Annotated in this window: 74 protein-coding genes and 1 pseudogene (1 of these 75 running past the window's edge); 38 read left to right on the forward strand and 37 right to left on the reverse strand. The window is 71.8% G+C overall.

The window, feature by feature from the left end:
• On the forward strand, positions 1-1,337 hold the 3' portion of the coding sequence (locus tag AB0I81_RS52665; RefSeq protein ID WP_360675520.1) for a VCBS repeat-containing protein. The gene continues 40 nt to the left of window position 1, outside the view; only the last 1,337 of its 1,377 coding nucleotides appear in the window; the start codon falls outside the window, past its left edge; it ends in the stop codon at positions 1,335-1,337.
• A 55-nt stretch (positions 1,338-1,392) separates the two neighbouring features.
• Here AB0I81_RS52665 and AB0I81_RS52670 read toward each other — a convergent pair whose 3' ends face one another.
• The 3 genes from AB0I81_RS52670 to AB0I81_RS52680 form a co-directional block, all read right to left on the reverse strand.
• On the reverse strand, positions 1,393-2,826 hold the full coding sequence (locus tag AB0I81_RS52670; RefSeq protein WP_360675523.1) for a Gfo/Idh/MocA family oxidoreductase: 1,434 nt from the start codon (positions 2,824-2,826) through the stop codon (positions 1,393-1,395).
• A gap of 150 nt (positions 2,827-2,976) precedes the next feature.
• Positions 2,977-5,577: a ThuA domain-containing protein gene (locus tag AB0I81_RS52675; RefSeq protein ID WP_360675526.1), complete on the reverse strand. Its 2,601-nt coding sequence runs from the start codon at positions 5,575-5,577 to the stop codon at positions 2,977-2,979.
• Between the two features lie 9 nt (positions 5,578-5,586).
• A complete protein-coding gene (locus AB0I81_RS52680) occupies positions 5,587-8,355 on the reverse strand; it encodes a carbohydrate-binding protein (RefSeq protein ID WP_360675529.1) in 2,769 nt (922 codons plus the stop codon).
• Between the two features lie 254 nt (positions 8,356-8,609).
• On the opposite strand from AB0I81_RS52680, the gene AB0I81_RS52685 reads away from it, so the two are divergent.
• The gene (locus tag AB0I81_RS52685; RefSeq protein ID WP_360675532.1) at positions 8,610-10,289 is read left to right on the forward strand and encodes a substrate-binding domain-containing protein; all 1,680 of its coding nucleotides are present in this window, start codon (positions 8,610-8,612) and stop codon (positions 10,287-10,289) included.
• 102 nt (positions 10,290-10,391) lie between these two features.
• On the opposite strand, the gene AB0I81_RS52690 is transcribed toward AB0I81_RS52685, so the two are convergent.
• A complete protein-coding gene (locus AB0I81_RS52690) occupies positions 10,392-11,192 on the reverse strand; it encodes a TetR/AcrR family transcriptional regulator (protein ID WP_360675535.1) in 801 nt (266 codons plus the stop codon).
• A gap of 109 nt (positions 11,193-11,301) precedes the next feature.
• Here AB0I81_RS52690 and AB0I81_RS52695 point away from each other — a divergent pair, with 109 nt between their 5' ends.
• Positions 11,302-12,525: an FAD-dependent monooxygenase gene (locus tag AB0I81_RS52695; protein ID WP_360675537.1), complete on the forward strand. Its 1,224-nt coding sequence runs from the start codon at positions 11,302-11,304 to the stop codon at positions 12,523-12,525.
• A 29-nt stretch (positions 12,526-12,554) separates the two neighbouring features.
• On the opposite strand, the gene AB0I81_RS52700 is transcribed toward AB0I81_RS52695, so the two are convergent.
• On the reverse strand, positions 12,555-13,079 hold the full coding sequence (locus AB0I81_RS52700) for a hypothetical protein (RefSeq protein ID WP_360675540.1): 525 nt from the start codon (positions 13,077-13,079) through the stop codon (positions 12,555-12,557).
• Between the two features lie 97 nt (positions 13,080-13,176).
• Between AB0I81_RS52700 and AB0I81_RS52705 the strand changes: the two genes are divergently transcribed.
• Positions 13,177-13,551 carry a MerR family transcriptional regulator gene (locus tag AB0I81_RS52705; protein ID WP_360675543.1) on the forward strand — a complete coding sequence of 125 codons (375 nt, stop codon included), beginning with the start codon at positions 13,177-13,179 and terminating at the stop codon, positions 13,549-13,551.
• 2 nt (positions 13,552-13,553) lie between these two features.
• Here AB0I81_RS52705 and AB0I81_RS52710 read toward each other — a convergent pair whose 3' ends face one another.
• The 3 genes from AB0I81_RS52710 to AB0I81_RS52720 all read right to left on the reverse strand — a co-directional run bounded on the left by AB0I81_RS52710 (position 13,554) and on the right by AB0I81_RS52720 (position 18,534).
• A complete protein-coding gene (locus AB0I81_RS52710; protein ID WP_360675545.1) occupies positions 13,554-15,035 on the reverse strand; it encodes an MDR family MFS transporter in 1,482 nt (493 codons plus the stop codon).
• A gap of 116 nt (positions 15,036-15,151) precedes the next feature.
• A complete protein-coding gene (locus tag AB0I81_RS52715) occupies positions 15,152-16,717 on the reverse strand; it encodes a hypothetical protein (RefSeq protein WP_360675547.1) in 1,566 nt (521 codons plus the stop codon).
• Positions 16,714-18,534: an NAD(P)/FAD-dependent oxidoreductase gene (locus tag AB0I81_RS52720; RefSeq protein ID WP_360675550.1), complete on the reverse strand. Its 1,821-nt coding sequence runs from the start codon at positions 18,532-18,534 to the stop codon at positions 16,714-16,716. Before AB0I81_RS52720 ends, AB0I81_RS52715 begins: the two co-directional genes overlap by 4 nt.
• 181 nt (positions 18,535-18,715) lie before the next feature.
• On the opposite strand from AB0I81_RS52720, the gene AB0I81_RS52725 reads away from it, so the two are divergent.
• The 4 genes from AB0I81_RS52725 to AB0I81_RS52740 all read left to right on the forward strand — a co-directional run bounded on the left by AB0I81_RS52725 (position 18,716) and on the right by AB0I81_RS52740 (position 23,296).
• Positions 18,716-19,291, forward strand: a complete 576-nt coding sequence (locus tag AB0I81_RS52725) for an XRE family transcriptional regulator (protein ID WP_360675553.1) — start codon at positions 18,716-18,718, stop codon at positions 19,289-19,291.
• A gap of 92 nt (positions 19,292-19,383) precedes the next feature.
• On the forward strand, positions 19,384-20,301 hold the full coding sequence (locus AB0I81_RS52730; protein ID WP_360675555.1) for a class I SAM-dependent methyltransferase: 918 nt from the start codon (positions 19,384-19,386) through the stop codon (positions 20,299-20,301).
• Between the two features lie 103 nt (positions 20,302-20,404).
• Positions 20,405-22,450 carry a hypothetical protein gene (locus tag AB0I81_RS52735; RefSeq protein WP_360675558.1) on the forward strand — a complete coding sequence of 682 codons (2,046 nt, stop codon included), beginning with the start codon at positions 20,405-20,407 and terminating at the stop codon, positions 22,448-22,450.
• Positions 22,451-22,525: 75 nt separating this feature from the next.
• Positions 22,526-23,296 carry an enoyl-CoA hydratase-related protein gene (locus AB0I81_RS52740; protein ID WP_360675561.1) on the forward strand — a complete coding sequence of 257 codons (771 nt, stop codon included), beginning with the start codon at positions 22,526-22,528 and terminating at the stop codon, positions 23,294-23,296.
• 4 nt (positions 23,297-23,300) lie between these two features.
• Here the strand turns inward: AB0I81_RS52740 and AB0I81_RS52745 are convergent, their stop codons facing one another.
• Genes AB0I81_RS52745 through AB0I81_RS52755 form a run of 3 tightly spaced genes read right to left on the reverse strand, consistent with a single transcriptional unit; the run spans position 23,301 to position 26,475 of the window.
• Complete coding sequence (locus AB0I81_RS52745) at positions 23,301-24,911, reverse strand: ABC transporter permease (protein ID WP_360675564.1); 1,611 nt, start codon at positions 24,909-24,911, stop codon at positions 23,301-23,303.
• Positions 24,908-25,822 carry an ABC transporter ATP-binding protein gene (locus AB0I81_RS52750; protein ID WP_360675566.1) on the reverse strand — a complete coding sequence of 305 codons (915 nt, stop codon included), beginning with the start codon at positions 25,820-25,822 and terminating at the stop codon, positions 24,908-24,910. The genes AB0I81_RS52745 and AB0I81_RS52750 overlap by 4 nt, the downstream gene beginning before the upstream one ends.
• Positions 25,819-26,475 carry a TetR family transcriptional regulator gene (locus AB0I81_RS52755; RefSeq protein ID WP_360675569.1) on the reverse strand — a complete coding sequence of 219 codons (657 nt, stop codon included), beginning with the start codon at positions 26,473-26,475 and terminating at the stop codon, positions 25,819-25,821. The genes AB0I81_RS52750 and AB0I81_RS52755 overlap by 4 nt, the downstream gene beginning before the upstream one ends.
• Positions 26,476-26,688: 213 nt before the next feature.
• Here AB0I81_RS52755 and AB0I81_RS52760 point away from each other — a divergent pair, with 213 nt between their 5' ends.
• From AB0I81_RS52760 to AB0I81_RS52780, 5 genes are all read left to right on the forward strand, one after another.
• Positions 26,689-27,036 carry a TetR/AcrR family transcriptional regulator gene (locus tag AB0I81_RS52760; RefSeq protein WP_360675572.1) on the forward strand — a complete coding sequence of 116 codons (348 nt, stop codon included), beginning with the start codon at positions 26,689-26,691 and terminating at the stop codon, positions 27,034-27,036.
• Positions 27,037-27,077: 41 nt separating this feature from the next.
• Positions 27,078-27,212 carry a hypothetical protein gene (locus tag AB0I81_RS52765; RefSeq protein WP_360675575.1) on the forward strand — a complete coding sequence of 45 codons (135 nt, stop codon included), beginning with the start codon at positions 27,078-27,080 and terminating at the stop codon, positions 27,210-27,212.
• Positions 27,213-27,281: 69 nt separating this feature from the next.
• Positions 27,282-28,598: an MFS transporter gene (locus AB0I81_RS52770; protein WP_360675578.1), complete on the forward strand. Its 1,317-nt coding sequence runs from the start codon at positions 27,282-27,284 to the stop codon at positions 28,596-28,598.
• Between the two features lie 138 nt (positions 28,599-28,736).
• Positions 28,737-29,696: a class A beta-lactamase gene (gene bla, locus AB0I81_RS52775; RefSeq protein ID WP_360675581.1), complete on the forward strand. Its 960-nt coding sequence runs from the start codon at positions 28,737-28,739 to the stop codon at positions 29,694-29,696.
• A 111-nt stretch (positions 29,697-29,807) separates the two neighbouring features.
• Positions 29,808-30,833: an MBL fold metallo-hydrolase gene (locus tag AB0I81_RS52780; protein ID WP_360675584.1), complete on the forward strand. Its 1,026-nt coding sequence runs from the start codon at positions 29,808-29,810 to the stop codon at positions 30,831-30,833.
• A 37-nt stretch (positions 30,834-30,870) separates the two neighbouring features.
• Here AB0I81_RS52780 and AB0I81_RS52785 read toward each other — a convergent pair whose 3' ends face one another.
• The 6 genes from AB0I81_RS52785 to AB0I81_RS52810 all read right to left on the reverse strand — a co-directional run bounded on the left by AB0I81_RS52785 (position 30,871) and on the right by AB0I81_RS52810 (position 35,721).
• Entirely contained in the window at positions 30,871-31,323 is a 453-nt protein-coding gene (locus tag AB0I81_RS52785; protein ID WP_360675586.1) for a hypothetical protein, read from the reverse strand.
• A 112-nt stretch (positions 31,324-31,435) separates the two neighbouring features.
• Positions 31,436-32,596, reverse strand: a complete 1,161-nt coding sequence (locus AB0I81_RS52790; RefSeq protein ID WP_360675589.1) for an MFS transporter — start codon at positions 32,594-32,596, stop codon at positions 31,436-31,438.
• Complete coding sequence (locus tag AB0I81_RS52795) at positions 32,593-33,159, reverse strand: Chromate resistance protein ChrB (protein ID WP_360675592.1); 567 nt, start codon at positions 33,157-33,159, stop codon at positions 32,593-32,595. The genes AB0I81_RS52790 and AB0I81_RS52795 overlap by 4 nt, the downstream gene beginning before the upstream one ends.
• Positions 33,160-33,291: 132 nt before the next feature.
• Positions 33,292-34,605, reverse strand: a complete 1,314-nt coding sequence (gene lysA, locus AB0I81_RS52800) for a diaminopimelate decarboxylase (RefSeq protein ID WP_360675595.1) — start codon at positions 34,603-34,605, stop codon at positions 33,292-33,294.
• Positions 34,602-34,862 carry an SAV_915 family protein gene (locus AB0I81_RS52805; RefSeq protein ID WP_360675598.1) on the reverse strand — a complete coding sequence of 87 codons (261 nt, stop codon included), beginning with the start codon at positions 34,860-34,862 and terminating at the stop codon, positions 34,602-34,604. The genes lysA and AB0I81_RS52805 overlap by 4 nt, the downstream gene beginning before the upstream one ends.
• 145 nt (positions 34,863-35,007) lie before the next feature.
• A complete protein-coding gene (locus tag AB0I81_RS52810) occupies positions 35,008-35,721 on the reverse strand; it encodes a TetR/AcrR family transcriptional regulator (protein ID WP_360675601.1) in 714 nt (237 codons plus the stop codon).
• Between the two features lie 91 nt (positions 35,722-35,812).
• Between AB0I81_RS52810 and AB0I81_RS52815 the strand changes: the two genes are divergently transcribed.
• The 3 genes from AB0I81_RS52815 to AB0I81_RS52825 are packed head-to-tail and all read left to right on the forward strand — an operon-like array spanning position 35,813 to position 38,718.
• Positions 35,813-36,757, forward strand: coding sequence for an ATP-binding cassette domain-containing protein (locus AB0I81_RS52815; RefSeq protein ID WP_360675604.1), 945 nt, complete (start codon positions 35,813-35,815; stop codon positions 36,755-36,757).
• Complete coding sequence (locus AB0I81_RS52820; protein WP_360675607.1) at positions 36,754-37,572, forward strand: ABC transporter permease; 819 nt, start codon at positions 36,754-36,756, stop codon at positions 37,570-37,572. The genes AB0I81_RS52815 and AB0I81_RS52820 overlap by 4 nt, the downstream gene beginning before the upstream one ends.
• A gap of 18 nt (positions 37,573-37,590) precedes the next feature.
• On the forward strand, positions 37,591-38,718 hold the full coding sequence (locus tag AB0I81_RS52825; RefSeq protein ID WP_360675610.1) for a serine hydrolase domain-containing protein: 1,128 nt from the start codon (positions 37,591-37,593) through the stop codon (positions 38,716-38,718).
• Between the two features lie 25 nt (positions 38,719-38,743).
• Here the strand turns inward: AB0I81_RS52825 and AB0I81_RS52830 are convergent, their stop codons facing one another.
• The 8 genes from AB0I81_RS52830 to AB0I81_RS52865 form a co-directional block, all read right to left on the reverse strand.
• Positions 38,744-40,936 carry a beta-ketoacyl synthase N-terminal-like domain-containing protein gene (locus tag AB0I81_RS52830; protein WP_360675613.1) on the reverse strand — a complete coding sequence of 731 codons (2,193 nt, stop codon included), beginning with the start codon at positions 40,934-40,936 and terminating at the stop codon, positions 38,744-38,746.
• The gene (locus AB0I81_RS52835; RefSeq protein ID WP_360675616.1) at positions 40,933-41,181 is read right to left on the reverse strand and encodes a phosphopantetheine-binding protein; all 249 of its coding nucleotides are present in this window, start codon (positions 41,179-41,181) and stop codon (positions 40,933-40,935) included. Before AB0I81_RS52835 ends, AB0I81_RS52830 begins: the two co-directional genes overlap by 4 nt.
• The gene (locus tag AB0I81_RS52840) at positions 41,181-41,831 is read right to left on the reverse strand and encodes a hypothetical protein (protein WP_360675618.1); all 651 of its coding nucleotides are present in this window, start codon (positions 41,829-41,831) and stop codon (positions 41,181-41,183) included. Before AB0I81_RS52840 ends, AB0I81_RS52835 begins: the two co-directional genes overlap by 1 nt.
• The gene (locus AB0I81_RS52845; protein WP_360675621.1) at positions 41,828-42,847 is read right to left on the reverse strand and encodes a hypothetical protein; all 1,020 of its coding nucleotides are present in this window, start codon (positions 42,845-42,847) and stop codon (positions 41,828-41,830) included. The genes AB0I81_RS52840 and AB0I81_RS52845 overlap by 4 nt, the downstream gene beginning before the upstream one ends.
• A 109-nt stretch (positions 42,848-42,956) precedes the next feature.
• Positions 42,957-43,775 (reverse strand): ABC transporter permease, encoded by an 819-nt coding sequence (locus AB0I81_RS52850; protein WP_360675624.1) that lies wholly within the window; start codon positions 43,773-43,775, stop codon positions 42,957-42,959.
• A gap of 1 nt (position 43,776) precedes the next feature.
• A complete protein-coding gene (locus tag AB0I81_RS52855) occupies positions 43,777-44,568 on the reverse strand; it encodes an ABC transporter permease (RefSeq protein WP_360675627.1) in 792 nt (263 codons plus the stop codon).
• Positions 44,565-44,852 (reverse strand): PqqD family protein, encoded by a 288-nt coding sequence (locus AB0I81_RS52860; protein WP_360675630.1) that lies wholly within the window; start codon positions 44,850-44,852, stop codon positions 44,565-44,567. Before AB0I81_RS52860 ends, AB0I81_RS52855 begins: the two co-directional genes overlap by 4 nt.
• Entirely contained in the window at positions 44,853-45,629 is a 777-nt protein-coding gene (locus AB0I81_RS52865; RefSeq protein WP_360675633.1) for a hypothetical protein, read from the reverse strand.
• Positions 45,630-45,926: 297 nt separating this feature from the next.
• Between AB0I81_RS52865 and asnB the strand changes: the two genes are divergently transcribed.
• Positions 45,927-48,068 carry an asparagine synthase (glutamine-hydrolyzing) gene (asnB, locus tag AB0I81_RS52870; RefSeq protein ID WP_360675636.1) on the forward strand — a complete coding sequence of 714 codons (2,142 nt, stop codon included), beginning with the start codon at positions 45,927-45,929 and terminating at the stop codon, positions 48,066-48,068.
• Here asnB and AB0I81_RS52875 read toward each other — a convergent pair.
• Complete coding sequence (locus tag AB0I81_RS52875; RefSeq protein ID WP_360675639.1) at positions 48,052-48,519, reverse strand: hypothetical protein; 468 nt, start codon at positions 48,517-48,519, stop codon at positions 48,052-48,054. The two genes, asnB and AB0I81_RS52875, sit on opposite strands and share 17 nt — an antisense overlap.
• A gap of 117 nt (positions 48,520-48,636) precedes the next feature.
• Here AB0I81_RS52875 and AB0I81_RS52880 point away from each other — a divergent pair, with 117 nt between their 5' ends.
• Genes AB0I81_RS52880 through AB0I81_RS52895 form a run of 4 tightly spaced genes read left to right on the forward strand, consistent with a single transcriptional unit; the run spans position 48,637 to position 52,899 of the window.
• Positions 48,637-48,978 (forward strand): cupin domain-containing protein, encoded by a 342-nt coding sequence (locus AB0I81_RS52880; protein WP_360675641.1) that lies wholly within the window; start codon positions 48,637-48,639, stop codon positions 48,976-48,978.
• Positions 48,975-50,300 (forward strand): class I tRNA ligase family protein, encoded by a 1,326-nt coding sequence (locus AB0I81_RS52885; protein WP_360675643.1) that lies wholly within the window; start codon positions 48,975-48,977, stop codon positions 50,298-50,300. Before AB0I81_RS52880 ends, AB0I81_RS52885 begins: the two co-directional genes overlap by 4 nt.
• Positions 50,297-51,649: an FAD-binding oxidoreductase gene (locus AB0I81_RS52890; RefSeq protein WP_360675646.1), complete on the forward strand. Its 1,353-nt coding sequence runs from the start codon at positions 50,297-50,299 to the stop codon at positions 51,647-51,649. Before AB0I81_RS52885 ends, AB0I81_RS52890 begins: the two co-directional genes overlap by 4 nt.
• The gene (locus AB0I81_RS52895) at positions 51,646-52,899 is read left to right on the forward strand and encodes a SidA/IucD/PvdA family monooxygenase (RefSeq protein ID WP_360675648.1); all 1,254 of its coding nucleotides are present in this window, start codon (positions 51,646-51,648) and stop codon (positions 52,897-52,899) included. The genes AB0I81_RS52890 and AB0I81_RS52895 overlap by 4 nt, the downstream gene beginning before the upstream one ends.
• On the opposite strand, the gene AB0I81_RS52900 is transcribed toward AB0I81_RS52895, so the two are convergent.
• The 3 genes from AB0I81_RS52900 to AB0I81_RS52910 all read right to left on the reverse strand — a co-directional run bounded on the left by AB0I81_RS52900 (position 52,880) and on the right by AB0I81_RS52910 (position 55,757).
• Entirely contained in the window at positions 52,880-54,016 is a 1,137-nt protein-coding gene (locus AB0I81_RS52900) for a GNAT family N-acetyltransferase (RefSeq protein ID WP_360675650.1), read from the reverse strand. The two genes, AB0I81_RS52895 and AB0I81_RS52900, sit on opposite strands and share 20 nt — an antisense overlap.
• Positions 54,017-54,021: 5 nt before the next feature.
• A complete protein-coding gene (locus AB0I81_RS52905) occupies positions 54,022-55,020 on the reverse strand; it encodes an ABC transporter ATP-binding protein (protein WP_360675652.1) in 999 nt (332 codons plus the stop codon).
• Positions 55,021-55,088: 68 nt separating this feature from the next.
• On the reverse strand, positions 55,089-55,757 hold the full coding sequence (locus AB0I81_RS52910) for an alanyl-tRNA editing protein (RefSeq protein WP_360675655.1): 669 nt from the start codon (positions 55,755-55,757) through the stop codon (positions 55,089-55,091).
• Positions 55,758-55,936: 179 nt separating this feature from the next.
• On the opposite strand from AB0I81_RS52910, the gene AB0I81_RS52915 reads away from it, so the two are divergent.
• From AB0I81_RS52915 to AB0I81_RS52950, 8 genes are read left to right on the forward strand one after another with little or no spacing between them, the layout of a single operon-like run.
• On the forward strand, positions 55,937-60,529 hold the full coding sequence (locus tag AB0I81_RS52915; protein WP_360675658.1) for an SDR family NAD(P)-dependent oxidoreductase: 4,593 nt from the start codon (positions 55,937-55,939) through the stop codon (positions 60,527-60,529).
• Entirely contained in the window at positions 60,526-61,398 is an 873-nt protein-coding gene (locus AB0I81_RS52920) for a 3-hydroxyacyl-CoA dehydrogenase family protein (protein WP_360675661.1), read from the forward strand. The genes AB0I81_RS52915 and AB0I81_RS52920 overlap by 4 nt, the downstream gene beginning before the upstream one ends.
• A complete protein-coding gene (locus AB0I81_RS52925) occupies positions 61,395-61,658 on the forward strand; it encodes an acyl carrier protein (protein WP_360675664.1) in 264 nt (87 codons plus the stop codon). Before AB0I81_RS52920 ends, AB0I81_RS52925 begins: the two co-directional genes overlap by 4 nt.
• Before the next feature lie 31 nt (positions 61,659-61,689).
• A complete protein-coding gene (locus AB0I81_RS52930; protein WP_360675667.1) occupies positions 61,690-62,817 on the forward strand; it encodes an acyl-CoA dehydrogenase family protein in 1,128 nt (375 codons plus the stop codon).
• 14 nt (positions 62,818-62,831) lie between these two features.
• Complete coding sequence (locus AB0I81_RS52935) at positions 62,832-63,863, forward strand: HAD-IIIC family phosphatase (RefSeq protein WP_360675670.1); 1,032 nt, start codon at positions 62,832-62,834, stop codon at positions 63,861-63,863.
• The gene (locus AB0I81_RS52940) at positions 63,845-64,081 is read left to right on the forward strand and encodes an acyl carrier protein (RefSeq protein WP_360675673.1); all 237 of its coding nucleotides are present in this window, start codon (positions 63,845-63,847) and stop codon (positions 64,079-64,081) included. Before AB0I81_RS52935 ends, AB0I81_RS52940 begins: the two co-directional genes overlap by 19 nt.
• Entirely contained in the window at positions 64,071-65,726 is a 1,656-nt protein-coding gene (locus AB0I81_RS52945; protein WP_360675675.1) for an AMP-binding protein, read from the forward strand. Before AB0I81_RS52940 ends, AB0I81_RS52945 begins: the two co-directional genes overlap by 11 nt.
• Positions 65,723-66,463 (forward strand): alpha/beta fold hydrolase, encoded by a 741-nt coding sequence (locus AB0I81_RS52950; RefSeq protein ID WP_360675678.1) that lies wholly within the window; start codon positions 65,723-65,725, stop codon positions 66,461-66,463. Before AB0I81_RS52945 ends, AB0I81_RS52950 begins: the two co-directional genes overlap by 4 nt.
• A gap of 44 nt (positions 66,464-66,507) precedes the next feature.
• Here the strand turns inward: AB0I81_RS52950 and AB0I81_RS52955 are convergent, their stop codons facing one another.
• Positions 66,508-66,936 (reverse strand): hypothetical protein, encoded by a 429-nt coding sequence (locus AB0I81_RS52955; protein ID WP_360675683.1) that lies wholly within the window; start codon positions 66,934-66,936, stop codon positions 66,508-66,510.
• Positions 66,933-67,532 carry a hypothetical protein gene (locus AB0I81_RS52960; protein ID WP_360675685.1) on the reverse strand — a complete coding sequence of 200 codons (600 nt, stop codon included), beginning with the start codon at positions 67,530-67,532 and terminating at the stop codon, positions 66,933-66,935. The genes AB0I81_RS52955 and AB0I81_RS52960 overlap by 4 nt, the downstream gene beginning before the upstream one ends.
• A 206-nt stretch (positions 67,533-67,738) precedes the next feature.
• Between AB0I81_RS52960 and AB0I81_RS52965 the strand changes: the two genes are divergently transcribed.
• From AB0I81_RS52965 to AB0I81_RS52975, 3 genes are read left to right on the forward strand one after another with little or no spacing between them, the layout of a single operon-like run.
• The gene (locus AB0I81_RS52965; RefSeq protein ID WP_360675687.1) at positions 67,739-68,941 is read left to right on the forward strand and encodes a 3-deoxy-7-phosphoheptulonate synthase; all 1,203 of its coding nucleotides are present in this window, start codon (positions 67,739-67,741) and stop codon (positions 68,939-68,941) included.
• Positions 68,932-70,287 carry an FAD-linked oxidase C-terminal domain-containing protein gene (locus AB0I81_RS52970; RefSeq protein ID WP_360675689.1) on the forward strand — a complete coding sequence of 452 codons (1,356 nt, stop codon included), beginning with the start codon at positions 68,932-68,934 and terminating at the stop codon, positions 70,285-70,287. The genes AB0I81_RS52965 and AB0I81_RS52970 overlap by 10 nt, the downstream gene beginning before the upstream one ends.
• Before the next feature lie 4 nt (positions 70,288-70,291).
• Positions 70,292-70,927: a LysE family translocator gene (locus tag AB0I81_RS52975; protein ID WP_360675691.1), complete on the forward strand. Its 636-nt coding sequence runs from the start codon at positions 70,292-70,294 to the stop codon at positions 70,925-70,927.
• Here the strand turns inward: AB0I81_RS52975 and AB0I81_RS52980 are convergent.
• Positions 70,911-71,666 carry a 4'-phosphopantetheinyl transferase superfamily protein gene (locus AB0I81_RS52980; RefSeq protein ID WP_360675693.1) on the reverse strand — a complete coding sequence of 252 codons (756 nt, stop codon included), beginning with the start codon at positions 71,664-71,666 and terminating at the stop codon, positions 70,911-70,913. The two genes, AB0I81_RS52975 and AB0I81_RS52980, sit on opposite strands and share 17 nt — an antisense overlap.
• 80 nt (positions 71,667-71,746) lie before the next feature.
• Here AB0I81_RS52980 and AB0I81_RS52985 point away from each other — a divergent pair, with 80 nt between their 5' ends.
• The gene (locus AB0I81_RS52985; RefSeq protein WP_360675695.1) at positions 71,747-74,719 is read left to right on the forward strand and encodes a BTAD domain-containing putative transcriptional regulator; all 2,973 of its coding nucleotides are present in this window, start codon (positions 71,747-71,749) and stop codon (positions 74,717-74,719) included.
• A gap of 8 nt (positions 74,720-74,727) precedes the next feature.
• Here AB0I81_RS52985 and AB0I81_RS52990 read toward each other — a convergent pair whose 3' ends face one another.
• Both AB0I81_RS52990 and AB0I81_RS52995 read right to left on the reverse strand, forming a co-directional pair.
• Complete coding sequence (locus AB0I81_RS52990; protein ID WP_360675696.1) at positions 74,728-75,861, reverse strand: IS701 family transposase; 1,134 nt, start codon at positions 75,859-75,861, stop codon at positions 74,728-74,730.
• Positions 75,862-76,203: 342 nt separating this feature from the next.
• A complete protein-coding gene (locus AB0I81_RS52995; RefSeq protein ID WP_360675699.1) occupies positions 76,204-79,293 on the reverse strand; it encodes an amidohydrolase family protein in 3,090 nt (1,029 codons plus the stop codon).
• A gap of 318 nt (positions 79,294-79,611) precedes the next feature.
• Between AB0I81_RS52995 and AB0I81_RS53000 the strand changes: the two genes are divergently transcribed.
• The 3 genes from AB0I81_RS53000 to AB0I81_RS53010 all read left to right on the forward strand — a co-directional run bounded on the left by AB0I81_RS53000 (position 79,612) and on the right by AB0I81_RS53010 (position 83,640).
• On the forward strand, positions 79,612-81,558 hold the full coding sequence (locus tag AB0I81_RS53000) for a DUF1996 domain-containing protein (RefSeq protein WP_360675702.1): 1,947 nt from the start codon (positions 79,612-79,614) through the stop codon (positions 81,556-81,558).
• A gap of 92 nt (positions 81,559-81,650) precedes the next feature.
• Positions 81,651-82,097, forward strand: a complete 447-nt coding sequence (locus tag AB0I81_RS53005) for a hypothetical protein (RefSeq protein ID WP_360675704.1) — start codon at positions 81,651-81,653, stop codon at positions 82,095-82,097.
• A 193-nt stretch (positions 82,098-82,290) separates the two neighbouring features.
• Positions 82,291-83,640, forward strand: a complete 1,350-nt coding sequence (locus AB0I81_RS53010) for a cytochrome P450 (protein WP_360675707.1) — start codon at positions 82,291-82,293, stop codon at positions 83,638-83,640.
• Positions 83,641-83,662: 22 nt separating this feature from the next.
• Here AB0I81_RS53010 and AB0I81_RS53015 read toward each other — a convergent pair.
• Together AB0I81_RS53015 and AB0I81_RS53020 are read right to left on the reverse strand one after the other, a co-directional pair.
• Positions 83,663-84,264, reverse strand: a pseudogene (locus AB0I81_RS53015) (alcohol dehydrogenase catalytic domain-containing protein).
• A 293-nt stretch (positions 84,265-84,557) separates the two neighbouring features.
• Complete coding sequence (locus tag AB0I81_RS53020; RefSeq protein WP_360675709.1) at positions 84,558-85,424, reverse strand: alpha/beta hydrolase; 867 nt, start codon at positions 85,422-85,424, stop codon at positions 84,558-84,560.
• 181 nt (positions 85,425-85,605) lie between these two features.
• On the opposite strand from AB0I81_RS53020, the gene AB0I81_RS53025 reads away from it, so the two are divergent.
• Entirely contained in the window at positions 85,606-86,445 is an 840-nt protein-coding gene (locus AB0I81_RS53025) for a methyltransferase domain-containing protein (RefSeq protein ID WP_360675711.1), read from the forward strand.
• A 46-nt stretch (positions 86,446-86,491) separates the two neighbouring features.
• On the opposite strand, the gene AB0I81_RS53030 is transcribed toward AB0I81_RS53025, so the two are convergent.
• A complete protein-coding gene (locus AB0I81_RS53030; protein WP_360675714.1) occupies positions 86,492-86,893 on the reverse strand; it encodes a nuclear transport factor 2 family protein in 402 nt (133 codons plus the stop codon).
• Between the two features lie 175 nt (positions 86,894-87,068).
• Between AB0I81_RS53030 and ppk2 the strand changes: the two genes are divergently transcribed.
• The gene (gene ppk2, locus AB0I81_RS53035; protein ID WP_360675716.1) at positions 87,069-88,106 is read left to right on the forward strand and encodes a polyphosphate kinase 2; all 1,038 of its coding nucleotides are present in this window, start codon (positions 87,069-87,071) and stop codon (positions 88,104-88,106) included.
• The last annotated feature ends 53 nt before the right edge of the window (positions 88,107-88,159 follow it).

Genomic DNA, 88,159 nt, shown 5'->3' on the forward strand with positions numbered 1-88,159 from the left:
TGGCCGCTCTCACGATCATCGGCCTGTCCGCACCGGCGCACGCCGCTCCGGAGCCGGCCCCGTCCGGCGACATCACCCTCCAGGACGTCACGGTCCAGTGGAAGACGGCCCCCTGTGACCCCGGCGGGCCGACCGGCTCGGACGCGGCGCTGGCCACGCAGTTGAACGGCGTGCTCACGGGCAGGCTGGACGGGTACATGACCGCGTACAAGGTCTCCTGCGCCCGCATGGTCGTCAAGGCGGTCCGCGACCGCGGCATGCCGAAGCACGCGGCCGTCATCGCGGTCACCACCACGATCGTCGAGACCAACATCGAGAACGTCAGCGAGATGGTCGACCACGACAGCCTGGGCCTGTTCCAGCAGCGCGCGTCGTGGGGCAGCGACAAGAACCGGCTCGACCCGATCTGGGCCACCAACGCCTTCCTCGGCACGATGGTCAGGATCTACCCGAACAACTCGTGGATGGACGAGCCGGTCGGCGAGGTGTGCCAGGCCGTACAGGTCTCGGCGCATCCGGGCCTCTACCAGCCGCAGGCGAGCGACGGCCAGAAGATCGTCGATGCCCTCTGGGCCGGGCAGCCGACCCTGCACGGGGCGGACTTCGACGGCGACGGCGTCAGCGACATCTTCGCCGCCGGAACGGGGACGCTGACCATCTGGAACGGCAAGGGCAACAACAACTTCCGCCCCGCCGACCCGGTCGGCGGCGGGTGGGGCGCGTTCAGCCGGCCCATCGGCGGCGACTTCAACGGCGACGGCGTCGGCGACCTGGCCGCCGTCAAGGACGGGGTCCTGAACATCTGGAACGGCAGGGGCGGCAACCGCTTCGCCTCCCCTGAGCCCGTCGGGTCGGGCTGGACCCAGCTGGCCGGTTCCCTGTTCTCGGCCGGCGACGTGAACAAGGACGGCCGTACCGACATCGGCGCGGTGGACCCCGACGGCGTCCTGCACATCTGGAACGGCAAGGGCAACAACAACTTCGCCGCCGCCCATCCCGTCGGCGGCGGCTGGCGCAGCCTCTCCCGACCCGTCGGCGGCGACTTCAACGGCGACGGCATCGGCGACCTCGCCGCCGTGGACGGTGACGGCGTGCTGCACCTCTGGAACGGCAGGGGCGGCAACAACTTCACCGGCGCGCAGCGGGTGGGCGGCGGATGGACCGCCCATCTCACGCGTACCCTCATGTCCCTGGGCGACGTGAACGGCGACCGTCACACCGACCTGGCCGCCATCACCCCCGAGGGCGTCCTGACCGTGTGGAACGGCAGGGGCGAGAACAGGTTCGGCCCGGCCACACCCATCGGCCCCGGCTGGAACCCGCACTTCCCCGCCTGACCCCGCATCGCCGGGCCGGGACCAAACCCGGCCCGGCCCGGGTTCCGAGCCGGTGTCAGCCGCCCGCGAGCAGCGGGTCCTCCGGCTGCGGGCGGTCGAACGTGGGCCGTTTCTCCTTCCATCGGCCGCGGGTGAAGTCGGGCACCTTGACCGGGCGCAGCCCGCCCGCCTTCAGCGACTCGTGGCTGAGCGGGATCACCGAGCACCACGCCGCCGAGTCGTAGACGTCGATGTCGGGGGTCATGCCGAGCCGCATCAGCTGGACGAGGCGGAAGATGGAGACGAAGTCGCCGCCGCCGTGCCCGCCGAACTGCTCGGCCAGCCTCTCCAGCAGGGGCCACAACCAGTGGTCGTACTGCCGCAGGATGCCGGTGTAGGCGCTGCCGGTCCGCCACGCGTGGTCGTTGTGGCCGAGCGACTCCAGGTAGACCCGGGCGTTGTCGAGCTCGACCGACCCCCTGGTCCCGGTGAGCGTGGTCTCCCTGGTGTACGGGTGCGGGGAGTTCACGTCGTGCTCGACCCGGATGAACCGGCCGCCGGCGGTGGTGACGAAGCAGGTGTGCCGGTCACCCGAGATGTACGGCCGGTCCTGCCACGACGAATGGTCCTGGCCCACCCGCGGGTCCTCCTGCCTGAACAGGGCCAGCGCCTTGGGCACGGACGCCACGGCGACCAGCTCCTCGAAGCGGTCGCCGCGGTTGATGCCCATGGCCGCCGACACCGGCCCCAGGCCGTGCATGGGGTAGTGCAGGGCGTTCATCCGGGTCTGCCAGCGCCGCCGCCAGTGCTCGGGGTGGTAGGCGCCGCCGAACAGGTACGGCCAGCGCAGATCGTGCACGTAACCACCGGAGCCGTGCTGCACGTCGCCGAAGAGCCCCGCCTGGACCATGCCGAACATCTGCAGCTCAGGCCGGAAGTAGTTGACGTTCTCCAGGAGCAGGCAGTGCTTGCGGGTCCGCTCGGAGGTGCGGACCAGGTCCCAGATCTCGTTCAGGTGCGGCGAGATCGGCAGCTCGACGGCGACGTGCTTGCCGTGCTCCATGGCCGCCTTGGCCTGGGGGTGGTGCCACTCCCATGGGGTGGCGACGTAGACCAGGTCGATGTCGTCGCGCCGGACGAGATTGACGAAGTCCTGCTCGCCCGCGGAGTATCCGACCGGTTCGACGTCCTGGAAGCCCTGCTGCATGATCCGGGAGATGGTGCGGCTGACGCGTTCGGGCCGGATGTCGCACACGGCGGTGACCGTGGCGACGGCGCCGAACCGCACGTCCTGGCTGCCGCCGCGGTTGCCGAGGCCGATGAGTCCGACCCTGACCTTCTCGAAACCCTCGAACGGCACGTTGACCATGCTTCTCTCGCGCTGGTCACGAGGGGGCTCCCAGGCGGCGGGGGAGCCGGTGGCATCCGCGATGCCGGTGGTGGCACCCAGGACGATGCCGGACTTCAGCAGGTTGCGGCGTGAGGGGATGTACTGCTTCGGAGGGGCCACAGCGATGATCACTCCCTGGGACGTGGACAGTGATTGTGCATGGCGCTTTTCCCCCGACAGTGGGCAGTATCGATCGTCCTCGGCCTGAGGGCAAGAGACGGCGGCCGAGCCTGGGAGCCCCGGCCGCCTTAAGCCGCGAACCGCCCGACCCTAGGAGCCCCGGGCGCCGGCAGCCGCGAACCGCCCGACCCAGTACGCGGTGCGGTCCAGATAGGCGGTCTGGGCCGAGGCGCCGGTGCGTCCGTAGGCCCCCTCGAAGCTCTGGTAGCCCGTCCGCGCGACCGCGGGCTCGATCACGCTGCCCTCGTGCCACTCGTTGAAGGAGGTGATGGACACCCAGGTGGGCCCGGACTGCAGGGCGTTGGACCACTCCTTGTCATAGGTGGCCCCGTTGTCCCGGGCGAGGGTGGGCGTGGTGTTGCCGGGCACCGCGCGGTCGTCCACATAGCCGGGCCCCACGGACGGGGCCCACACCAGCCCGTTCTGGCGCGCGTAGTCGGCGGCCTGCTGCCAGCCGGGCGCGGTGGCGCCGGCGATCGCGTCGTAGGTGTACATGCCGTTGAAGTTCGCGATCTTCGAGGTGTCGGTGGTCTGGGCCAGGATGACGTTGTCCCGGTTGACCTGGCTCAGCGCGGACCAGTCGGTGATGCGCAGGCTCTCGAAGACGTAGAAGGCGTCGCTGAAGGCCGGATGCGCGCCGTAGGTCTGGTTGATGTAGCGGATGTCCTCCACGGTCGAGTCGGCGGTGCGGCCGGAGTAGGGCTCCAGGTGCCAGGCCACCTTGAGCCCCTGTGCCGCCGCCGCGTCCATGATCCTTCTGGCGAGGTTGTCCTCGTAGCTGCCGCGGCCCCACCAGCTGAGCACCAGCACCCCGGTGCCCGCCTGCCTGATCCACTTCATGTGCTGGGCCACCGTGCCGGAGAAGTCACCGGAGTCGTACGCGCCCAGCGCCGGATAGAGGTCCGCGCCGATGTCGTCCGGCGGGGTGCGGCCGCCCTGCTGCCAGTGCCGCCAGCCGCCGTGGACCTGCGGCGAGCCGTACCAGGGGTAGTAGAAGACGTGCACCTTGTCCGACAGCGCCGCGCCGCCCCGCTCCAGGGTGAGGGTGTCGATGTCGAACAGGCTGCCGCTGCCGCCGGTGAAGGACAGGAAGAGGGGTCCGCCGGTGGATGCGGTCAGCGTGGTCGAGACGTTCTGGAAGTTCTCCCAGCCGCCGGTGTTCGGTACGGCCACCGAGCCGAGCAGGGGGCCGGTGGCCGACCCGGAACGCACCTGGATCGTGCCGCCGGAGCCGCCCGAGGAGATGCGGGCGGCGAACCGGGTCGCGCCCGCCGTGTCGACGTTCGCGTAGCCCGCCCAGTCGCCGTTGTCGACGTAGCCGAGCGTCCTGCCGCCGCTGGCCGGCGCGTGGGCCGCGACCTGCACCCCCGCGCTGGAGGTGTAGGACTCGCCCTCGACGGTGACCGGGCCGCCGCCCAGCTCCTTGATCCGGATGTTGCGGAAGGCGGCCTGGTCGGCGGCGCCGTGGTTCTGGATGCCGACATGGCCCTGGCGCAACGAGCGCCGGGGGTCGGTGTTGGTGAAGTCGTTGATCTTCGTGCCGTTCAGGAAGACCTGCAGGCGCTCGCCCTCCACCAGCAGCTCGTAACTGTTCCACGCTCCCGGCGGGTTCAGCGCCGCGTCGCGGGCGGCCTGGTCGGCGGCCTTGAAACCGTAGACCGACCCCGTCGTGCGGTCGGTGGCGTCGGTGGCGTCGATCTGCACCTCGTAGCCGTTGTCCACGGCGGACTGCGGGTCGGCGGAGGCGGGGAAGCCCACGAAGACGCCGGAGTTGCTGTCGCCGGTCAGCCTCCAGTCGAGCTTCAACGAGTAGCCGCCGAACTCCTTGGCGTTGTACCACAGCAGGCCCATCCCGCCCTGCGAGCTCAGCGTGGCGTCGGCGTTGGCGAAGCTGCCGGGCCCGGCCTGCGACCAGCCGCCGGTGGAGCCGTTGTACAACGTCGTGTAACCGGTCTCCGGCCGGCAGTCCGCCTTGGCGACCCCGGCCGCGTACCTGATGCCGCCCAGGAGCACGCCGCGGAAGGCGGGATCGGCATAGGACTCGGCGGTGTGGCCGAGACCGGTGTAGAACGAGCGCCCCTGGCCCTGCGGGTGGCACCACGTGATGGGGTGGTCTCCCATGTCGCCGCCGCTGTAGCTGCCCTCGTCGAGGCTCTGCAGCACGCGTACGGAAGGGCGCGGGTTGGTGCGGTAGTTGTACCACTCGTCGGTACGCGTCCAGGCCGGGCCGAGGTGGGCGGTCGCGGGGTGCGCGCGGTTCTCGGCGCGTACCGTGGCCTGCTGGATGGCGGGGTGGCTCTTGAAGTACGCGCCGGCCAGCTTCTCGTAGTACGGCCAGCCGTACTCGGTGTCCGCCGCCGCGTGCACGCCCACGTATCCGCCGCCCGAGTCCACGTAGGACTGGAAGGCCGCCTGCTGGGTGTCGTTCAGCACGTCGCCGGTGGTGTTGAGGAAGACGACGGCCTTGAAGCGGGACAGGTTGGCGCCGGTGAAGGCGCCGCCGTCCTCGGTGGCGGTCACGGTGAAGTTGTTCGCCGCGCCGAGGTCGCGGACGGCCTGGACGCCGGCCGGGATCGAGTCGTGCCGGAACCCGGCGGTCTTGGAGAAGACCAGCACCTGGTAGGCCGGGTCCGCGGGAGCGGCGGTCAGGCCCGCCGCCACGAGCACGAGGCTCAGGAGTTTGTGCAGCATCGCCTTCCCCTACCTGGTGATCGTCAAGGTGTCGATGTCGAAGAGGCTGCCGCTGCCGCCGGTGAAGGACAGGAAGAGCGGTCCGCCGGTGGATGCGGTCAGCGTGGTCGAGACGTTCTGGAAGTTCTCCCAGCCGCCGGTGTTCGGTACGGCCACCGAGCCGAGCAGGGGGCCGGTGGCCGAGTTCGAACGGATCTGGATCGTGCCGCCCGCCCCTGCCGAGGAGATACGGGCGGAGAACGTCTTCGCGCCCGCCGTGTCGATGTGCGAGTAGCCCGCCCAGTCGCCGTTGTCGATGTAGCCGAGCGTGTTGCCGCCGCTGGCCGGCGCGTGGGCCGCGATCTGCACGCCCGCGCCGGAGGTGTGGGACTCGCCCTCGGCGGTCGAGCCCGTGGCGAAGGTGAAGGCGTCCACGTCGAGCAGGTTGCCCTGTCCCGACACGCCCTTGAAGACCAGGAACAGCTTCGTCGTGCCGCCGGGGGCGTTGCCCAGAGCGGCGGAGACGTCGGTGAAGGTGTCCCAGCCTCCGGTGTTGGCCACGGTCAGCGTGCCCAGCAGGGTGCCGGTCGGAGAGCCTGACCGCACCTCGATCGTGCCGCCGGGGCCGCCGGAGGAGACGCGGGCGGTGATCCTGGTGGCTCCGGACAACACGTACGGCTCGAAGGAGATCCAGTCGCCGTTGTCGGTGAAGCCGACGGTCGCCGCGCCCTCTGCGCCGCCGTGCTGGGCGATCTGGATGCCCTGCTGCGCGCCGAAGTGCTCGGCCTGGCGGTGGGACGGCTGCAGCGTGCGCACGCTGTGGCCGGTGAGGCCGCCCTTGTCGGTGTACTCGGCGTCGAAGACGCCGTAGAGGTTGGCCGCCGCGTCGTGCTCGCCGTCGGGCGGGATGGTGATCGATCCCTCACAGCCGTTCTTCGAGGTGATCGCGTGGGTGTGGCTGTCATGACCGAGCAGGTACGTCACCTTGACGGCGGCGCAGTTCACCGTGCCGTCCTCGGGGTCGGTGACGGTGACCTTGAACGGCACCGCCTGGCCGTAGGAGAAGATGCGGCCGTTGACCGGGGTGGTCAGCGTCACGGTGGGCGCGGTGTTGCCGACCGTGATCACCAGGCTGGCGGTCCCGGTCAGGCCCTGCGGGTCGCGTACGGTCAGGGTCGGCCGGAAGGTGCCGTCGGCGGTGTAGGTGTGGGCCGGGGCGGCCTGCGTGGAGGTGGCGCCGTCGCCGAAGTCCCACAGGTAGGTGAGCGCGCCGCCCTCGGGGTCGGAGCTGCCGGCGGAGCTGAAGGCCACGGTCAGCGGCGCCCTGCCGGAGGTCTTGTCGGCGGCCGCCTTGGCGACGGGGTTGCGGTTCGCGCCGCCGAGGTACTCGATCCGGTACAGCGCCTGGTTGCCGCCGCCCGTGCCGTAGTCCAGCACGTACAGGGCGCCGTCGGGGCCGAACTCCGAGTCGATGATCTGCGTGCCGTCCCACGGGAAGTCCTCGATCACGCCGGGCGTGCCGTCGCCCTTGACCTCGATCGCCTTGATCCACTGGCGGCCGAACTCGGCGGCGAAGTAGCGGCCGTCGAGCGACTGCGGGAACTTGACCGTCGAGGAGGAGCCCGCGTCGAAGCGGTAGACCTCGCCGCCCATGGGCGACTCCGAGCCGCCGCCGAACTCCGGGGGCGAGCCGGCGTCGCCGTACTTGATCCAGCTCGGCTTGGCGGCGGGCAGCGTGGCGAGCCCGGTGTTGCGGAAGGAGTTGTTGGCCGGGCCGCCCGCGCAGTTGTACTTCCCGCCGGAGGGGCCACTGGGGAAGGTGTACTCGTTGTAGCTCTCGGCGGTCGTGTTCGTGCCGGTGCAGTACGGCCAGCCGTAGTTGCCCGGGGCCGTGATGCGGTCGAACTCCACCTGGCCGCCGGGGCCGCGGCCGGAGTCGGCGGTGCCCGCGTCGGGGCCGTAGTCGCCCAGGTAGACCGTGCCCGTCCGCTGGTCGACCGACATGCGGAAGGGGTTGCGGAAGCCCATGGCGTAGATCTCGGGCCTGGTCTTCGCGGTGCCGGGCGGGAAGAGGTTGCCCGCCGGGACGGTGTAGCTGCCGTCCGGCTGCGGCTTGATGCGTAACAACTTGCCGCGCAGGTCGTTGGTGTTGCCGGAGGAGCGCTGCGCGTCGAACTGCGGATTGCGGTCGGTGCGCTCGTCGAGCGGGGAGAAGCCGCCGGACTCGAAGGGGTTGGTGTCGTCGCCGGTGGTCAGGTACAGGTTGCCCGCGGCGTCGAAGTCGATGTCGCCGCCCACGTGGCAGCACTGGCCACGGTCGTTGGGCACCTCCAGCACGACCTTCTCGCCGGCCAGGTCGAGGGTGTTGTCGGGCTTGAGGGTGAAGCGCGACAGGTTCAGGTGGCCCTTCCAGGGCGCGAAGTCGGCCGCGGTGCCCGTCACGGGGGCGTCGCCGGGCGGGGTGCTCAGTTTGGGCGAGTAGTAGAGGTAGACGAAGCGGTTGGCGGCGAAGCCGGGATCGACGGCGACGCCCTGCAGCCCTTCCTCGTCGTGGGTGTAGACGTCGAGCTTGCCCGCCACCTTCGTCGCGCCGGAGGCGTCGGTGTGGCGTAAGGTGCCGTCGCGGGCGGTGTGCAGCACCGACCTGTCGGGCAGGACCGCGAGTGAGATGGGCTCGCCCAGCTCGGACGGCCCGAGGGCGAGCTGGACCTGTTGGTAGTCGCCGGGTGGGATGTCGATCGCCGCCGCGCCGGTGCACAGCAGCGACGCCGCGACGAGCAGCCTCGACCACGCAGACATGGGGTTCCTTCCTGACCGGGGGGACGTCAGGACTGGAGAGTGTTTGCTCCAGATTGCGCTTGACGATTTGTCTGGATATAGCGGCACTCAGGAAGATGCTTACCGCGCCGTAATGTGGCTGTCAAGACGCTCTTACTTCAGCGAGTGAACGGCGAGAACCAACGTAAGCACTGCAAGATTTGAATCATCCAGCGCAATTATTGGAATGGAACGATTCAGAAGGTGGACGTCCGCTGCGGATGTAATATCGCCGCATGCCGACCCAGCACCCCCCGGCCGGGCGTGCGCGGAAGAGGGCTGAGACCCGGCGGGCCATCGCGGACGCCGCGCTGCGCCTGTTCGCCCTGCGGGGGTTCGACGCGGTGACGGTCAGCGAGGTCGCCGGGGCGGCGGACGTGTCGGCCAAGACCGTCTTCAACTACTTCCCCGCCAAGGAGCAGCTGTTCTACGAGCATGAACCACTGCTGGCGGGCGATCCTGCCGAGGCGGTGCTCCACCGGGCGGACGGGCGGACGACGATTGTGCCGAGCCGGTTGCTGCGCGCCGGGACCACCGGGGACCTGGCCCTCTTCGGCCGGATCTACCGTGAGAGCGAGCCTCTTCGCGCCCACGGCCGCGACCTGTTCGCGGCGCGCGAACGCGCGCTCGCCGAGTCCCTGGCAGGGGTGGCGTGGGCGGGGGCGGCGGATGGTCTGCGGACACGGATCCTGGCGGCGGCGGTGTTCGGGCCGTTGCGGCAGGTGTGGGAGTCGATCCTGCTGGAGGCCGCCGACCGGGTGCCGCCCGACGAGGCCGTCACGCGCGGCGTACGCACCCTGGAGGAGGCGTACGCCGTACTGGGCGAGGCGTTCGAGAACTTCCTCCAGGGCCGCGGGACGCCGGCGCTGCACCTCCACGCCCCGCCCATCCCCGGCACGCAGCCGCACGCGGTCCGGGGCGAGCGGCCGAGCATCAGGCGGGTCGCAGAACTGGCGGGGGTGAGCGCGACGACCGTGTCCCACACGCTCAACGGCCGCCGCCCCGTGGCAGGGGAGACGCGGCGCCGCGTGCTGCGGGCCATCGAGGAGCTCGGCTACCGGCCCAACACCCTGGCCCGGGGCCTGCGCACCAGCCGCAGCCAGACCATCGGGCTGATCATCCCCGACATCACCAACCCGTTCTACCCGGCGGTGGCCCGCGGCCTGCAGGACGTGCTCGGCCCGGCCGGCTACGACCAGATCATCAGCAACACCGACGGGGTACGGCGGGCCGAGCGGACCGCGATCGAACACATGATCGCCCGCCAGGTCGACGGGCTCGCCTTCGCCGTGTTCCACACCCACGCCGAGCACCTGCTACCGGCCATCGAGGCCGGCATTCCCGTGGTACGGCTCGGCGGCCGGCAGGTCCAGCAGGGCGTGGACCTGATCCACAGCGACGACGAGGGCGGCGCGGCCGAGGCCACCCGCCACCTGCTCGGGCGCGGCTACCGCAGGATCGCGTTCGTGTGCGGCCCGGCGGCCGAGGGCCCGGCGGCCGAACGCGTCGCCGGTTACCGCGCGGCCCTCGCCGACGCCGGCCTGCCCGCCGACCGGGCGCTCGTGGCGCACACCGAGTTCAGCCGCGCGGGCGGCGCGCGGGGCGTGGCGCGACTGCTGGAGCTTCCCGAGCCGCCCGACGCCGTCCTGTGCGCGAACGACGTCATGGCGATCGGCGCCCTGGACGTGGCGGCGCGGCGCGGCCTGCGCGTCCCTGACGACCTGGCCGTGATGGGCTTCGACGACATCGACGCCGCCGGCCTGGTCTCGCCCGGCCTGACCACCATGGCCAACCCGGCCCGCGAGATAGGCCGGGCCACGGCCAGACGGCTGCTCGAACGGCTGCACGGCGCCATCGGCGAGCCGTCGACCGAACTGGTCGTGCCCACCCGCCTCGTACGCCGCCAATCCGTCTGAGACGAACTCTCCACCGGCGGCCGGGGTGCCTTCCATGGAAGATCGGGCCCGCGTGAAGATCAGGCCCGTGCCCCGGCCGGTCGCAGCCGGTGCCCCCGCTGCTCAGGGAACGGCGACGGCGCGCAGGAACGCCTCGGCGAAGACCGCGCAGGTCTCGTCCGTGCCGGGCAGGTCGAGGCCGGGGATCTGCCCGCCGGCAGGGCGCGTCATGAAATGGATCAGGACCGGGCCGATCAGCTGCTGCATCAGCAGCGGCACCGGCAGGGTACGGATCCGGCCCGCGGCCATCTCGTCGGCGAGCCACTGCCCCAGCCCGGCGAGCATGCGGGGGATGAAGTGCTGGCGCAGCGCCTGCAGGGCGGGGTCATGGGGACGGGCCAGCGATTCGGCGAGCATGGCGGGCAGCACCCGTGGCTCCCGGTTGAGCGTCTCGACCAGCAGCCGGTAGATGGCGGGGACTGTCTCGGCCAGACCGGCATGCGGGGCGGAGACCACCTTCTCCAGGTCGAGGATCGGGCTGTAGGTCTCGAAGATCACGCGTAGCAGCTCGTCCCGGCCGCCGAAGGCCCCGTACAGGCTGTGCACCGAGCACTGCGCGGAGGCGGCGACCAGCTCCAGGGTGAACGCGGCCAGGCCGTGCTCCCCGATCAGGTGCGCGCCGGCCTCGATCGCGCGCTCGCGTACCGAACGCTGCCCGCCGGGGTTGACGCCCGCGGCGCGGACCGCCTCGTCCAGCGCCTGCCGGGAGCCGCCCAGCCGGCGCAGCAGGGTGCTGCGGGAGATGCCGGCCTCCTGCGCGATGGCCAGGACGGGCACGTCGGCCACGTCCTTGCCCAGGCGCTCGGCGGCCCGCAGGGCGGCCCGCACCACCTCGTCGGTTATGCGGCTGCTGGTGTCCGGCACGTCACGGCTCCTCTCGCGTGCACCATCCTCGCACATTGACATACGAATAAATGTAACATTTAGTAGTGTCTCACTATCCGATGAAACTCTGAGAGGACATGCCGGGATCATGACCACCGCACCGAAGTCCCCGCCCCGGGCCCTGGTCGTCGGGCTGGGCATCAGCGGCATCGCCACCGCGATCGCCCTGCACCAGGCCGGCTGGAGGCCGGTCATCATCGAGAAGGCGGCCACCCGGCGCAGCGGCGGCTACTTCGTCGGCCTGTTCGGCTCCGGCCGGATCGCCGCCGACCGGCTCGGCATCCTCAAGGGCCTGCACAACCGCATCCCGATCCCGAGCGTGAACCACGAGGTCGACCGCGCCGGTCGCCGCCGGCCCGGCATCGGGTTCGCCGACCTGCCAGAAGGCCCGTGGATGGTGATGCGCGGCGACATCGAACGCGCCGCCTTCGAGGCCCTGCCCGACGAGGTCGAGGTCCGCTACGCCACCGTGCCCGAGGCGATCGAGCAGGACGCCGGCGGCGCGACCGTCACCCTGCGCGATACCACCGCCAACTCAACCCGCACCGAACGCTTCGACCTGGTCGTCGGCGCGGACGGGCTGCGTTCCACGGTGCGCAGGCTGGCCTTCGGCCCGCCGGAGAAGTACCTGCACCGGCTCAACTACATGATCGCGGCCTTCGCGCTGCCCGGCGACCTGCCCGGCCTGGCCCGAGGTGAAGGGGCCATCCTGTCCGAACCTGGCCGCTCGTTCTGGGTCTTCCCGTTCGCCGACCACCCGTCCACCGTGCTGTTCTCCTACCACACCGACGACGTGGACGCCGAGTTCACCAAGCCGGCCGCCCGGCGCATCCGCGAGGTCTACGGCCCCGAGCCGCTCGGCGACATGATGGAGGCCGCCGTACGGACGCTCGAGTCCAGCGACGAGTACCTGTTCGACTCCGTCGAGCAGGCCCGCCTCGACAGCTGGCACCGCGGCCGGGTGGTGCTGGTCGGCGACGCCGCCTGGTGCGTCACCCTGTACGCCGGCATGGGCGCCACCAGCGGCATCGCCGGCGCCGACCTCCTCGGCACCATGCTCCGGCGCCATCCCGGCGACCTGGAGACCGCGTTGACGGCATGGGAGGACAAACTGCGCCCCGCCATCGATGCCTTCCAGAAGACCGGCGTCAGCAACCGGATCGGCTTCACGGCCACCACGCCCGCCGAGCGGGTCCGCCGTGCCCTGCTGATGCGGTTCCGGCGGGTGGTCCTGGGCAGCGCCGGCCTGAGCCGGCGCCTGGCCAACAGCAGGCAGTTCCGCCTCCGCAACCAGGACATGGCCGCCGCCTGACCCCTGCGCCCAACGGCCATGGTCACCGCCTAATGGGCCCAACGGCGATGGTCGCCGCCTGATCCCGCGTGCAACGGCCTTCCGCACCCCAGCCGCCCTGTCGGCCGGTCGTGCGCCGGCAGGATGCCGATCCAGCCGTTGACCTCGGCCACCCCAGCCCCGCAGAACGGCTTCAGGCCCTTGCCCGCCAGGCGCTTCTCCAACTCGCCGGGACTGCGCGGGGCGGTGTCGGGCAGCAGGTAGTACTCCTCCAGGATGGCGCGGGCGGTGTCGTTGTCGCTGACTGCGCAGTCCCAGAGCACCTGCTCGCCCTCGACCGTGATGTCGAAGGCGAAGAAGGCACAGCAGGCCTTCTCCCTGGCGGCCAGGTCCCGTACCCACGCCGCCACGCCCGGCTCGGCGCGCAGCCGGAAGCGGATGCCCTGGCCGGTCTTCTCCCGGTCGATGAGGTGCCGGTCGAACAGGTGCCGGTATTCATCGAGGCGCTGCTGGGGGGTGTCGGGGGCAGTGGCCATGTCACAGACGACGGGGGTGGAAGCGGCGGGAATCTCCACGACGGTCTCCTTCTCGGCGGGTTGGCGGCGCCCCTTGTGGCGCCCTCACCAGAACCGTAGAGTCTGGACTTAGGTCCAGAGTCAAGAGGTGAATCGCGTGAAAATCGGGCAGGTCGCCCGCGAGGCCGGAGTCACCGTGGACACCGTGCGTTTCTATGAACGGCGTGGCATTCTGCCCGCCGCCGAACGCAGGCCCTCCGGATACCGCGTCTTCAACGCCACGGCGGTGGAACGCATCCGGATGGCCAGAGCCCTGCAGGAGCTGGGTTTCACGCTCGATGAGGTCGTCGATGCGCTGACCGCCCACGACCAGGGCGGCGCCACCTGTGACAGCGAGCGCTGGCGGCTGGAAGCAGTGGTGAACCGGCTCGACGCCAAGATCGCCGAACTGGCCAGAGCCCGGCACGCCGCCGTGCGGAGCCTGCAGGACTGCCAGGCGGGCCGGTGCAGGCTCACGAACGGCCGCTTCTGATCTCAGGAATTCGGTCGGGCAGATGCGGCGGTGGTCTCGGCCGGGCGCGTGGGCTCGTCGGCGGCGGTGCGCAGGGTGATCGGCTTGAGCAGCAGCGCGGCGACGATGCCGACCACGGCGACGGCGGCGGAGATGAGGAAGACGTGCCCGGTGGCCTCGCCATAGGCGGTGGCCGATGGCACGCCGGCGGCGGTGCCGGCGCCGACCTGGCGGGCCAGGACCGCGCCGAGCACGGCGACGCCGACGGTGCCGCCGAGGGAGCGGAAGAACACGACGGTGGCGCTGGCGGCGCCGATGTCGGTCAGCGCGACGGCGTTCTGCACGACGAGGACGAAGTTCTGCAGGGTCAGGCCCACGCCGGCGCCCACGAGCACCATCGCGCAGGCGATGAGCGGCATGGGCGTGTGCCGGTCGAGCAGGCCGAGGAGCGCGAATCCGGCGGTGAGGGCGACGGCTCCGGTGATGAGGAACGGCTTGAGCCTCCCGGTACGGCTGACCAGCCGGCCGCCGGCGATCGAGGCGATCAGGATGCCGGCCATCATCGGGATCGTGAGCAGGCCGGCCTTGGTGGGGGAGTGGCCGCGGCTGAGCTGGAAGTACTGGGTGAGGAAGACGGTCGCGCCGTACATGGCGGTGCCGGCGGCGAGACTGCCGAGGATCGCGAGGGCGGTGGCGCGCTGCCGGATGATGTGCAGCGGCACGATGGGCTCGGCGACCCGGGATTCGACCCAGAGCGCGACGCCGAGCAGCAGGATCGAGCCGCCGACCATGGCGGCGGTCTGCCAGGAGGCCCAGGCGAAGGCGTCGTCGACGAATGACACCCAGATCAGCAGGAGGCTGACGCCCGCGGTGATGAGCGTGGCGCCCCAGTAGTCGATCTTCACGTTGTCGCGGCGGTAGATCGGCAGCCGCAGGGTCAGCTGCAGGATGATCAGCGCGGCGATCGCGACGGGGATGCCGACGAAGAAGCACCAGCGCCAGCCCAGCCACGAGGTGTCGACGATGAAGCCGCCCAGCAGCGGCCCGCCGATGGTGGAGATCGAGGTGACGCTGGACAGGTATCCGGCGTAGCGGCCACGCTCCCGGGGTGAGACCAGCGCGCCGATCGCGATGTTGACCAGGGTCTGCAGCGCGCCGACGCCGACGCCCTGCAGGGCGCGGGCGGCGATCAGCTGCCCGGCGTCCTGGGAGAGGCCGGCGGCCACCGAGCCGGCGACGAAGATCAGGATGGCGATCTGGACCAGGGCCCGCTTGGAGAACAGGTCGGCGAGCTTGCCGAAGATCGGGGTGGCGACGGTGGCCGCCAGCAGGGTGGCGGTGACCACCCAGGTGTACTGGGTGGGGGTGCCGCGCAGGTCACCGAGCATGCGCGGCAGCGCGGTGGAGACCACGGTGCTGGCCAGCGTCGAGACGAACAGGGCGAGGAGGAGACCGCTGAGCGCCTGAAGGATCTGCCGGTGGGTCCTGCCGGGAGCAGAATTCACGGCGTGCTCTCCTCCGGGGCTGGAGTCCACGGCGCGTTCTCCTCCGCGGTTTGAGTTCGCGGCGCGTTCTCCCCTGGGGGCGGAGTTCGCGGCGCGTTCTCCTCCGGGAGCGGAGTTCACGGCGTGCTCTCCTGCCGGCGCAGGAGCAGGACGCTGCCGTCGCCGTTCGCGGCGATGACCAGGGAGCCGTCCGCCGTGGCAGCGATGCCGGCGAACGGCCGCGGCATCCCGGGCAGGCCGGGCGGGACGAACAGGTCGCGTTCCGGGCGGCCCAGGCCGGTGGCGGAGGCCACCGGGAGAGAGCCGGACTCGATCGCGACGTCGCCGGTGGCGAGGTCGATGGCGAGCAATCGGCGGTGGGCGGTCTCGACGACGTACGCGGTGCCGTCGTGGACGGCGATCCCCTGCGGGGCGCCGAGCCCGTCGGCGAGCGGTTCGGCCACGCCGTCCTCGACGCGGTACACCGCGCCGAGCTGCTCGTCGCTGACGTAGCAGCGCAGATCGGTGTCCACGGCCACGTCCACCGGACGGCCGAGCCCCTCGGCCAGCACGCTGACCTGGTCGTCGGGGCCGATCGCGACGACGCGACCGGCGCCGGACTCGGCGACCACCAGGGTGCCGTCGGCGCGCACGGCGATGCCCAGCGGACGGTCCAGGCCCTCGGCCCGGGTGCGCACGGCGCCGGTAACGCGGTCGTAGGTGCGTACCTGACCGTACTGGGAGGTGGTGTGCAGCAGGTCGCCGTCGGCGGCGACGCCGTGCACGAAGGTCAGCTGCTCGGTGGTGATGACGTCGTCGTCCGGCCCGCCGGCGGGCCGGGTGAGGCGGTAGTGGTCGGCCACGTGGATGCCGCCGCCTAGATCGATGCTCACCCCGAAGGGGCCGCCGAGGCCGCGGGGCACGATCTGGCGGGTACGCCCGTCGGCCGCGAGCTCGGCGACCCCGCCATGCGCGTAGCTGGAGACGAACATCCGGTTCTCGGCGTCGAAGGCGGCGTTGTCCAGGGCGTTCAGCTCGCTGACGATGGCGGACCGGTCGCCGGAGCCGTCCAGGTCGAGGCGCGTGACGATCCCGGACTCGCCGCGCGCCAGGACCAGCAGGGCCCCGCCACGGTCGAAGCGCACGGCGACCGGATCCGGCACGTCCGCCGCCACCAGCTCCGGCGCGCCGCCGTCGAGCGGGACGCGGAACACCTCGTTGGTGAGCATGTGCGGGTAGTAGAGCCGCCCGTCCGGGCCGAGTTGCATGGCGTTGCCCATGGCCAGGCCCGTGGCGAGCACCGTGGGCTCGCCGCCGGCGGGGGACAGCTCCAGCAGGCGGCCGCCCGGGATCATCTCGTTGGCGAACACCCGCGTGCCGACGCAGGCGATGCCGTTGGGCGCCGTCATCGCGTCGGTGACCAGCGCGAAGTTCCCGTCCGGGTCACGCCGCCACACCCGGCCGGGGACCAGGTCCGTCACGTACATCGCCCCGTCGGTGTCGAAGGCGAGGTCGTCGGGCGCCTGCACCGGCCCGTCCGGCGGCACGACCACCTCGACGTCGCCGGTGGCCAGGTCCACGGCGCTGATCTGCCCGGCGAGGAACTGGGCCACGTACAGGCGTCCGTCGGGGCCGAAGGCCATGCCGTTGGAACCCCACAGCGGGCGCGCCCGGACCAGCGTCTCCACCTCGCGGCGGTTCATCGGCCACCCGCCAGGACCTCGTCCATGCCGCCCTCGGCGCGCCAGCGGCGCAGCAGGTCGTGGAAGGCGACGGGGCCGGGTCCGTACGACTGGCTGCCCGGCCGGGGCTTGCCCTCGTTGTTGTAGTAGCCGGGCGTGCACTCGGCCTGGAACCGGCTGTTGTCCGGGGCCAGTTCCCCGATCGTGGCGATCCACGCCTCCTCGGCCTCCCGGGTCGGCTCGATCACGGTGACGCCACGCCGGCGGGCCTCGCCGACCACGGCGCCGATGTGGGTGGCCTGCTCCTGCAGGATGTGCACGAAGTTGACCGCGGAGGCGTTCTGCAGCGGGCCCAGGTGGAACAGGTTCGGGAAGCCGTTGCTGTAGAAGCCGTGCAGCGTGCGGGGGCCCCGCATCCAGGTGCCGAGCAGGGGCGTGCCGTCCCGGCCGTACACGGGCAGGGCGCCGGAGACGATGCCCGAGATGCCGACCTCGAATCCGGTGGCGAAGACGACGCAGTCGACCTCGTACGCCTGGTCGCCGACCAGGACCGCGTTCTCGGTCATGCCCGTGATGCCGCCGTGGTCGGCCGTGTCGACCAGCGTGACGTTGGGCCGGTTGAACGTCTGCAGGTACAGGTCGCTGAAGGTGGGCCGCTTGCACATGTAGCGGTACCAGGGCTTGAGCACCTCCGCGGTGGCCGGGTCGTGGACGACCTCGGACACGCGGGCGCGGATCTGGTTCATCTTCTGGAAGTCGGCGATCTCGTCGAGGTACTCGCGCCGCTCGGGCGTCAGGGTGGTGTCGACGGTGCCGGTCAGCAGGTTGCGCTGCAGCCGCGCGGTGCTGGTCCAGCCGTCGTCGATCAGGTCCTGCGCGGCGGGCGCGCCGGTGACGACGGTGAGGAAGTTCTCCATCCGTTCGCGCTGCCAGCCGGGCTTGAGCGAGGCGGCCCAGTCCGGGTCGGTGGGGCGGTTGTCGCGCACGTCGACCGTGGAGGGGGTGCGCTGGAAGACGTACAGGTGCTGCGAGTCGCGGGCCAGGTGGGGGATGACCTGGATGCCGGTCGCGCCGGTGCCCACGACCGCCACCCGCTTGCCGGCCAGCCCGTCCAGGCCGCCCCGCGCCGAGCCGCCGGTGTAGCCGTAGTCCCAGCGGCTGGTGTGGAAGGTGTGCCCGCGGAAGGTCTCGATGCCCGGGATGCCGGGCAGCTTCGGCTGGGTCAGGGTGCCGGAGGACATCACGACGTGGCGGGCCCGGAAGTCGTCGCCGCGGTCGGTGCGCACCTGCCATTCGGCTGCGGCGTCGTCCCAGCGCAGCTCCGTGACGCGGGTGTGGAACATCGTGTCGCGGTACAGGTCGTAGCGTTCGGCGATCGCGACGGCGTGCCGGCGGATTTCCTCGCCGGGCGCGTACCGCATGGTGGGCACGTAGCCGACCTCTTCGAGCAGCGGCAGGTAGATCGAGGCTTCGATGTCGCAGTGGATGCCCGGGTAGCGGTTCCAGTACCAGGTGCCGCCGAAGTCGCCGGCCTCGTCGAGCATCCGGATGTCCTCCACACCGGCGTCACGCAGCTTGGCCCCGGTGAGCAGCCCGCCGAAGCCGCCGCCCACCACCAGCGCCTCGACCCGGTCGCCGACCGGCTCCCGCTCGACGCGTTCGGTGTAGGGGTCGTCGGCGTAGTACCCGAACTCGCCGCGGGCTCCCCGGTACTGGGCGTTGCCGTCGGGCCGCAGCCGGCGGTCGCGTTCGTGGCGGTACTTGGCGCGCAGCTCGTCCGGGTCGAAGCCCAGCTCCGCGACGGTGAGCTGGGCGGGCGGCGTCGATGCGTGGTCCATGGATGCCCTTCCGATTCGGGAGATCAGGTGGGGAGCGGGTGACGTCCCCCTTCGCTCTTGGAGCGGAGAACCGGACAATGTTGTCCGGTAGAAATGTAGCCCGCCTGACTGATCGTTGTCGAATGGGGGCCAGGCCGATGTCGGGATCTGCGCCTTGCATCAGCGGCATAGGGTGTTGCTCATGGCGCAAGAAGATGAACAAGAGCTGGACAGCCTCGTACGCACCCGCATCCGGGCCCTCCGGGTGGCGCAGGGCTGGTCCCTCGAAGAGCTGGCCGGCCGCGCCCACCTCAGCCAGTCCTCGCTGAGCCGCATCGAGAACGGTCAGCGCCGCCTCGCCCTGGATCAGCTGGTCACCCTCGCCAAGGCCCTGGACACCACGCTGGATCAGCTCGTGGAGACCGCCGCCGACGACATCGTGATCAGCCCGATGATCGACGCCGCGAGCGGCCAGCTGCGCTGGCCCGTCAAGGGCGATCCGGGCATGAGCGTGGTACGCCGGCGCATGACCGAACCGCCGCCCGGCAATCCCGCGCGCATGCGCGCCCACCCCGGACGTGAATGGCTCGTCGTCCTGTCCGGCACCGCGGTCCTCATGCTCGGCAACCGCCGCTTCCGCATCGAGACGAACCAGGCCGCCGAGTTCCCCACGATGATGCCGCACGCGATCGGCGCCGAGGGCAGGCCCTGCGAGATCCTGGGCATCTTCGACCGCGACGCCCGCCGCGGCCATCAGCCGGAGGGCGACCTCGAATGACGCCTTGCGCGACGGGCAGCGTTTCCGGCCATCGTTTTGCCCGAACGGCAAGAAAACATGCCGCACACGCATGACGGTCCTACCGTGGAGACATGAACCAGAAGCACACCCACCACCACAGCACAGGCCATCACAGCACAGGCCACCACGGCCCAGACCATCACGGCGCAGACCATCACGGCGCAGACCACCAGGAGCATGACGCCGAGGCTCAGGCGGAGATGCTCGACCTGGACGCCGAGATCCTCGCCGACCACATCGCCTCCATCACCGAGTGGCTGCCACTGAAGGATGGCCCGCGCCGGATCGTGGACCTGGGCTGCGGCACCGGCGCGGGCACCTTCGCCCTCCTCGACCGCTTCCCCGACGCACACGTCACCGCCGTGGACGCCTCCACCGGACACCTTCAGCACCTGCGCGCCAAGGCGTGCGCCCGTGGCGTGGAGGAGCGCGTCCGCACCGTGCAGGCCGACCTCGACGACCCCGCCTGGCCCGACCTCGGCTCACCGGACCTGGTGTGGGCATCGGCCTCGATGCACCACATGGCCGACCCCGAGCGCGCGCTGCGCGACGTCCACGGCGCGCTCGCCCCCGGCGGCCTGTTCGCCGTCGTCGAACTGGCCGGCTTCCCGCGTTTCCTACCAGAGAACGCGCCTGAGGACCGGCCCGGCCTGGAGGAGCGCTGCCACGCCGTGACCGACCGCTTCCACGCCGAGCACATGCCCCACCGCGGCGCCGACTGGGGCCCCATGCTGACCGCCGCCGGCTTCACGGTCGAGGGCGAACGCACCATCGCCGTGCACATCGAGGGCTCCCGCAGCGCGGCGATCGGCCGCTACGCCCTGCTCGGCCTGCAACGCATCCGCAAGGCCGCCGCCCCCGAACTCTCCCCCGGGGACCTCGCCGCGCTCGACCGGCTCCTGGAGACCGACGGCCCGCGCAGCATCCTGCGCCGCGACGACCTGGCGGTGCGCACGGAACGCACCGTATGGGCCGCCCGCCGCACCTGATCCGGCGGCCGTGAAGTGCGGCGTTCCCCGTACGCCGGCGGCCGCCGTAGCTCATGATGACGAGACCATAACCGTACGTGAGCACACACCCCCCGAGGCCCGCATGAGCGACACCCACGACCAGCCCCCGGGCAACCTGCCGACCGAGCTGCCCCCCATCCTGGGCAGAGCGGACGAATGCGCCGCGATCGAGCGGCTGTTGCGGCTCTCCCGGGTGGTGACCGTGACCGGTGTCGCGGGGGTCGGCAAGTCGCGCACCGCGCTGGAGGTCGCCGGCCAGATCCGCCACCGCTTCCCCGACGGGGTGTGGTTCATCCCGCTGTTCTCGCTGAGCGACGGCGCGGTGGTCCCGAACACGGTCGCGATGGAGCTGAAGGTGCGTGACCAGACCGCGCGCCCGGCGATCGACCTCCTGATCGATCACCTCGCCGACCGCTCCTGCCTGCTCGTCCTGGACGCGTGTGAGCACGTCGTGGACCACTGCGCGTTGCTGGTGACGGCCTTGGTCCAGACGTGCCCCGGGGTACAGGTGCTGGTCACCAGCAGGCAGCCGCTGGCCGTCGGCGCGGAGCGGGTGCGCGAACTGCCGCCTCTGGCGGTCCCGCCGGCGGGGCTGGAGGACAAGGCGGAGGACCTGGCGCGGTGCGCCTCGGTGGAGTTGTTCGCCGAGCGGGCGCGCCGGGCCGAGCCAGGTTTCACGGTGAGCGAGGCGAACGCGCGGGCGGTCGCCGGGTTGTGCCGCAGGCTCGACGGCCTGCCGCTGGCCCTGGAGCTGGCGGCGGCGCAGCTGCGTGATCGTTCCATCGAGGAGCTGGCGCAGGGCGCGGATCCGCACGCGGAGCAGCCGGTTGTTCCCGCGTCGTTCCGGGCGCTGGCCCCGTACGGGAGCCTGTGGGCGACCATCGGGCGCAGCCACGACCTGTGCACCCCGGCCGAGAAGTTGTTGTGGGCCCGCGCGTCGATCTTCGCGGGTGACTTCACCCTGGCCGGGGCCAAGGAGGTCTGCGCCGGCGGCCCGGTGGACGACGTCGGCGGGACGCTGGCCGGCCTCGTGGCCAGGTCCGTCGTGGTCCGGCGCGGAGAACGTTTCCGGCTGCTCGACAGCCTGCGCGAATACGGGGCCTGGTGGCTGCGCGAGCTCGGTGAGCACCGCGAGGTCCGGCTGCGGCACCGTGACCGCTACCTCGGCATGGCCAGGCGGGCCTTCCCCGAATGGACAGGCCTGGGGCAGCTCGTCTGGTACCACTGGCTGGCCGGTGAGTACCCCGAGGTGCGGCGGGCGCTGGAGACCAGCCTCAACGAGCCCGACTCGACGGCGCTCGAACTCTCCGGCGCCCTGTGGTTCCTCTGGTTCTCCTGCGACTTCGAACGCGAGGGCCGTGACCTGCTCGAACGGGCCCTCGCCCACGACGGCCGCGGCGGGCCGCCAAGGGTCAGGGCGGCCTGGGCGCTCGGCCTCGTCATGATCTTCCAAGGGGACATGGACGGCATCGAACGCTGCGTCAAGGAGTGCCGATCGGCCGCGCCCGACCCGACCGCGCTGAAGGCCGCCGACTACCTGGAGGGCACCGACTGGGCCATGGGCGGCCGGCCGGAACTGGCCCTCGACCGGCTCGTCCGGCTGGCCTCCGGCGGCTGGGAGAAGGGCGTTCAGGAGGCCGTCTGGCTGCTGGCCAGGGCCGCCCTGTGCTTCGCCAGGCTCGCCATGGGAGACCACGCCGGCGCCGGTGAACTGGCCGAGCGGATCAGGTCCGACGGGGCCCGGCGGGGCGAGCACAAGTTCCGCTGCTGGGGCCTGTACATCCAGGCCCTGATCGCCCTCTCCCGGGAGGACCACGCCGTCGCCGCCCGGCACGCCCGGGAGGCGTTCGACGGCTTCGAACTGCTCGATGACAGCTCCAACATGGCGCTGTCGGTGGAGGTGCTGGCCATCACGGCCTGCGCCGGCGGGGATCCGGCGGGCGCCGCGCGACTGCTCGGCGTCAGCCGGCGGCTGTGGCATCCGGACGGCGGCCGCGCCCGCTTCACCACGCCGGAGGTGGCCGCGCTCCGCCAGGCCGCCGACCGGCGGATCGCCGCCATGATCGGGGAGGAGACGATGCGGGAACGGTTCCATGAGGGCCTGCACGCGGCCCCGCCGTACCTTTGAGCAGGAGACCGGCCGCTCCCGATGGGGAACAATCTGCTTCATGTGCCGGTCAGCGCAAGAATCAGGAGTGTGCCCATGAACCTCGATCATGTACTGGTCAAGCGCGACGCCGACTTCGTGACGATCACGATGAACCGGCCGCAGCGACGCAACGCCCTCTCCCTGGCCCACATGCATGACCTGATCGCCGCGTTCGGCGACGCCGGCGACAGCGACGCCTCGGGGATCATCCTGGCGGGGGAGGGCCCGGTCTTCAGCGCCGGCCATGACTTCGCCGACGTCGCCGAGGCCGACCTGGACGCGGCCCGCGCCCTGCTGGACACCTGTCTCCAGCTCATGGAACTGATCGAGTCCGTCCCGCAGCCGGTCATCGCCCGGGTCCACGGCCTGGCCACGGCGGCGGGCTGCCAACTGGTCGCCACCTGCGACCTCGCCGTCGCCGCCGACTCCGCCGGGTTCGCCGCACCCGGCGGGAAGGGCGGCTGGTTCTGCCACACCCCGATGGTCGCCATCGCCCGCAACATCGGCCGCAAACGCGCCGCCGAACTGGCCTACACCGGTGACACCATCACCGCCGAGCAGGCCCTGGAGTGGGGACTGGTCAACCGGGTGGTGCCCGCCGAGGACCTCGACGGCGCCGTCGATGACCTGCTCGGCAGGGCCACCCGCGGCAGCCGCGCCTCGAAGGCCCTCGGCAAGCGCACCCTGAACCAGCAACTGTCCCTGCCCCAGGACGAGGCCTACCGGCTCGCCACCAGGGTCATGGCCGAGTCCTCGCAGTCCGCCGCGGCCCGCGAAGGCATGTCCGCGTTTCTAGGCAAACGCCGGCCCGAATGGAACGACTGACGCTTCAGGGGACGGGCAGGTCACGTCGTCCGAAACCGACCAGGCCGGCCGCGGTGAGTGCCGCCGCCACGGCGGTCATGATGAGCAGGGGAGTGGCCGTAAGGTCGCCGCCGGGCAGCTTCGGCACGTGTTCGAAGACCGACAGATTGATGACCCACCGGTCGAGTCGCAGCTCACCGCCGACCCAGCCGAACAACATGCTGACCATGGCCACGGCGAACGTGCCGGCGACCAGTCTGGGCCGCAGCCCGAACAGGGCGAACGCGATCCCGGTGAACAGCCACACCACGGGCAGTTGCACGAGCGCGGCGGTCAGCAGGCGGGGCAGCTCGCGGGCGACGTCGCCGGTGTTGAGGCCGTGCGCGACACCGGCGGACGCCCCGAAGGCCAGCACGCCCAGAGCCGGGCCGAGCAGCGCGAACCCGAAGTGGCCCGCCGCCCAGCGCAACCGGTTCACCGGCGTGGCCAGCAGGGGTTCCGCCCGCCCGTCGCGCTCCTCGTTCCTGAGCAGCAGCGCGGCCTGGATCGCGAAGCCGGCGCAGACCAGCCCGAGCATGGTCATCATGGGTGCCTGGAACTGTTCGACGAGCGTGCCGGGACCGCCGAGCCGCGCGAGCGCCTCGCGCGCGGCGGCGCCGCCGTTGTCCATCAGGTTGCCGAGGCTCTGCGACATCGCGCCGACCACGAACCCGACCACGGCCAGGCCCACGGTCCGGCTGACCAGCGGGCCCCGGTGCAGCCGCCAGGCCAGCGCCAGCGGACTGCGCAGGCCGGGCGCTGCGCCGGCCCGTCCAAGCCGGGCCTGGAACAGGCCGTTGCCGAGGTCGCGCCGCGCCGACAACGCCACGGCCAGGGCGCTCAACGCGATGACGGCGACGGCCGCGAGCGCGAGCACCTCCCAGCGTTCGCCGCTGTAGGGCCGCAGCGCCTCCGCCCAGCCGAGCGGCGTCAGCCACGACAGCCAGGCGGGCCCGCTGCCGGACTGGGCCGCGACGTCGCCGGCGCCGCGCAGCAGGAGCGCGGCGCCGAGCACCGTGACGCCGATACCGCGGGCAGCGCCCGCACCCGTCGTGAGCTGCGCCGTCACGGCCCCGATCGCGCCGAACACGCAGACGGAGAGCGAGAACCCGAGCCCGAGCGCCAGCGAACCGGCGGCGGGCAGGCCCTGGCCGATCAGCGCCAGCGCCGACGCCGCACCCAGGACGAGCCCGGCCCCGCACGTGACGATCAGGGGGGCGGCCAGGCCGGCGTGCCGGGACACGGCGGTCGCCCCGATCAGTTCGCGCCGCCCCGCCTCCTCCTCGGCGCGCGTATGCCGTACGACCGTGAGCAGGGCGAACAGCCCGACCATGAACGTGACGAACCCCGACCGCCAGGCGACCAGCTCACCGAGGCCGGAACCGTTCAGCACGCCGTAGGCGACGGTGAAGGCCCTGGTGTGGACGCTGGTCTCGTAGTAGTCCTGCCGGGCCTCGGCCGTGGGGTAGGCGCCGGTGAAGGCGGCCACGAACACCACCGGGACCAGGCAGGTGAACCCGACCCACAGCAGCAGCAGCACCCGGTCGCGCCGCAGTACCAGGAGGATGAGCCTGCCGGTGCCGGCGAACGCGTTCATCGTGCCGCCTCCGTGGCGTGCGCGCGGTCGTAGTGCCGCAGGAACAGTTCCTCCAGCGTCGGCGGCCGGCTGACCAGGCTGCGCACCCCCGCCGTGCTGAGCCGGCGCAACGCCTCGTCCAGCGCGGCGGCGTCCACGCTGAACCGCACCCGGCCGCCGTCGGCGCGCAGGCCGTGCACGCCCGGCAGCCCGGCCAGCCCGTCGGGCGGGCCCGCCAACTCGGCGTCGATGGAGGTGCGGGACAGATGGCGCAGCTCCGCCATGCTGCCGGACTCCACGGTACGTCCGTCGCGGATGATCGTGACCCGGTCGCAGAGCGCCTCGACCTCGGACAGGATGTGGCTGGACAGCAGCACCGTACGGTCACCGCCGCGCCGCACCTCCCGGATCGTCCGCCTGAAGACCTCCTCCATCAGCGGATCCAGGCCGGAGGTGGGCTCGTCGAGGATGAGCAGTTCGGCGTCGGAGGCCAGGGCGGCGACCAGGGCCACCTTCTGGCGGTTGCCCTTGGAGTAGGTGCGGCCCTTCCTGCGCGGATCGAGGTCGAAGCGCTCGATCAGCTCGTCGCGCCGCCGCCGGTCCAGGCCGCCGCGCAACCGGCCGAGCAGGTCGATGGCCTCGCCGCCCGACAGGTTCGGCCACAGGGTGACATCGCCGGGCACGTAGGCCAGGCGGCGGTGCAGCTCGGCGGTCTGCGCCCAGGGGTCGCCGCCGAGCAGGCGGGCGGTGCCCGAGTCGGGGCGCATCAGGCCCAGCAGGATCCGGATCGTGGTGCTCTTGCCCGCGCCGTTGGGCCCGAGGAACCCGTGCACCTCGCCGGTGCCCACGACGAGGTCGAGGCCGTTCAGCGCCCTGGCCGGGCCGAACGACTTGAGCAGTCCGGCCGTGGTGATGGCATCGGTCCCGGTCATCGCCGGCCTTCCTCGCGCTGGGCGTCGTCCCAGGTGGCCCGGGCGGCCTTGAGCATGGTGTCGTCGGCGTACATGCCGTGGGTGTAGAGCTCCAGCATGGGCGGCCCGAGGCGCCGCAGCGCCTCGGGGCCCATCCGCTCGAAGCCGAGCGCCCGCGTCAGCGGCGGCGCCATGGTGAGGGTGGCCAGGCCGATGAGCACGTTGAGCACGGCCAGCGCCCGTATGTCCGAGGAGGGGCGGAGCGAGCCGTCGGCGATCCCGTCCGTGAAGAACTGTTCGCTCTCCTCCACCAGCGTGTCGACGAAGGTGGTGGCCGCCGGGGAGTCCTCCTCGATGGCCCGCGTCATGTACTGGACGTGCAGGCCGTACTCCTCGGCGTTGGACAGGTACTCGCGGGACAGGTCCCGCACACCGCCGGGACCTGCGGCGGTCCTGGCCCGCCGCACCAGCATCCGCAGGACATGGTCGTCACACACGCTCCGCAGCTCGTCCTTGCTGCCGAAGTGACGGATGATCAGGGCGGCGCTCACGCCGGCGGTGGCGGCGATGGCGCGCAGGTTGGTCTTCTGGAAGCCGTCGCGGGCGAAGTGCGCGACGGCGGCGTTACGGATTTTCGCCTGAGCGGTCAGGTCGTCCGAGAGTGCTGAACACACGTTTACTAGAGTAAACACATGTTCATTCCGCTGGCAAACCGCGACACCGCCCAGTTCGTCGTGCAGGCCGTTGGCGTCGGCGATCAGGAAGGTGGCAGGACTGGAGCGAACGTTCCAACCAGTAGCCTGGTGACATGACCGACACCACGGGCGCGGCGTACGGGCATCGCCGTCGGCACCCGCGAACGCCTCGCCCGTACGACGTCGCGGCTCATGCAGCGGCAGGGCTACGAGGCGACCGCGATCAAGCAGATCTCCCGGGAAGCCGGCGTCGCGCTCAGCTCCGTCTACCACTTCTTCCCCAGCGGCAAGCAGGAGCCGGCGGTCGAGGCGGTCGCCCACGCCGACCAGGAATTCGCCGACATCCTGCGGCGGGCGCTGGCCGGTGAGGAGGATCCGGCGGAGGCGATGATCGCCTGCACCCGGCTGCCGGCCGACTGTCTGCGCGACTCCGACTGGCTCGACGGCTGCCCGATCACCGCCACCGCACCGGAGACGGCCGGCCGGTCCCCCACATCCAGCAGGCCGTCCTGGCCGCCTTCGAGAACTGGCGGGGCCTGATCGCCGACAAACTCCGCCGTGCCGGCATCGCCGACCGGGACGTGCTCGAACTCGCGCACACGGTCATCAACACCCTCGAAGGCGCGGAACTCGACGCGCAGGTGTCCCGCAGCGAAGAGCCGCTGCACATCGCCGGCCGCCACCTCGCCCGCCTGATCAACTCCTACCGGGCGTAGCTCGCGGGCGGCTTCCCGGGCAAGGACGCCCCTGCCGGGCGGCGGGACTCATGGTGAAAGGCCGGTCAGATGGAAACGAACTTCGCGGAGCTGCGCGCCCGTGTCGACAGCTCTCCGATGTCTCGTACGCAGTGGTCGGTGATCGCCGTCTGCGTGCTGCTCAGCATGGTGGACGGGTTCGACGTCATGGTCATGTCCTTCACCGCCGCCGCGGTGTCGCAGGAGTGGGCGCTGCCGGACACGCTGCTCGGCCTGCTGCTCAGCGCGGGCCTGGCCGGCATGGCGCTGGGGTCGCTGCTGCTGGCCCCGCTGGCCGACCGCGTCGGGAGGCGCGCGCTGATCCTGGCCTGCCTCGTGCTCGCCTCCATCGGGATGCTGGGGTCGGCGCTGAGCCAGGACGCCGTCCAGCTCGGCCTGCTGCGGGTGCTCACCGGCCTCGGCGTCGGCGGCATGCTGGCGGCCGGCAACGTCATCACCGCCGAGTACGCCAACAGCCGCTGGCGGGGCCTGGCCGTCAGCCTGAACGTGACCGGCTACGCCGTCGGCGCCGGGGCGGGCGGCGTACTCGCGGCGGCACTGCAGGACGGCTCCGGCTGGCGGTCGGTGTTCGCCTTCGGCGGCGCCGGCACGGCCCTGCTCATCGGCGCGGTGTTGTGGCGGCTTCCCGAGTCCCTGGACTTCCTGCTCACCCGCCGCCCGCCGCACGCCCTGGACCGCCTCAACGGACTGCTGCGCGCGATGGGCCAGCCCGCCCTGCGATCCATGCCCGGCGCCCCCGCCAGGCAGGCGCCCCCGCTCCGGCGGCTCCTCACCCGGCGGCTGCGCCGCGACACGCTGCTGATCTGGACCGGCTTCCTCATCGCCATGTCCACCTTCTACTTCATCTCTGGCTGGACACCGAAACTGCTGGTGGAGGCGGGCCTGTCGGCCGCGCAGGGCATCACCTGGGGGGTGGCGCTCAACCTGGGCGGCATCTTCGGCACCCTGCTGCTGGGCCTGCTGGCCGCCCGCTTCGGGCTCCAGCGCCTGCTGGTGGTCTACACGCTCGCCGCCGCCGCGCTGCTCGCCGCACTCGTCCCGGCCATCTCCGTGTACGGGCTGCTGCTCGCGGTGGGCGTGCTGATCGGGGTGTCCGTCAACGGCTGCGTCGCCGCCGTGTACGCCCTCGCCCTGTCCGCCTACCCGCCCGAGGTACGCGCGACCGGCCTGGGCTGGGGCGTCGGCGCCGGCCGCATCGGCTCACTCGTCTCCCCGCTGCTGGCCGGCGGCCTGCTCGACGCGGGCTTGGGGGCGGGGCACCTCTACCTGGCGGCGGCGGTCGTGTTCGCGGCCGGTGGACTGCTGGCAGCGCAGGTCGCCCATCTTCCGCCCGGCACGCCGCGCTGACCGTACCTGCCGTGCGACCTGGACATATATCGAAAGCCGGATAGTAGAGCAGCCCATATCAATATTGGACACTCAGCGGCCGTCCGTGGTCTTCTGATCGCCGCCATAAAGATCAGGATGAAAGACCAGGGAGCTGACATGAGGCATATTCGTCGTGGCCGATTCCGGGCCGGCCTGGGAGGTTCCGTATTGGCCGTCGCCACGGCTTTCGCGGCCGTCGCCGGTCTGGGCGCACCCGCCGCGGCCGAGCCGCCCCCGGCCTCCGCCGCGCGGCCCTTCCCGGGTGTGGCCGAGGTCAAGAAGCAACTGCGCGAGCTGGAGATCTCCTATCAGGGACGCATCGGGGCGTACGCGATCGACACGGGCACCGGCAGGACCCTGTCCTATCGGGGCGGCGAACGATTCCCCAGCCGCTCCACCTTCAAGGCCATCCTGTGCGGCGCCATCCTGGCCAAGGCCCGGACGACCGACCCCGGCCTGCTGAACCGCACGCTGCACTGGACGGCGCAGGAGGTGGTCGTCGACTCCCCGATCACCAAACTGCCGGAGAACATCGAGAACGGCATGACCGTCGAGCGTCTGTGCCATGCCGCGATCACGGTCAGCGACAACACGGCGGGCAACGTCCTGCTCAAGCAGATCGGCGGACCCGCGGGGCTCACCCGCTACTACCGCTCGCTCGGCGACCCCGTCGGCCGGCTCGACCGCTGGGAGCCGGAGCTCAACGACTGGAAGCCCGGCGCGGTACGCGACACCATCAAGCCGGTCTTCATGGCCCGCAGCCTGCACAAGCTCACCGTCGGCGACACGTTGCACCCCAAGGATCGGCAGCGGCTGAACGGCTGGTTGCGGGCCAGCACCACCGGCCCCGAGCGCATCCGCAAGGGGCTCCCGGCCACGTGGATCGTGGGGGACAAGACCGGCGGCGCGGCCGGCGCGTACGCACCGGGCAGCGACATCGCCGTCGCCTGGCCACCCACCGGCGCCCCGCTGATCATCGCCGTCTACACCAACCGCGACGACCCGGCCGCGACCATGGACAACAGTGTGATCGCCAAGACGGCGACCCTGCTGGCCCAGGGCCTGCGCCGCCTGTAGCCGGACCTTACCTACCCATATTCGACGCCACAAGATCTGCTCTGGTCCGCCGGGCATCGATGTCCGCCTGAGCAAGATCTGTGGCCCGTGAAAGAGCAGGTGCATGCCCGTATGTCCCTCGTACAGTCCCGTCGCGCGTTGCTGGCCACCGCCGCCCTCCTGCCACTGGCAGGCCGCCCGGCCGAAGCAGCGGCCGCCACCGCCCCGAAACGCGCCCGGCACTACTACGACCGTGCGGCCGCGCTGGCCGGCGACGACCCGGTCCTGCGAGCCATCGTGAAGGCGCTCTCGCCCGACTTCTCAGTCCCGGACGCCAGGGCCACCACCAAGACCGTCGCGATGCCGGAGACGAAGGCCCTCGGCCCGCTGCGCATCTTCGACGACGTCGCCGTGGTGGGCACGAGCTTCGTCCAGGCCACGGCGCTGCTGACCGCCAAGGGCATCATCCTCATCGACGCGATGGGATCGCCGGACGACGCCGCGAACATCATCGTCCCGGGGCTGCGCGCCGTCGGCGCGGACCCCGCGCAGATCAAGTACGTGGTGGTCGCCCACGGCCACAACGATCACTTCGGCGGCGCCCAGTTCCTCGCCGACCGCTACGGCGCCCGCGTCATGATGAGCAGGACCGACTGGGACCTCATCGCCGCCGAACGCCCCGACCACGCGCCCAAGCACGACCTGGAGATCGCCGACGGCCAGCGACTCACCCTCGGCGACACCACCGTCGCCTTCCACCACACGCCCGGGCACACCCCCGGCACCGTCTCACCGATCTTCCCCGTGCACTGGAAGGGCCGCCGGCACACCGCCATGTTGTGGGGCGGCACCAACCCGCCCACCGCGATCGCGGACAAGCGCACCAACCTGTCCTCGGTGCTCGCCTTCGCCGCCACGATGCGACGGGCGGGAGTGGAGGTCGAACTGAACAACCACGGCGGCGCCGACTACGGCCTGACCCGCATCGAGCAGTTGCGCGCCGGAACGACGGGCGCGGCCAACCCGTTCGTCATCGGCCGGGCCAGGGCACAACGCTTCATGAAGGTCATGGAGATCATGTTGCGCGGCCGCATCGCCCAGGACCAGGAGACGACCCCACGCCCCTCCCCGGCCGCCGCCCTTCCCACCTGCTGCTGACGATCCCCGGCCGAGATTCCCGGGCGCGTCCACACGCTCAGCCGCCTGCGGGCAGGCGGCTGAGCGTACGGCTGAGAGCGGCACGGCCCGCGCTCAGGGCGGCGGATCCGGTGGGTGTTCCGCCCACGGCGGCCAGCACCGACGTGGCCGACGCCGTGACCGCGCGGGCCGCCACCTCGGGGGAGGTCATCCAGAACCTCACCTCCAGCGGCTCGGCCATCTCCGGGAGCAGCAGTTCGCCGCTGTAGGCGGGCACGCCTTCCGGCGGCATCCGCGTCTCCATGCTCTGCGGCCAGCACCACGCCAGAAGGGGCATGCCCGGCAGAGTGACATAGGGGGCGTCGGGGCCGTCTTCGACGACGAAGGCGCGCAGCCGGTCGGCGATCTCCTCGACCGAGGCGGCGGCCCGTGCCGGTTGCGGCAGGGTGGGCGCCATCAGCTGGAAGAGGGCGCCGAGGGTGCACATCAGGGTGACGGCCGCGGCCGCCATCCGCGGCCCACGAAGCCTGGCAAGATCCACAATGGATACGACGCGGAAGGTCCCGCCGAGGTTGACCGGACGAACCGGGGCGGGCGCGGGACTTCTGTCGATTGTTGAAGCGTCAGGATCGTGCTCGCCGGCGGCTCAGAGAAAAGGTCAGGGCGGCGCCGATGGCCAGGGGTACGGCCAGGGCGGCGAAGCCGTAGGTGAGGGTGGTGACGGTGGCGACCGCGGCGACCAGGAGGGGGCCGCCGGCGTCGCCGAGTTCGCGGCCGAGTTCGGCGGAGCCCATGGTCTGGCCGAGGCGTTCCGATGGTGTGGTGGCCGCCAGGGTGGCGAAGCCGAGCGGGGTGATCAGGCCGGTTCCGGCGCCGATGAGGACGGCGGCGGTGAGGAGGCCGGGGAGGCCGGGGAGCATCGCGGCGCCCAGACCGGCGGCCGTGAGGAGGAGGCCGGTGGACATGCCGGCGCGAGGGGTGAGGCGGCCGGCGTCCATGGCCCGTCCGGTGGCGGGCTGGACGAGGGCGGCGGTCGCGGCGAGGACGGAGACGGCGGCGCCGGTGGCCACGGGGCCGAGCCCGGCGGTCGCGCCGGAGACGGGCAGGAAGCCGACGCCGACCGACAGTGCCGCGGTGGCGGCGGCGAGGCAGGCGGTGGGGATGAGGAAGGCGCGGGTGCTCAGCCGCCGGACCAGGTCCAGGACGGTCTGACGGCCGCGTGGCAGCGGTGGCACGGCGGGCACGGCCACCGCGGCCCAGACGGCGACGGCCACGCCGAGCACCGCCATCACCGCGAAGAGCAGGCGCAGCCCGCCGCCCCAGACCAGTACGCCGCCGAGCAGCGGGCCGAGGGTGTAGCCGAGGGATTTGTAGAAGCCGTAGCCGCCGAAGGCCCGGCCGTGCCTGGCGGCCGGGTTGAGCCGGGCGACCAGCGCGGAGGCGGAAGGGGAGAAGGCGGAGGCGGCCGCGCCCTGGCCGAGGCGGGCGGCCCACAACCAGCCGGGGCTGTCGGCGAGGACGTACAGCGCCGAGGCGGCGGCGAAGGCGGCCAGCCCGCCGAGCAGGACGGGCCGGGCGCCGATGCGGTCGGCGAGCGTGCCGAAGAGCGGCTTGAGCAGCACCTCGGCGCCGTCGTAGAGGGCGAGCAGCCCGCCGAGCACGAGCAGCGAGGTGACGGCGTCGTCGGAGAAGCCGCCGAGGTTGGCGGCGATGCCGTGCGCGCCGAAGGCGGTGGTGAACCCGGCGGCGTACAGGGGCCACATCGCCCGCCGAGGCCCGTTCATGCCCCTTCTTCCTGGTTGCGGTGGAGGGCGGCGAAGACGCGTTCGGCGTAGTCCTCGCACACGGCCGCGCACCGTTTGAGCCGCTCGGCCGCCTCGGGGGCCTGCGGCGCCCCGAAGACGTCCCTGGCCGTCAGGTCGCGGTGCCAGCGGCGCAGGCGCTCCAGGCTCTGCTCCTCTTCCTCCAGTTCGGCCAGGGTGAACTTGGCGATCCGGATCTCCTTGGCGATCTCCTCCTCGAACTTGCCGCAGTCCGCGAGGAACTCGATCCAATCCTCCGAGCGCGCGGCGGTGAACATCGCCTCGAAGCCGGCCTCGTCCTCGGGGGTACGTCCGGACGCCTGGAGCGTCACCGCCTGACCCTGGGCCCGCTCGGTCAGCCGCACCGAGCGGGCCACCCCATCGGCGAAGACCGGCACGTCCGGCACCGCCCAGATCCCCTGGCCCAGCGGGAGCGCGCCGACCTTGCGCAGTTCCCGCCAGACCGCCACCCGGTGGCGCGACGGTTCGGCGGGCAGCTTGATCACCAGGATCAGCCACCGTATCCCTGCTCCGTTGTTCGTCACACCGCAGAATGTAACATGCGTTACATTCGGCTGGTTCAAGGGTCGGGCGTTGGACTGCGGCTGGTCACGTCAGGGTGATGAGGGCGACGACGGCGTACAGGATGAGCAGTGCGATGAGCTCCCGGCGCCGTTTCACAGTCCCACGTCCCTGCGCATGAGGTCGTCGAACTCTTCGCGGCGTACCAGCGGGCGGGCCGTCCCGTCGGTGACCGCGATGACCGGCGGGCGGCCGGTCTGGTTGTAGGTGGAGGCCATGGAGTGGTGGTAGGCGCCGGTGGCCGGGACCGCGACGATGTCTCCCGCCCGGATGTCGGCGGGCAGCGGCGCGTCCTCGCTGATCACGTCGCCCGCCTCGCAGTGGTGGCCGACCAGGGTGACGGGACGGATGGGCGCGTGGGAGTCGCGGCCGATCAGGCGGGCGGTGTAGCGGGCGCCGTACAGGGAGGGGCGGGGGTTGTCGCTCATCCCGCCGTCCACGGCCACGAAGGTCCTGGCCAGGGTACGTTTGACCGCGATGACCCGGTACAGGGTGAGACCGGCGGGCCCGGTGATCGATCGACCGGGTTCGACGATCAGGCGGGGGACGGGCAGGCGCAGGGCCGCGCAGCGTTCCTCGACCGCCTTGACCACGGTGCGGGCGTAGTCGGCGGGCGCGAGGTCGTGCTCGCCCGGCAGGTAGGCGATGCCCTGACCGCCGCCCAGATCCAGCTCCGGCGGCACGATGCCGTGGGTGTCGCGGATGCCGGCGAGCTGCTCGGCCATGAGGCGGGCCGCCTCCTCGTACGGCGTCGCGGTACCGATCTGGGACCCGAGGTGGCAGTGCAGTCCGGCCAGCCGCAGTTCGGGCTGGCGCAGCACCCTGGCCACGGCCGCGGCGGCGTCCCCGGAGGCGATGGACAGTCCGAACTTCTGTCCCTCACCCCCGGTGCGGATCTTCGGGTGCGCGCCGGCCTCGATGTCGGGAACGAGGCGCAGCAGCACCGGCTGCCGCCCGCCCGCGGGCACGAGACCGGCGATCCGGTGGATCTCGGCGAGGTTGTCGACGACGATGCGCCCGACGCCGTAATCCACGGCCTCGCGCAGTTCCCGCGGGGTCTTGGCGTTGCCGTGGAAGACGATGCGGTCGGCCGGGAAGCCGACGGATCGGGCGATGGCCAGTTCGCCGCCGGAGCAGACGTCCAGGCCGAGTCCTTCGTCGCGGATCCAGTCGGCCACGGCCCGGCACAGGAAGGCCTTGGCGGCGTACACGATGTGGGCGTGGGGGAGCGCGGCGCGGTAGGCGCGGCAGCGCCGGCGCACGTCGGTCTCGTCCACGACGTAGGCGGGGGTGCCGTACCTCTCGGCGAGGTCGATGAGCGGCACTCCGCCGACCCGGGCCACCGGCCGCAGGTGGGTGGTGGCCGGCCAGGGCGGACCGGCCGGGTCCTGCCGGAGGGGGTGCGTCATGACGCCTGCCGGTACGGCGCGTTCATCGTGCCGGCGGGGTCGGTGACGATGCCGATGATGTCCAGCTCGGCGGTCATGGCGCGGAGGGCGGGGGCGGTGAGCAGCACCCATGGTTGCTGCGGCCCGAGCACCCTGGCCAGTTTGAGCGGTGAGGTGAAGGCGACCGCGGTGCGCTTGCCCGAGACCGTGCGGAACAGCCTCAGGGTCAAGGCGCACGGGCCCGTCTTGACCGGGACGCACAAACGGGGCTCTGACATCTGCTTTCCTCCTGGAAAAGGCGTACAAGGCAGACGCTAGAGCCGTTTTGGGAGCCTATGGTCGTTTGCTACGCAATCTGGACGCGGGGGCCGAAAATACTGACGGGAAATTGACGAGGCCCTCAGAGGGGCCTCGGAGAGGGCTTCAGGGGAGGGCTGAGGCGATGAAGTCGAGGACGCGCTGGAGCCCCTGCCGGAACTGCTCGTCGCGGCTCAGGTGCGGCTGGCGCGCCTCCATCACGATCTTGGTGAAGATCGGGTAGTCCCCGCTCTTCACCAGCTGGTCGATGTACGGGTAACTGCGCGCCATCCACTCCGACTCGGTGAGCCCGCTGCGGCGGAACTCCTCGGCCGAGCTGATCTCCTCGCGGACCGCGCCCTCGACGTAGCCGTTCAGCACCGCCATGAGGCCGAGGTTCTCGTCGATGGAGACGAAGGGGTCGAGCACTCCCATCAGCCGCTCGATCAGGAGCAACTGGTTGGGACCGAAGCTGGGGAGTGAGCGCTGCACGCCGGCGATCCACGGGTGCCTCAGCCACATGGCCCGCAGCCCGTCGGCGTGGCGGGTCAGGTCGGCGCGCCAGTCGCCCGAGGGCATGCCGGTGACGTCGAGCTCGCCCTGCAGCCGGTCGGCCATGAGCTCGACCAGGTTGTCGCGGCTCGGGACGTACCGGTAGAGGGACATCGCGCCCGCGCCGATCTCGGCGGCGATCCGCCGCATGGTGGCGGCCTCCAGCCCTTCGGCGTCGGCGATCCGGATCGCGGCCTCGGTGATCTGCGCGCGGCTGTAGGCCGGCTTCGGCCCGCGGGCCGGGCGTTCGGGTCGCAGCCAGATGTTGACGTACTCGGCGTCGGCCACCGTGTCCTCCCTTCCCAGTTGCGTACATGGTACCCAGTAATTTAGGGTGGCCGCTCGTGAAACCGCGTACAACGTACCCAGTGGAGGGGTCATGCCTGAACCGATAGTGGTCGCCGAGGGGCTGCACAAGTCCTTCGGCGGCACCCAGGCCCTGCGGGGCCTCGACCTGAGCGTCCCGAGGGGCACGGTCTGCGGCGTGCTGGGGCCCAACGGCGCGGGCAAGACGACCGCCGTACGCATCCTGGCGACTCTGTCCGAGCCCGATGCCGGGCACGCCCGCATCGCCGGACACGACGTCGTCCGCGAGGCCGGCCGGGTGCGCGCGAGCATCGGGCTGGCCGGCCAGTACGCCGCCGTGGACGAGAAGCTCACCGGCCGCGGCAACCTGCGCATGTTCGGCCGGCTCTACCACCTGCCACGACGCCAGGCGCACCGGCGGGCCGACGAACTGCTGGAGCGCTTCGGCCTGACGGACGCCGCCGACCGGCCGGTGCTCGGCTACTCCGGCGGCATGCGCCGCCGGCTCGACCTGATCACCTGCCTCATCCTGCGCCCCCAGGTGCTCTTCCTGGACGAGCCCACCACCGGCCTGGACCCGCGCAGCCGCGGCGAGATCTGGGACAACATCCGCGAACTGGTGGCCGACGGCACCACCGTGCTGCTCACCACGCAGTACCTGGACGAGGCCGACCGGCTGGCCGACGACATCGCCGTGATCGACCACGGGCGGGTGATCGCCACCGGCACGCCGGACGAGCTGAAGGCCACCATCGGCGACCGCCTCGACGTCACCCTCGAAGACCCCGCCGCCCGGCCCGCGGCGGTGACCGTGCTGAACACCCTCACCGGCACCGATCCCACGACGACGGGCGACGACCGGCTCAGCGCCGCCCTGCCCGGCGGCCGCCTCCGGCTCGCCGACGTCGTACGCGAACTCGACCGGGCCGGAGTCGCCGCCGCCGACGTGAGCCTGCGCCGACCCACCCTCGACGAGGTGTTCCTGCGCCTCACCGACCGCCCGGAGAGTGTGCGATGACCGTACTCACCCCACCACTGGACCGCCTGCGCTGGACGCTCACCGACGGGCTGACCCTGGTCGGCCGCGAACTGGGCCGGCTGCGGCAGGAGCCGGGGCAGATCGTCGTCGCGCTGCTCTTCCCGGCCATCATGGTGGTGCTGTTCGGGTACGTCTTCGGCAGCGCGATCCAGGTGCCGGGCGGCGGCGACTACCGCGAATACCTCATGCCCGGCCTGTTCGCGATGGTGACCTTCTCCGCGGTGACGGGGGTCATGACGCGGATGGCCGCCGACGCCTCCGGCGGTGTGATGGACCGGTTCCGCTCCATGCCGATGGCGCGCCTGGCGGTGCCGTTCGGGCACACCGGCGCCGACCTGCTGACCGGCCTGCTGATGCTGGCCATCATGGTGGGCACGGGCCTGCTGGTGGGCTGGCGGCCGCACCTCGGCCTGATCCCCATGTCCCAGGCGTTCCTGCTGATGATCGTGCTGCGGTACGCGCTGAGCTGGGCGGGCGTCTACGTGGGCCTGGCGGTGAAGAACGACCGGATCGCCGACGCGCTGGTGCCGCTGGGCCTGCCGTTCACGATGTTGTCGAACGCGTTCGTCCCGACCGACGGCATGCCGGCCTGGCTGCGCTTCGTGTCCGACTGGAACCCGGTCAGCGCGCTCACCGCCGCCTCGCGGCAGCTGTTCGGCAACGCGGGAGCCCCGTCCGGCGACGTGATCTGGCCACTTGCCCACCCGGTGGCCACCGTCCTGCTCTGGTCGGCCGCGCTGCTGGTGATCTTCGTCCCGCTGTCGCTGCGCGCGTACGTGCGCAGAGGCCGCTGAAACCTGAAAGGCATCGAAATGGCGAACAACCTCCACGAAGAAGTGCGGCAGATCCTGGACTCGGCCGTCGCCGAGGACGGCGTTCCCGGCATCGTCGCCGAAGTCCACGACGCCGGCGAAACATGGTTCGGCACCGCGGGAGTCGCCGACCTCGCCACCGGGCGTCGTCGTGCGCCCGGTGAGCACATCCACGTCGGCAGCTCCGGCAAGGCCTTCACCGCCGCCACCGTGCTGGCCCTGGCAGCCGAAGGCAGGCTGAGCCCGGAGGACCCGGTGAGCACGTGGCTGCCCGGTGTCGTGGAGGCCGGCGGCTACGACGGTGGCAAGATCACCATCCGGCAGCTGCTCAACCACACCGGCGGCCTGTTCCTCACCGGCCTCGCACCGGAGCTGCAGCAGAGCATGGTCACCGATCCGGCCCGCGTCTGGACGACCTCCGAACTGCTGAAGCTCGCGGTGTCCCAGCCGCCCGTCGGTGAGCCTGGCGAACGATTCGTCTACGCCAACGGCGGCTACTACCTGGCCGGCGCGATCATCGAGCGGGTCACCGGCAACAGCTACGCCGCCGAGGTCGAACGTACGGTCATCCGGCCGCTCGGCCTGACCCGCACCTACGTACGGCCCGCCGACGCCACCGGCTACCCCCACCCGCATCCCATGGCCTACGTCGCCGGTGCCCTCAAGGACGGCGTCGACCCGGCGACGCTCACCGCGGAGAACTGGGCGTCGATGATCGACCATGACAAGCCGCCCATCGACGTCACCGCGCTCAACACCTCATGGGGGTGGGCGGCCGGCGGCGTCGTCTCCACCACCGGCGACCTGAGCCGCTTCCTCAAGGCGATCGCGACCGGCGACCTGCTGCCACCGGCTCAGCACCGCGAGATGTGGACCATGGTCGCCGGCGACGGCGTCGTCTGGCTGCCGCACGCCCGCTACGGGCTCGGCGTGATCGAGTTCGATCGCGCGGGGATGGCCGGACTGACCGTGCGTGGCGTGAGCGGCACCCTGCCGGGGTCCTTCACCCTCGCGCTGACCACCGGCGACGGCGGGCGACGCGTGGTCATCCACGCCAACACCGAGCCGAAGACCATGGACATCCCGATCAGGATCATCAAGGCGATGTACGGCGTCTCACTCGGCTGACCTGGGCGGCCGGCACGGGTCCCGGTCACGGCAGCGGCGGCTCGTCCGTCAGCACCAGGTATTCGGCGTGGGGCCGGGTGAGAACGATGCGGGAGATGTCCGAGATCTCCCTCTGGAGGCTTCCGTTCGCGGAGCGGGCCAGCGGGCGGTAGTCGACCAGGCGGGTGTGGCCGCGCGGGGCCAGGTCGTCCAGCAGGCGGGCGAGGTCGGACGGGCCGCTGATGCCGATGATGTCACCGGACAGCCAGCCGTACGCCGGCGCGGGGACCAGGACGAGCACGCGGTCGGCCGCGTCCTGCCAGCGCCGGGCCCACGAGGGGTTCGGGACGAGCAGGGCCACGAGCGACAGGTGGCCGGCCGGTTCCGGCTTCGGCGGGTCGCCGGTCAGCCAGTGCCGTTCGCCGCCGAAGGGGTATGTCGGCAGTGATATCCGGCGCCCGGTTCGGCGGTCCGCTCCCGGCCCCGCGTCCGCTCCCGGCCCCGCGTCCGCTCCCGGCCCCGCGTCCGCTCCCGGCCCCGCGTCCGCTCCCGGCCCCGCGTCCGCCCACGGCTCCGCGTCCGGCTGGGGCTCCGCGTGCGGCTGCGGTGGGATGTCGCCGGTGGCCACCTCGGCCAGCTTGGCTCGCAGGTCGTCCAGGTCGCGGGCGGGCAGGAGCACCTGGACGGGAAGCCTCTCGCGGCCCTCGCGCAGGGTGTGGGCCACGTCGGCGAGGTCGGGGGAGTGCCGGGCCAGGTGGCGGGCCAGCGAGCCCGCGACCGCACGCAACCGCTCCGGGGTCCGCGCCGACAAAACGACGATCTCGTTGCGAGCGCCATCCGGCCGGTCTCCGGGTTCCGGGCCGCTGCCGCGTTCCCGGGCGGTCCCGGGCTCTCGTGGCGGGACGGGTGGTGGCGACGCAGGGGCAGCCGCGTTCGCGCCTGCGGGCCGGTCGGCCGTCGTGTACTCCTCGACGACCAGATGGGCGTTCACCCCGCCCGCGCCGAATGTGCTCACCCCCGCCCTCCTCGGCCGGCCCACGGGCGACGGCCAGCCGGTGAGCCGGGTAGGCACGGACAGCGACGTAGCCGCGAGGTTGATGAACGGGTTGGCCGGCTCCGCGTTGAGTGTGGGCGCGACCGCCCGGTGCCGGAGCTGGAGCAGCACCTTGACCAGCCCGGCGGCCCCGGCGGCCGGCTCCAGGTGGCCGATGTTGGGCTTGACGCTGCCGACCATGCAACGCGATCCGTCGTCCCTGGCCAGGACCTTCGCCAGGGCCCGGATCTCCACGGGGTCGCCCATCGGCGTGCCGACGCCGTGCGCCTCCACGTAGTCGATGGTGGCGGGCTCCACCCCGGCCCGCGCCAGCGCCCGCGAGATCAGCCGGACCTGGCCGTCGAAGCTGGGCACGGTCACCGCCGACGTCCGCCCGCCCGAGTTGACCCAGGTCCCGCCGATCAGGCCGTACACGTGATCGGCGTCCCGCTCGGCGGCGGACAGGGGCTTGAGTAGCAGTGCCACGCCGCCCTCGCCCATCACGAACCCGTTGGCGCCCGCGCCGAACGGCCGGCACACGCCGTCCCGGGACAACATGCCCGCCTGGGCGTACTGGACGTGCCTGGCCGGGTGCAGGATGAGGTTGACCCCGCCGGCGATCGCGCCGGCGGCCGCTCCTGACCACAGGGCCTCGCACGCCAGGTGGATCGCCACGCCGGAGCTCGAACAGCCGGTGTCGACCACCATGCTCGGGCCGGTGAAGTCGAACAGGTGCGAGACCAGGTTGGCGATCTGGAAGCTCTCCGCGTACGAGGCGGGACGCGGACCGGCGGTGGCCGGGTCGGCGCTCAGCAGGCCGTAGTCGCCCGCCATGGCGCCGACGTACACGGCCACGTCCTGGCCGAGGCCGGCGCGGGTGTGACCGGCGTCCTCCAGCGCCGCGTGGGCCAGCTCCAGGAACACCCGCTGCTGCGGGTCCATCCGCGCGGCCTCCCGAGCGGAGAGGCCGAAGAAGCCGGCGTCGAAGCGTGCCACGTCGGCCAGCAGCCCCGCCCACTTCGAGTACGTCTGGCCGGGGCGCGGCGCCGGATCGAACCACCGGCCGGAGTCCCACCGCGTGTCCGGCACCCGCGTCACCGCGGTACGGCCGCCGGAGATCAGCTCCCACAACTGGTCGAGATCGTCGGCTCCCGGGAGCCGGACGGCGACGCCGACGATCGCCACCGGCTCGGGCGGCGTCCTCATCGCGACAGAGCCCGCTGTTTGTGCGAGACGAACGCGCACAACGCGTCGATGGTCCGGAAATTCGCGATGTCCAGATCGGCGTCCGTCACCTGGACGGCGAAATCGCGTTCCACCATCGCCACCAGTTGCAGCAGGAAAAGCGAATTGGCGTATCCGGCCGCGAAAATGTCCTCCTCGTCGCGGATCTCGTGACCGGGCAGATATCCGGTGATGAATTCCCTCACCATGATCCGTTCGTCGCCCATCAATGCCCTCCACCTTTCGCCGTCGGCACGGGATCGATCGCGGCCAGACAGTCGCGGGCCAGCTCGGCGGGCTCGCGCAGGCCGTCGAGCCGGACGATCGGGCAGCCGTCCAGCAACTCGGACAGGATGATCTCCTTCACCTGCTCCTGCAGCCGCTCGAAGCCCGGATAGTCGGCCCGCGGGCCGCCTTCGAACCGGCTGCACCTGCCGCCGTTGCGGCGCCAGGCCACCTCCATCGGGACGTCTATCCACACCGCCAGCTCCGGCCGGGGCAGCGTGGCGGCCAGTGACTCCAGCAGCACCGAGGTCGCCGGGTCGAGCACCCGTTCCTTGGCCCGGTAGCGGTAGTCGTAGGAGTCGCAGACCACGAGCCCGCCGGCGCGCAGGGCGGGGGCGAGGTACAGGTCGTGGGAGACGGCGAGGACGTGCGCCAGCAGGGTGGTCCTGGTGTGCGCCGGCAGGTCCCAGATCACCTCGCGGGGGTGCGTGCGTCCGGCCCACGGCACGGTCTCCGCCAGGCCGGGCAGGCCGTAGACCGCCAGCGGGTCGAGCGCGGTGGTGACCAGGCCGGCGCGCAGTGCGGCGAGCTCGCGCAGCAGCGTGCTCTTGCCCGCGCCGTCGGGACCGAGCAGGACCACGAAGCGGCTCATCCCAGCCCGACCGCGCGCATGAAGGAGTCCACCAGGTCGTCGGGGGTGCCGTTGTTGTGCAGCCACGACACCTCGACGTCCTTGAACAACCGGCGGTACCTGTCCCGCTCGCGCTCGCGGTCGGCCTCCGACAGCAGGATGAGCGAGCCGTTGTAGAACTGCTCGGAACGCTGGTAGTACGCCGAGTAGCTGCCCTGCTCCAGTACGGTCATCAGCTGGTCGGCGGAGGGCGGGGGAGCGTCGCGCGCCACGAACACGACATGGGTCAGCCGCGCGGAGTGCGCCAGCCCGTCCCGGCCGTAGACCAGGGCCGGATCGACCAGGACGCGGGTGCCGGGGTCGTCCGGGTCGCCGCTGCCCTCCATCATCGGGGTCGGGGCGTCGAAGCCCGGGTGCACGGCCAGGACGCTGCGCATCTTCATGTGCAGGCGGGACTCTCCCGTGTGCACGACCGTGCCCGTGGCCAGATCCACTGCGCCCCAGTCGTCGTTGACGATGCGCGTCCGGCCGCCGGGCGTGCGGCACAACCGCGACACCAGCGTGGTCTTGCCCGCACCCGAGCTGCCGATGACCAGCACCCCGCGGGTGCCCGCCGGGTGGTCCAGCCGGAAGGCGCAGCCGTGCGCGAACATCGTGTCCTCGCCGCCCACCGCCGAGCACACGCCGCGTACCCCGACCTTGACGATGGAGTAGGAGTCGGTGCGGAACGAGAGCAGGCTGCGCTCGCCGGGGCACCACCAGCGGGTGGTGTCGGCGGGCAGGTCGAGGCCGAAGGCGGCGGGCGGGGCCGTGCAGACGTACAGCCGGCCGGCGGGCGGGGCATCGGAGGGCGCGACCGCCCAGTTGCCGCGCGCCCAGTCGCGAAGCTTCGGGCTGTCGGTGGCGAACCCGATGACGACCGGTCCCGATCCGGTGGCGATGGACAGGTTCGTCCGGTGCAGCCTTTCGTCAGCGATGCCGTCGAAGCCCGTGAGTGGCCGCAGTACGCCGGGCAGGTCGTGTCGTTCGGCGCTCATGTCGTCCTTTCTCAAAGGTTGTTCCACGGTAGGGTCGGCCGGAATTCCGAAACAATGTCCGCGGATTTGGCGGAGCACTACTGCGGCACTTGGAGAATTCCCGGAGTTGTCACGACAGCCGCAGTTCCCCGGTGCGTTGCGCCCGTTTCTCACCGGCCCGCAGGACGATCGCGGCGAGTGCCACGAAAGCGGCCGAGAGCCCGCCCAGCAGCGCGAGTTCGGGCAGCAGGGCGCCGATCGTCGCGCCGTCCAGCGCGCCGCGCATCACGATCAGGCTGCCGGTCAGCGGCAGGACCGTCCCGCAGGCGCGCAGCCAGGAGGGCAGGGCGAACAGCGGCAGCCGTACCCCGGTGGCGAACCACAGCGGCTCCTCGATGAGGTTGAACATCATGGAGGCGTCCCTGGCGAAGATCAGGATGCTGTTGATCAGGGCGCCGAAGGCCGTCGCCGGGATGACGAGCGCGAGCAGCACCACGGCGTACATCAGTGGATGGGTCACGTGGACGGTGCCGGTGGCGGTGATCAGCGCGCTCGCCATGCAGGTGAACAGCCAGGTGTTCTGCACCATCGCGCCGGCGCCGTTGGCCAGGACGAGCACGAGCCGGTTGGCGGGGGTGAGGAAGAGGCCCTCCAGAGTTCCGGTGGCCCGTTCGTAGGAGAACCACCAGCTCGACTCCAGCACCGAGAAGAAGAACGCGTAGGCCAGCGCCCCGGTGGCCAGGAAGGCCAGCAGCCGCTCCGGCTCGGCGGCCAGTGGCCAGCGCTCGGCGATGCCCGGCGTGTCCGTGAGCGGCCGAACCGTGTAGTAGGAGGTGGCGAGCTGCATGAGCGGCCACAGGACCATGGCGAACAGCGTGGTCCTGCTGCCGAAGATCACCCGATGCTGTTTCAGGGCCTCCGCCATGAAGATCTTCAAGGCGTGCCGCACGCTAGTAGCTCCTCTCCATGGCCCTGCGCTGCGCCCGCGGGAGCAGGGCCAGGCCGGCCAGGGCGATGGCCAGGCTCACCGCCAGTGACGACAGGGCCCTGCCGTACGGGAGGGAAGTGCCGTGCATGCCGGCGCGCAGGACGTCCATGGCGGCGGTGAGCGGCAACCACTCGGCCAGCGCGCGCACCGGCCCCGGCAGCAGCCCGACGGGGAAAATGAAGCCCGACAGCGCGCCCAGGGCGTAGATGGTGGTGTTCTGGATCGCGTACAGGTCGCCCGTGACCAGCGTCATGCAGCACATCAGCACGCCCATGCCGAAGACGAACAGGGCCACGAGGACCATGCCCGCCGCCGCGAGCAGCGGGTCGGCGGGGGCGAGCGAGGCGCCGAGCGCCAGGGCCGCCACCACCAGCCCGGTCACCTCGATCAGCGAGAGCAGCGCGGCGAAGGCCGTCAGGCCGGCCAGGTGTGCCAGGCGTCCCCCTGGCGCGATCAGGCGCGCGCCGAGCGCGCCCTCACGCTGCTCCTGCACCGGGGCCCGGCCGATCCACAACAGCAGACGGACCGTGAAGACGTAGGCGGCGGTGCCGACGGCCACGAAGCTCAGGTAGTCCCCGGTGCCCGCGCGGCGGACGAACTCGGCCGAGACCTGGCCGCCGCCGATGGCCCGGTAGGCCAGGTAGGACAGGGCGAGCCCGGCCGCCCCCATGATGAGGATCGGCGCGGAGAGCGTGAGGGGGTAGGCCCGCCGGGTGGACAGCCACGTCCTGCGGAACGCCGCCGTGAACGTCATCCCAGCTCCAGCAGGTCGTACGCGGCCAGTTCGGCGGCCAGTTCCGCGACGTCATGGGCCGCGCTCTCCTCGCCGATGTCGTACTCCCCGGCCATGAGGCGGCCGATCTCGCGCAGGGTCCTGACGCCGTCGATCTGCCGCCAGACGAAGGCGGCGCTCTCCGACAGTTCCAGGGCGTGCTCGTATCCGCCGATGACCGTTGTGCCGCGGTGGTTCCTGATGCGCACGTTCATCGGCCGGCGCGGCACGGCGTCCAGGGGCGCGGCGGAATCCGGATGGGACATTCACACATCCACTTCCATGAAGATCTTCTGGCAGGCCGCGATGACCTGCTCCACCCAGGCCCTCGGGTCGGCGGGGTCGAAGGTCCGCATGGTGGCCAGCGACCAGAACTCCTCGAACGTCATGACCGCCGGATTCGCCTCCTGCCAGCGCCGCGCCCGCCACTTCGGCCACTTGCTGCCGAACTGCCCGTGGCCGGCCAGCAGCGCGTCTACCGCGTGCTCGAAGGCCAGGCGCGCGGTCAGCACCGCGCTGTGCAGGTCGCCGGTGGCGCACTGCCCCGCCGCGTCCTCGGTGTAGCTGTCGGCCATGTCCAGCGCGTACGAGACGAAGACGGAGCGGTGCGCCGACGAGCGCAGGCGCTCCCGCACCTCGTGCAGGCGATCGGCGCCCGCCACGGCCACCGCGTACGGCAGCCGCTCCAGCATCCCGATCTCGGCGGGGCTGAGCGACTTCCACACCGCGTGATCCGCCTCGAAGCTCTTCCAGGAGACCTTCTCCAGCAACTGCTCGATCTGCCCGCCGAGCCAGTATTCGACGTCCCATCGCACGCCGTCCACGAAGGCGCCCTCGTGCCGCAGTGTGCCCGGGTCCAGCGCCACGTGGGAGCTCTCCCCGCCCGTCCAGGGCTCGGCGCTGATCACGTGGAGGTCGAGATCGCTGGTGGGATTGCCCCAGCCGCGCACGACCGAGCCGCTGACGAAAACGCATTCATGGGACGCCGGGAGTAAATCCGCCGTGCGCAGCCCGGCTAATACCTGGGTGTACCGGTGGGACATGCCACGGTCCTCCCTCGATTGTCCAAGGCGCTCAAAGATAGTGCGCCGCCGACCGCCGGAATAAGCGGGAAGTGCCGTAGTCGACGCCATTCGAGGCGCGTGGGTGGGGTCGCGGGATCGGCTCTTGCGATATTGGGGAGCGAGTTGAAAGGAGGTGTGCGAATGAAGAAGTACCGCAAGCCGACGGTCAAGAAGGTCGACCCCGCCACGATCATGGCCACAGTTCGCTGATCCGATCGCGTGACACCATGCCCGAACCTCGGGCGTGGTGTCACTTATGGGAGCTGGAAGGTGTGTATGTGCGGTATCTCAGGGCTGGCCCGCATTGACGGCGGGACGCTTCCACCCGGGTCCGAGCAGGTCCTGCGCCGCATGGCGGACGCGCTGGCGCACCGCGGGCCCGACGACGAGCAGGTCCTGTGCGACGGGGTGTCCGCCCGGGCCGGACTGGCCTTCACCCGGCTCGCGCTGGTCGACCCGGAAGGCGGGCGGCAGCCGTTCGTGACCCGGGACGGGGACGTGACGCTGGTGTGCAACGGCGAGATCTACAACCACCGCGAGCTGGCGGCCTCGCTGCCGGCCGGCGCGTTGCGCAGCCGCTCCGACTGCGAGGTGCTGCTGCCGCTGTACCTGCGCGACGGGCTCGGCTTCCTCGACCGGGTGCGCGGCATGTTCGCCATCGCCATCTACGACGCCCGCAGCGAACAACTCGTGCTGGCCCGCGACAGGCTCGGGCTCAAGCCGCTGTTCTACACCAGGAACGCCGAGGTCATCGCGTTCGCCTCGGAGATCAAGGCGCTGTTCGCCCACCCCGGCTGCCCGCGCCGCCTCGACTGGGACGCCGCGCTGGCCGACCAGTCGCTGACCGCTGCCCCCGTCTTCACCGACGAGCCGCCGACCACCTGGTTCGAGGGCATCGAGCACGTGGAGGCCGCCACCGTCGTACGCATCGACCTGCGCGACGGCGCCACCTCGGCACACCGCTACTGGCGCATGCCCGAGCCCGCCGACGACTTCCCCGAGCACCCCCACCGCATGTACCTGGACCTGCTCGCCTCGTCGGTGTCGGAGTGCCTGACCGCGGACGCCGAGATCGGCCTGCTGCTCAGCGGCGGCGTGGACTCGGCGCTGATCGCCGCGCTGGCGGCCGGCTCCGGCGTGCACACCTTCACCGCGCTGCACGCCAGCACGCTGACCGGCGGCGACGCGACGTACGGCTGCCGCCTGGCCGCCGATCTCGGCCTGCCCAACCACCAGGTGATCGTGGGCAGGACGCCGTCGGCCGAGGAGTGGAAGCGGCTGCTGTGGCTCACCGAGATGCCCCAGTGCGGCCCGGAACAGTTCTTCAAGTACGAGTTGTACCGCTACGCCCACCAGGACAGACCGCTGCTGAAGGGCATGATGCTGGGCGGCGGCTCCGACGAGCTGAGCGGCGGCTACACCGGCCAGCTGGCCATGGGCGGCGGCTGGGAGGACTTCCTGGCCACGGCGCGGAACATGAACCTGCGCCGTTCCCTGGCCGGCCGGCCAGGGCTGGCCGCCTGGTGGGACCACTTCGAACGGCCGCTGCTGCGCGAGGAGACGCTCGGCCCGCCCGCCGATCCCTATGACGCCTTCCTGGCCTGGAAGTGCAGGGAGATGCAGCAGAACAACTTCTGGCACGAGGACCGCACGGCGGCGGGCAACGCCATCGAGGCCCGCGTGCCGTTCCTGGACCATCGCCTGGTCGAGCTCATGGCCGCGGTGCCCCGGCGGCTGCGCCGCGCCCTGCTGTGGGACAAGCGCCTGGTCAGGCACGCCGCGGCGGAGGTGCTGCCGCGCTACGTCACCGAACGCCCCAAGGTGGCCTTCTACGAGGGCGAGGGACGGCACCACGCGCACCGCGCCTTCGTCTCGATGCTCGCCCGTGACGGCGGCGCCCTGCTGGAGGAGGCCCTTTCCGCGCCGGGCGCCTGGCGCGTCGACGCGGGGAACGCCCGCGCCTACCTCGCCGCGCTGCTCGCCAACCCGCGCGCCGGGCACGTGGAACTGCTGCTGCGCGTGGTGAACCTCGGCCTGCTCGAACTGATGGCCACCGACCCGCCCGGCTCGGTCATGGTGGGGGAGGGGGCGCCGCTGCGGGCGGTGCGCACCCGCGCGTGGCAGGACCTGGCGCGCTGCCTGCCCGCCGAGGAGGAGATGCCGGAGGACGCCGTGCCGCTGCTGGCCGACGGCGTCATGCTGGTCGCCGGGGCCGACGGGACGTCGTACGTGGTCATGGACGGCAGCCTCGAATACGAGCTGGAGGACGAGGCATGGGAACGTTTCCTCTACGCGACGGACGGCAGGCTCACCATCGGCGAGCTGGCGGTCGCGGCCGACAGGAAGCCCGCCGAGCTGCGCCCGCTCATCAGCGAGGCCCTCACGCTGGGCGTGCTGACCCTCAGAACGCCCCGTTGACCCCGCTGCCCAGGTACGCCCGCACGTCGGGCGCGTCCGGCCGCAGCACGTGCTCGACCCAGGACCGCCGCTCGTGGCAGACGGCCACCAGCTCCCACACGCAGGCGGTCGCGCACGCGGGCGCGGGCGTCCAGGCGCCGGGCGCGTCCCACCCGGAGATCCACGTCCTGGTGTGCAGGATCAGGCCGTTGCGGCTCCACCATGCCACCAGCGCGTAGCAGCCGTCCTCGTCCTCGTGGACCACGCTGAACGCGCACGACAGGGCTCCGTCGTACGGCTCCGGCAGGCTCAGCCCGGCGGCCGAGTCGCCGGCCAGCACCACGTGGCGGGGCGGCTCGGGGCGGGTGGCGGAGATGCCATAACGCTTCACCCGCCAGCCGCGCACCTCTTTCCAGGGAAAGAAGACCAATTGCCGCGGAGAATAAGTCGCGCCGATCTCGCCGATCGTCATGGCCGGATACTAACCGCCGTTGTAGGAACGGAAAAGCCTGCGGCCGGGGCCATTCAGCCGGGCCGGACATATCGTGACCCTATTCGCGTCGCTTTTCGTTGGTGGTGAGGACAGACCATGCGTAAACTCGATGGTTTCTCCGCGGCATTGGACCGCGAGCACGGCATCCAGATCGGCCGCTGGAGCCAGTATGACGGCCTGCCGGGACTGCCGTTCGGCGCGATGTGGTGCGTGATCCCCCCGGCCTCGGCCAGCGCCGAGGACCGGCACCCGGAGGTGGAGCTCGCCGTGGTGATGAGCGGCTCGGCGGACCTGACCGTCGCCGGGCGCCGCGACACCGGCGGGCCGGGCACGGCGTTCCTGTTCGAGCCGGAGGAGCCGCACGTGATCGTCAACCCCTCCACCGACGAGCCGCTGATGGTGCTGAGCATCTACTGGATGCCGGAGGAGGCCGCGTGAGCCGTCCCGTCCTCATCGTCTCACCCCCGCCCACGCCGAACGGCCCCCTCCACGTCGGCCACCTGTCCGGCCCGTACGTCGCCGCGGACGCGGCGGCCCGCGTGGCCCGCGACCGGGGCGAGGACGTGCTGACCGTGTGCGGCGTCGACGACCACCAGAACTACGTCCCGGCCAAGGCGCGCGGGACGGACGAGCCCGCCGGGGACCTCGCCGTCCGCGAGGGCGCGCGGATCCGCGAGGCGTTCGCCCGGCTGGGCGTCTCCCACGACCTCTTCACCCGTCCGCTCGCCGACGCCGCCTACCGGGACGCCGTCGTGGCGCTCCTGGCGGAGCTGGAGGAGCGGTCGGTGGTCCGCCGCGTGGCCCGCCCGGTGCTCACCTGCTGCGGGCGCATCCTGCACCACGCCTACGTGAGCGGGAAATGCCCCTGGTGCGGCGCCGGCATGGGGGCGGGCACCTGCGAGGAGTGCGGCGGGTACGCCGACCCCGCCGACCTGGCCGCGCCGGTCTGCACGGCCTGTGGCGGCACGCCCGGGAGGAAACGCCAGAGCGTCCTGGTCTTCCCGGTGGAGGAGCACCGCGACGCGCTCGTGCGCACCTGGCTCACGGCCGCGCTCCCGGCCAGGGTACGCGCGCTCATCGCCGCCTACCGGGAGCGCCCGCTGCCCGAACTGCCCGTGGCCTACCCGACCGACTGGGGGGTGAGCACCGGGCGGGGCGACCGCGTGGACGTCTGGTTCGAAATGGGGCTGGCCTATCTGGTCGCCGTCGCCCGGCACCTCGATCCCGCCGGGCGGTGCCTGCGCGACTACGTGGGCGCGTGGCAGGAGGTCGGCGGCCTGTGGCCCTTCCTCGGCGTGGACAACGCCTTCTACTACGCGGTCTTGTTCCCCGCCCTGTTCTCCGCCGCCGGGGTCCCGCCGTCGGCCGGCCTGCGCGGCATGTCCGTCAACGAGTTCTACCTGCTGTCGGGGGAGAAGTTCTCCACCTCGCGCGGGCACGCGGTGTGGGCGCTGGACCTCCTGGACGGCGCCGACCCCGCCGTGGTGCGATGGTTCCTGCTGTGGGACCGGCCCGCGCCGGGCGCGGCCGACTTCACGCCGGAACGCTTCGCCGCCTTCGACCGGCGCTGGAGTCCGCTGCTGAGCCGGGCGGGCTCGGCCGGCGGGCCGCACGCCGAGCTGGAGCGGGCCAGGCACGCCCTGCGCCTGACCGGGTTCGACGCGCCGCTGGCCACGCGCTGCCTCATGTCCGCCGCCGAGGACTCCCATCGCGAGGCGGCCCGGTTGTTGCGGCTCCTGTGCCTGCCCGAGCTGCCATGACCGGCTGCGACGCGATCTGTCCCGGCAGGGTGCTGCGCCCCGCCGACCCCGGGTACGACGCGGCCCGGCAACTGTTCAACGGCATGCACGACCCGCGTCCCGCGCTGATCGCGATGCCCGCGGGCACGGCGGAGCTGTCCCGGCTCGTCGAGTGGGCCGCCGGCTCCGGCCTGCCGACCGCCGTACGCTCCACCGGCCACAACGTCGCCGGCACCGCCTCTGCCCCCGGCGGCCTGGTCATCGACCTGCGCCTGATGAACGGCGTCCGCGTCGATCCCGGCCGCTGCCTGGCCCGCGTGCAGGGCGGCGCCACCTGGGCGGACCTGGACGCCGCGGCGGCGCGGCACGGCCTGGCCGTCACGGGCGGCACCTTCGACACCACCGGCGTGGCCGGGCTGACCCTCGGGGGCGGGGTCGGCCACCTCATGGCACGCTACGGCCTGGCCTGCGACAACGTCGTCTCCTTCGACCTGGTGCCGCCCGCCGGCGGGCGGCTGGCCGTCACCCGCGACAACGATCCCGAGCTGGACTGGGGGATGCGCGGCGCGGGCCACAACTTCGGCGTCGTCGCCGAGTTCACCTTCGGCCTGCATCCGGTCCCGCACGTGTACGGCGGCGTGGTCGCCTACCCCGGGCACGCGATGGCCGAGGCCGTGCGGCTGTTCAGGGACCTGGCCGAGGAGGCGCCCGACGAGCTGGTCCTCATCATGCTCCTGGAGCGCTACGGCCCCCGGCAGGAGGCGGCCGCCGTCATGTCCGTGTGCTACTGCGGCGACCGGGAGCCCTACGTCCGTGAGCTGACCCGCCGCCTGCGCGGGCCGGAGCTGCTGGACTGGCGGATCGAACGGCGCTCGTACGTGTCCATGCAGCAGATCCTGGGCCGGCTGCCGTACGGACTGCGCCACTACTGGAGCCCCAGATGCACGGCGGCGCTGCCGGACGAGCTCATCGACGCGCTGGTGGCACGATTCGAGGCGGGACGCTGGCGTGGCCCGTGGAACGACACGGTCTACATCGAGGAGTTCCACGGCGCGGTGCGCGCGACACCCGGCTCGGCCGTGCCGTTCCGCCGCGCCCGGTTCAACGTGACGGGGATGGCGATCTGGGAGCCGCCCGAGTCCGACGACGAGCAGATCGCCTGGGCGAGGTCGGTGTCGGCCGCGGCGGAGCCCTGGGCGGTGGCGGGCGACGGCTATCCCAACTACCTGTCCGACCGGGCCGCCGCGGCGGGCCCGCGGCGCACGTTCGGCGCGGACGCGCATGACCGGCTGGTGGCGCTCAAGCGCCGCCTCGACCCCGGCAACCTGCTGCGCCACAACTACAACCTCGACCCGGTGGTGCACCAGTGAGCGCCGTCCACCATGCCGTCGCCGTGGGCGCGGGACCCGCCAACCTGAGCCTGGCCGCACTGTACGAGAAGGGCGGCGCGGGACGGTTACCAATCCTGGAACGCTGGCCGGGCCCCGAATGGCACGCGGGGCTGCTGTTCCCCGGCACCCGGCTGCAGACCCCGTGGATCAAGGACCTGGTCTCCCTGGTGGATCCCCGGCACGAGCTGTCCTTCCTCAACTACCTGGTCTCCTCCGGCCGGGTGTTCTCCTTCCTCAACGCCGGATTCGAGGCGATCCCGCGCGTCGAGTACGCGCGTTACCTGGCCTGGGCGGGGGAGCGCCTCGACGTGCGGTACGGCGTGGGCATCGACGGCGTCGGCTTCGACGACGGCTTCGTGCTGCGCACCGGCGAGACGGTCGTGGCCCGCGCTCAGCACGTGATCATCGGGGTCGGCACGCGCCCGGCCCTGCCGCCCTGCCTGGGCGGCGAGCCGCCGCCGGGCGCGCTGCCGGCCGATGAGCTGGCCGGGCGGATGCCAGGGATGGACAGGGAGGAACCGGTCGCCGTGGTCGGATCAGGGCAGACCGGGGCCGAGTGTGTGCTGGCCCTGCTGCACGCCGGTTTCCTGCGGGTGGCCTGGCTGGGACGCCGGCACTGGTTCGCGCCGCTGGACGACTCGCCCACCGCCAACGAGATGTACCGGCCCTCCTACACCGCCTTCTTCTACGGCCTGACCCGCGAGGAACGCGCCCGCCTGCTCCGCCGGCAGACGCTGACCAGCGACGGCATCTCCGAATCCGTGCTCAGGGAGATCTACCAGTTCCAGTACGAGCAGTACCTGCGCACCGGGCGCTCACCGCTGACCATGCTGCCGGGGCGGGAACTGGTCGGGCTCGGCGCGCGGCGGGACCGCCTGACCCTGGACTGCGTGCCGCCCACGGGCGGGCGCGAGCGGCACGAGGCCCGCCACGTCGTGCTCGCCACCGGCCGTGAGCCCGCGCCGCTGGACCTGGCCCCCGAACTGGCCGAGATGATCGAGACGGACGAGAACGGCGATCCGCTGGTCGAGGAGGACTACTCGGTGCGCTGGAAACACGCCGACCGGCACGGGATCTACCTGCAGAACCGCGCCGCCGCCACCCACGGCTACGCCGACCCCAACCTCAGCCTGCTGTCGGTGCGCGCGGCCACGATCGTGAACTCCCTCTTCCAGCGCACCGTGCACCGGATCCTGGATGAGCAGCGGGTCACGTTCTACGGGGACTGAGCTCCTCCTGAGGGCTGTGCCGGCCGAACTCCGCACGCCAGCGCGCCATCCGCTCGCCGTTCCACGCGCTGGCCGCCGCCTCCACCTCGGGCCCGTGCGCCGCCGCGTTGAAGGCGAGCGTCCACAAGGGCCGCAGCCGCGCCAGCCGGAACGCCTTCGCCGGGCTCCCCAGGCCGAAGTCGACCCTGCGCCGGCCGGTCTCGTAGGCGTAGCGGACAGGCAGGTAGAACAGCACGTTGAAGTACTCGCAGGCGTCACGCAGCCGCGGGTAGTCGAAGCCGACCATCCGCAGGTACAGCGTGTCGCCCCGCTCCAGGAACACCGAGCACCCCACCAGCCGCCCCTCGCGCCGGCAGCAGACGACCCTGGCCATGGCGTCCACGTTCTCCGCGTGCCTGCGCAACAGGGCGGTCATCTCCTCGTCGGTGACGGCGTGGCCGTACCTGCGCTCCACGTTCGCGCGCAGCGGCCCCGCCTCGGGCCAGGCGCGCGAGACCGGCTCGATCGAGACCTCGTACCCGGCGGCGTCGAACAGCGCGATCTCCCTGGCGATGCGGCCGCGGCGCGGCCCGAAGGCGGCCAGGTAGTCCTCGAACCCCGTACCGGGCAGGTCGAGCGTGGCGTTCGTCTCGGTCAGCAGCGGCACGGCCGCGCCGGCCGCGTCCATCAGCTCACGGCAGGCCGCCGAGGTCAGGTAGTAGGCGAGGCAGGCGGTGAGGCCGCCGTCCTGCATGATCTGGCCGGCCGCGTCGAGCAGCGAGCGCAGCACGGCGGCACGTTCCCGCCCGCCGAGCGCGGGGTCCAGGACCAGCTCGTGGTGGTAGCCGCGCCGGGGGCCCGCGTGCAGCGCCGCCCCGTCGTGCCAGGGCCCCGGCAGGCCCGCGAACAGGTCGGACGCGCGATACAGCTCACTGCTCTCGTCCGGCACGCAGGCCATCGGGAGGGCGCCGAGCAGCCGGTCGTCGTGGCCCCTCGCCACGGCGTACCACATGTGGCCCGGCTCCTCGAACATGCTCAGCCAGCCATGCGTGTGATAGGCGCTGCAGCCGCGCGCCATCGTGTCCCACGCGCGCGGGTCCAGCGCGTCGAGCGAGGTCACGACCTCGACCCGGGGCACGGCGCTCAGCCTCTCAGCGCGGACGCCGGGGTACGGTCCGCCAGGCGCAGCACCGCGTCCTCCAGCGTCGGCGGGCGCACGTCCACCTCCGTCACCGACACGCCGGCCGAGACCAGCGCGCTCACCAGGGCGCCGGTCAGGTCGTCGGCGTGCTGGAGCACGACCTCCATGCGGCGGCCGTCGTCCAGCTCCGTCACGGTGGGGAAGCCGCCGTGCTCGCCGCCGAAGCGGGCCAGCGCCGTGGCGACGCCGTCGCGCCGCCCCTCGGCCACCACCCGGACGCCGCGCCGGCAGCCCGCCGCCGTCATCAGCTCCGCTGGGCTGCCCTCGGCCAGGTGCCTGCCGTCGCTGATGACGTAGACGTGATCGCAGAGCTGCTCCACCTCGGCCAGGTAGTGCGAGGTGAGCAGGACGCCGCGGCCCTCGGCGGCCAGCCTGCCCACCACCTCGCGCAGATCCCTCGCGATGGGCGCGTCCAGGCCGATCGTGGGCTCGTCGAGCAGCAGGTAGGAGGGGTCGTTGATCAGGCCGCGGGCGATGGACAGCCGCTGCACCATGCCCCGCGAGTACTTCTCCACCACGGTCGCGCCCGCGTCGCCGAGCCCCACGAGCGCGAGCAGCTCGGGGATGCGCCGGCGCAGCACCGCGCCGGGCACGGCGTAGAGCTGACCGAAATACCACAGGTTCTCCCTGCCGGTCAGCCGGGCGTAGACCATGCGCTCGCCGCCCGCGATGAGGTTGATCCGCCTGCGGACCGCCTCCGCCTCGGTGACCACGTTCAGGCCGTCCACGGTGACCGTGCCGGCACTCGGGTGGAGCAGCGTCGCGATGATCTTGATGGTGGTGGTCTTGCCCGCCCCGTTCAGTCCCAGCAGCCCGGTGACGGCTCCGCGCGGGATCCGCAGGCTGAGCCCGTCGAGGGCGAGCTTGGATTCGGTACGACGGAACGGCCCGCGACGGCCGGGGAAGGTCTTGCGCAGACCGGTGACCTCGATCCCGCTCACGTGCGGACCCTTGCGCGGACCGGTGTTTCCGATCCCGCTCACGTGCCGACCGGTGCCCTCGATCCCGCTCACGTGACGACCGACACTTCCAACCGGAACACGCCCGAGCCCTTGCGCTTGACCCGGGTGGCCGCCCGGCCCACCTCGCCCGTGGTCCGCAGGTGCGTGCCGCCGCAGGGGATCGGGTCGTACCCGTCGATCTCCCACACCCACTGGTCCTCGCCCGCCTCGCCGGGATAGCGGCGGATCGGCAGGTCCAGGGTCACCAGACGGGTCAGCTCCGCGGCGACCCGGTCCGCGTCGGGCCGCGGCGCGCCCTCGGCCAGGCCGATGTCGAGCCTGGCCTTAGCCTCGCCGATGTCGCCGCCCAGCTCGCGGTGCCCGGTGCCGTACGCGGACACGAACGCGCACCACAGCAGGTGTTGCGCCGTGTGGTGGCGCATCAGGCGGTAACGGCGTTCCCAGTCGATGTCGCCGGTGACCGGGACCCCCGGGCTCAGCCCGGCGGCGTCGGCGTCGTCCATGAGGTGGAAGACACGCTGCTTACCCTCGTCGTAGTGCACGTCGAGGACCGGCAACCCGTTGAGCGTGCCCGTGTCACCCGGCTGGCCGCCGCTGCGGGCGTAGAAGAGCGTGCTGTCCAGCTCGACGCGGTTTCCGTCCACCACGGTCACCCGGGCGTCGAACCTGCGGTCGTACGGGTCGGTGCGGTGGAGTTCGACCGTGCGCGTCGTCATATGTCACCTGATCCTTGGCGTTCGGGGCGTCCGGCACGGGCAGAATAACGAGTCGCCATCCATATGTGACCGACGAACTACCGCTGTAGCACCTCAGCCGGTCCCGCTTCTTGCCACTGCTTCGAGCCGCATGCTCCCCTGGAACGGCAACTTGGCGATGAATGAATTAACGGGGAGCGATGAACCTCACCGGTCGTGAAATTGCCGTGGTCGGCATGGATTGCCGTTTCCCAGGGGCGGCCAATCCCGCGGAGTTCTGGCGGAATATCCGGGACGGCGTCGAATCCATTACTTTCTTCGACGACGCTGAATTGGCGGCGAACGGCGTTCCGCCGCATCTGCTGAGCGATCCCGGTTACGTCAAGGCGCAGGGAGTCGTCGCGGACTCCGACCTGTTCGCGGCGCAGTTCTTCGGCGTCAGCCCGCGCGAGGCGGTCGAGATGGACCCCCAGCACCGGCTGCTGCTGGAATGCGCATGGACCGCGCTGGAGGACGCCGGGTACGACCCCGGGCACACCCCCGGCCAGGTCGGCGTCTTCGCCGGTGGCTTCGGCAACGACTACGCCCGGCTGCTGGACGCCGCCGACCCCGCCGCGCTCTTCCTGCGCGAGGTGGGCAATGAGCCGGACTTCATGGCCCCGCGCGTGTCCTTCAAACTCGACCTGCGCGGCCCCTCCGTCACCGTGCGCACGGCGTGCTCCACCTCCCTGATCGCCGTGCACCTGGCGATCGAGTCACTGCTGTCGGGGTCGAGCGACTTGGCGCTGGCCGGCGGTGTGACGATCAGAGCCGGCCGCCACCCCGGCTACTTCTACCAGCGCGGCGGCATCTTCTCGCCCGACGGGCACTGCCGCGCCTTCGACGCCGCCGCGAACGGCACCGTCATCGGCGAGGGCATCGGGCTCGTGGTGCTCAAGCGCCTGGCGGACGCCTGGGCCGACAACGACACCATCCACGCGCTCATCCTGGGCTCCGCGACCGGCAACGACGGCGCCGCCAGGGTCGGGTTCTCCGCGCCGGGGCTCGACGGCCAGGCCCGCGTCATCGGCGCCGCCCTCGACCTGGCGAACGTGCACCCCGAGAGCATCGGCTACGTCGAGACCCACGGCAGCGGCACGCCCATGGGCGACCGGATCGAGTTCGACGCGCTCACCCGGGCCTTCACCGAGCGGGGCTGGAGCACGGGGACCTGCGCCATCGGCTCGGTCAAGAGCAACATCGGCCACACCCACGCCGCGGCCGGCATCGCCGGGCTCATCAAGACCGTGCTGGCGCTGCGCCACGGGGAGATCCCGCCGAGCCTCAACCACACCACCCCCAACCCGCGTCTGGACTTCGCCGCCTCGCCCTTCCGCGTCGCCACCCGGGCGGCGCCGTGGCCGGCGGGGGAGACCCGGCGGCGCGCCGGCGTCAGCTCCTTCGGGCTCGGCGGCGCGGGGGCGCACGTGGTGCTGGAGGAGGCGCCGCCGTCGCCGGTGGCGGCCCCGCAGGCCGGGCCGCAGCTCATCACGCTCTCGGCCCGGAGCCCCGCCGCCCTGGACGCGGCCACCGACCGGCTGGCGGATCACCTGGAGGGCCACCGGGCCCTGGCGCTGCCCGACGTCGCCCACACGCTGCAGAAGGGCAGGCGCGCCTGGCCGCACCGCCGCGTGCTCGTGACGGGCACCACTGAGGAGGCCGTGGACCTGCTGCGCCCGCGCACGCCGGGCCGGGTCTTCACCGCTGACGCCGATGAGCGGGAACCCGCCCGCGTCGCCTTCCTCCTGCCCGGCCTGGGCGACCACTACCCGGGCATGGGCCGCGGCCTGCTGGAGTCCCACACCGTCTTCGGAAACGTCCTGCGGGAGTGCCACGACCTGCTCGCCCGGCAGTCCGGCCTCGACCTGATGGCCACGCTGTACCCAGAGGAGACCCCTCCCCACGACGGCTCCGCACCCGGGGCATCCCCCGTACGAACCGGCCCCCGCGACAGCTCCGCCCCGGCCCGCTCCGCACCTGGGGCACCCGCCGCACCGATCCGGCCCCGCGCCGGCTCCGGCCCGGATCTGCGGGCCATGCTCGGCAGGAGAGCCGGCCCCGCGGGCGACCCGCTGGGCGGCACGCTGCGGGCGCATCCCGCCGTGTTCGCCCTGGAGTACGCCCTGGCCCGGCAGTGGATGGCCTGGGGCGTGCGGCCGGACGCGCTGATCGGCTACAGCCTCGGCGAGTACGTGGCCGCCTGCCTGGCGGGCGTCCTAGACCTGGAGCAGATGTTGCTGCTGGTCACCGAACGGGCCCGGCTGATCGAGGAGTTGCCGGGCGGTGGCATGCTGGCCGTGCCGCTGCCCGCCGACGAGGTCGCCGGTGAGCTCGGTCCTGAGCTGACCGTGGCGGCGGTCAACGGCCCCGCCCTGTGCGTGGTCGCCGGGCCCGACGCCGCGCTCGACGAACTGCGGGCCGGCCTGGCCGACCGGCAGGTGGCCAGCCGGCGGCTGTCCACCTCGCACGCGTTCCACTCGCCCATGATGGCGCCCGTGGCCGAGCGGCTCACCAAGCTGGCCGCCACACTCCGGCCGAGCCCGCCCGCGCTGCCGTACCTGTCGAACGTGACCGGGACGTGGATCACCGACGCCGAGGCCACCGATCCGGCGTACTGGGCCCGCCATCTGTGCGGAGAGGTGCGCTTCACCGAGGGCGCGGCCCGGTTGTGGGAGGCTTCGGGGCGGGCGCTGCTGGAGGTCGGCCCCGGCCAGTCGCTCTGCGGTTTCGCGCTGGCCGCCAAGCCGGCCGGCCCGCCCGCCCGGCCACTCGCCCTGAGCAGCCTGCCGGCCTCCTACGGCGGCGGCTCCGACGAGGAGAGCATGCTGACGTCGCTCGGCAGGTTGTGGTTGGCGGGCGCCGAGGTGGACTGGGACGCCGTGCATCCGGTCCGGCGACGCCGGGTGCCCCTGCCCGGTTACCCGTTCGAACGCCGCCGCTTCACCCCCGCCGCCCGCTCCGCCACGCCGCAGGCTCCACGGACGCTGGCCAGGAAGCCCGACCTCGCCGACTGGTTCCACGTACCGGCATGGGATCCGCTTCCTCCCCTGCTGGAGCCGGGACCGGCGACCGGCCGCTGGCTGCTGCTGACCGACGGCCAAGGACTGGCCGGGCAACTGGCCGAACGCCTGCGCGCACTCGGCGGGACCGTGACCATCGCCGACCCGGACCCCGCCGACCCGGATCGCGCTGAGCCTGGCCGCGCTGACCCGGACCGCGCCGACCTTGCTGGGCTGCTGGGCGATCGGCCGCGGCGGATCGTTCACCTGGCGGCGCTGGGCGCGCGTGACCACGAGGAGGTGCTGCGCCGGGGCTTCCACGGCCTGCTGCGGCTGGCCCGCGCGACGGCAGAGACGATGCCGGGCGACCGGCTGGAGGTGTCGGTGCTCACCGGGGACATGTATCCCCTGGGCGAGACGCGGCCGGCCCGCCCGGAGATGGCCACGTTGCTCGGCGCGGGGCGCGTGTGGTCGCAGGAGAGCCAGGACATCACCTGCCGCACCATCGACGTCGGACTGCCCATGGGAGAGCGCCTGCTCGACGCGCTCGTCGCCGAGCTGACGAGCCCGCCCACCGAGCCGCTGATCGTCCTGCGCACGGGCCGGCGCTGGCGCAGGCGGTTCGACGAGGTACGGGTGCCCGCGGCAGCGAGCCCGCCACGGGAGGACGGCGCACAGGTGCCTGTGGCGGCGAGCCCGTCGCGGGAGGCCGGCGTGCGGGTGCCTGCGGCAGGGAGCCCGTTGCGGGAGGGTGGCACGTACCTCATCACCGGTGGCTTCGGCGGGATGGGCCGCACCCTCGCCGCCCACCTCGCCTCCGTCTACAACGCCAACCTGGTGCTCACCGGCCGCAACCTCCCGCGCGGCGACGCCGGGCCGGACGCGCTCGGACACCTGGGCGCGCGCGTCATGACCGTGGCCGCGGACGTCACCGACCCCGTCCGCATGCGCGAGGTCGTCGCCGGGGCGGTGGCCCGGTTCGGCGCGCTGCACGGGGTGATCCACGCGGCCGGCGTCGAGGGCCGGGGCCTCATGCAGACCAAGGAGCCGGACGAGGCCGACGCCGTCCTCGCGCCCAAGGTGGCGGGCGCGCGGGCGGTACTCGACGCGATCGCCGACCTCGACCTCGACTTCGTGGTGCTGTGCTCGTCGGGACTGGCCGTGCTCGGCGGGCCCGGTCAGGCCGACTACTGCGCGGCGAACTCCTACCTGGACGCACTGGCCTGGCAGCGACAGGCCGGGGACGGCCCCCGGACGATCTCCATCAACTGGGACGCCTGGCAGACGGTCGGCATGGCCACCAGGGCCGTGGGCGACGGCTACCTGCGCGAGCACCTGGAGCAGGGGATCAGCCCCGAGGAGGGGGTGGCGGTGTTCGAGCGGGTGCTCGGCCACGACCTCGGTCCGCAGGCGCTGGTGCTCACCAAGGACTACGGGGCGGCGCTGGCCCAGGTGGAGGCCGCCGTGTCCGCGCCGCCCGAGCCGGCCGCCGCGGGCCGCGGCTCGCCCAGGCCGTACGCCGAGCCCGAGGACGAGATCGAGAAGGAACTGGCCGACATCTGGCACGACCTCCTCGGCGTGGCCCCGGTGGGCAGGCACGACCACTTCTTCGAGCTGGGCGGTCACTCGCTGCTGGGCATCCGGCTCGCCGCCCGGCTGCGCGAGCGCTTCACGCTGGAGGTGCCGCTGCGGGCGCTGTTCGCCGCGCCGACCGTCGCCGAGATGGCTCAGGTAATTAGGAAAGGAGAGAGATGACGAGCGTGAAGACCGTCGGAGTCGTCGGCGCGGGGGTCATGGGCGCGGAGGTCGCCCAGGTTCTGGCGCGGTCGGGGCACGAGGTCGTGCTGGTTGACGTCACCGACGAGGTTCTGGGGCGGGCCAGGGAGTCCATCGCCCAGAGCATGCGCATGCAGCGCCTGCTGGCCGCCGATCGCAGCGGGCTGCCCGATCGGGAGGAAGTGCTGTCCAGGATCGTCTTCACCACCGATGACGAGCGGCTCGGCGCGGCCGACTTCGTCATCGAGAACGTGACGGAGAACTGGGACATCAAACGCGGCGTGTACGAGCGGATCGACCGCCTGTGCCCGCAACACTGCGTCTTCGCCGTCAACACCTCGGTCATCCCCATCACCCAGGTCGGCTCCGTCACGCGGCGGCCCGATCGGGTGATCGGCACCCACTTCATGAACCCGCCCACGCTCAAGCCCATGGTCGAGGTCATCCGCGGCCACCACACCAGCGCCGAGACCGTCGGCATCACGGTCGGCCTGCTGGAGGCGATGGGCAAGCAGAGCATCGTGGTCAGGGACTCGCCGGGCTTCGTCACCAACCGGGTGCTGATGCTGACCGTGAACGAGGCCATGTTCCTCGTACACGAGGGCGTGGCCACGGCCGAGGAGGTCGATCGCCTTTTCACCGGCTGCTTCGGGCACAAGATGGGACCGCTGGAGACCTCCGACCTGATCGGGCTCGACACCGTCCTGTACTCGATCGAGCTGCTGCACGAGCAGTTCGGCGACAGCAAGTACCGGCCGTGCCCGCTGCTCAAGACCATGGTCGCCGCCGGACTGCACGGCAGGAAGAGCGGGCAGGGCTTCTACGACTACGGAATGAAGGGCGCATGACTCTCATGGACGACGTCAAGGCGAAGATCATCGATTTCCTCCGCGGATACCTCGCCGACCACGCCATCGACGACGACGAGAACATCTTCGCGACCGGCTACGTCAACTCTCTGTTCGTCATGCAGCTCGTCCTGATGGTGGAGAAGGAGTTCTCGGTGGTCGTGGAGGACGAGGACCTGGACATCCACAACTTCCGCACGGTCAACGCGATGGCCGCCTTCGTGCTGCGCAAGCAGGCCGTGCTCGCCGAGCGGCCGTGACGGCGCCATGGACGGCGGCATGGACGGCGGCATGGAGTTGACCCAAGCACAACGGCAGGCCAGGGACGCTTTCATGGCGTTCGTACGCGAGCGCATCGTGCCGCACGCCGAGGAGTGGGACCAGGCGGAGCGGCTGCCGCGCGAACTGGCCGGCGACCTGGCCGCCCAAGGCTGGCTGGGTGCCGCGATCAGCGCGGAACACGGCGGGACCCCGCTGGACGCGGTGACGTTCGGCCTGCTCAACGAGGCCATCGGGTACGGCTGCTCCTCGGCGCGCAGCCTGCTGACCGTGCACAGCATGGTGAGCGCGGCGGTGAACCGGTGGGGCAGCCGGGAGCTGAAGGCCGGCTGGCTGCCCCGGCTGGCCTCGGGCGAGGTCGTCGGCGCCTTCGCGCTGACCGAGCCGCACGCCGGCTCCGACGCGTCCATGATCTCCTCCACCGCCACCCGCAAGGGGCAGGTGTACGTGCTCAACGGGGTCAAGCGCTGGATCACCTACGGCCGGGCGGCCGACGTGTTCCTGGTCTTCGCGCGCTGCGAGGAGGGGCCGACGGCGTTCCTGGTGGAGCGCGACAGCCCCGGCCTGGAGGTCACGCCCATCCACGGTGTGCTCGGCACCAGGGCGTCCATGACGGCGCAGCTCGACTTCCGCGACTGCGCCGTCCCCGCCGCCAACGTGGTCGGCCGGCCCGGGTTCGGCCTGTCGGCGGTCTGCAGCGGCGCGCTCGAGACCGGCAGGTACACGGTCGCGTGGGGATGCGTCGGCATCCTGCAGGCGTGCCTGGACGACAGCCTCGCCTACGCCGCCGGCCGCGAACAGTTCGGCCGGCGGATCGCCGACCATCAGCTCGTCCGCCGGATGCTCGCCGACCTGGCCACCGAGAGCGTGGCCGCCCGCCTGTTGTGCCTGCGGGCCGGTCTGCTGCGGCAGGAGGGCGACCCCGAGTCGGTCGCCGCCACGTGGATGGCCAAGTACTACGCCTCGCGCGCCGCCTTCCGCGCCGCCTCCGACACGGTCCAGATCCACGGGGCGAACGGCTGCGCCGCGGAAAGCCGGGCCCAGCGCATGCTCAGGGACGCCAAGATCATGGAAATCATCGAGGGCAGCACCGAGATCCAGCAGTCGATGATCGCCGAAGCCGCCTACAGGAGCCGATGATGCCGGGAAAACTGGTGAAATGCGTTGTATGGGATCTTGACAACACCCTCTGGCAAGGAACCCTCCTGGAGAACGACCGGCTCAGCCTGAAGCCCGGGGTGAACGACGTCATCGCCACGCTGGACCGCCGGGGCATCCTGCACTCCATCGCCAGCCGCAACGACCATGACGCCGCCATGGCGATGCTGGACCGGTTCGGGCTGGCCGAGTACTTCCTCGCCCCGCAGATCAACTGGGGCGCCAAGTCCGCCTCCCTTCAGGCGGTCGCCAAGGAGCTCAACCTCGGCCTGGACGCGCTGGCGTTCGTCGACGACGAGCCGTACGAGCGCGAGGAGGTGGCCTTCACGCTGCCCCAGGTGCGCTGCTTCGACGCCCGCGACCTCGCCACCCTGCCGGAACGCCCCGAGCTGAACCCGCCGCACGTCACGGCCGACGCCGCCCGGCGGCGGGCCATGTACCAGGCCGACGCGCGGCGGCGCGGCGCGGAGGAGGGCCACGCCGGGCCGCAGGAGAGCTTCCTGGCCTCGCTCGGCATGCGCCTGCGCATCGCACCCGCCAGGGAGGAGGACCTGCGCAGGGCCGAGGAGCTCACCGTCAGGACCAACCAGCTCAACACCACGGGCTACACCTACTCCTACGCGGAGCTCGACGCCTTCCGCCGCTCGGATGACTCGATGTTGCTGGTCGCGGGGCTGGAGGACAAGTTCGGCCCGTACGGCACGATCGGGCTCGCGCTGGTGGACCTCAGCCCGGCCGGATGGACGCTGAAGCTGCTGCTGATGTCGTGCCGGGTGATGTCCCGCGGAGTGGGCGTCGTGCTCATCAACCACATCCGGCGCATGGCGCGCGACGCGGGCGTCCGGCTCATGGCCGAGTTCGTCCGCACCCCGCGCAACCGGATGATGTACGTGACGTACAAGTTCAACAATTTCACCGACGCCGGGCAACGCGGCGAGGTCCTCCTTCTGGAGGCCGACCTGTCCGACATCCCGCCCGACCCCTCCTACCTTGAGGTTGAGCACGAGACATGGGCTTTGACGAGCTGAAGGAGATCCTGGCCGGGCTCGGCGTGGAGGAGGACCAGCTCCGTCCGGGGCACCGGCTGCGCGCCGACCTGGCCCTGGATTCCACCGAGACCACCGAGCTGGGGCTGGAACTGGAGCGCCGCTTCGGCGCCGTCGTGGAGTTGTGGGACGTGACCGACTATTCGCTGGCCGAACTGGCCCGTCTCGTCGAAGGGAGCTCGGCCGCCGATGGGTTCTGACCTCTACCGCAGCCGGGGCTGGTGGCAGTGGGAACGCCTGGATCAGCTCGCCCTGGCCGGCGCCGCCGCGTACCCGGGCAAGTGCGCCCTCATCGACGGTGAGCGCCGCATGACGCACACCGAGCTCGCGACCGCCGTGGACCGGGCCGCCGCCGGGCTGCGGCGGCTGGGGATCGCGCGTGGCGACCGGGTGCTGCTGCAGCTTCCCAACGGGCTGGAGTTCGTGGTCGTGCTGCTGGCACTGTGCCGGATCGGCGCGCCGGCCGTGCTGGCCACGCCCGCGCTGCGCGAGCACGAGCTGGACCGGATCGCCGCCGCCGTGGAGCCCGTCGCGATGGTTGTTCCCCGCCGCGCCAGGCGGTTCGACCACCTCGCCCTCGCCCGGCGGCTGCGCGCCACGCACGAGTCGATCCGCCTGCTGCTCCTGACCGGCGAAGGCGAGTGCCGGCAGGGGGAGTACGCGCTGGAGCCGGCCCTGCTCACCGGCCCCCCGCTGGAGGCAGCCCTCGCCGGCCCCGCGCAGGAGTCAGGTCCGCTCGCCGGCCCTGCGGTGGCGCAGGCGTCCGAGCCGCCCGCGCCCTCAGACGTGGCGCTGCTCCTGCACTCCAGCGGTACGACCGGCCCGCCCAAACTGGTCCCGAGGACGCACGAGGACTACGGCTGCCTGATCAGGACCGCCCGCGAGGTGGCTGGCGTCTCGGCCGACACCGTCTACCTGGCGGTCCTGCCGATGGCGCACACGTTCACCCTGTCCAACCCCGGCGTCATCGGCACGCTGGCCGCCGGCGGCACGGTCGTCGCGACCACCCCCGACGACCCGCGGCAGGCACTGCGGGACATCGAGCGCCTGGGCGTGACGCACTCCTCGATCGTCCCCACGCTGCTGGGCCAGTGGCTGGCCGTCATGAGGGACGAGCCGCACGACACGGGCAGCCTGCGCGTGCTCCAGGTGGGCGGCGCCAAGGTCGAGCCGGCCATCGCCCTGGAGGCGCGCAAGTCGCTCGGCTGCGGGCTGCAACAGGTGTACGGCATGAGCGAGGGACTCGTCTGCATGACCAGGCTGGACGACCCCGAGGAGACGGCCGTCAGCACCCAGGGCAGGCCCATCTCGCCCGGCGACGAGATCCGCGTCGTCACCGGTTCCGGAGAATCCGCCGACCCCGGCACGCCGGGTGAACTGCTGGCGCGCGGACCGTACACGGCGACGGGGTACTTCCGCGACCCCGAGGCCACCGCCCGCGCCTTCACCGGGGACAGCTTCTACCGCACAGGAGACCTCGTCAGCGTCGACCGGGCGGGCAACGTCAGCGTGGTCGGCCGGCTGAAGAACGTGATCAACAGGGGCGGCGAGAAGATCTGCGCCGAGGAACTGGAGGCGATGGCCGCCGAACATCCGGCCGTCGCCGCGGCGGCGGCGGTGGCCATGCCGCACCCCGCCTACGGCGAGGCCGTGTGCCTGTACCTCGCCCTGCTGCCCGGAGCGGGCGGCGTGGACCTGCTTGAGCTGCGCCGTTACCTGCAACAGCGTGGCATCGCCAGATTCAAGCTGCCCGAGCGGGTGGAGGTGCTGGACGAGTTGCCGTCCATCGGGATCGGCAAGGTGGACCGCAGATCGTTGCGCGCGATGGCGTCGGAGACGTCATGACGGCCGCGCCGGACATCTGGTTGCGCCGTTTCCTGCCGACCGGCCACGCCTCGGTGTGGCTGGTCTGCTTTCCGCACGCGGGAGGCGCGGCCGGCGACTTCCGTCGCTGGGCCGGGCTGCTGCCGCCGGAGGTGGGCCTGCTGGCCGTGCGTTATCCGGGCAGGGAGGAGCGGATCGGGGAGCCGTACGCGGCGGATCTGCACCGGCTGGCCGATCAGGTCTACGCCGCGCTGGAGCCGCTGCTGGACCGTCCCGTGGCGTTGTTCGGGCACAGCCTGGGCGCGGCGGCGGCCTTCGAGGTGGGGCTGCGGGTCCAGGAGCGCCAGCCGTTCCCGCCGTCGGCGGTGGTGCTGTCCGGATGCCGCGCGCCGCACCTGCTGAGGTCCGAGGGCATCCATCTGGCCGACGACGACACCCTGATGGCGGAGGTGTACGCGCTCGGCGGGGCGGACACCGCGGTCCTTGACCATCCTGAGCTGCGCGAGCTCGCCCTGCCCGCGCTCAGGGCCGACTTCCGGCTGATCGAGACCTACCGCCCGCGGCCGGGATCGCGGCTGAACACCCGGGTCGCCGTGTGCGTGGGCGACGGGGATCCAGAGGTCTCCGCCGGGGACGCGCGCGCCTGGGAGGACTACGCCGAAGGCGATTTCGAGCTGCGGGTCTTCCCCGGCGGTCACTTCTACCTCGCCGACAGGCCCGCGGACCTGGTCGCCGAGGTGCTGCGCCAGCTCGGCTGACGGCGCTCGACGCACGCCGGTCCGGCCAGCTCGCCGGTGTCCGGTCAGCTCGGCTGGACGTGCTCCGGTCGGCTCGGCTGGACGTGCTCGACGTACTCCACCAGCAACCCGTCCGGGTGCCGGACTCTGGCGTTGCGGCCGGTCGGGACCGCTTTGGGCGGCTCGACCAGCCGCGCCCCGAGTCCGGTCGCCCGCTCCAGATAGGCGTCCAGGCAGGGCACCAGGAGAGTGGCGTCGGTGGCACGGACGGGCGCCAGCGCCGCCTCGGCGCCGGCGATGACGAGCACCGGCCCCACCCCCGCCAGTTCGAGCCGGCGCTCGGGGTAGGAGAAGCGCAGGTTGCATGGCTGGGCCAGGAGCTTCTCGTAGAACCGGACGACCGGCTCCAGCCCGTCCGGCGGCACGAGCACCCTGACCTGGAGCATCGGCAACAGGGCCGGGTCGTCGTCCATGACGGTCACCGTGTGGTTCACGACTCCTCCTCCGTCCCGGCGCCCGCCTCGCCGACCTCCCAGCGGCAGCCGTGCCCGTCGGGTGTCTCGCGCAGGGCGTGACGGGCCCGCAACCCGGTGGAGGTGATCATCGAGCTGAGCAGGTGGGTGCAGTACCTGCACGGGGAGTCCAGCGTCAGCTCCACGCCCGAGGCCCTGGCCCGCTCGCGGTAGTCCCAGATGGCGCAGTGGACGATGTCCAGCACCCCGTGCTCGCGGCTGGCCGGGCTCAGCTCCACGCGCGACTCGTAGCAGGTTGCCTGCCGCTGGATGCGCTGGATGACCTCGGACGCCCCGCCGTCCCCGGAGTGCGACACCTGCCCGTAGACGTGGCCGACGTACTCGCCGAATTCGGCGATCGCCGACATGCCGAAACGGTAGACGACGAAACGCTCCATGGCGGCCTGGCCCGCGAAGAAGGCGCGTTGCCAGTCGGCGGGCTCGGCATTTTCGGGAGGCAGGCGACGCAAAAGCGCCGCTTTCGTCTCGAGCAGCGCCTCCAGCGCCTGGGAATCCCCGCGCTCGATGACGTAAGCGGTGAGGCCCGCCTCTGTTTCCGCGAGCCGGCGCCGCCACATATTGATTTCCTGGGTTTTCGGCTTTGCCACCACGTTCTGAATTCTGTGACCCGGGCCGAGACCGCACAAGTACGCGAACAATGAGCGGTGACTACCACGGTATTTTCTGCCGGTAACTACCGCAGTAGGCGCGCGCCGGGCCGAATACATTGCCCGGGCATTGTCCGGCATAGTGCGATGGGCGGGTGAGTGGAGTGCTGACGCGCGTGCCATCGCGCAATGGAGCGCATGTCTTCGAGACCCGTCCCTCCGAGCAGCAGCCGCTGTGGGCGGACAGCCTGACGGGGCGGGAAGTGCGGCGAACGCTCGCCACCGCCCCGCCGCTGGTCTCCCCGCAGGAGGTCGCCGCCGCTGGCCGCGCCGTAGCGGCCGTCGCCGCGGGCCGGGCGCTGCTGCTGCAGGCCGGCGACTGCGCGGAGAACCTGGCCGAATGCGGCCCGGTGCACACCGCGGGCAAACTCGCCGTGCTCGACCGGCTCGCCGCCCGCATGGGCGAGATCACCGGCGGCCCGGTGGTCAGGGTCGGACGCATCGCGGGGCAGTTCGCCAAGCCGCGATCCAGGCCGATGGAGTGGCACGAAGGCAGGGAGTTGCCCGCGTTCCGCGGCCAGATGATCAACTCGCCGGAGCCCGGTGCGGCGGCCCGCCGCCACGACGCGCGCAGGATGTTGCTGGCCCACGAGGCGAGCGGCCGGATCCTGTCGCGGCTGCGGTTGTGCAGGGACCTGGCCGAGATCGCGTCGGGCAGCACCCTGCACGGACCGTGGGCCAGCCACGAGAGCCTGGTGCTCGACTATGAGACGCCGCAGGTGCGCATCGATCCGCGCACGGGGCTGCGGTACCTGTCGTCCACCCACTACCCCTGGATCGGCGAGCGCACGCGCCGCCCGGACGGCGCCCACGTCCATCTGCACGCCTCGGTGAGCAACCCCGTCGGGTGCAAGATCGGCCCGTCGGCGCGGCCCGAGGCCGTCCGCGAGTTGTGCGGGATACTCGATCCGCAGCGCGAGCCCGGCCGGCTGACGCTCATCGCGCGGATGGGTCACGCCGGCGTCGAGGAGGCGCTCGGTCCCATCGCCGCGGCGGTGCGGGCGGCCGGGCACCCGGTCGTGTGGGTCTGCGATCCCATGCACGGCAACACCGTCGTCACCGCCTCGGGACGCAAGACCCGCCACGTGGCGCACATCGTGGCCGAGGGCGTCGCGTTCGCCCGCGTCCTGGCCGGGTACGGCCTGCGGCCCGGCGGCCTGCACCTGGAGGTCGCCGACACCGGCGTGACCGAATGCCTCGGGGGCGGCATCGGTGGCGAGGCCGAACTGGAGGCCCGCTACACCACGCTCTGCGACCCCAGGCTCAATCCGCGCCAGGCCCTCGACGTGGTGGAGAAGGTGATGCCGGCATGGAACTGATCGACCGGCTCGCCGCCGAACTGCCCGACGGCAGGGTGATCAGCGACCCCGACGTGATCGACTCCTACCGGCAGGACCGCCTGCCGCTGCCCGCCGGCCAGCCGCTGGGCGTGGTGTGCGCCAAGGAGACGGCCGACGTGGTGGCCACCCTGCGGTGGGCGAGCGCCCACCGGGTGCCAGTGGTGCCGCGCGGCGCCGGGACGGGCCTGGTCGGCGGGGCGGCCGCCGTGACGGGCGGCATCGTGCTCTCGCTGGCGGGCATGCGCGCCATCCGCGAGTTGTCACCGGCGGACCAGCTCGCCGTGGCCGAGGCCGGGGTGGTCAATGCCGACCTCGATCGGGCCGCCCGGCGTCATGGCCTGATGTACGCGCCCGACCCCTCCAGCTACGAGATGTGCACCATCGGCGGCAACGTGGCGACCAACGCCGGCGGGCTGCGCTGCGTGAAGTACGGGGTCACCAAGGACGCCGTGCTCGGCCTGGAGGTCGTGCTCGCCGACGGGCGCGTGTTGTCCACCGGCGCGCGCACCGTCAAGCACGTCACCGGCTACGACCTGACCTCGCTCTTCGTCGGCTCGGAGGGCACGCTCGGCGTGGTCACGGCCGCGACGCTGCGGCTGCGTCCGGTGCCCGGCACCGTCCCCGCCACCCTGACCGCCACCTTCACCTCGCTGCGCGCGGCGGCGGAGGCGGTCAGCGCCATCATGGCCGCGGGCATCGAGCCCAGCCTGCTGGAACTGCTGGACCGCGCGACGCTGCGGGCGGTGGACGACTGGAAGAACATCGGGCTCGACGACAACGTACAGGCCATGCTGCTGGGCCAGGCCGACAGCGCCGACGCGGAGAGCACCGCCAAGAGGATGGCGCGGCTCTGCGCCGGCGCGAGCGACGTCGTGGTCACCACCGACCCGGAGGAGGCGGCTCAGCTCATCGGGCTCAGGCGGCTCACCTACCTGGCCGGCGAACGCCTCGGCGCCTGCTTCGCCGAGGACGTCTGCGTGCCGCGCTCCCGCCTGCCCGAGGCGATCGAGCTGGTCGAGGCCGCGGCCGCCCGGCACGATGTGCACATCATGAGCGTCGCGCACGCCGGCGACGGCAATCTGCATCCGCTGTTCGTCTACGACCGGGAGGCCACGCGGGTGCCCGACGCGGTGTGGGCGGCGGCCGACGAGATCTTCCGCGGCGCGCTGGCCCTCGGCGGCACCCTCACCGGCGAGCACGGCGTGGGCACGCTCAAACGGCGGTGGCTGGAGCTGGAGCTCGGCGCGGACGGCCTCGACGTGCACCGGGCCATCAAGTCGGCACTCGACCCCCTCGGCGTGCTCAACCCGGGAAAGGCCCTGTGACACCATGACGTGGGAGAATCTGACGGCCTACATCGGGGTCGTGCTGCTCGCCTCGATCAGCCCCGGCCCCGATGTCGCGCTCGTGCTGCGCAATTCGGTGCGCCACGGGTGGGCCGCCGGCTGCCGCACCGGCCTCGGCATCGCCGCCGGCCTGCTGATGTGGGGGCTGATCAGCGCGGTCGGCATCACCGCCGTGCTGGCCGCGTCGCCCGTGGCGTTCCTCGTGCTGAAGGTGCTGGGCGCGGCCTACCTGTGCTATCTCGGGGCGCGCCTGATCTGGTACGCGGTGCGCCCCCGTCCCGCGCAGCCCCTCGATCCCGGTGTCGCGCCCCCGGCCGAACGGGGGCTGTTCGCCCAAGGGTTCCTGACCAACCTGGTCAACCCCAAGGTGGCGGCGTTCTTCGTGGCCCTGCTGCCCCAGTTCATCACCGTGCGGGGAGTCGAGGCCGCGCCCGTCGTGCTGGGGATGGCCTCGATCAACGCGGTCGCCGCCGTGGCCGTCATGTCCGTCTACGCGGTGCTCGGCGGTCAGGCGACCCGGCTGGTCGGCAACCAGAGGTTCGAGCGCGGTCTCGACTCCGTGGTCGGCGCCGTGCTCGTCGTCCTGGCCGGCCGGCTGCTGTTCACCGAGCTTCCCTGAGCCGCATGGTCACCCAGGACTCCGTAACCGGCATCCCAGCAGCTCCCATGACGGAGACCGGCGTGCCGGCCGCGTCCATGACGGCGAGGTGGGCGACGTAGCCGGGGCCCGCGTCCAGCGCGTGCAGCGTGGTGCGCGCCACCAGCGGCTCCCGGCCCTGCCACGCCGTCAGCGCGGGCGGCGAGCCGGGCGGGGAGACCTCGACCCGGCCGATGGGCGTGCTCAGCCCGTCGCCCGTGGCCTTGACCACCGCCTCCTTGCGCGTCCAGTACGTGGCGAACGCCTCCTCGCGCAGCGGCGGCGGCACCGCGGACCAGGCGTCGCGCTCCGCGGGCGACAGGAACTTGCCCGCCATGCGCTCCAGATCCCCATGAGGACGCACCCGCTCCACGTCCACCCCCACCTCGACGCCGCCGGCCAGGGCCAGCACCACCCGCTCGCCCGAGTGCGACAACGACACCCGTAGGTCAGGATGCCCGGCCAGCGTCGGCCTGCCGTGAGGCTGCCCGCAGCCGCCGCACGTACGGTCCACCACCAGGGCCTCCGGCGCAGAGCCGAGGCTCCGACCGGCGACGACGCGCAGCAGCACGCAGCCCATCGCGAAACGGCGGCGGTCCGCCGTTCGGACCATGCGGTCGTGTCTGGCCCGTTCCACCTCGGTCATGACCTCGGCGTACCAGGGCGGCAGCAGCGCCAGACGGGCCCACCACACCCGCACACCGACCATGGGAGGGGACATACTGCTCATAGTTGACGCCGGCCACAAGACATGTTGACCTTCAGAAGTCGTCGGCGATGCGTCTGTGAGCGGGGGACCTGATGCAGCATCAAGCACTGCCCACCTTCAGGATCCTCGGTCCCCTGGAGATCGAGGCGGCGGGCCACCCCATCGCCGTCTCCTCGCCGAAACAGCGCATCGCCCTGGCCACCCTGCTGCTGCACGCCAACGAGGTCGTGCCGGCCGCCACCCTCATCGAACGCGTGTGGGAGCGGCCGCCGCCCCAGGCCAAGAAGACCCTGCAGGGCTACATCGCCCGGTTGCGCCGCCTGCTCGGCGACGACACCATCGGCACCCGGCCGCCCGGCTACCTGATCGAGGTCGCACCCGAGCAGCTCGATCTCCTGCGCTTCGCGGAACTGCGCGACGCGGCCAGGGCCGAGGGAACAGATCCGGAAACGGCGTCGAGACTGCTGGGACAGGCACTCAGCCTGTGGCGCGGCCCCGTCCTCGCCGACGTGCCGCCGGCGTCTCCGCTCCGCGGCGAGATCGCCGTCCTGGAGGAATGGCGGCTGCAAGCCCTCGAATGGCGCATCAGCGCCGACCTGGAGCTGGGCCGGTACGTCCAGCTCGTCCCCGAACTGCAGGAGCTGACCGCCCGCCATCCGCTCAGGGAGAACTTCTGGGGCCACCTCGTGGCCGCGCTGCACGGCTCCGGCCGCCGCGCCGAAGCGCTCAGCTCGTACGCGAAGGTCAGATCCCTCCTGGTGGAGGAGCTCGGGATGGAGCCGAGCGCCGCGCTCCAGACGTTGCAGCGAGCCATACTCAACGAGGACGCCCCGCCCGTCGCCACCGGCGGCCCCACCCCTCCGCGCTCGTTGCCCCGTGACATCCCCGACCTGGTCGGACGTGCGGAGGAGCTGGAGACCATCGCCGCCACGCTGACCGGCATGCCCGAGGCATGGCCCACCGGCGGCTACGCCTCCCCGGTCGTCATGCTGCCCGGCCAGGGCGGCATCGGGAAGACGACCATGGCCGTGCGGGTGGCCCACGAATGCGGCCGGGCCTTCCCCGATGGGCAGATCTACGTCGATCTGCGCGGCACCCGCGATCCCGTCGAGCCCGGCGCCGCGCTGGCGACCATCCTCACCTCGCTCGGCATCGAGGGCAGCGGCATCCCCGACGGCCTGGACGCCCGGGTGGCCTTCTACCGGTCCGTGCTCTCCGAACGCAGGGTCCTGCTGCTGCTGGACGACGCCGCCACCGAGGCGCAGGTACGGCCGCTGCTGCCCACCTGGCCCACCTGCGGCGTGATCGTCACGAGCAGGAAGGCGCTGCGCGGGCTGGAAGGCGTCCGGCACGTCCAGCTCGACGTGTTGTCCCACAAGGAGGCCATCGCCCTGCTCTCCGGCATCGCGGGGGAGGATCAGATCACCGCCAACTCCGCGGCCGCCGCCCAGGTCGCGCGCCTGTGCGGCTACCTGCCGCTGGCCCTGCGCATCGCCGCCTCCCGCCTGGTCGGACGCACGCACTGGACCATCGACCACCTCGCCAGGCGGCTGACCTCCGAACGGCACCGCCTCGACGAACTGGCCGCCGGCGACCTGGCCGTACGCGCGAGCATCGAGCTCGGCTACCGTGACCTCCAGCCGGCCGCCCAGCGCGCCTTCCGGCTGCTCGGCACGCTGAACATGCAGGCGGTGCCGCTGTCGATCGCGGCGGCCGCCCTGGACGTCCCGCCTCACGAGGCCGAGCACCTGCTGGAGGAGATGACCGACAGGAACATGCTGAACGCCGGCGCCGGTGGCACGTCCATCAGCTACAGCTTCCACGACCTGCTCCGGCTCTACGCGGCCGAACGCTCGCTGGCCGAGGACCCGCCGGAAGTGCGGCTCAACGTGGTCAGATGGGCCTGCGAGGCGTGGGCGCACGCCGCGACCCGGGCCCAGGAGCTGCTGGCGCTGCCCCCGGTCACCGTGGCCTGGCAGGTGCCCTCCACGCGCCGATCCACCGGCGTCGACCATCTGATCGCCGAGGTGGAGTCGGAGCCACGCCACTGGCTGGAGGACCAGCACGAGGCCGTCGTGTCCGCCTGCGTCCAGGCGAGCGAGCTGGGCCTGGGGGAGCTGGCCCACGCCCTGGCCGCGGCCGTCGCACCCTTTCTCGACTGGCAGGGCTACTTCGACCTGTGGCACCGCGTGGCGCTGGCCAGCCTGAGCGCCACGCAGTCCGCGGGCCATCGGCGTGAGATCGCCTCCAGCCTGCTGTCCCTGGGCAACCTGTACGAGGGCAAGGGCGAGTTCATCGAGGCCAAGAACCAGATGGAGCGCGCCCACGAGCTCCTGAAGGAGGCGGGCGACGAGGTGGACACGGCCAGGGCGGCCGTGGCGCTGGCCCTGGAGCTGGGGGAGGGCGGCGATCTGGCCGCTCATCAGCGGCTGTGCGAGCAGGCGCTGCCCGTGCTGCGCGCGGCGGGCGACGAGCTGGGGCAGGCCGCCGCGCTGCACCATCTGGCCCTCGCCTACCTGTTCCAGCACCACCCCCTTGCCGCCAAGCCGTACGCCGAACAATCCCTGTCGCTCTACCTCGCCCTGGGCAGCCCCTTCGGCATGACGCTCGCCCGGTCCACCCTGCTGGAGTGCGAGCAGCACCTGGGCAACGTCGCCGAGGCCAAGGCGCACGCGAAGGCACTGCTCGGGGTTGTCATGAAGCAGGGCGTGCGCCGCCTGGAGGTCTTCGCCCTGCACATAGTGGCGGATATGCACCTGAGCCTGGGCGACTTCGCCGCGGCTAGGGAGGCCATCGGCCCCGCGCTGCGCATCGCCCAGGACACGGGATGGGAGCAGGGCCTGCCGCGCCTGTTGTGCTCCTTCGGCGAGCTGTGTTACGGCGAGGGCGCGGTGGAGGACGGCACCCGCTTCCTGAAGGAGGCGCTGGCCATCTGGAACAAGAACGGTTCCCGCGTCGGCCGCGAGCGGGTGCTCGCCGCCCTGGCCAGGCATCCCGAGGCGGCGGGCATGGAGCGCGACCCGGCCCGGTTGCAGGCCCTGCTCGCCAGGGAGCTGAACGGCTGACGCGCCGCTCACGCGACCGCTTCCGCACGGCGCCCCGGCGCGACCGCGATGAGCGCGAGCGTCACGTGCCGGTGCCAGGCGGTCCAGGTCCTGACCTCGTACCCGTCGAGCCCGGCCTCCTCCGTCGCCTCGTTGAGACAGGACCTGAGCTCACGCCGGGCCTCCAGAACGCGGATCAGCTCCGGCAGCGGCGTGCGCTCGGGCGCGTGCGCCAGGTGGCACTGCGGCTCCCTGCCACCCCACCGCACCAGCAGCACGTGCTCGAAACCGAACGCGGCCCCCTCACCCGGCAACTCGACCTGTACGGTGGCCCACGATCCGCCGCCCGGCTCCAACCGCAACTCCCTGCACCGGCTGCGCGCCTTCCCGGCCAGCGCCCCCGCCATGACCTGCAGCCCCCTGCCCAGCACCAGGGGCTGGGTCGCGGGCACGGACAACAGGTAGCCGAGCCGCTGCCCCGTCAGCCAGCGCCGTAAGCGGGCGTCGCAGCCGTGCCACGCGTCGCCGGTCACCCACGCGAACGGCGTGCCCGCCGCCAGCGCCCGCCGCACCATGCCGGCCGCCAGCACGGGCTTGCTCGCCGCGCCGAGGCCGTCGGGGATACCGGCCCGCGAGCGTCGTTCCTGGCCGTTCACCCAGACCTGCGGCAGGTACAACGACCGGTCGATCAGCGCCCGGCCGTGCCGGGAGATGTAGGCGGCGAACACGCCGACCTGGCAGTTCTGCACCCGCTGTGTGGTGGTGTCGAACTGCTGCGCCACGCCGGCGGACGCGTCCCCCTTCTTGATCATCGCTAGTTCGCCCACCGCCACCACGGCCGCCGGGTCGCCGATCTGCTCCACGACGTAATCGCGGAGCACGTCCCGTACCGCGTCGGCGTCCCAGCGCGCCCGGTTGAGCAGCCGCTGCGTGCGCCAGGGCGCGGCGTCGCCGATGGATCTGGCGATCTGCCAGCCGTTGCGCTGCCCGCCCTTCTCCGCGCGCAGCGCCGCCACGTATCCCAGGGCCTGCTGGCGGGTCTCCACACGCCCGAAACAGGGCGCTATCCGCGTGGTCAGGTCGGAGCCGTCGATATTCTCCCTGAAATTGCGGACGCCTAATTCCGTTCGTCTGGAAATAGTCGCCTGGCGATCGTGAGCCATTCCCCGTACCTCTTCCGATCGTGCGCGTCCCGGTGGGTCAGGATCGATCTTGCGGTGCGTCCACAGGTGGCGTCAAGGTTGGCCGGATAGTGGCCGGAAGGATGTTTTCGCAGGTAGAAGCGGATTGATCGCAAGACGCTACCGCCGTTGCACCGTGCTGCAACCGTGCTGCAACCGCCGCGCGCACGCGATGGGAATCCCGCGCCGCCAAATGGCGCGGGAATGGCAAGAAAGGGGGCTCAAAACGAGGATGAATACCCGCTCGCCGCCGTTTCGCGCGGCGCACGACAAGGATGCGGAAGGCCGGGATCGGCTCCGCATTCCGCCGCGGCGGAAATACCGTCAGCAGCAGTGCTTGGGGCCGGCGTGCCCCTCATGCCACCAGAAGGGCGAAGCAGAGGCCGGCGCGACCTGACGCGTGTCCCGCCCGCCCGACTCCCGCGGCAGCGTGGTCAGGGCCGCCACCTCGTGGAGCACCCCGTTGACCATGACCTTGTCCACGTTGGCCGCGGCCCTGATGTCGGCGAGCGGGTCGCCCCCGACGAAGACCAGGTCGGCCAGCTTGCCGCGCTCGACGCCGCCGAGTTGCCCGCCCATCCCCAGCGCCCGGGCCGCGTCGCTGGTCGCGCTGGTCAGGGCGGCCCTCGGGGTCATGCCGTACTCGACCATCGCGCGCAGATTGTGGTGGAGGCTGATGGCGGTGAAGTCGAGCGGGGCGTCGGTCCCCGCCACGACGAGGCCGCCGGCCTCCTGGATCCGCCTGACCGTGCTCACGTTCGCCTCCAGCGCGGCGAAGAGGCCGTCGAGCGTGTCCTTCGGCAGCGAGTCGTACAGGGCCAGCCGCGCGTTCAGATCCCTGAGCTCCCAGGCCGGGTAGAGGGACAACACCCGCTCGTCGGTGGGCAGGGAACGATCCCGGGTCCACGCCACCGAGCCGAGCTGGAGGGTCGGCGTGACCGCCATGCCGGCGGCGCCGAACAGGGCGACGACGTCCTGGTAGGCACGGCCACGCGTGGTGACCGTCCGCGAGTATCCCAGGCGGCTGGTGGCGCCCAGGTGCTCCATGCCGTCCATGCCGAAGCGGGCCGCCGGATAGAGGTAGTGCGAGGTCACCCAGACGCCGGCGCGATGGGCTGCCTCGATCACCTGCCGCTGCGCGGCGGCGGGCAGCCGCACGTAGCACTTGATCAGGTCGTACTCCAGGCCGAGCGCCCGCTCCAGCTCCCTGCTCACCTCCTCGCGCCCGGTCGTGGGACGCATGAAGTCGTAGTAGACGCGTGAGCCGTCGATGGCCTCCCCGGTGCCGAAGTAACGCGGGCCGGTCCTGCGCCCCGCGGCGACCGCCTCTCGTTCCTCGATCGCCCGGTACACCGGGTCGCCGGGGGAGCGGATCGAGGTGATGCCGAAGGCCAGCCAGAGCCGCCCCTGCCTGCCGGCCAGGAATCTGCCCCGCAGGTGGGCGTGGACGTGCATGTCGATCAGTCCGGGCAGCACGGTGAGCCGGGAGGCGTCCACGTCCGCCGTGCCCGCCCGGTGGGGGCGGATCTCCGCGATCCTGTCGCGTTCGATCACCAGGTCGACGTCGTCGAGGTAGCCCGGCGACCGGCCGTCCCAGACGCGGCCCGCGTGCACGACGGTCCGTCCGGACGGCACGGCGGGAGTCCAGGTCAGGGCGAGCGGGACGGGACGCGGCGGGCCGCCGGCGGCGGCGACGAGGCGGAGCCGGCCGTTGCGCAGGTAGAGCAGCGAGCGCGAGTCGCCACTCCAGGACGGGGCGTCGCAGGTCTCGTCGCTCACCTTGCGCGCGGGGCCCGTGGGCGTCCCGGCGGCGTTCACGGGCAGCGTCCAGAGCCGGCTCGCCATGACGAACGCCAGGTGACGGCCGTCGGGCGACCAGACGGGCCCGTCGAGTCCGCGCGTGCTGATCGAGCGGTGCGGCGCAGGCTCGTGGTAGGCCATCTCGCCGGTACGCAGGTCGAGGGTCAGGATCTGACTCGTTCCCTCGCGGTACTTCCTGGAGTACGGCCTGACCGCGGCCAGGGCCAGCACGTTGCCGTCCGGCGACCAGGTCGGGCGGCCGGGCTGCCAGAGCGGGCCGAGAACCTGCCGGACCTCGCCCGGCTCGACGTCCACGACGTACGTGGCGCCGTCCTGATCCTGGAAGGCGATCCGGGCGCCGTCCGGCGACCAGGCCGCGGCCACCGCCGCGTGGGAGCGGGCGACGAGCCGCCGGTCCAGGCCGGTGTCCAGGTCGCGGATCCACAGGTCGGGACCGCCCGAGCGGTCGCTGGTGTAGGCCAGCCGGCGGCCGTCGGGCGACCAGGCCGGGTCGGTCACGAAGTGGCCGCCGCCGGTCAGCCGCCGGGGCCGCCCGCCGATGCGCATGAGCCACAGGTCGCCCAGGGCGCAGAAGGCGACGTTCGCGCCGTCGGGCGACAGGGCGGGGGAGACGATCCCGCGGGCCGGCCGCCTGCCGTCCTGCGTTGGGACCTTCCCGGGCAGGTCGCGGCGTGGGGTGACCGGCACCCGGGCGGTGAAGCGGACGTCGCGCACGTCGCCGCCGCCCAGATGGCGCACGCGCAGGCGGCCGTCGGCGGTGTACAGGATTTCCTGCGGGGACAACCAGGCGGCTCTGAACGGGAAGACGTCCTCGTCGGGGCCGGAGACGACGCGGTCGCCGGCCATGAGGAGGCTCGCGCCGACGGCGAGCGGCCCCGTCAGCCCGCCAGGGTAGGCGGCGTACACGATCGTCTCGCCGTCCGGGCTCCAGGAGGGCGCGCCGGTCCTGCCCGAGGTGACCGTGGCCAGCCTGCGCCGGTTCCCGTCCAGGTCGACCGCGTCGATGGCGGCGCCGGTCGCGGTGGTCGTGGCGACCGCGATGAGCCTGCCGTCGGGCGACCAGGCCGGTGACGTCTCCTCCGCCTCGGGCTTGCCCGGCAGCGGGACGATCTCGCCGGTGACGGCGTCGAGCAGGTGTACGCCGTACCCGCCGCCGCGGTCGGAGGAGAAGGCGATCCGCCGGCCGTCGGGGGAGAAGGCCGGCTCGCGGTGGTCGAACGGCCCGGAGGTGAGCTGCCGCAGCCCGGACCCGTCGGCGGCCACGACGAAGAGGTGGAAGTTCCCTCCGATGTAGCCCTGGAAGGCGATCGACCGGCCGTCGGGCGACCAGTGCGGCTGGGCGGCCTCCACGCTCTCACCGGTGATCGGCCGCGCCGTTCCCCCGTCCAGGGGGAGCGACCATAACGTTCCCAGCAGGTCGAAGACGACGGTGGACCGGTCGGGCGACAGCGCGGCGGAGATGTTGGTCCCCTCCCTGAGGGAGACCTCCGCGCCGCCGGCCGCGCCGAGGGCGAGGGCCTCCGGCGAGCCCGTGGAGAGCGCGGCGGCGCCGCCGGCGGTCAGGAAGGCCCGGCGGGACAGCGGCATGGCCATGAAGCCTCCAGGCTTGGGGGGTCGGGCGGTTCTCGGCGTGCCGCCGATCCTCTTGGGACTGCCTGCCGTACGCCCGCATCGGCAGTTCCTTGATCATCTGTGCGTCATGCTAACGCGGGGGGATTGCGGCGCAAAGGAATCTCCTCAGGTCGGGTCCGGCTGCGGCACATAGGGGCCCCGGCGGCGTTGACCGTTCTACGGGGTGTCGAACCGGACACGCTGAGTCCGCGTATCTCGTCATGACGACGGCCACGACCCCTTTGCGGATGCGGCCCGACGAATTTCGGGGCCGCGTCCGCAGACGCAGAGAGGTATGGGATGAGACATCTGCATAACTCCCGAACTCGCAGGAGGGCGGCGGGGATACTTACGGCCCTGACCGTTCTGAGCGGTGGCCTCACCGCCGGCGTCGCTGACGCGACGGTAAGCGGGGCCACGGCCTTCGCGCCGGTCATCTCCTGCCCAGCCGTGGAGGACGCGGTGGGTGAGGTTCCCGCTCGCGCCCAGGCCGAGGTGCAGCGGAACCTGCAGCAGTTGGAGACCCAGATCGCCGAGGCCAATCGGCGGCTGGCGTCCTCTGCGGGGCAGGGCGGGCCCAACTTCGTGCAGAACGCGATCCTTGGCCCGCTTCAGGACAAGCGGGAGGCCGTGCTCGCCCGGATCCGGACCGCCGTTCAGCGGGCGGGCGCCCAGGCTCCTGACGGCCTGAACGATCTTGCCACCTGCACGGTGGAGGACGACGGTACCGGGAACGACAACGGCACCGGTCAGGATGACGAGGGCCAGGACACCGGTACCGGGAACGACAACGGCACCGGTCAGGATGACGGCGGCCAGGACACCGGTACCGGGAATGACACCGGAAACGACACCGGGACCGGAAACGACAATGACGGCCAGGACGATGGCGCCGGGAATGACACCGGCACTGGCCAGGACACCGGCACTGGCCAGGACAACGGCACTGGCCAGGACAACGGTGGCCAGAACAATGGCGCCGGAAACGACGACGATGGCGAGAACGACGGGGGTCAGACCGGTGCCCCCGGTCAGATCAACTGCCCCTCTGTGGCGGGCCGGCTGGGTGAGGTTCCCGCTCGTGCCCAGGCCGAGGTGCAGCGGAACATGCGGCAGTTGGAGACCCAGATCGCCGAAGCCAACCGGCGACTGGAGAGCTCGGCGAGCCAGGGCCGCCCGAACTTCGTCCAGAATGCGATCCTCCGCCCGCTGAAGGCCAAGCGGGAAGCGACCCTGCAGCGCATCGTGATCGCCATCCAGCGGGCCGGCGGCCAGGCCCCGGCCGGCCTGCGGACCCTGGCGACCTGTGAGCGCCGCAGCCCGGGCGAGGGCGACAACAACGGCGGCGACGGCGACCAGGGCGGCGAGGGCCAGGCCAGAGGCCCCGTGCGTGAGGACTTCGTGGACATCCGCTCGGTGCGGCCGAACGTGAACAACCCCCGTGCGCAGCGCGGCGGCGCCAGGGGAACCTTCAGCGTCGACTGCGGGCGCAACGAGGGACGGATCTTCAACTCCGACAACGTCATCGTGGCCCCCGGCGTGAACAACGGCGCGCAGCACACGCACGACTACGTGGGCAACGAGTCCACCAGCGCGCAGTCCAGCAACGAGAGCCTGCTGGCGGCCGGCACCACCTGCCGCAACGGTGACAAGTCCACGCACTACTGGCCGGTGCTGAGGGCGCTGGGCCAGGAGGAGTTCGACGCCAACCAGCGCGGCGGCGGCCTCGACCTGAACGTCGGCAAGATCCTCACCCCGGTACAGGTGCAGATCACCTTCAAGGGCAACCCGGCCGCCAGGGTGGTGCCGGCTCCGCAGTTCCTGCGCATCATCACGGGCAACGCCCGGGTCGGCGGCGCCGATCCCAACGCCGGGTGGACCTGCACCGGGTTCGAGAACCGCGAGCTGACCGACAAGTATCCGCTCTGCCCGCGCGGCAGCAGGGTCGTACGGGTGTTCAACTTCCAGAGTTGCTGGGACGGCCAGAACACCGACAGCGCCAACCACCGCACGCACGTCACCTTCCCCCAGGCCGACGGCAGTTGCCCGCAGGGCTTCCAGCCCATCCCGGCGCTTGAGCACAGGCTCGTCTACAACGTGCCGCAGGGCCCCAATTACGCCGTGGACGGATTCCCCGAGGAGTTGCACAAACCGATCACCGACCACAGCGACTTCATCAACCTGATGAACGCTCAGCAAATGCGGCAGGTGGTCGACTGCATCAACAGCGGCCGACGCTGCCGTTGACCCGGCACGCGTGAAGCAGCAGGTCCGGTGTGGTCAGGCGACTGTCCACACCGGACCTCATCGCCATTTCAGCTAGGAGAAAGGGCAGGACCGTGACTGGCTTCTCCCGTCCGCGGCGCGCCTCGTTCAAAAGCGTCGTCCTGTCGGCGCCGGCCATCGCCTTGACGCTCATCCTCGCCGGCTGCGGTGCGGAGGGCGAGCAGAAGAACGCCGCCGGGATTTCGCGGACGTACACCGTCGAGCAACTGGCGGCCGCCGTCGGCTGCACCGCCAAGATCACCCTCAAGGCCCTGGACTATCGGCAAGGGGAATGCGCCAGGGACGGGGTCCCTTACGTGTTCCTCGATTTCCAGACCGCGCAGGGACAGCGTGAGTGGCTCGACTACGCCGAGATGTACGGCGGCCTCTATCTCGTCGGCGACCGATGGGCGCTGTCGGCGAAGTCCAAGTCCTTCATGCAGCTGCTGAGCAGGAAGCTCGGGGGCACGGTCGAAGAGCACGACACGGGCAGCCCCGTCCCGTCCCCTGGGGCCGGCTGATCCCCTGCGGGATGCGAAGATTGGTCACAACTAGTGATGTTTTGTACACCGCCCAAGCAAAACAGTCGTAAGCTCCCAAAGCGCGTCACCCATGTCTTGATCGTGGACTGATGTGACGAGTGGAACGGCGACCAGAGAGGCGGTTCATCCCGTGACCCAAGGCCCATGGCCCCAGCAGCCCCCCGCACAACCAGTGCCGACTTCGGCCGTACCACTGCTGACCAGGGACTATGACGCCGACCCCGCGCTCGTGCGGGAAAGACTGCGCAGGACCTACGGTCCCGTCGCGCCGGTCGACCTGCTCGGCGTGCCGGTCTGGTACGTCTTGGGCTATGAGGAAGTGCTCCGCGTCCTGCAGAACAACGGGGGCGTGTGGAGCAAGCAGGTGGACAGGTGGAAGGCGAACGCGGAAGGCCGGATCCCGGCCGACTGGCCCCTGCTACCCGTCTTTCAGGTCAACAACTCGGTGTTCCAGGAGGGGGCCAAGGCGCGGGAACTGCGCTCCGCCTGGACCAGCGCCCTGGCGCCCTTCCAGGACCAGAGCCGCCCGCAGGGGCAGCAGCTGGATCAGGAGATCGTGCGCCACGCCGACGACCTCATCGCCGTCCTGTCGGAGGCCGGCACCACGGGGTGGGCGGACCTGGCCGCGCAGTACGCGCGACCGCTTCCGCTGATGGTCGCCAACCGCATGCTCGGCTTCGCCGCCGCCCGCGGCGAGGACGTGGTGATGGACATCTGGCGGCTGGTCGACGCCGGTCCCGACGCGGGCGCGGCCTTCGACCGGCTGTACGCCGCCATGACCGAGCTGGGGGCCGCCAAGCGCAAGATCCCGGGCGACGACCTGCCCTCGTACATGATCAGCGCCAAGCCGGACATCACCCTGGACGAGCTGGCCCGCGAGCTCCTCATGTTGCCCGCCATGCTCGACTTCATCGCCACCCTCGTCTGCAACGTGGTCGTCGAGGTCGTCTCCAACCCCGATGTGCGCGAGAGCCTGTCGCTGGGGGCCATCGACGAGACGGTGAACAAGGTCGCCCTGCTCAACCCCCCGCTGGCCAACCTGACCTTCCGCTTCGCCCTGACGGACGTGAAGCTGGGCAACTACATGATCCCCGCCGGCGATCCCGTGATGGTCTCCGTGGCCGGGGCCCACGGCGACCCGCGCTTCGCCGGGGCGATCGACTGGCAGGCGATCCGCAGCACCCGTGCCCACATGGCGTGGGGAGCGGGACCGCACAGCTGCCTCGGCCAGCTGCTGGCGACCCGGATCGCCACCATCGCCGTGCACCGCCTCTTCAAGCGGTTCTCCAAGGTGAAACTCGCGCTCCCGGCCGACCAGCTGCCCTGGCGTTCCTCGCCGTTCATCCGGTCGCTGCGGTCGCTGCCCATCCAGTACGAGATCGCCAAGGAGCTGCCGCCGCCAAGCGCTCCCGCCGCCGGCGAGGCGCCCGCCGCGCAGGCGCCCCGGGCGAGCGAACCGGCCACGCAGTCGCTCAGGTCCCCGCTGTGGAACTTCCTGCGCGGGCTGCGCCGCCCACGATAAGAGCGGAAGTCTCACCCGTGGGTCAGGGTCGCAGGAGGACCTTGATGGCGCGGCGTTCGTCCATGGCCCGGTATCCCTCGGCCGCCCGCTCCGGCGGCAGGGTGAGGTCGAAGACCTTGCCAGGGTCGATGGCGCGGTCGCAGATCAGCTCGATCAGCTCCGGCAGCCGGTGCCCAGTACGTCGGAGGCCGCGAGCAGGCTCGGCACCAGGTCCGCGTCCGGTATGGCGGGAGTGGCGACGAGGGTGCCGTCGGCGAGCGGCACCCTGGCCGGCTCGGACTGCGTGCCGATCGTGCCCATGAGCCCCCGCTGGACGCACGCGCACTGGTAGCCCGCGCGGCACAACTCGCAGGTGTTGCCGGAGGCCCAGAACGAGCCGACCACGAACTGGCCCGGCCTGACGGTCGTGACCTGGCTGCCGACCTCCTCCACGACGCCGACGTACTCGTGCCCCATCACGGCCGGCCCGTCGAGTTTCTCCACCCCGCGGTAGGGCCACAGGTCGGAGCCGCAGATACAGGTGGCCGTCAGGCGGATGATCGCATCCGTCGGCTCGATGATCTCCGGGTCCGGGCGGTCCTCGACGCGGATGTCGCCCGGGGCGTACAGAACCGCTCCACGTATGGTGGATCTCCTTCGGATATACGTGTTCAGCGGCGGTGCCGGAGCGCGCGGCCCCATGACCGGCGTCGCTGAGGTGTCGCGGGCAGGTGGTCTCGCCGTGGCAGACCCGGCTCGTCATCCGGCAGAGGTGCCGGCTGCCGTTCCCGCATGACAACGTCCAGCCAACCGGCTCCGGGGCACGCGCGGGAGGTCGCGTTTATCGGGGGACAACCTCTGCCCCCCTCGGCAGGCAGTGATGGACGTGGGAGACTCGCCTTTGAACGACGTCACCATCACGGTGTCCGCCGGGCCGGTTACGCCCCGCTGAGGCGACGGATCTCCTCGATGATGACGCCGGGTTCGGTGAGAGGCACATAGTGGCCGGAACGTTCGGCGATGACGTGGCGGCCGTTCGCGGACCGGGCGGCGCGGTGGGCATGGGAAGCGTTGGCGTCGGCGCGGACGCGAGCGGGCATCCCTTCCCCGGCGCGCCCGCCGGAGACGACGGTGACAGGGATCTCACCGAGGCCGGGCGGTGCGCCGCGCCAGGTGGCCAGCTCGTCGAGGAAGGTACGGGCCTGGGCGGCGTGGGTGCGTACGACTCCGATGGTGAAGCCCTCACGCTCCATGTCGCGCCGCGCGTCCTCGGGCAGCGGCCGGATCGTGGACCGGTAGGCGAGCCGGAACAGGCGGGTGCGCGCCAGGAGGAGATTGACCCGGATGGCGGCGCGCTCGAAGCGGCGGAAAACTGGACTGAGCAGCAGGTCGGAGGCCTCGTCGCTCGGATCGACGAGGATGAGGCCGGCGATCCGGCCCGGATCGTCGGCGGCGGCGAGGCGGACGATCGGGCCTCCGGCACTGTGGCCGACGAGCACGAACGGCCCCGGCCCGAAGTGATCGAGCACCTCGTTCAGGTCATCGGCCATCCGCCGCAGCGTCCGCGAGGTGGGGTCGGCGGCGGAGCGGCCGAGCCCGCATCGGTCGTAGACGATCGCGCGCGCGAACGCCCCCACGGCCGGCTGGACGAGTGCCCATGAGGAGCGGGTGGCGGCGGCCCCGGCCTCGAACACGACCGTCGGCGCGTGCGGGCCGGGACCGGGCAGCACCATGGCGTGCAGGCGGCGCCCGTCCCGCGTCGTCACCCATTCCGACCGGCCCTGGATGTGGTCGCGGCTCATCATCGCCCACGCGTCCGAACGAAGCTCATTGGCCGAACCTCCCGGCGACTCCCCATGACCAAGTTAGGCAAGCCTAGCCTAATGATCGGCCGGGTGTCTTCGAGTCTTTCCGTTCCTGGCTGGTTGACACGACAGCGGAGACGGTGAGCGACTGGGGTGACGGCAGGGGATCGAGGAGGGTGCGGTGGGAACGAAGTCGCTCGCGCGGTATGACGGACTGGCCGACTGGTACGAGGACTACAACGCTCCCGCCGCCGCGGCGAACCAGGCGGCGATCGGCGAGTTGCTGGGGCCGGGCGAAGGGCCGTGTCTCGATCTGGGGTGCGGCGGCGGCTCGTACTTCGAGGCGATACGAGCGACCGGCCGTAGCGTGGTGGGGCTGGACTACTCGGCCGATCAGCTTCGCATCGCCCGTGGGAGGCGCGCCGACCTGCTGGTGAGAGCGGACGCCGCCGCGCTTCCGTTCGCCGATGCGGTGTTCCCGGCGGTTGCCGGGCTATGGGTTTCCAGCGACGTCGACAACTTCGCCGCCGTCGTGAAGGAGGCCGCCCGGGTGCTGAAGCCGGGCGGGCTGCTGGCCTACTACGGTGTGCACCCCTGCTTCAACGGCCCGCACGTCCAGGTCGGGGAGGACGGCGCCCGGATCGTGCACCCCATGACCTGTGCGGCGCTGGTGGGACAGCGTGACGACGGTGAGCAGCGGCGCCCACGCCACCAGCGGCAGGTAGAGGAGACCGACGAGCAGGCGTCCGGTGGCCGTCATGTCGCCGTGCGGCAGCGTCCACCAGAACAGGAACGGCGTCCACAGCGCGGCGAGCACCGCGACGCCGGCCCAGGCCGGGACCAGGGCGGCCGGACGCGGGATCGTACGGCCGCCGAGCAGTGGAACCCAGCGCGGCACCACCTCGCCCCGGGGCCGCACCAGGCCGAGCGTGACCAGGGCCGCGACCTCCGTCAGCACCGAGAGGAGCACCAGGTACGGCGGCCCCCACCCGCTCGTCCGCCTCCCCCGCGAGAGTTGTGACCGGGCGATCAGAGCCTGATCACCGAATCTTCCCGATCGCCGTCCGTCATCGACGCCAGAAGGCGTCATGGGCGTGCTGGTCGGCCACGTATTCCCAGCGTTCTGCGACCAGCCCTCGCTCGAAGCGGTAGACGTTGAAGTTGTCCATCTCGACACGTTCTCCGCGACGCTCCGCCGTCCAGTGGTGGAGGGTGATCGCGTAGGAGTCGTTGGCCTGCACGGAAAGCAGCCGGGTCTTGAAGGTGCCATTCGTTTCCGCGAGCGCGAGCCGGCCAAGCCTGATGATCGCGTCCTTGCCACGGTGCTCACCTGCCACGACGCTGTCACCGCCAATGTGAAAAACGGCGTCGTCGGCGATCAGGCCGAGATAACCATGGAGATCGCCGTCGTCGATCAGATCGTAGAGGCGGCGAGCCAGTACGGCGTTCGGGTGCGGATCCGGCCCCATGGGGCAACCATGTCACACCGACTGCCGGGCCGGCGGCCACCCCAACACCTGCCCGGGGAGAATTGCCGCAGCGCGAGTGCTGCTCACCGCTCGATCCGCCGTTTCCTGTCCGACCTGCTCGACTGAGCCCGGGGCGCGGGCTGCGGCGTACGGTGGCGGAGCGGAGGTGGTGCTCATGGGCACTGATGGATTGCGGCGCAAGCCGTACGAGAAGCGGTTGTTCCGGTTGCAGGCGGAGCTGGTGAAGCTGCAGGAGTGGGTGAAGGCCGAAGGCCGGCGTCTGGTGGTGGTCTTCGAGGGGCGGGACGCCGCGGGCAAGGGCAGCACGATCAAGCGGGTGGCCGAGTATCTCAACCCGCGCGTGACCAGGATCGCGGCACTGCCGGCGCCCACCGAGCGGGCGCGTACGCAATGGTACTTCCAGCGGTACGTCGAGCACCTGCCGGCCGCGGGGGAGATCGTGCTGTTCGACCGGAGCTGGTACAACCGGGCCGGCGTCGAGCGGGTGATGGGGTTCTGCACCCAGGAGGAGTACACCCGGTTCCTGCACCAGTGCCCGATCTTCGAGCGGCTGCTGGTGGAAGACGGGATCCTGCTGCGCAAGTACTGGTTCTCGGTCAGCGACAACGAGCAGGAGCGCCGCTTCCGCGCCCGGCTGGAGGACCCGATGCGGCGCTGGAAGTTGTCGTCGATGGACCTGGAGTCGATCACCAGGTGGGAGGAGTACTCCCGTGCCAAGGACGAGATGATGGTGCACACGCACATCCCCGAAGCGCCATGGTACGAGGTGGAGAGCGAGGACAAACGGCGGGCCAGGATCAACATGATCTCCCACCTGCTCTCCACCGTCCCGTACCGCGAAGTCCGGCGCACGCCACTGAAGATCCCGCCCCGGCCCGCCCCGACGGGGTACCGGCGTCCGCCACGGGTGGAGATGCTGGTGCCCCGTCGGGGCGGGCGACCTTGTCTGACACGCGGTTCGCCCGCGGTAATTTGCCGCGAGAACCAGGAAGTTCTGAAGCGTGAGGACCAATCTCCCGGCGGTGCGGGCCCGCCCGGAGATTGTCAGGGGATTTATGCTGGTTCCCGCCAAGAATTCGGCTTGATGGCGCGGCACATCGAAATCCGACCCGATGTAGCTGGCTTTTTCCTTTTCCCGGCGTCGGGGGGGGGGGGGGGGGAGCGCCGGGCGCAGCCCCCCCGGAGGATTTAAGACCCCCCCAAAAACAGCACCCCAAAAGGGAGGAAAAAACGAAGAGGAGCGAT

The sequence above is a fragment of the Nonomuraea sp. NPDC050404 genome (assembly GCF_040655495.1).
Classification (GTDB): Bacteria; Actinomycetota; Actinomycetes; order Streptosporangiales; family Streptosporangiaceae; genus Nonomuraea.

What these genes read in the sequence shown, in the direction of transcription:
- AB0I81_RS52980 (WP_360675693.1), bottom strand. Translation starts at nt 71,666, where the DNA reads ATGTCCCCTCCCATGGTCGGTGTGCGGGTGTGGTGGGCCCGTCTGGCG.
- AB0I81_RS52920 (WP_360675661.1), top strand. Translation starts at nt 60,526, where the DNA reads ATGACGAGCGTGAAGACCGTCGGAGTCGTCGGCGCGGGGGTCATGGGC.
- AB0I81_RS52825 (WP_360675610.1), top strand. Translation starts at nt 37,591, where the DNA reads ATGGCGAACAACCTCCACGAAGAAGTGCGGCAGATCCTGGACTCGGCC.
- AB0I81_RS52910 (WP_360675655.1), bottom strand. Translation starts at nt 55,757, where the DNA reads ATGACGACGCGCACGGTCGAACTCCACCGCACCGACCCGTACGACCGC.
- AB0I81_RS52915 (WP_360675658.1), top strand. Translation starts at nt 55,937, where the DNA reads ATGAACCTCACCGGTCGTGAAATTGCCGTGGTCGGCATGGATTGCCGT.
- AB0I81_RS52995 (WP_360675699.1), bottom strand. Translation starts at nt 79,293, where the DNA reads ATGGCCATGCCGCTGTCCCGCCGGGCCTTCCTGACCGCCGGCGGCGCC.
- asnB (WP_360675636.1), top strand. Translation starts at nt 45,927, where the DNA reads ATGTGCGGTATCTCAGGGCTGGCCCGCATTGACGGCGGGACGCTTCCA.
- AB0I81_RS52975 (WP_360675691.1), top strand. Translation starts at nt 70,292, where the DNA reads ATGACGTGGGAGAATCTGACGGCCTACATCGGGGTCGTGCTGCTCGCC.
- AB0I81_RS52760 (WP_360675572.1), top strand. Translation starts at nt 26,689, where the DNA reads ATGCAGCGGCAGGGCTACGAGGCGACCGCGATCAAGCAGATCTCCCGG.
- AB0I81_RS52960 (WP_360675685.1), bottom strand. Translation starts at nt 67,532, where the DNA reads ATGTGGCGGCGCCGGCTCGCGGAAACAGAGGCGGGCCTCACCGCTTAC.
- AB0I81_RS52875 (WP_360675639.1), bottom strand. Translation starts at nt 48,519, where the DNA reads ATGACGATCGGCGAGATCGGCGCGACTTATTCTCCGCGGCAATTGGTC.
- AB0I81_RS52985 (WP_360675695.1), top strand. Translation starts at nt 71,747, where the DNA reads ATGCAGCATCAAGCACTGCCCACCTTCAGGATCCTCGGTCCCCTGGAG.
- AB0I81_RS52695 (WP_360675537.1), top strand. Translation starts at nt 11,302, where the DNA reads ATGACCACCGCACCGAAGTCCCCGCCCCGGGCCCTGGTCGTCGGGCTG.
- AB0I81_RS52735 (WP_360675558.1), top strand. Translation starts at nt 20,405, where the DNA reads ATGAGCGACACCCACGACCAGCCCCCGGGCAACCTGCCGACCGAGCTG.
- AB0I81_RS52865 (WP_360675633.1), bottom strand. Translation starts at nt 45,629, where the DNA reads ATGTCCCACCGGTACACCCAGGTATTAGCCGGGCTGCGCACGGCGGAT.
- AB0I81_RS52890 (WP_360675646.1), top strand. Translation starts at nt 50,297, where the DNA reads ATGACCGGCTGCGACGCGATCTGTCCCGGCAGGGTGCTGCGCCCCGCC.
- AB0I81_RS52785 (WP_360675586.1), bottom strand. Translation starts at nt 31,323, where the DNA reads ATGGCGGCCGCGGCCGTCACCCTGATGTGCACCCTCGGCGCCCTCTTC.
- AB0I81_RS52790 (WP_360675589.1), bottom strand. Translation starts at nt 32,596, where the DNA reads ATGAACGGGCCTCGGCGGGCGATGTGGCCCCTGTACGCCGCCGGGTTC.
- AB0I81_RS52855 (WP_360675627.1), bottom strand. Translation starts at nt 44,568, where the DNA reads ATGACGTTCACGGCGGCGTTCCGCAGGACGTGGCTGTCCACCCGGCGG.
- AB0I81_RS52860 (WP_360675630.1), bottom strand. Translation starts at nt 44,852, where the DNA reads ATGTCCCATCCGGATTCCGCCGCGCCCCTGGACGCCGTGCCGCGCCGG.
- AB0I81_RS52990 (WP_360675696.1), bottom strand. Translation starts at nt 75,861, where the DNA reads ATGGCTCACGATCGCCAGGCGACTATTTCCAGACGAACGGAATTAGGC.
- AB0I81_RS52970 (WP_360675689.1), top strand. Translation starts at nt 68,932, where the DNA reads ATGGAACTGATCGACCGGCTCGCCGCCGAACTGCCCGACGGCAGGGTG.
- AB0I81_RS52745 (WP_360675564.1), bottom strand. Translation starts at nt 24,911, where the DNA reads ATGAACGCGTTCGCCGGCACCGGCAGGCTCATCCTCCTGGTACTGCGG.
- AB0I81_RS52720 (WP_360675550.1), bottom strand. Translation starts at nt 18,534, where the DNA reads ATGGACCACGCATCGACGCCGCCCGCCCAGCTCACCGTCGCGGAGCTG.
- lysA (WP_360675595.1), bottom strand. Translation starts at nt 34,605, where the DNA reads ATGACGCACCCCCTCCGGCAGGACCCGGCCGGTCCGCCCTGGCCGGCC.
- AB0I81_RS52820 (WP_360675607.1), top strand. Translation starts at nt 36,754, where the DNA reads ATGACCGTACTCACCCCACCACTGGACCGCCTGCGCTGGACGCTCACC.
- AB0I81_RS52750 (WP_360675566.1), bottom strand. Translation starts at nt 25,822, where the DNA reads ATGACCGGGACCGATGCCATCACCACGGCCGGACTGCTCAAGTCGTTC.
- AB0I81_RS52725 (WP_360675553.1), top strand. Translation starts at nt 18,716, where the DNA reads ATGGCGCAAGAAGATGAACAAGAGCTGGACAGCCTCGTACGCACCCGC.
- AB0I81_RS52680 (WP_360675529.1), bottom strand. Translation starts at nt 8,355, where the DNA reads ATGTCTGCGTGGTCGAGGCTGCTCGTCGCGGCGTCGCTGCTGTGCACC.
- AB0I81_RS52945 (WP_360675675.1), top strand. Translation starts at nt 64,071, where the DNA reads ATGGGTTCTGACCTCTACCGCAGCCGGGGCTGGTGGCAGTGGGAACGC.
- AB0I81_RS52740 (WP_360675561.1), top strand. Translation starts at nt 22,526, where the DNA reads ATGAACCTCGATCATGTACTGGTCAAGCGCGACGCCGACTTCGTGACG.
- AB0I81_RS52685 (WP_360675532.1), top strand. Translation starts at nt 8,610, where the DNA reads ATGCCGACCCAGCACCCCCCGGCCGGGCGTGCGCGGAAGAGGGCTGAG.
- ppk2 (WP_360675716.1), top strand. Translation starts at nt 87,069, where the DNA reads ATGGGCACTGATGGATTGCGGCGCAAGCCGTACGAGAAGCGGTTGTTC.
- AB0I81_RS52840 (WP_360675618.1), bottom strand. Translation starts at nt 41,831, where the DNA reads ATGAGCCGCTTCGTGGTCCTGCTCGGTCCCGACGGCGCGGGCAAGAGC.
- AB0I81_RS52925 (WP_360675664.1), top strand. Translation starts at nt 61,395, where the DNA reads ATGACTCTCATGGACGACGTCAAGGCGAAGATCATCGATTTCCTCCGC.
- AB0I81_RS52770 (WP_360675578.1), top strand. Translation starts at nt 27,282, where the DNA reads ATGGAAACGAACTTCGCGGAGCTGCGCGCCCGTGTCGACAGCTCTCCG.
- AB0I81_RS52730 (WP_360675555.1), top strand. Translation starts at nt 19,384, where the DNA reads ATGAACCAGAAGCACACCCACCACCACAGCACAGGCCATCACAGCACA.
- AB0I81_RS52780 (WP_360675584.1), top strand. Translation starts at nt 29,808, where the DNA reads ATGTCCCTCGTACAGTCCCGTCGCGCGTTGCTGGCCACCGCCGCCCTC.
- AB0I81_RS52930 (WP_360675667.1), top strand. Translation starts at nt 61,690, where the DNA reads ATGGAGTTGACCCAAGCACAACGGCAGGCCAGGGACGCTTTCATGGCG.
- AB0I81_RS52830 (WP_360675613.1), bottom strand. Translation starts at nt 40,936, where the DNA reads ATGAGGACGCCGCCCGAGCCGGTGGCGATCGTCGGCGTCGCCGTCCGG.
- AB0I81_RS52815 (WP_360675604.1), top strand. Translation starts at nt 35,813, where the DNA reads ATGCCTGAACCGATAGTGGTCGCCGAGGGGCTGCACAAGTCCTTCGGC.
- AB0I81_RS53000 (WP_360675702.1), top strand. Translation starts at nt 79,612, where the DNA reads ATGAGACATCTGCATAACTCCCGAACTCGCAGGAGGGCGGCGGGGATA.
- AB0I81_RS52715 (WP_360675547.1), bottom strand. Translation starts at nt 16,717, where the DNA reads ATGAACCGCCGCGAGGTGGAGACGCTGGTCCGGGCGCGCCCGCTGTGG.
- bla (WP_360675581.1), top strand. Translation starts at nt 28,737, where the DNA reads ATGAGGCATATTCGTCGTGGCCGATTCCGGGCCGGCCTGGGAGGTTCC.
- AB0I81_RS52880 (WP_360675641.1), top strand. Translation starts at nt 48,637, where the DNA reads ATGCGTAAACTCGATGGTTTCTCCGCGGCATTGGACCGCGAGCACGGC.
- AB0I81_RS52940 (WP_360675673.1), top strand. Translation starts at nt 63,845, where the DNA reads ATGGGCTTTGACGAGCTGAAGGAGATCCTGGCCGGGCTCGGCGTGGAG.
- AB0I81_RS53020 (WP_360675709.1), bottom strand. Translation starts at nt 85,424, where the DNA reads ATGATGAGCCGCGACCACATCCAGGGCCGGTCGGAATGGGTGACGACG.
- AB0I81_RS53030 (WP_360675714.1), bottom strand. Translation starts at nt 86,893, where the DNA reads ATGGGGCCGGATCCGCACCCGAACGCCGTACTGGCTCGCCGCCTCTAC.
- AB0I81_RS52835 (WP_360675616.1), bottom strand. Translation starts at nt 41,181, where the DNA reads ATGGGCGACGAACGGATCATGGTGAGGGAATTCATCACCGGATATCTG.
- AB0I81_RS52950 (WP_360675678.1), top strand. Translation starts at nt 65,723, where the DNA reads ATGACGGCCGCGCCGGACATCTGGTTGCGCCGTTTCCTGCCGACCGGC.
- AB0I81_RS52845 (WP_360675621.1), bottom strand. Translation starts at nt 42,847, where the DNA reads ATGAGCGCCGAACGACACGACCTGCCCGGCGTACTGCGGCCACTCACG.
- AB0I81_RS52675 (WP_360675526.1), bottom strand. Translation starts at nt 5,577, where the DNA reads ATGCTGCACAAACTCCTGAGCCTCGTGCTCGTGGCGGCGGGCCTGACC.
- AB0I81_RS52805 (WP_360675598.1), bottom strand. Translation starts at nt 34,862, where the DNA reads ATGTCAGAGCCCCGTTTGTGCGTCCCGGTCAAGACGGGCCCGTGCGCC.